Origin of the sequence: Tabrizicola sp. (genome assembly GCF_041919135.1) — a bacterium.
In the GTDB taxonomy this organism is placed as follows: domain Bacteria; phylum Pseudomonadota; class Alphaproteobacteria; order Rhodobacterales; family Rhodobacteraceae; genus Tabrizicola.
Genome location: NZ_JAYRUJ010000006.1, coordinates 53591 through 167920, shown reverse-complemented (window position 1 = coordinate 167920; position 114330 = coordinate 53591). Strand labels below are relative to the sequence as shown.

Here is a 114330-nt window from a genome sequence, read left to right as displayed (position 1 = left end):
GGGCTGTTCGTTGCGGCCGGGATGAACTCGGTCGGGGTGATGTCCTCGGCCGGGGTCGGGCGGGTGCTGGCCGACTGGATGATCGACGGTCATCCGCCGATCGACCTTTGGGAGGTCGACATCGCCCGCGCCGATCCGCTGGCGGCGGCGGCGGCGCATGTAGAGGCCCGGATGGAGGAGGCGGTCGCGGATGTCTTCGCGCTGCATTGGCCGTTCAAGCAGCCGAAAGCCGGGCGCGGGCTGCGGAAATCGGTCCTGCATGAGGAATGGGCAAAGGCGGGCGCAGTCTTTGGCCTGACCGCCGGATGGGAACGCGGGCTTTGGTACGCGCAGGATGCGGCAGAGCGCGATCTGCCCTGGTCGGTCGGGGATCAGCCCTGGTATCCGATCGCGGTGCGCGAAGCTTCCGTCATGCAGAGCGGGACGGTGCTGCTGGACCTGTCGCCGTTCGGGAAGTTCGATATCTCCGGGCCGGACGCCCTGGCCTTCCTGCAGCATGTCGCCACCGCGAACCTTGATGTGCCGCTGGGGCAGGCGGTCTATACGGTCCTCCTGAATGCGCGGGGCGGGATCGAGGCCGATGTGACGATCCGGCGCGATGGCAGGGACTGCTTCCGCCTTGTTTCCGGCGCGGCGACACGCTGGCGCGACGGGGCGTGGCTGCGCCGCCGCGCGGCCGGCTTCGACGTGAAGATCGTGGATGCGACCGAGGCCGAGGCCGTGGTCGGTGTGATGGGGGCCGGGTCGCGCGACCTTCTGGCGCGGCTGTCCTTCGACGACTGGCAGGCTTTCCCGTTCTCGACCGCGCGGCAAGTGACGCTGGCAGGCCGGGCCTGCTTGGCGCAGCGGGTCAGCTTTGTCGGCGAACTCGGCTGGGAGCTTTACATCCCGGTCGCCGGTGCCGCCGAGGTGTTCCGGGCGCTTGTGGCGGCGGGGGCAAGGCCGATGGGCCATTACGCCCTGGACGCCTGCCGGATCGAGAAGGGCTTTCGCCACATGGGCCACGATCTGGGGCAGGACATCTCGCCTTTGGAGGCGGGGCTGGGCTTCACTATCGACTGGTCCAAGGATTTTCTGGGCAAGTCCGCGCTCTTGGCGCAGCGGGCAGCGGGAGTGCGCCGCCGGCTAGTCCTGTTCGACCTGCCGGATCACCCGCTGGTCCTGCATGACGAGCCGATCCGCGAGGGCGGCCGGGTGGTCGGTCTGACCACATCCGGGGCACGCGGGGCCCGGACCGGAAAGACCTTGGCGTTGGGTCTTGTCGAGATCGCCCCCGGAGAGGACGCGATGGCAACCGCGGCGCGCAACTTCTCGATTGAAATCGCTGGCAAGCATTACGCGGCAACGGCGCTGGTCCGTCCGCCCTTCGATCCTGCCGGCAAGAGGATGAAGGCATGACCACCGAGGCACAGGTTCTGATCATCGGCGGCGGGGCGATGGGTGTCTCGCTGATGTACCATCTGGTCAAGGCGGGCTGGAAGGACATCGTCCTGACCGAAAAGAACGACCTGACCCACGGCTCGACCTGGCATGCGGCGGGGCTTTGCACCCATTTCGCCCACAACCCGACCATTCAGGAGTTGCGTGCCACCTCGGTTCGGCTTTACCGCGACATCCTGCCCGCCGAGACCGGCGAAAGCTGCGGCTTCCATCGCAGCGGTGCCATGCGGATCACCTCGAACCCGGACCGCATGGACGAGTTTGCCCATGTCGCGGGGCTGTCGAAGTTCACCGGATACGAGCTGCGCCTTCTGAAATCCCCCGAGGAGGTCGCCGCGCTGCATCCGCTGGCGCGCACCGAGGGCATCCTTGGCGGCATCTACGAGCCGGACGACGGCCATGTCGACCCGACGCTTGCGACCAATGCGATGGCGAAAGTGGCCCGCGCCGGGGGGGCCACGATCCTGCGCTGGAACCCGGTCCATGCGATCCGGCGCGAGAACGGGCACTGGCTGGTCGAGACCAGGCAGGGGCCGATCCGCGCCCGGCACATCGTCAATGCCGCCGGGACATGGGGCTGGGAGATCGGGGCGATGATGGGGGCGAATGTCCCCTCGGTCCCGGTGCTGCACCAATATCTGGTGACCGATACCGTTCCTGCTGTGGCCGAACGCATTGCCGCCGGCCTGCCCGAGCTGCCGATGATCCGCGATCCCGAGGAAAGCTGGTATGTCCGGCAGGAACGGGATGCGCTGATCCTTGGCCCCTATGAGAAGGATGCGCAGGTCTGGTCGGTCGACGGCGTGCCGCCCGAATTCGGCGCCGAGCTGATGGCGCCCGATCTCGACCGGGTGGAGCATATCCTTCTGGCCGCCATGGCGCGGATTCCGGCGCTGGAGACCGGGGGGGTGAAATCGGTGGTCAATGGCCCGATCACCTTCACGCCCGACGCCAACCCCCTGATCGGCCCGGCCTGGGGGCTGCCGAACGCCTGGCTGCTGACCGGCTCGTCGATGGGGGTAATGGAGGGCGGCGGTTCGGGCTGGTTCCTGGCGCACTGGATGACCCGAGGCGCGCCGCCGATGGATGCGCTGGCGGTGGACAGCCGGCGCTTCGGTCCCTGGGCCGACCGCGACTATCGCGTCCAGAAGGCCATCGAGTGCTTCGGCCTGCAGTTCGGCGTCCACTATCCGCATGAAGAGCGCCCCGCCGCGCGCGGCAAGCGCCTGACGCCGCTGTACGATCTGATGCAGGAACGCGGCGCGCAGATGGGCGCGGCCTATGGCTGGGAGCGGCCGAACTGGTTCGGCGGACCCGCCGCCCCGACCTTCCGCCGCCCCGACTGGTTCGAGTCCGTGGCGCGGGAATGCCGGATGGTAACCACCTCGGCCGGTCTGGCCGACATGTCGGTCTTCTCGAAATTCGAGGTGACGGGAAGAGATGCGCGCGCCTTTGTCGACCGGCTTGGCTGCAACCTCGCGCCGCAGCCGGGCCGGGTGGGGCTGACCTATGCGCTGTCGCCGGCCGGCGGCACGGAATCCGAGTTCACCGTCGCCTGCCTGGCCGAGGATCATTTCTACCTGACCTCGGCCGCCGCCGCCGAGATGCGCGACGACGATCTTCTGCGGGCGCGGGCCGCAGGCCTTGACGTGACCATCTCGCGCGTGACCGATGCCTTCGCGGTGATCGGGCTGATGGGTCCCAGGTCGCAGGCGATCCTGGAACGGCTGACCGCGGATAAGGTCGGCCCGTGGATGTCGGTGCGGCAAATGATCATTGCGGGCATCCCCGTGCGGGCGATGCGGCTCTCTTATGTCGGCGAGCTGGGCTGGGAGTTGCACGTCGCCGCCGACCGCGCGGCAGAGTTGTTCCTGGCACTGGAACGGTCGGGTGCACCCGAGGAGATCGGCTGCTTCGGCGCCTATGCGATGAACGCGATGCGGCTGGAAAAGTGCTATGCCGCCTGGGGATCGGACTTCACGACCGAGCGCACCCCGGCCGAGACCGGCATGGGCTTCCTTGTGAAACCCGACCACGAGTTCATTGGCCGCGACGCGCTTGTGCGGCGCATGGCCGAGGAAAACCGCTGGGACATGGTGCTGCTGGAACTCGATCCGGGCGAGGCGGATCCGTACTACTCGCATGGTGTCTGGCAGCGTGACCGCTGCGTCGGCGTGGTGACTTCGGCCGCCTATGGCCACCGCACCGGCAAGGTTCTGGCGCTGGCCTATCTGCGCGACCGCCATGCGCGCGACGGGCTGGAGGTGGAGGTTCTGGGCAAGCGTCGCGGGGCGCGGATTCTCTCCGAGGCGCCGTTCGATCCGGGGAACCTGCGGATGCGGGGGGCGCAGCAATGACCGTTCCGGCCGGTCGTCGGGTGATCGTCACCGGCGGGCTTTCCGGGATCGGCAATGCCATTGCGCTGGACCTCTTGCAGAAGGGACATCGCGTCGTTGTTGGTGCGCGCGACCTGACCAGTCCGGCCCGGCGCACGGCGCTTGCGGCGATGGAGGCCGCCGCAGAGGCGGGGGGCGGGGCGATCCGCGGGGACGTGCTGGACCTGACCGACCCGCAGTCGGTCGATGCCTTTTGCGCCCGCGCGGCCGACTGGTTCGGGGCGGCCGATGTGCTGGTCAACGCCGCCGGAGTGACCGCCGAACAGCCGGTGCAGGGCCATTCGGACGAGCTGTGGCAGCGGATCATCGAGACCAACCTGACCGGCGCCTTCCGCATGATCCGCGCCTGCCTTCCGGCCATGCTGGCGCAGGGCTGGGGGCGGGTGGTCAACATCGGTTCTACCGCCGCCTCGGTGGGGTGGAAGGACAATCCCGCCTATTGCGCCTCGAAGGCCGGGCTTCTGGGTCTCACCCGCTGCGTTGCGCTGGAGGGCGCGGCGCATGGGGTGACCTGCGTCATGGTCAGCCCGACCTGGGTCGAGACGCCGATGATGCAGGCGGATCTTGCCGAGGTTGTCGCCCGCGAGGGCCGGGGCCGCAGCGTGGCCGAGGCCCGCGCCGAGATTGCCGCAGAGAACCCGCAGGGCCGGATCATCCAGCCCGAGGAAATTGCCGCCGTGATCGCCTTCCTGATCGGCGATGCGGCCAGGGGCATCACGATGGAGGAGATCAAGGTTACCGGGGGCGCGCTCTGGTAGGCGCGAAAGACCAAACAAGAATGACTGACAGGGAGAGATGTAATGCTGAAGAAATGCATCAATGCTGGAATATCCGCCTTCGCACTGGCTGCCCTGACTTCCGAGCCGATCATGGCCGCGGACATCGGGGCGGTGGGCGATCCGATCAAACTTGCCATGCTGGAATGGACCGGGGCGCAAATCTCGGCGCAGATCGCGGGAAAGATCCTTGAAAAGGCCGGATACAAGGCCGAATACGTCACCGCCGGAAACTATCCCCATTTCCAGGGGCTTGCGGACGGTGAGATAAGTGCCTCGGTCGAGATCTGGCTGAACAACGTCGGCGAGGTCTACCCCAAGGTTCTTGAGGCTGAAAAGGTCGAGGATCTGGGCACGCTGGGTCTGACGACCAACGAAGGCTGGATCTATCCGAAGTTCATGGAAGAGATCTGCCCGGCCCTGCCCTCGTGGGAGGCGCTGAAGGATCCCGCCTGCGTGGGGCTTCTGGCCACGCCGGACACGCTGCCGAACGGGCGCTTCCTTGATTATCCGGCTGACTGGGGCTCGCGTGCGGCGACGATCATCGCCGACAACAACCTGCCGCTGACGGCGGTTCCGTCCGGCTCGGAAGGGGCGATGCTGGCCGAATTGCGCGCGGCCGAAGCCGCCCGGACGCCGCTGGTGATGATGTTCTGGGCGCCGCATTTCATCCTTGCCGAGGTGGAGGTAGGCTGGATCGACATGCCGCCCTGCGTCGATCAGTCGAACGAGCACTGCATCATGCCGCCGGACGTCAACAAGGTGGTCTGGTCGGGCTTTGCCGGGAAATGGCCGGCCGCCTACGAAATCCTGAAATCCTTCCGGCTCTCGACCGAGGACCAGCAGAAGATGATGCTCGCCATCGACGAGAAGGGCCAGTCGCTGGATGCGGTGACCACGGCCTGGGTCGAGGAGAACGAGGCCCTCTGGCGTCCGTGGCTGGATGCGGCGCTGAACTGATCGTCCTACGCCGGTCCGACAGGAGGTCGCCCGATGGCGCAAGACTCGCCTCACATCATGTTGAGCTGCCGGAACCTCTGGAAGGTCTTCGGGGCCAGGCCTGCCTATTATTTCGACACCGCCGGCTACCGGATCGACCCGGATGCCCTTGCCGCGCGCCTGCGCGGCGAGGGACACATTCCTGCGGTCGTCGATGCCAGCTTCGATGTGAAGAAAGGCGAGATCTTCGTCATCATGGGTCTGTCCGGTTCGGGCAAATCAACACTGGTCCGCTGCCTGTCGCGGCTTCTGGACGTCGAATACGGCACGATGGAGTTCGACGGCCAGGATCTGGCAAAGATCAGCGGCCACGAACTGACCGAGATCCGGCGCCGGAAGATGGGCATGGTGTTTCAGAGCTTCGGCCTGATGCCACATCTGACCGCACTGGAAAACGTGGCCTTTCCGCTGAAGCTCCAGGGCGTTGCGCGCCACATCCGCGAGGCGCGCGCCCGTGAGATGCTGGAGCTGGTCGAACTTGGCGGCCGGGCCGATGCGCTTCCCTCCGAGCTTTCGGGGGGCCAGCAACAGCGCGTCGGCATTGCCCGGTCGCTTGCTCCCGACCCCGACCTCTGGTTCCTTGACGAACCCTTCTCGGCGCTTGATCCGCTGATCCGCCGCCAGATGCAGGACGAATTCCTGCGCCTGCAGGGCCAGCTGAAAAAGACCATCGTCTTCATCACCCATGACATCATGGAAGCCTGCCGTCTTGCCGACCGGATCGCTCTGATGCGCGGCGGCAAGATCATCCAGCTTGGCACCCCGGCCGAGATCCTGCTGTCGCCCGCCGATGAGTATGTGGCGGATTTCACCGCCGAAGTGGCGTTGAGCCGCGCCATTCGCGTGCGCGATCTGGCCCGACCGGGGCGGGGCGAAGAGGTCGATGGCGCGCCGGTCCCCGCCGCCGCACCGATCGAGGTGGTCCTGCCGGCGCTGGCCGCCGGGCAGGGCCGCTTCCGTGTCGCAGGAGAGGCCGGGCTGGTGCTCGAGGCCAGCGCCGTGCTGGATGTCCTGCAACGCGACGCGCGTCACGGCGCCAAGGCGAAAGGGCCACGGACATGACGGCCCCGGCCGCAGTGAAGCGGCAGCGGCTCTGGGCCGGGCTGCTGGCGCTGGCCATCGTCCTGGTGGTGCTCGCCCGGTTGATCCCGGTCCTTGGCACCTTTCCGGCGGGGCTGGCGCTGGACCTGTCCAGCTGGCTGAACGCGGCCGTCACTCCGATATTCGAAGCGGTGCGCCCCCTCGGCATGGTGCTTTCCGCCGTGACCGAGACACCTTTGGCCGCGATCCGCAGCGGGCTGGCCTGGACACCCTGGCCCGCGACGGTCCTCGCCGTCACCGTGATCGCGCTTCATGCCGGAGGCGCGCGGCTTGCGCTTTTCACCGCGGCCGCGCTGGGCGTGGTCGTCGCGATGGGTTACTGGCCCAAGGCGATGAACACGCTGGCGCTGGTGATGATCTCGGTGCCGGCGGCGGTCGGGATCGGCTTTGCGCTGGGGGCGCTGGCGCATCGCCTGCCAAGGGCGCAGCCCGCCTTGATCGCCCTTCTGGATGTGATGCAGACCTGGCCGGCCTTCGGCTACCTGATTCCGCTGTTGATCCTGTTCGGCTTCGGCCCGATGGCGGGCCTGACTGCCAGCGTGATCTTCTCGGTGCCGCCGATGGTCCGCAACACGCTGGTCGGCCTGCGCGAGGTGCCGCCGGCGATCGTCGAAAGCGCGTTGATGGCCGGCGCGCGGCCGGGGCAGTTGTTCTGGCAGGCCAAGGTCCCCTCGGCGCTGCCGCAGCTGCTGGTGGGGGTGAACCAGACCACCATGGCCTCGCTGTCGATGGTGATTATCGTCGCTATCATCGGCGGCTTCAACGACATTGGATGGGAGGTGCTGTCGGCGATGCGGGCGGCCGAGCTTGGCCGCTCGTTGGGGGCCGGACTGGTGATCGTGCTGATCGCCGTGCTGCTGGACCGGATCACCAGGGGATTTGCCCGCCGCCGGGCGCACGCGATCCGGGCGCGCTGGTTGCTGGCCGGGATCGTCCTTGTGCTGCTGGCCGCCCTTGCGCTGGCGGGTCGGGACCTGTTGCCGGGCGAGCAGGGGCAGCGCTGGCTGCGGCAACTGGATGGCTGGCTGCTGGATTTCGTCGGCTGGAGCGCCCCCTTCTTCGCGGTGCTGCGCAATGCGATCAACTATGGCGTGATGCTGCCGATGCGGATCGGCTTCTCCGGCTCTGCCAGCCCCATGGTTTGGGGGTTTGCGCTCACGCCCGCGATCACCGCCGCCTATGTCGTGGTCGCCGCCGGGATCGTGCTGGCGCTGGGCTGGCAGAGCCCGATGCGCGGGATCGTCGCCGGTTTCGTCGCGCTGCTGTTCTGGACCGGGCTGCCGGGCTTTCCCTGGCCGGGGGTTTTTCTCGTGGTCGGGGTCGCCACCTGGCAGAAGAGCGGGCCGGGCCTGTTCTCGCTGGCAATGGCCGGTCTGGTTCTGGCGGGGATTTCGGGCCTCTGGGTGCCGATGATGCAATCTGTCTATCTCTGCGCCGTGGCAGTCATCATCAGCTTTGCCATCGGCGGCGCGCTGGGCGTCCTTGCGGCCGAGAGCGCCCGGTTCTCGGCCATCCTGCGGCCGGTCAGCGACACGCTTCAGACCATGCCGCAATTCGTCTTTCTCATCCCGGCCCTGATGCTGTTCAAGGTCGGAGAGTTCACGGCGCTGATCGCCATCGTACTTTATGCCGTGGTGCCGCCGATCCGCTATGTGGAGCACGGCCTGCGCAATGTCCGCGCCGATCTGGCCGAGGCGGGCGTCCAAATGGGCGCGACGCGCTGGCAGATGCTGTGGCAGGTGAAACTGCCCCTCGCGCGGTCCTCGGTGCTGCTGGGATTGAACCAGACCATCATGGCGGCCCTGTCGATGCTGGTAATCGCCGCGCTGGTCGGCACGCGCGAGCTTGGTCAGCAGGTCTATGTCGCACTTTCGAAAGCCGATGCCGGGGCCGGTCTGATTTCCGGCGGCATCATCACTTGCGTTGCCCTCGTTTCCGACCGGCTGTTGCGCAGCCGGTCCCCAGTCTGAAGAAAGGTTATCCCCAATGGCCGTCCCCGGTCTTGCCCCGATCTCGGAGCTGTATGTCTCGTCCGAATCCGCGCAGAAGCTGAAGCATGAGGCGGGCGCGATGCCCTCATGGGATCTCAGCCCGCGCCAGCTCTGCGATCTGGAACTGCTGATGAATGGCGGCTTCCACCCGCTGAAGGGCTTCCTGACCGAGGCCGATTATGACGGCGTGGTCGAAAGCATGCGCCTCGCGGACGGCAGCCTGTGGCCGATGCCGATCACGCTGGACGTGCCCGAGGAATTTGCCGCCAAGGTCGAGCCGGGGCAGGACATCGCGCTGCGTGACGCCGAGGGCGTGATCCTGGCGATCCTCTCGGTCACCGACAAGTGGATCCCCGACAAGGTGCGCGAGGCTGAAAAGGTCTTTGGTGCCGACGACCTCGCGCATCCGGCGGTGAACTACCTGCACAACAGGGCCGGCAAGGTCTATCTGGGCGGCCCGGTCACCGGCATCCAGCAGCCGGTCCACTATGACTTCAAGGCCCGCCGCGACACGCCCAACGAACTGCGCGCCTATTTCCGCAAGGTCGGCTGGACCAAGGTCGTGGCCTTCCAGACCCGCAATCCGCTGCACCGCGCGCACCAGGAACTGACCTTCCGCGCCGCGCGCGAGGCCCAGGCGAACCTGTTGATCCACCCGGTCGTCGGCATGACCAAGCCGGGCGACGTGGACCATTTCACCCGCGTCCGCTGCTATGAGGCGGTGCTGGACAAGTATCCGGCCGCGACCACGCATATGTCGCTGCTCAATCTGGCGATGCGGATGGCCGGCCCGCGCGAGGCGGTCTGGCACGGGCTGATCCGCCGCAACCACGGCGTCACCCATTTCATCGTCGGCCGTGACCATGCCGGCCCCGGGAAGAACAGCCAGGGCAAGGATTTCTACGGCCCCTACGACGCGCAAGAGCTGTTCAAGCAGCACCAGGCCGAGATCGGCGTGACCATGGTCGATTTCAAGCACATGGTCTATGTGCAGGAAAAGGCGCAGTATTTCCCGGCCAACGAAGTGCCGGAGGGCTGCACCGTCCTTGACATTTCCGGCACCGAATTGCGCCGCCGGTTGCGCGAGGGGCTGGAGATCCCCGAGTGGTTCTCCTTCCCCGAAGTGGTGCAGCAGTTGCGCCGCACCTCGCCGCCGCGCGACAAGCAGGGCTTCACCGTGTTCTTCACCGGCCTGTCGGGCAGCGGCAAGTCCACCATCGCCAACGCGCTGATGGTCAAGCTGATGGAGATGGGCGGCCGTCCGGTCACGCTTCTGGACGGCGACGTGGTGCGCAAGCACCTGTCGTCCGAGCTGGGCTTCTCGAAAGAACACCGCGACCTGAACATCAAGCGCATCGGCTATGTCGCCTCCGAGATCACCAAGAACGGCGGCATCGCGATCTGCGCCCCGATCGCGCCCTATACCGCGACCCGCCGCGCCGTGCGCGAGATGATCGAGGCCTTCGGCGCCTTCGTCGAAGTCCATGTCGCCACCTCGGTCGAGGAATGCGAACGCCGCGACCGCAAGGGCCTCTACAAGCTCGCGCGTGAGGGGAAGATCAAGGAATTCACCGGCATCTCCGACCCTTACGAGGTCCCCGAGAAGCCCGAACTCCGGGTCGAGACCGAGGGCACCGACGTTGATGCCTGCGCGCATCAGGTCATCCTCAAGCTTGAAAGCATGGGCCTTATCAGGGCGTAAGACAGGAGAACGACCAACATGAACAGGATCTTTGCCCTTTGGTCGCATCCGCGATCGATGTCGACCGCGATGGAGCGGGTCATGCGCGAGCGTGGCGACCTTGACTGCGCGCATGAGCCGTTCATGTACGACTACTATGTGCATCGCGGCATTCGGGTCATGCCCCATTTCGACATCCGCCCCGATCATCCGGTCAGCTACGCGGCGATCCGCGACCACCTGATCGCCCGGTCGGAAAGCGGGCCGGTGTTCTTCAAGGACATGTCCTATTACGTAATGCCGCATATCCTTGACGATGCGATCTTTGCCGGACGGCTGGTCAATACCTTCCTGATCCGCGATCCGGTCGCCTCGATCACGTCCTATCACAAGCTTGACCCGGAGGTGACGCTGGACGAGATCGGACTTGAGGCGCAGTGGAAACATTATTCGGCACTGAAGGCGGCGGGGACCAAGCCCGTCGTCATCCGCGCCGAGGCGGTGCGCAAGGACACGCGCGCGGCGATGGCGCAATACTGGAAGGCGGTCGGCCTGCCCTTCTCCGAGGCGGCTTTCGACTGGCAGGCCGAAAAGCCCAAGGATTGGGATCAGGTGGGTGGCTGGCACGGTGACGTCAGTACCTCGAGCGGCATTCGCCCGCTCGGCGATGACGAGATCCGCGAAACCCGCGAGAAGTTCGACAGGATGGCGCAGACGCATCCCCGGATGCGCGAGCATCTCGCCCATCACCAACCCTTCTACGATCTCCTGGCGGCCGAAGCGCTGCTGTGAACTGAACGCATCGAAGCAACGGCAAGGCAATCGAATGGGACGTGTTGACGGAAAGATCGCTTTGATCACCGGGGCCGGAATGGGCCTTGGATTGGCCACTGCAACCCTTCTGGCCGGAGAGGGGGCGCGGCTAGTGTTGACCGATATCCACCCCGGCCATCTGGAGAAGGCGGTTGAAGCCCTGCGCGCGGCGGGCGCCGAAGTGCGAGGGATCGTTCAGGATACCTCGTCGCCCGAGGATTGGGCTCGCGTCGAGGCCGATGTGCGCACCACCGAGGGGCGTCTTGACGTCCTGGTGAACAATGCCGGGATCGCGCCGATCGGCACGATCGAAAGCTGCGACATGGACCAGTGGCGCCGGTGCATGGCGGTCAATGCCGACGGGGTTTTCCTGGGCTGCAAGACCGCCGTTGCGCTGATGAAGGCGCATGGCGGGTCGATCATCAACCTCTCCTCGATCGACGGGATCATCGGCGAGGCGGATCTGGCGGCCTATTGCGCCTCGAAAGGCGCGGTCAGGACCCTGACCAAGGCTGTCGCGGTCCATTGCGCCGAGCAATCCTATGGCATCCGCTGCAACTCGATCCATCTCGGCTATATCTGGACGCCACAGACCGAGAACTACCTCGCGGGGCTTGGCACGCTGGAGGCCGAGAAGGCCAAGGCGCTGGCGCGACATCCGATCGGCCGGCTGGGGAAGCCCGACGACATCGCCTTCATGGTCCTGTATCTGGCCAGCGACGAATCCGGCTTCGTGGCCGGGGCGGAGATGGTCGTCGATGGCGGCTATCTGATGGTCTGAGCGACGCCAGGCAGTCGCGGCCTGCTGCGACGCCGGGTTGGTGGCAGGCCCCTGATCCGCTGCCGCCCCGCAGGCCGGAATGATCGGAATTAGATTTTCTAATCCCCGAATCGAGGTGTTGCAACATGGTCAAGTTGTTGAATTGTTAGGGGGCGAACACGGGAGATACCACATGAACTTCGGCTCGAAATCTCTGGCTTTCCTTGTATTGGCCGCCGCGCCCGTTTCCGCGCAGGCCGCAGATGTCGTCATCCCGGACCCGAACTATATCTCGGGCCGCACGACGGCCTTTGCCGTCAAGGCTGTCATCGAAGAGGCCCTCGGGCTTGAGGTGGAAATGGTCACCACCACGGCGGTGCCGGTGATCTTCGAGGCGATGGCGCGCGGCAATGGCGAGATCGACATCTGGACCGAGACCTGGCTGCCGAACCAGTCGGGGATGGTCGCGAAATATGTCGACGAGGACAAGACCGTCACGATGTCGGACAAGTCGTTCGAGGCGCTGAACGGCTATTGCGTGACCAAGGTCACGGTGGAGGAATATGGCATCAAGTCCGTGTTCGACCTTGCAAACCCCGAAAACGCGGCGCTGTTCGATACCAATGGCGACGGCAAGGGCGAAATCTGGATCGGGCCGCAGGGCTGGCAATCGACCAACACCGAGACGATCCGCGCCCGCGACTATGGCTTTGCCGATTTCTTCGAACTGCAGTCGACCGACGAGGCCGTGGCGACTGCGGGCCTTGACCGCGCCGCCAAGGCCGGCAAGCCCTGGGTCGGCTACTGCTATGGTCCGCATCAGAACTTTGCCATGTACGACATTGCGATGTTGGAAGAGCCGCCGAACGATCCGGCGAATTTCGTGATGGTGCAGCCGACCGAGGATCCGGACTGGATGGCGAAGTCCCATGTCGCCTCGGCCTATGCGGACACCAGCGTGCATATCACCTGGTCCAGCTCGCTGTCAGAACGTCAGCCGGCGCTCGTCAACCTGCTGAAGAACATCCAGCTTTCAGCCGACGATGTGAACGCATGGTCGCTGGCGGTGGTCAATGGCGAGGATCCGGCCGCGGTGACCCAGGCCTGGGTGAAGGCCAACCCGGAGCTGATCGCCAGCTGGATGGCCCAGTAGGCTGCACTGCCCGGAGGCGGTTGATGCCGCTTCCGGCTCGGGGGGATGCGACAGGATGAACGAAGGCGGCGAGACGGTCATCGAGTTCAGGGGGGTCTGGAAGATCTTCGGCTCCCGCGCCGTCGAAGCCCTGGAGGCAGCCAGACGCGGCTTGTCGAAGACCGAAATCCTGGCGCAATTCGGCTGCGTGGTTGGCGTTTCCGACGCCAACCTCTCGGTCCATCGCGGCGAGATCTTCTGCGTGATGGGGCTGTCCGGCTCGGGGAAATCGACGCTGGTCCGCCACATCAACCGCTTGCTGGAACCAAGCGCCGGGCAGATCCTGATCTCGGGCCAGGACATCCTGACCCGCACCGACGCCGAGCTGCGCCAGATCCGGGCCACCGGCATCGGCATGGTATTCCAGAATTTCGGCCTGCTGCCCCATCGCACCGTGAGGGAAAACGTCTCGCTTCCTCTCGAGATTCAGGGGCAATCCCTGAAAAGCCGCTACGAGCTTGCCGAGGCGGCGCTGGCCAGGGTCGATCTGGGCGGATGGGGCGACCGTTTGCCCTCCAGCCTTTCCGGGGGCATGCAGCAGCGCGTCGGCCTTGCACGGGCTCTTGCCGCCGATCCGCCCATCCTGCTGATGGATGAGCCGTTCTCGGCCCTGGACCCGCTGATCCGCCGTCAGTTGCAGGATCAGTTCCTGCACCTGTCGCGCAACATGGGCAAGACGACGGTCTTCATCACCCATGACCTCGAAGAGGCGATCCGCATCGGCACCCGCATCGCGATAATGAAGGATGGCGAGATCATTCAGATCGGCACCCCCGCACAAATCGTTGCCCATCCGGTCGACGCCTATGTCGCGGCCTTCGTGGCAAACATCTCGCGGCTGAACGTCGTGCAGGCGCAAAGTGTCATGGAGGATCCGAACGCCTACCAGGCGCGGCGGACCGAGGCCCTGGACTTGTCGGCCCTGCCGGCTGCGCCCCCGGACATGACCCTCTCCGGGCTGATCCGGCTTGCCACCGCCACCGAAGGGCCGCTTGCGATACATTCGGATGGCCGGATTGTCGGCGTCATCGACCAGGCGAATCTGCTTCGGGGAATACAGGGGGACGAGGGGTGACTGCGGCAGCCTTGACCGACGACGGCTTTGCGGCGCTGGTTGCGCAATTCGCCGAAAGAAACGGGCCCTATTATACCCGGGTCTTCGCCCGCATCGCCGAAACCAGGGGCCTTGCCATCGTGTTCAACCTCTGGGCTGCGATCCTTGGCCCGGTCTGGCTGGGCTGCCGCGCGCTGTGGGGCGCGTTCTGGATGGCCTTCGTCATGGAGATGCTCGCGGTCGTGCTCGTCGGCATCGGCCTCTTCGGTGATCTCGGCGGCAATGCCATCCTGCGGGCCGATCGCCTGGCCCAGCAGGCCGCCGAACGGATGACCGCTGCCGAAGCGGCCCTGGCCGCAGGCGATACCCTGGGCGAAAGCATGAAGCGTTCGGCCGAGGCCATTGCCGCCGCCGCGGCAAAGGCCCGGGACCAGGCCGGGGCCGAGCGGGCGAAAGCCCCGGTCCTTGTGCTGTCGGGGGTCTTGCTGATCGCCGCCCTGCATGGCGCGTGCGGTGCCTTTGCAAGCGCGCTTCTGGCGCGGCGTTTTCGCAAATGGCGCGGCAACAGGGACCTTGCCCACGGCCTGCCGGTGCTTCGGGTGGCACTTTCGGTGCTTCTGCCGGCGGTCTGCTTTCCGTTGGCCATCTACCGCTTCGCCACCCCCGCGCCGCCCGCCTGGCTGCAGGAGTTTCCGGCCGCGACCGATCTGCGCAACCAGATCTCGCGCAGCATCGACGCCGGTGTCGCGGGGCTGGCGGACAGCCTGAGCGCGATGTTCGCCGGGATCACAAGCGCGATCAATGCGCTGCTCAACCTGATGGAGATCGGTCTTGTCGTCACGCCCTGGCCGATCGTCATGATCGCCATCCTGGCGATCGCCTGGCAGGTCGCCGGGCGCAGGGTTGCGATCTTCTCGGCAGCGGCGCTTGCCTATCTTGCGATCCTCGGTTTCTGGGAAAAGAGCATGGCCACCGTCGCGCTGCTTGGCACGGCGGCCGCGCTCTGCGTGCTGATCGGTATCCCGGTCGGGGTCTGGTGCGGCCGCAGCCCGCGCGCCTATGCAATGATCCGGCCGGTGCTGGACTTCATGCAGACCATGCCGGCCTTTGTCTATCTGATCCCGGTGATCGCCTTCTTCGGCATCGGCAAGCCGCCCGGCATCATCGCCACGCTGGTCTTCGGCATGCCGCCAGTGATCCGCCTGACCGCCCTTGGCATCGCCAGCGTGCCCGAGCCTGTCCGCGAGGCCGCAACCGCCTTTGGCGCGTCCAGAAGGTTCCTTCTCTTCAAGGTCGACATCCCGCTGGCGATGCCGTCCATCATGACCGGGGTGAACCAGACGCTTCTGATGTGCCTGTCGATGGTGGTCATCGCCTCGCTGATCGGTGCGAAAGGGTTGGGCGAGGACGTCTTGTCCGCCCTGCAATATGCGGCGGTCGGCCAGGGCATCCTCGCCGGGCTTGCCATCCTCATGTGCGCCGTCGTTCTGGACCGCATCGTGCAAGGCAGAAATCCCTCCTGATCAGGCGGGCGGGGGGCGCCGCGTGGGCTATCGCACGGCCAGCGCCCTGCGGGCGATCCGGATCGCGCCGGTTGTGGCCAGTGCCATCGTCCGCGCGCGTAAGGGCGAAGCCGAGGTCGGACCGGCGCAAACGCCCGACGACACCGACACCACGAAACCCGTCGCCATTCGCGCGGGCATCGAGCAGGCGCAGATCATCGCCATGCTCCAGCGACCCGATGGTGCGTCCATCGCCGAGATCGGCGAGGGGCCAACTCCGGATCACACCGGATCCGATGCGCGCCCCTATGCCAGCGACAACACCCGCGCCCACAGGCCTGCGTCGACCGCGACCGGGCCGGGCTCTGTCCGGTGCCGTCCGGGCAGACGGACCCCGGCCTGCTCGAAGCCGGTGGCCAGATCGGCAAGGGCGGCGGCGACCCGGTGGCCCGCGAAACAGTCGGGGTCGATGGCCAGAAGGAACTGGCCGACATGCGGCGGGCCGCCTTCGCTGTTGGAGAATCCGCTGGCCTCGATACTCAGCCGCGCGCCGGTAAGCGCGGCGGCGAGGATCTCGACGATCAGCGACAGATTGGCGCCCTTCTGCCCGCCCGCCGGCAAGAGCGAGCCCTCGAGGCCGATGGCGGGGTCGGTGGTCGGCCTGCCCTCGCGGTCCTGCGCCCAGCCGGCGGGGATCGCCTCGCCCCGGTTCTTGCGCAGGATCATCTCGGTCCTGGTGACGGCGCTCAGGCTCTGGTCGATCAGGATCGGCGGGCCGCCGGCGACCGGGGCGGCAAAGGCCAGCGGATTGGTGCCGAAAAGCGGCCGGCGCGCGCCCGGCGGCGCCACCGAGGCCGGTGCGTTCGCGAGGCAGAGGCCGATCAGGCCGCTGTCGGCCAGGGGCAGGACATGCCGGCCAAGCGCCAGCGCGTTATAGGACCGGCGTACCGCCATCGCGGCGATGCCGAGATCGCGCGCGGCCCGGATCAGATGCGGCAGGCCCGCGTCGATTGCGGGATGGGCAAAGCCCGAGGCGGCGTCGACCAGAACCGCGCCGTCGCGGCGTTCAACCGATGGCACCGCCCGGCCGTCGACCTTGCCGAGCTGCATCTGCTCGCAGAAGACCGGCGCGTAGAACAGGCCACAGACCCGGTTGCCGCCAGCCTCGGCCCGGGCGATGGCCGACGCCACCGGGGCCGCGTTGGCCTCGGTGGCGCCGTGGGCGATCAGGGCGGCGCCGACCGCGCGTTCGATCTCGGCGGGCGTGACCCTGATCGTCGGGCTCATCGCTGGGAATACCGGCGCTCGCCTTCCGCGACCAGGTCCGGGTCCAGCTCGAAGCCGAGGCCCGGGCCCTGGAACGCCTCCAGCCAGCCGTTGACGGGGGCGAGCCCCGGCGACTTCACGATGTCCTTCTGCACCAGTTGCCACATGATCTGGTTGCCATCGTCGAGGTTCGGGATGGCAAGGCCGATGTGATGTTCGGCGCAGGTGGTGATGCCGGTGGTGAACGAGGAATGGATGCAGATCTTCAACCCGGCGGATTCCGCCACCGCCGCCACCTTCAGCATCGGCTGGATGCCACCGATCTCGCGCGGGCCGATACAGATCATGTCGGCCGCCTTCTGCCGGCAGATCTCGTAGACATCATAAAGGGTGAAGGCCGCCTGGTCGGCGACGATGGGGATGCCGACCGAGGCCCGCACTTGCGCCATTGCCGCGATGCTCCAGCTGACCGTCGGCTGCTCGATGAACTCGATGTCGTATTTTTCCAGCTTCTTGCACATGTTGATGGCGTCGACGACGCTCCAGCCCTCGTTGGCGTCGAGGCGCAGGCGGGCGTTGCCGATCTCGCGGCGGACGGCGGCGGTGATTTCAAGGTCGATCTGCTGGCCGCGTCCGACCTTGAGGTAGAACACCCGCTCGCCATTGGCATAGCCCTGGGCCGCGTCGCGGGCCAGTTCCTCGGCCGTCTCGCCCTGCAGGAAGTAGAAGTAGCCCACCTTCTTGCGATGCGCGCCACCCAGAAGCTTGTGCACCGGCAGACCGGCCAGCTTGCCCTGCAGGTCCCACAGCGCCATGTCGATGCCGGAAAACATCTGGTTGGAGGCGCGCATGTAGTTGGCGCCGTGGCCGAGGTATTCCTGATGGAACATCCGCGCGATCAGGGGCGCCGCGTCATAGGGCGACTGTCCGACAAGGTGGGCACCCAGCCGGCGCAGGATCGCGGCGGTGCCGGTCTGGTCCGGCGCCACGGTGCATTCGCCGATGCCGACGGCGCCTTGGTCGGTGTGGATCTCGATCAGGTTGACCGCGAAAGTCTCGCGGATGCCATAGGACCAGTGGTAGGGCTGCCGCAGGGGCAGGACCAGGGGGCGGACGCGAACGTCGGTTATCTTGACCATTGTCGATGGATTCCTTGGCCGGGGCCTTGTGTCGGGGGTCCGGGGCCCTGCGACGGGCCCCGGAAGGACGGCATCACATGCCGATGGAGGTGAGGTAGTCGGCGGCGACGGCTTCGACCGTCTTCTTGTCGACGGCGACCTCGCTGTTCAGCCGCTGCATGGTGGCGTCATCAAGCTTGGTCGATACCGCCTCCAGCGTGTCCTTGAGGTCGGGGTGCTGGTCCAGCACCTCTTTGCGCACCACCGGGGTCAGCGCATAGTTCGGGAAGAAGCCCTTGTCGTCGATCAGGACACGCAGATTCAGCGCCGCGATCTGGCCGTCGGTCGCCTGGGCCGAGATGGTGTCGAGATCGCCATTGGCCAGCGCCGGATAGGTCAGGCCCAGGTCCATCGGATGCACGTTGGCGCGGCCGGCCTCGAACTCATAGGTTTCTTCCAGCCCGAGCAGCCCGTCGGGACGCTTGGGGAACTCGGCGCTGGTGCCCATCTGGATCTCGACGCCATCGCGGTAGGCGGCGGCCATGTCCGAGATGGTGTTGAGGTTGTCGGTCTTGGGATTGCCCGGCCGCACCACGAAGGCATAGGTGTTGTTGGCCTTGGAGGGCGCCAGCCAGACCAGCCCCTTTTCGCCGTCCATCTGCTTGACACGCTCGTAGGTTTCTTCCGGCGACAGGCGGTCGGTCACCTTGTTGAAGGTGATCAGCGAGGTTCCGGTATATTCCCAGTAAAGATCGACCTCGCCGTTCTCCAGCGCGGCGCGCAGGATCTTGGTGCCCATGCCGTCCTTCTTGTCGACGGTATAGCCGTGCTTTTCCAGCAGTTGCTTGGTCATCTCGGCGATGATCAGCTGCTCGGTAAAGCCCTTGCCGCCGACGGTGATCTTGCCTTCGGCCATGGCCGGGGCGGCGACGGCCAGCGCCAGCGCCGTGGACAAGAGGCCCTTCGCCAGTTTCGACATGAAGTTCATCGGTCTTCCTCCTTCTGTTTTCTGTGTTATCTCAATGGGTTGATCCCGCGCGGGATCAGATGGTACTGTGCCTGGCCAAGCAGGAAATCGACACCTACGGCCAGAAGGGCGGTGGGGATCGCGCCGGCCAGCATCATCGGCAGTTCATCCAGTGCGATGCCGGTGAAGATCAGTTCGCCCAGGCCCCCGGCCCCGATCAGAAAGACCAGCGGCGCCGAGCCGATGCAGATCGCCATCGCCGTGCGGATGCCGCCGAAGATGACGTAAAGCGCGTTGGGAAACTCGACCCGCCACAGCACCTGGCGCGGGGTCATGCCCATGCCGGTGGCGGCCTCGATCAGATGCGCGGGCACGGCCTTCAGGCCCGAATAGGTGTTGTGCACGATGGGCAGCAGGGTCGCCGTCCACAGCCCGAAGATCGCGGGCAAGGTCCCGATGCCCAGAAGCGACATGCACAGCGCCAGCTTGGCCAGCGTCGGCACGGTGCCGAGGATGTTGAAGACCTGCATGATCGCGTTTGCCACGCGCTGCATCGACGGGCGCGACAGAAGCACGCCGATCGGCACCGCGACCAGGATCGACAGCGCGCCGCCCCAGGCCACCAGCTTGAGATGCTGCACGCTCAGATAGGTGATGTCGCTTTTGTAGACCATGATCTCGTCGGCCATCCCCGAGGACCAGAGCCACCAGACCACCGCCAGCACCGCCGTCCCGACAAGGGCCGGGGCGATCCTGGCGGCGACCGGCGTGCGGGGGGTGTCTGCCGCGCTCATCGGCCGGCCTCGGGCCCGTGGGCGCGCAGGGTGGTGACGATGGAGCGATAGGTCAGGCTCCCCACGGCCTTGCCCTCGCCATCGACGCAGGCCAGCGCCGGCAGATCGTGCGTCAGCATCAGCGAAACCGCGATGCGCAGGTCGGTCGCGGCGGGCACGGCGACGGGGTCGGGCCGGAAGGCCCCGGAAACCGTGCCGTCGCCGGTGCCGGCCGCGTCGCGCGTCAGGACGCCCAGGGGCTTGCCGCCGTCGTCCAGCACGATGGCCGCCGGCTCGTCCCGCGCCGCCATCCGCGCCCGCGCCTCGCCAAGCGTGGTCTCGGGGGCGACGCGAACGAAATCGCGCACCATCGCCGCATCGCTGCGGATCAGGCGCAGCCGCTTCAGCGCCCGGTCGCCGCCGAGGAAGCTTTCGACGAAGGTATTGCAGGGGTTGGCAAGCAGGTCGTTGGGCGTGGCAAACTGTTCCAGCCGGCCGCCGCGGAAGATGGCGATCTTGTCCGCCATCTTCACCGCCTCGTCCAGGTCGTGCGACACGAAGATGATGGTCTTGCGCAACTCGCGTTGCATCTTCAGGAATTCGTCCTGGATGACCTCGCGGTTGATCGGGTCGATGGCGCCGAAGGGTTCGTCCATCAGCATCAGCGGCGGGTCGGCGGCCAGCGCCCGCAGGACGCCGACCCGCTGCTGCTGGCCGCCCGAAAGCTCTTTCGGATAGCGTTTGAGGAACAGGTCGGGTTGCAGCCCCACCAGTTCCAGCAACTCACGCGCTCGGGCCCGCGACCGGGCCCGTTCCCAGCCCAGGAGGTCGGGCACCACGCAGATGTTGTCCTCGACCGTCTTGTGCGGGAACAGGCCGATCTGCTGGATGACATAGCCCACGGTGCGGCGCAGCGCGATCGGATCGACCTTGGTCACGTCCTTGCCGTCGATGAAGATCCTGCCGCTGGTCGGCTCGATCAGCCGGTTGATCATCCGCATCGTCGTGGTCTTGCCGCAACCCGAGGGGCCGAGCAGCACGCAGATCTCGCCCGAGGGCACTTCCAGCGTCACGTCGTCGACGGCGACGACCGGGTTGGCGCCCTCGCCGAAATGCTTGGTCAGGTTTTCAAGCCGGATCATGCGCCTGCCTCCCCCCGGATACCCTTCGAAGTCAGCGCGCGCTGTACCATGGCAAGGAACAGGTCCGCGACGATGGCCAGCAATGAGACGCTGAGCGCCCCGGCGATAAGCTGCCGCGGGTCGGTCTGGCTGATGCCGCGGGCGATCAGGGTGCCAAGCCCGCCTGCGCCGATATAGGCGGCGATCGCCGTCACGCCGATGTTCATCACCACCGCGGTGCGCACGCCGGCCATGATGATCGGCACCGCCAGCGGAATTTCCACCTGCCGCAGCCTTTGCCAGTTGCTCATCCCCATGCCTTGCGCGGCCTCGCGCAGGACCGGGTCGATGTTGGTGATGGCGGTATAGGTGTTTCGGATGATCGGCAGCTGGGAATAAAGGATCACGGCGATGACCGCCGGCACATAGCCGATGCCGTGGCCGATGGGCGACAGCAGCGGAATCATCAGCCCGAACAGCGCGATCGACGGGACGGTGATCATCATCGAGGCCAGGTAAAGCACCGTGTCGGCCACGCTTTTCGACTGGGTGATCGCGATGCCGATCGGCACGGCGGTCACCGTGGCGATGCCGACGGCGACAAGGACGATCGCGATATGCTCGACCATCCGCTGGCCGATCACGTCCAGATTCGCGGCGATGAACTGGATCGTCTCCATCAGGCGGCTCCGGCGGTGCCGCAAGCCTGCGAGGGTCGATGGGCGCGGAAGGGCAGGGGGCCGGTCATGGCTCGCCGCCCCCGATCTCCTCGCGGCGCCTGGCGACATAGGCGTCAAGCTCCTCGCGGATCGCGGGGTCGAGCACGGGTTCCTCGTATTCCGCCAGCGCCTTTTGCCAGATGTCGGTCGCCCGCTGCAAGGCGTCGCGCGATCCGGCGTCCTGCCAGCTGCCGAAGTTCTGCCAGTTCGACAGCATCGGCCGGTAGAAGGCGGTGTCGTAGCGGGCCATCGTATGTTCCGCGCCGAAGAAATGGCCGCCCGATGGGACCGAGCGGATGGCGTCGAACCCCAGATCGTCCTCGGCGAAGGACACGGGTTCCAGGAAGGCCATCATGTTCTGCAGGATTTCGACATCCAGGACCAGCTTTTCGTAGGATGCCGTCAGCCCGCCCTCCAGCCAGCCGGCGGCGTGGTAGATCATGTTCGCCCCGCCCAGGACCGCGCCCCAGGTGGACATTTCCGTCTCGTAGGTCGCTTGCAGATCGACCGCGTTCGAGGCGTTCGAGTTCGAGGTGCGGTAGGGCAGCCCGTAGCGCCGCGCCAGTTGCCCGCTGATGATGTTGGCCTTGGTGTTTTCCGGCGTGCCGAAGGTGGGCGCGCCCGAGCGCATGTCGACGTTCGAGGTGAAGGCGCCATACATCACGGGGGCGCCGGGGCTGGCAAGCTGGGTCAGCACCACGCCGAACAGCGCCTCGGCGTTCTGCTGGCTGAGGGCGGCGGCCAGCGTCACCGGGGTCATGGCGCCCATCAGCGTGAAGGGCGTCACCGTCACCGGCTGGCCATGTTCGGCCATGGCGATCAGCCCGTCGGCCATCGCGTCGTCGAAAAGGCGCGGTGAGTTGACCGAGATGATGGTGATGACGCCCGGCTCGGCGCGCATTTCCTCAAGGCTGGCGCCGCGCGCGATCGCCATCATCTTGATGCCGTCCAGCGCCCGGCCGCGCCCGATGGCGCTGCAATGGAAGCTCAGGTCGCTCAGCGTCAGGTTGGCGTGGTAGGTGTCGAGATGGCGCGAATTGGCCGGCAGCTCCATCGGCGCGCAGACCTGGTTGCCGATGATGTGGATGGCGTTGAAATGATGCGCCAGCCGGGTGAAGTTCCGGTAGTCGGTCAGGTTGCCCTGCCGCCGGCCGTTGATGCAATCGTGGACATTGGGCGGACCGGCCACCAGCCCGAACACCATCGCGTCGCCGCCAAGGGTCAGCCGCTTGGCCGGGTTGCGGCTGGTCAGGGTAAAGCTTGAGGGCGCGGTGGCCAGCGCGGCGTTGACGATCGATTCGTCGATCCGGATCACCTGCTCGTCACGGTCGACGATGGCGCCCGCCTTCTCGAACAGGTCCAGCGCCTTGCCGCTCATCACCCGGATGCCGACCTCGGAGAGGATGCGTATCGAGTTGCGGTGCAGCTGCTCCAGCTGCTCCTCGCCGATCAGGTTCATCGGCGGGCAGGTGTTGCGGACCTGCCGCCACGGCAGCTGCACGATGCCCTCGCCGCCGCGCGCCGCGCGCACCCGCCGTCCGCCGCCCTTCCGGTCCGAACTCATCGCCGCATCCCCGACGTCAGGGCAGGCCCGGCCGACCGCATCCGGCGGCTTTCCGACAGTGGTGGCGCAAATAGGATCATCCGGCTCGGCACTCCTTGGCTTTCATATACTATTGCCAACCCGGCGTCGCGCTTCACATGATAAGACTGGCGCCAATGACCAAGAAAAACGATGCCATCTTCCGGCGCCTTGGTGCTAGATGGGGCATCGCCCATGCCAGAGGATTGCCGGATGAAACCGCCCGCCAAAGCGCCCCCGCCGCTGAACTACATCCGGTCGTTCGAATGTTCGGCCCGGCACCTCAGCTTTACCGAGGCGGCGGACGAACTCGGCTATACCCAGGCCGCGATCAGCAACCATGTGCGGGCCCTGGAAAACTATCTGGGCCGGCGGCTCTTCATCCGCTATCCGCGCAGCCTGAAGCTGACCGAGATGGGCGAGGCGTTCCTGCCGATGCTGCGCGACGCGCTCAAGCAGATCGACTTTGCCACCGAGGCGGTCCTGGCCTCGGGGCGCAACCGCACCGTGGTGATTTCCTGCCCGACGAGCCTGGCCGAAAACTGGCTGTCCAAGGCGGTGTCGAGCTTCAGCCGCAAGAACCCCGAGATCGAGATCCTCGTGCACGGGATCATCTGGGAACAGCCGACCGGGCAGATCGCCGACGTTTCCATCGCCATCCGCAGGGATGACAATCCGCCGGCCTCGTCCACGCAGTTGTGGGACGACCGGCTGGTGATGGTCTGCGCGCCCGAGCTGGTGGTGGGGCGCGGCGCGATCACGCGGCCCGACGACCTGCTCAGGGCCGACTGGATCACGATCCACGGCCGGCAGGAATTCTGGCCCGACATGGCGGCGGCGCTGGGAATCGACGCTTCGCGCAACGACAAGCGGCTGTCGACCAATTCCACCAACATCGCGCTGGAGCTTGCCGCCAGCGGCGCGGGCTGTCTGGTCACCACCTGGTCGCTGGCGCGGCTTTACGTCGAGCGCGGGCTTCTGGTCGAGCCGTTCGACGCCCGCCCGCCAAGCCGCTGGAACTATTATCTGCTGGACAGCCCGACCGCCAAGGGCCCGGTGGTGCGCAAGGTGCGCGACTGGCTTCTGGCCGAGTCGGAAAGCTTCGCCGCCGGGCTGGCCGGCCCGGCACCGGCCGGTGGGCAATAGCCGCTTGCCCTGAAACGGGTTGGGTAATGACCCTGTTTTTTTTATCCATCCCGGCGCCTATCGCGCAAAGTTCCAGTAGCGTCCCGGTGGGGAAAAAGTCCACCCTAGGCTCGCGTGCCCCGCAAGGCCGAAGCTCGGATCAGGAACGGAATACCACATGCGCACACATGCCCAGGTTGTAGTCATCGGCGGGGGGCTGATCGGATGTTCGATCCTCTACCATCTGGCCAAGCTCGGCTGGTCGGACGTGGTGCTTCTGGAGCGGGACGAACTGACCTCGGGGTCGACCTGGCATGCGGCAGCCAACATCCACGGGCTGCACGATTCGACCAACATCAGCCTTCTGCAGCACTACACCATGTCGCTCTACAAGGAGCTGGAGGCCGAGACCGGGCAGGGCTGCGGCGTGTTCCAGCCGGGCTCGCTTTACCTCGCACAGACCGAGGACCGCGAACACCAGCTGCGGCTTCAGGAAGCCAAGGCCCGCCGCTACCGGATGAACTTCTACGAGGTCGGCCGCGACGAGGCGGAACGGCTGCATCCGCTGGTCGATTTCGACGGCGTCCGCTGCATCATGTATGAACCCGAAGGCGGCAATGTCGATCCCTCGGGCGTGACCATGGCCTATGCCGCCGGGGCGCGGAAGCGGGGGGCCGAGATCCACCGCTTCACCCCCGTCATCGCCACCGAGCCGCAGCCGGACGGCAGCTGGATCGTCCGCACGCCCAAGGGCGATATCCGCACGCAATGGGTGGTCAACGCCGCCGGCCTCTGGGGCCGCGAGGTCGCGGCGCTGGCCGGGATCGAGCTGCCCCTGATGCCGACCGAGCATCAGTATCTGGTGACCGAGACCATCCCCGAGATCGCCGCGATGAACCGGCGCCTGCCCTCGGTCGCCGACCGCGACGGCGAATATTACCTGCGCCAGGAAGGGTTGGGCCTCCTGGTCGGCGCCTATGAGCGTGACATGAGGTTCTGGGCCGAGGACGGCACGCCGCAGGGCTTCGGCCACGAGCTTTTCCCCGACGACCTTGCCCGCATCGAGGAAAACATCATGCGCGCCGCCGACCGGGTTCCGGCGCTGGCCACCGCCGGGGTCAAGAAGGTCATCAACGGCCCGATGATCTGGTCGCCCGACAGCGCGGTGCTGTTCGGCCCGGTGCCGGAACTGCGCAACTATTTCTGCTGCAACGGCATCATCCCCGGCTTCTCGCAATCGGGCGGCATCGGCAAGCTGGCCGCCGAATGGATGGTCGAGGGCGAGCCGAGCCTGGACATGTTCATCTGGGACGTGGCGCGCTTCGGCGACTGGGCCGACCGGAAATTCACCAGGGCCCGGGTGCAGGACCAGTACAGCCACCGCTTCAAGATCCATTTCCCGAACGAGGAACGCGCCGCCGGCCGGCCGGTGCGCACCCGCCCGGTCTACGGCATGCAGCAGGAGCTTGGCGCGGTGTTCGGCCTGAACGCCGGCTGGGAGCATCCCTTGTGGTATGCGCAAGCCGACGAACCCAGGGCCGAGACCAACGGCTTCAAACGGCAGAACTGGTGGGAGCCGGTGGGGCGCGAGGCGCGAATGCTGCGCGACCGTGCCGGGATCATCGACATTTCCAACTTCGCCAAATACCGGGTCGAAGGCGCGGGCGCGACCGCCTGGCTCGACGCGCTGTTCGCCAACCGGATGCCGGTGGAAACCGGGCGGTCCTGCCTGACGCCGCTGATCGGCGGGCGCGGCGGCATCGCCGGCGATTTCACCGTGACCAGGCTGGGCGACGAAAGCTTCATGGTCTTCGGCTCGGGCATGGCCGAACGCTTCCACCTGCGCTTCTTCAACGCCGTGCCGCGGCCCGCGACGGTCAGCTTCGCCTCGATGACCAGTGCGATGGGCGGCTTCAACGTCGCCGGGCCGCAGGCGCGGGCGCTGCTGCAAGGCCTGGCCGACGCCGACCTGTCAAGCGCCGCCTTCCCCTTCATGCGCTCGCGCCGGATGCGGGTGGCGGGGGTCGAGGTCGTGGCGCTGCGCGTCTCGTTCACCGGCGATCTCGGCTGGGAGCTTTACTGCGCGACCGAGGACCAGCCCAGGCTCTACCGCGCGCTGCTCGACGCGGCGGCGGAGGTCGGCGCCGGCCCGGTCGGCTCGCGCGCGCTGATGTCCTTGCGGATCGAGAAGGGCTACGGCAGCTGGGGGCGCGAATATTCGCCGGAATACTGGCCGCAGGAAAGCGCGCTCGACCGGCTGGTCAAGATGGAAAAGCCCGATTTCCTCAACCGCGAGGCCTATGCCCGCATCGCCGGGCGCCCGGCGCGGCAGCAGCTGGCGATGGTCGCGATCGAGGCAATCGACGCCGACGCGACCGGGGGCGAGCCGATCTTCCTGCCCGACGGCACCCCGGCCGGGCAGGTCACCTCGGGCGCCTATGGCTATTCGGTCGGCCGGTCGCTGGCGCTGTGCTACCTGCAAACCGGCCTGACGCGTCCCGGCGACCGGGTCGTGGTCCAGGTGATCGGCCGGCCGCACCAGGCCACCGTCCTGGACCGTCCGCCCTTCGACCCCGAAGGGCTGCGGCTCAGGGCCTGACCCCGGCGGGCGGACCCGGCCGGCGATTTCGGATCGGGTCCCCGGATCCGATCCGATACCGGGAATCAGCGGCCGTCGTCCGGGGCGTCGCCTTTCCGCGCGGTGGAATGATGGCCGCTGCGCCCTGACCGGCAATGGCGTCGTGGCGCTTGCGCCGGCCGCAGGCGCCGTCAGGCCGTCGCCCTCGCCTCCGCGCCATGGCCTTCATCCGGCAAAGCGGTCGCGCAGGAGGTTCTTCTGCACCTTGCCCATCGTGTTGCGCGGCAGTTCGTCGACGAAGAACACCCGCTTCGGCTGCTTGAACCGCGCCAGCCGCCCGGCAAGCGCATCGGTGATCGCGGCTTCGGTCAATGGCGGTGTCCCGGTCGGCACCACGACGGCCGTCACCGCCTCGCCGAAATCCTTGTGCGGCACGCCGATCACGGCGGATTCCAGCACGCCGGGGATCTCGTCGATCTCGGCCTCCACCTCCTTGGGATAGACGTTGTAGCCGCCGGTGATGATCAGGTCCTTGCCGCGCCCGACGATGTGGACATAGCCCTTTTCGTCGATGCGCCCCAGATCGCCGGTGATGAAGAAGCCGTTGCCGCGCAACTCGGCTGCGGTCTTCTCCGGCATCCGCCAATAGCCCTTGAAGACATTCGGGCCGCGCACCTCGATCATGCCGATCTCGCCCTGCGGCAGTTCCGCGCCGGTTTCCGGGTGGGTCACGATCACCTCGGTGCCGGGCAGGGGCAGGCCGACCGTGCCCGCGACACGCTCGCCGTCATAGGGGTTCGAGGTGTTCATGTTGGTTTCCGTCATGCCATAGCGTTCCAGGATGGCATGGCCGGTCCGCGCCCGCCATTCGCGGTGGGTTTCGGCCAGGAGGGGGGCCGAACCCGAGACGAAAAGCCGCATGTTGGCGGTGGTTTCCGGGGAAAGCCTGACGTCCTCCAGCAGGCGGGTGTAGAAGGTCGGCACCCCCATCAGCGCCGTCGCCCGGGGCATCAGATCGAAGATGCGGGCAGCGTCGAACTTCGGCAGGAAGACCATCGAGGCGCCGGAGAACAGCGTGATGTTCGTCGCGACGAACAGCCCGTGGGTATGGAAGATCGGCAGGGCGTGGATCAGCACGTCCTTCGCCGTGAAGCGCCAGGCGTCGCGCAGGGTCAGCGTGTTCGAGACCAGATTGCCATGGGTCAGCATCGCCCCCTTGGACCGCCCCGTGGTGCCCGAGGTGTAGAGCAGCGCCGCCAGGTCGTCGGCCGCGCGCGGCACGGTGGCGAAATCCTCCGCTGCGGTCTGTGCTGCATCGGTCAGGCTGCCCCGGCCCCCGGCATCCAGCGTCACCAGACGCGCCCCGACCCTTTTTGCCGCGGCCGCCAGATCCCCCGCGCGGGCGGGGTCGCAGACCAGGATCGCCGGCTCGGCATCGCCGATGAAATAGTCCATCTCGGCGGCGGTATAGCCGGTGTTGAGCGGCAGGTAGACCCCGCCCGCGCGCACGGTCGCGAGGTAAAGGATGATCGCCTCGACCGATTTCTCCACCTGCACGGCCACCCGGTCGCCGGGGGTCAGGCCAAGCCCGACCAGCGCATTGGCCATCCGGCCGGTGCGGGCAAGGAGGTCGGCATAGCTGATCCGCTCGCCTGAAAGCGTCTCGATCGCGGTCGCGCCCGGATCGGTGATCGAGCGGGCCAGGATGTCGAACAGGTTTGCGGTCATGGAATGCTCCTGCGGATGCGAAAGGTCAGGATGTCGGCCCCCGCAGCGCGGCGCTCACGCTGTCGGATGCGGCGACATGGCCGCGCTCGGCAAAGCCTTCGTGGTTCGCCTCGATCTGGCCAAGGTCATAGAGGTAATTCACCATCAGCCCATGCGATTGCCGCAGCCCGTTGGCCGAGACATCGCCCAGATGGTTCAGACGTTCAAGCCGCGCGCCATTGCCCAGATGGAACCGCGCCACCGGATCGACCATGCGCTTGCCCCTGTCGCGGGCGCGCAGGAAATAGCTGGCGGCGGCGGCCAGCAGCGGCGCGCGCAGCTGTTCGGCGGTGGCGGGGTCCTTGTGCCAGTCGGGCCGGTCCAGCGCGGCGAAGGCCAGCCGCTGGTCCGGGCTGATCAGCTCCGAAGCCTCATCCCCGCGCTGCGCGGCCAGCCAGGCGGCAAAGCCCGGCACCGGCGACAGGGTGACGAAGGTCCCGATGTTCGGGCGCTCGGCCTTCAGGTCCTCGACCACCTGCTTGATCAGGAAATTGCCGAAGGAGACGCCGGCCAGCCCGCGCTGGGTGTTCGAGATGGAATAGAACACGGCCGTATCCGCCTCGTCCGCGCGGATCGGGGCGCGCGCAAGGTCAAGGAGTTCCGCCACATTGTCGGGGATGGCGCGGGTCAGGGCGACTTCGACGAAGATCAGCGGCTCGTCCACCAGTTGCGGGTGGAAAAAGCCGTAGCAGCGCCGGTCGGTCGGTTGCAGCCGGTTGCGCAGGTCGTCCCAGTTCCGGATCGCATGGACCGCCTCATAGCGGATGATCTTTTCCAGAATGCTGGCCGGGGTGTTCCAGTCGATAGTGCGCAGCCCGAGGAAGCCCCGGTTGAACCATGAGGCGAAGAGATGCGCGAAGTCGCGGTCCACCCGGCGCAGGTCGGGATGGTCGCGCAGGTGGCGCAGCAACTCCTCGCGCATCCGCACCAGCGCCGCCGTGCCGCCGGGGGCAAGGTTCAGGCGGCGCAGCAATTCCTGCCGCCGGGGTTCGGCGGCGGCGTGCAGCGCCTCCATCGCCTCGGGCGCATCGGGGCTGGCCTGCAATGCGCCAAGGGCGTCCTTCACCGCGCTGGCATCGGGGCCGAAGCTGTCGGCCAGGGCCTGCAGGAAGGCCAGCCTTGCCGCCGGATCGGCATCCTCGAAGGCGGCCAGCAGGGCGCGGGCGATCACCACGCCCGAAGCCTCGCCCCGCCGGGACAGCAGCCGTTCGCCCAGTTCCGACAGCTCGGGTGCCTGGATGGCGTCGCCTGTCCCCTCACGCCAGCCAAGCAAGCGGCGGCCGCGCTCGGTCAGGCTTTCGAACAGATCGCCCAGAAAGGCGGGACGGCGCTGGCTTTGCTCGGTCTTGGGCATCACGGTTTTCCCTCGGGGCGCTGCCGGGAACCCCGCCAGCACGATGGAACAATCCGGCCGGCCTTGGCAACCCGCCCGCTGTTCGGCGCGAGGGCCCCGGCACCGCTTGTCCGGGCGCGGGGCCAGCCCGGCTGACGCCATCTGGCCACCGGGCTTGCGCACCATCGCCGCCATGATCTCGGGCAGCACTTCGGCCATGGACGGGCGGAGGGCGGGGGGTGGTCAGAACCCCGCGAATTCCTGCGGGAATGCCTGCCGCAGCAGCGCGAGCCCGGTCTTTCGCAGCGCATCGGAGGGCTGGCGGTCGAAGTTGACGGTGTCCCAATACCAGGCGCCCTGCACCAGGTAGTTCAGCCCCTCGGCCAGGCTGTCGATATCCACGACATGCCCGCCCGCCGCCGCGACCTCGGCCAGCAGGGCGCGAACCTCGTCCAGATAGGCGCGGTCGGAGGGCAGGCTGATGCTGTGGTCCAGCAGCATGGTCTGGCGGTCGCTGGCGAAGATCACCCAGGCGGCCACCCAGTCGGGATGCAGGCGCGAGAAGCTGCGCGCGCAGTCGATGGCCGCGACCAGCCGCTCGGGCGTCGTCAGGCCGGGGGCGCGGACATGGGTCTCCCAGTGGCGGGCGAACTGGTCATTCAGGAATTCGATCACCGCCCGGAAAAGCTGCTCCTTGTTGCCGAAGTGAAAGACGACAAGGGCGTTCGAAGAGCCGATGCGCCGGGCGATCCGCTGCATGGTGACGCCGGGCAGGCCCTCTTCGGCGATCACGGCGATGGTGGCGTCGATGATGCGCTGAAGGCTGGCCTGGCCGCGCAGGTGCCGCCGGTCGGCGCGGCCGGCCTTGGTCAGGCGGCCGGCGTCGTCTTCGGTCCGGTCGGGGTCTTGGGTCAACGGGCTGGTCCTGATGGCTGCGGCACGGCTCTTGTCGCCGTGCGCCGCGTCCGGGTCAATGTCGCGCGTCACAGCGCGGGGCGGTGGCGCGCATCGCCATACCAGGCGCCGCGGGCGGTCTCATAGGCCAGGCCGGCGCGGAACACATCGGCATCGCGATAGCTCCGCCCGACGATCTGCATCCCCGTCGGCACCCCGTCCGGCGCCCGGCCCGTCGGCACCGACAGCACCGGGCAGCGGCTGAGCATGTTGAAAGGCAGCGTCAGCGCCCAGCCGATCGTCGGATGCACCTCCTTGCCGTTGATCTCGATCCGGTCTTTCGACTGGTCGTGGTCGGCGGGGATCGCGGTGGTGCCGTTGGTCGGGCAGATGAACACGTCATGCTTCTCGATCATCGGGCCGAAGCTCTCATACATCTCCGCGATGCGTTCCAGGCTGGCGACGAAATCGGCGGCGGTGGACCCGGCGCCGTGTTCGGCGAACTGGCGGGCATAGGGGGTCATCTCGTCGCCATGCTCGGCCAGGAGCGTCGAGAGATAGGCGCCGAAGATATGGTCGAGATAGGCAAGCCCCGCCTCCAGCGTGCCGGGCTTCCAGCCCGTGTCCACCTCCTCGACCGTGGCGCCAAGGGCGCGGAACACCTCCAGCGCCTCCAGCGTGTTGCGCCGGACCGCCGCGTCGACCTCGAACACGCCGAGGTCCAGCGAATACGCGATCTTCATGCCCCTGACCGGCTTGTAGTCGGTCGGCAGCCGCAGCTTCGGCCGCAGGGTCGAGATGTCGGTGGGAGAGGGGCCGCACATGATGTTCTGCAAAAGGATGGCGTCCTGCACGGTCCGGGCCATCGGGCCGGTGTGGCAGAAGAAATCCAGGTTGAACGGCGGGTCGTCGGGGTTGCGGCCATAGGGCGGCTTGTAGCCGACCACGCCGCAGGCCGCTGCCGGGATGCGGATCGAGCCGCCGATGTCCGAGCCGGTACAGATCGCCGAGGTTCCGGCGGCAAGCGAGGCACCGGAACCGCCCGACGACCCGCCGCAGGTGAAGGCGGGGTTCCAGGGGTTGCGGGTGACGCCCCAGGCCCGTGTCCAGGTGGTGCCCGAGCAGGAGAACTCGGGCGTCGCGGTCCGGGCATGGACGATGCCGCCCGCCGCAAGGATGCGGGCGTTGTTGGTCGAGGTCCGCTCCGCCACATTGTCCATGAGGATCAGCGAGCCCGAGGAGGTCGGCTTGCCCGCAATCTCGCTTTCGTCCTTGATCCCGATCGGCAGCCCCTCCAGCGGGCGGGTGCGGGCGCTGCGGGCATAGCGCGCCTCGGCCTCTCGCGCGAGGTGCATCGCCTCGTCGAAATGGGTGAAGGTGAAGGCGTTGACGGGGTCCTTCACCGCCTCGGCCCGGGCGATCACCGCCTCCATCAGCTCGACGGGCGACAGGCTGCGCGCCTTGAACCGGCGCAGGGCTTCGTGGGCGGGCAGGTAGCACAGGTCGAGATCGCTCATGGCGGAATTCCGGAATCGGGGGTGCGGGCCGGACCGGGTGCGGTCCGGCCGGGTCGGTCACTTCAGGAGATCGGTCCAGATGCGGGTATAAAGCTCGTTGATATCGGGCGAGCAGGGCGGGGTGAACTCGCCCATGCCGACGAATTCGGCCGGGATGACGATCTCGGGCGCCTCGCGCATGTCCTCGGGCATGAAGGCCTCGGAGCCGGCGATCCCATTGGCATAGCGCGCATAGGCCGAGATCAGCGCGGCGTTCTCGGGGTCCATGATGAAGTTCTGGAACAGCCTGGCGTTCTCGGCGTTCGGCGCCGATTTCAGCACGGCGACGTTGTCCATCCAGATCGGATAGCCCTCGCGCGGGTAGCCGTAGACGAAGCGCGGCGCTTCCAGCCGGATGCGCATGCCGCCGCCGCTCCAGATCAGGCCGGCGGCATAGTCGCCGCCGGTGAACTTCTCGACGCTGGCATAGTCCATCGCCAGCCATTTCGGCTTGGCCGCCACCAGCTTCTCATGGACGCGCTTCAGCACCTCCATGTCATCGGTGCAGCTTTCGCCACCCTCGGCCAGGATCGCCAGCGTCATCACGTCGCCCATCTCGGGCACGACGTTGATCTTGCCGACAAGCTCGGCGGGCGGGTCGAGGACGATCGACGAGGTGTTGGGGTCGCCCTTGTAGACCTCGGTATCGACCACGACGCCGGTGGTGCCCCATTGCCAGGGCACGGTGTAGTGCCGGCCGGGATCGAAGGACACGTCGATCCAGCGCGGGTCCATGTTGTGGAAGTTCTCCATCTGGTCGGGGCGGGTCTCCATGAGCAGGCCCTCGGCGATCCAGATCGGCACGAAGGTGGAACTGGGCACCACGATGTCGAAGTCGTTGCCACCCTGGCGGGCCTTGGCCAGCGCGGTGTCGTTCGAGTCGAAATCGGTGATCGTAACCTCGACGCCGTAGGTCTTCTCGAACTTCTCGATCAGTTCGGGGTTGGTGTATTCGCCCCAGTTGAAGATGTTCAATTGGCCTTCGGCATGGGCGGTGCCGGCCAGTGCGAGGCCGGGCAGCGAAAGGAAGAGGACGGGCAGGCGCATCGGTGGCTCCTCTGGCTGGGGTCAGGTCTTCTTGCGGTTGAGAAGGAAGAACAGGCTGACGACGGCGACCGAGATCGCCAGGAACACCGTCGAGATCGCGTTCATCTCGGGTGTCACGTTGCGGCGGAGCTGGCCGAGCATGTAGGTCGGCAGCGTCTCCTGCCCGGCCGATTTGATGAACTCGGTGATCACCACGTCGTCGAGCGAGACCACGAAGGCCAGCATGAATCCGGCAAGGATCCCGGGCCAGAGCAGCGGCAGGGTGATCCGGCGGAACACTGCCCAGGGCCGCGCGTAGAGATCGGCGGCGGCGCGTTCCAGCGACAAGTCCATCCCCTCCAGCCGGGCGCGGATCGGCAGGTAGGCGAAGGGGATGCAAAAGGCGGTATGGGCGGCGATCAGATAGCCAAGGCCGGTATAGCCGGTCCAGACCTTGATGCGCGAGAAGACGACCAGGAGCGCGACCGCCGTCACGATCTCGGGCACCACCAGCGGCTGGTTGAGGAAGGCGACCTTCGTCGCCAGCCCGCGATAGGGCGGGGTCCGCGTCGTCGCCAGCGCCGCCATCGTGGCCGCCACCGTGGCAAGGAAGGCAGCGACCGGCGCCACCGTCAGCGACCGCAGCAGCGCCGCGACGATCTGGTCGTTCTGCCAGGCGGCGCGGAACCAGCGCAGCGAAAAGCCCTGAAGCTCTCCCAATGTGTTGCCGGCGTTGAAGGCGAAGACCACCATCGTCGCCATCGGCAGGTAGAGCAGGAAGAAGCACAGCAGCGCGATGAAGGTGAAACCGCGCTGGTGGCGGACGGAATGCGGCCTAGCCATGCGCCCGCCCACCCGATTTCGCGGCGGCGCGGGCGTAGAGCAGCAGGGCCAGCATGACCACGGCCGTCAGCGTCAGCGACAGCGCCGCCCCCAGGGGCCAGTTCCGCCCCTGCCCGAATTGCAGCTCGATCAGGTTGCCCAGCATCAGGTTCTTGCCCCCGCCCAGAAGCCGCGGCGTGACATAGGCGCCAAGTGCTGGAATGAAGACCAGGATGCAGCCGGCCAGGATCGCGGGCCGCGTCATCGGCAGGATGATGCGCCACAGCACCCGGCGGTTGTTGGCGTATAGGTCCGAGGCGGCCTCGGCGAAGCTGAAGTCGAACTTCTCCAGGTTGGAATAGATCGGCAGCACCATCAGCGGCAGATAGACATAGGCCATGCCCAGAAGGATGCCGAGGTCGGTGAACATGATCTGCAAGGGCCTGTCGACGATCCCGGCCCGGAGCAGAAGGCTGTTCATGACGCCCTCGTTGCGGAACACCTCCTGGATGGCAAAGGTGCGGATCAGGAGGTTGGTCCAGAACGGGACGATGATCAGGAACAGCCAGAAATCCCGCCGGTGCGCCGGACGGTTGGCGATGAAATAGGCGGTGGGAAAGCCGATGATGAGCGCGACCACGGTGGTAAGGGCCGCCAGCTTCAGCGACCGCCACAGGATGCTGACATGGGCCCCGGCCAGCCCGATGCTGTCGTCGAAGAGCCCGCGCTCGAAGAAGACGCCGAACCAGCCGTCCAGCGAGAACTGCCAGTATTTCACGTCGCCGTAATCGCCCTTGGCCATGAAGGAGTAGAGCACGATCACCGCCAGCGGCAGCACGGCGAACAGCGCCACCACCACCAGCGCCGGGGCCGAGAGCCACCAGCGGGCGCGGATCGACCTGCGTGCGGCATCCTCGGCGATCTTCAAGGCGCCGGGCATGGTCAATCCCTCAGCACCCGGGCGGCGCCCGGCTTGAACGCGATGGCGACCTCGGCGCCGGGTTCCAGCCTGAGGCGGCCGCCGGGGCTGTTCTGCTGGCGCAGCACGAAGTCCGATCCATCTGCCAGGCGGATGTGCAGATGCGTGTCGGTGCCGAAATAGACCACCCGGTCCAGCTTGCCGCGGAAGTCGCCGCCGTCGGCACGCAGTTCGGCATGTTCGGGGCGCACAAAGACGGTGGCCCGGCCGTTCGGCGCGATGCCCTCGGGCAACCCCGCCTCCACCATGCCGCCGGCCGCCAGTCGCACCCTTGCGCGGTCGCCCTCGATCCCGTCGATCTCTCCGGCAAGGAAATTCGCCTCGCCGATGAAATCGGCGACGAAGCGGTCGCGCGGGCTGTCGTAGATCTCGCGCGGGGTGCCGACCTGAAGGATGCGCCCGCCGGACATCACCGCCACCCGGTCCGACATGGTCAGCGCCTCTTCCTGGTCATGCGTCACGAAGATGAAGGTGATGCCGGTCTCAAGCTGCAACCGCTTCAACTCGCCCTGCATCTCCTTGCGCAGCTTCAGGTCCAGCGCCGACAGCGGCTCATCGAGCAGCAAGACCCGCGGCTCGGGCGCAAGCGCGCGGGCCAGCGCCACCCGCTGCTGCTGGCCGCCCGACAGCTGCGAGGTGCGACGGTCGCGCAGCGCCTCCATCCGCACCAGCGCCAGCATCGCATCGACCCGCGCAGCGATCTCGGCCCGGCGCCTGCCCTGCATCTCCAGCCCGAAGCCGATGTTCTGTGCCACGGTCATGTGCGGAAACAGCGCGTAGTTCTGGAAGACCGTGTTCACCGGGCGGGCAAAGGGCGGCTGGCCGGCGATGTCGCGGCCATGCAGGCGGATCTCGCCGCTGTCGGGAAAGCCGAAGCCCGCGATCATCCGCAGCAGCGTGGTCTTGCCGCAGCCCGAGGGGCCGAGGAGCGTGAAGAACTCGTTCTCGCGGATCTCCACCGAGACACCGTCCAGCGCCCGCGCCTCGCCGAAGCTCTTGGCGACGTCCAGGACCTCGATCGCCGGCGCAACTGCCGCCATCCGTATCGTCCTTCCTGTTGCGGTCCGCCGGACCTGCGGCGGGACTCATCTGGTTTTCACGTCAGATTAAATGGACTGAACATACAGTCAAATACTTTATGGCGAATAGTGGACTGGTGAAATACATCAAAGCGGCCATGATCGCCGCGCCAGTTCCATGCCAGTGTGTGACTCGTTCGGTGAGGCCGTGCGTGAGGGGACGGGCAACATGCAGGACCAAAGCCATGCCGCCGGCACCGCCGTGCAGGATCCCGCCCGATGAGCGGGGCCGCCATGCTGGTGCATCTGGCCGGGGCGGTGGCGCTCTTGCTCTACGCCACGCGCATGGTGCGCACGGGGGTGGAGCGGGCGGGCGGGCCGCTGTTGCGCCGCCACCTGCAGCGCGCGATGTCCGGGCCGCTGCGGGCGGCGCTGGTCGGCACCGTGCTTGCCATCGCCTTCCAGAGCGCGACTGCGGTCAACCTGCTGCTCTCCTCGCTGGCGGGCAGCGGCCTGATCGCCGGGGCCGCCGCGCTGGCGGGCGCGCTGGGGGCGGACCTCGGCTCGGCACTGGTTGTGCGGCTCCTGACGCTGGATCTGTCGCTGGCCATGCCGCTGGCACTGGTCGCCGGCACGGTGATCTTCCTCTCGACCGAGCGGCGGGTCTGGCGGCAGGCGGGGCGCATTCTGGTCGGCGCGGGGCTTCTGCTGCTGTCGCTGCAACTGATCGGCCAGGCGTCCGAGCCGCTGCGCGAAAGCAGGTTCCTGCCGCTGGTGATCGGCTTTCTGGCCGGCGACCCGTTCACCGCCTTCCTGGTCGCGGCCATCGGCGCCTGGCTCTTCCATTCCTCGGTTGCCTTCATCCTTCTGATCGTGGCGCTGGCGGCGCGCGGCGTGGTGCCGGCGGAACTGGGGCTGGACCTGATGCTGGGGGCCAATCTCGGCGGCGCGCTGATCGCGGTGATGCTGACGCGCGGGGCGGAACCCGCGGTGCGCGCGGTGCCCTTGGCCAACCTGGCGCTGCGCGGCGGGGCGGCGGCCCTGGCGCTGGCGGCGCTGACGGTCTTTCCCTTCCCGCCCGACCTGCTGGGCGCCGGCGCCGCGAACCAGGTCCTGAACGGCCATATCGCCTTCAACCTGGCCATCCTTGTCCTGGCCCTGCCGCTGGTGCGCCCGACCCATGCCGTCCTGCTGCGGCTTCTGTCCAGGCCCGCCGACACCACCACCGATCTTGCCGCCACCGCGCTCGACGACAGCGTCCTCGGCCAGCCCGCGCTGGCGCTGGCCAATGTCACCCGCGAGGTGGTGGGCATCTGCGGCGATGTCGAGGCGATGCTGGGCAGCGTCCTGGAGCTGTACGAGCGGCCGGACGAGGCGGTGCGGCAGGCGGTCCACCGGCTCGACGACAAGATCGACCTTGCCCACCGCGAGATCAAGCTCTACCTCGCCCGGCTGGCCGCGCTGGACCCCGACGCCGCCACCGCCCGGCGGATCGAGGAGTTGCTGGCCGCCTGCATCGCGCTGGAACAGGCCGGCGACGTGACCAGCGGCAACCTGCCCGCCCATGCCGCCCGGATGCACGACCGCGGCCTGTCGTTCAGCCCGGAAGGCTGGCAGGAACTGGTCGAGTTGCACGGCCTGCTGGTCGCCGACGCCCGGCTCGCCTTCAACGTCATCGTCTCGCGCGACCGCGACACCGCGCTGGCGCTGGTGCGCGCCAAGGAACGCTTCCGCGAGGCCGAGCGCCGGGCCACCGCCCGCCATTTCGGCCGGCTGCGCGACCGCGGCATCCGCAGCATCGAGACCTCGTCGCTGCACCTCGACACCATCCGCGACCTCAAGCAGATCAACTCGCTTCTCGCCACGCTGGCCTATCCGGTGCTGGAGGAGGAGGGGTGGCTCGCCAGTTCGCGGATCAGATTGCCCGCTTCCCGACAACCCGAACAACAAACCGGAGGTATCTGAAATGACCCACCTGACCCGCCGCAGCCTTCTCGCGACCGGCGCCGCCCTTCTGGCGACCCCGCTCATCGCCCGCCGTTCCCTGGCCTCATCGGGGGCGGTGAACGTCTTCGCCTGGGGCGACTATTTCCAGCCGAACATCGTCGAGGCCTTCGAGACGGCGACCGGCATCAAGATCAACGTCTCGACCTATGGCTCGAACGAAGAGGCGGCGAGCAAGCTGCGCGCGGCGGGCGGCAAGGGGTTCGACCTGATCTTCCCCTCGGTCGACACCCGCCCGAACTACGACGACGGCGACCTTCTGGCCGAGATCGACGAGACGAAGCTGGAGGTTGCCCGCATCGAGCCCGCGCTCTGGCGGTCGTCGCTGGAACTGGGCGCGGCCCGGCGCGGCAAGCGTTACCTCGTGCCCTTCACCTGGGGGACCGAGGGCATCACCTATGACAGCTCCGTCCACGATGTCGCGCCGGGAGAGCTGTCCTATACCCATCTCTGGGCCGACGGGCTGGATGGCAAGGTCGCCATGCGGCAGAAATCGGTTCTGGTAAGCCTGGCGATCTATCTGGACGCCACCGGCGAATTGCCGTCGAACCGGGCGATGGACCTTTACAAGTCCGAGGAAGACACCCGCCGCATCTTCGACGGCTGCGTGGCCTATGCGGCCAAGCACAAGAAGAACATCGGTTCCTACTGGAACAACGCGACCGAGGCGACCGGGGCCTTCACCGATGCCGGCTGCACCATCGGCCAGACCTGGGACACCACCGGCATCAAGCTGCACAACGACATCGACCAGAAATGGCGCTACGGCGCACCGAAGGAAGGCGCGCTGGCCTGGATGGACACCGCCGCGGTGCCGGCGGGGGCCGAGAACATCGACCAGGCCTATGCGCTGCTGAACTTCCTGCTCAGCCCGGAAATCGGCGGCATGTTCGCCAACAATACCGGCTACAACTCGGCCGCCGCCGGCAGCGCCGCGCATATGTCGGACGCCAACCGCGCGGCCTTCGAGATGGCCTATCCGGGCGACGCGATCGCCAACCTGTGGTGGTGGCCGATGTTCACGCCCTGGTTCAGCCAGGTGCGCGAGGAATATGTCGAGAAGCTGACCAACGCCTGATCCCCTGCGGGGGTGCGCGACCGCGCGCCCCCGTCCACCCCCTGACAACCGATGGAAACTCCGATGACTGGTCAGACAACCGGCAAGGCGATCGAGCTTCAGCAGGCTGCGGTGCGCTTCGGCTCCTTCCAGGCCGTGCATCCCACCGATCTCCTGATCAAGCCGGGCGAGTTCTTCTCGATCCTCGGCCCCTCGGGCTGCGGCAAGACCACGCTTCTGCGGCTCCTGTCCGGGTTCCTCGACCCGACCGGGGGCGATGTGCGGATCGGCGGCAAGTCGATGGTCGGGATCGACCCCTCGGTCCGGCCGACCGCGCTGATCTTCCAGAACCTCGCGCTTTTCCCGCTGATGACGATCTGGGAAAACGTGGCCTTCGGCCTTGAAATGCGCGGCTGGCCCAAGGCGAAGCGCCGGGCGCGGGCCGAGGAACTGCTGGCCACCGTCGCGCTGAGCGAACACGCGGCCAAGCTGCCGGCCCAGCTTTCCGGCGGGCAGAAGCAGCGCGTCGCCATCGCCCGCGCCCTTGCCGTGGAGCCTGCGGTGCTGCTGCTGGACGAGCCGCTTTCGGCGCTGGACCTGAAGCTGCGGCAGCACATGCGGGCCGAGTTGAAGCAGATCCAGGCCCGCACCGGCATCACCTTCGTCTACATCACCCACGACCAGGGCGAGGCCCTGACGATGAGCGACCGCGTGGCGGTGATGAACCGCGGCCGGATCATGCAGACCGGCTCGCCCGACGAGGTCTACGACCGCCCCGACAACGCCTTCGTCGCCACCTTCGTCGGCGAGATGAACGCGCTGGATGGCAGGGTCGGCCCGGCGTCGGAGGGGCTGGCGCTTGTCGAAACCGCGCTCGGCGGCTTCCGCGCCGCCAATCCCAAGGGGCTGCGCCCGGGCGACGAGGCGATCCTCTTCGTCCGGCCCGAGAAGCTGCGCCTTCTGGCCCCCGGCGAGGCAGAGGAGAACTGCATCGCCGCCCGCGTCACCCGCCGCGACATGGAGGGCGCCTGGTCGACCGTGGTGGTCGAGGCGGAGGGGCGCGAGTTGAAGCTGCACCTGCCGCACGGCACCGGCGGGCAGGTGCCCTCGGGCGAGGTCACCCTTGGCTTTCCGGGCCGCGAGGCGGTGTTCCTGCCGAAAGGGGAGATGTCCGATGACTAGGCTCTTCCGCGCCTTCGGGGCGCCGCTCGCCGCGCTGATCCTCTTGTTCTCGGGCGTCTGGATCCTGGGCCTGATCGCCGCGCCGCAGCTGATCATGATCGAGCAGTCGCTGTGGAAGATGGAGCGTCCGGCGGGGTCGGCCGAAATCTCGGTGCAGATCGACGGGCTTTACAACCGGCTGGACGTGATGGCGCTGGACCGCGGCGCGGAGGGCGCCGACCTTGCCGCGCTCGACGCCGAGGAGGCGGCGATCAAGGAAGAGATCGCCGCGCTGGAGGCGCAGGAAAGCACCCCGGTCAAGGTCTATACGCTGGACAACTTCGGCCAGATGGGCACCGCGCATCTGGCGATCTTCGCCAAGACCATCGCCGCATCGCTGGCGGTCGCGGCCATCGCTCTGATGGTCTGCTATCCGCTCGCCTATGCGGTGGCCAAGCTGGAAACCCCGCGCACCGCCGCGGTGATCATGCTGGCGCTGGTCATCCCCTATGCGATCAACGAACTCTTACGCATCTTCGCCTGGCAGATGATCCTCAACCACGGCGGCCCGGCCAACGCCCTTCTCGGCCTGTTCGGGATCGAGCCGGTCCCCTTCCTCGAAAGCGGCTCGGGCGTCTTCGTCGCCATGGTCTATGCCTATATCCTGTTCATGGTCTTCCCGCTCTACAACGTGCTGGAAACGCTGGACATGAACCAGGTCGAGGCGGCGCGCGACCTTGGCGCCTCGACCTGGCAGACCCACCGCCGCGTGGTGATCCCCCATGCGCGCCCCGGCATCGCGGTCGGCTGCATCATGACCTTCATGCTCTCGGCCGGCTCCTATGCCGTGCCCTACATCATGACCCGCGGCACCGCAGCGCCCTGGTTCACCCAGCTCATCTACAACCGCTTCTTCGAGGCGACCAACTGGAACGTCGGCGCCGCCTATGCGCTGAGCCTTTTGGCCGTCTGCACGCTCTTCATCTTCCTGATGATGCGGCTTTTGAAAGTCAGCCTGAAGGATATCGCCAAATGAGCCAGTCCGGTCCGGGCAGCACCTGGGTGCTGCGTCTCTACATGGCGGTATTCTTCGCCTACATGTTCCTGCCTTTGGGCGTGATGGTGGCGGCGGGCGTCAACGACTATTCGCCGCCCTCGATCACGGTCTGGCGCGGCTTCACCCTGCGCTGGTTCTCGGAATTCTGGGCCGATGCGCGGATGTGGTCGGGGCTGGTCAACTCGCTGGCCATCGCCGCCGCCGTCATGGCGCTGGCGCTGCCGATGGGGCTGGCGGGGGCGCTTCTGCTGACGCAGCTCGGGCGGCGGACGGCGGGGCTGGTCTATACCGTCATGGTCTCGCCGCTGCTGACCCCCGGCATCATCATCGGCATCTCGACGGTGATCTTCTGGCGCAACCTGAACGTCACGGCGGGGCTTTTCACCGCCATCCTCGCGCAATCGGCCTTCATCGCCTCCTATGCGATGCTGATGTTCATGGCGCGGCTGCAACGGCAGGACACGACGCTCGAGGAAGCCGCCCTCGACCTTGGCGCCACGCGGGCGCGGGCCTTCCGCCGCATCACGCTGCCGTTCCTCAAGCCGACCATCGTCACCGCCGCCGTCATCGCCTTCCTGCAAAGCTTCGAGAACTACAACACCACCATCTTCTCGATCGGCGGCAATCATACGCTGGTGACCGAGATCGGCGCGCGGATGCGCTTCGGCATCAGCCCGATCGTCAACGCCATCGGCATCCTCTTCATCATCGTCACCGTGATCTGCGCCATCGCCTGGGCGGCCCTCCGCCAGCGCGAGCGTCTGCGGGAGGCCACGGCATGAACGCCCCCGGCACTTTCCCTCAAGCCGGCGACGACTGGCAGGCCCGCATCGCCGCGCTGTCCCCCGCTGCGGCCGCCCGCCTTGCCGCGCGCGCGCGTTCGGCACCGCTTTTCGCCCATGCCTATGCCTTCCACCTGAACTTCCGTTTCGGGGCGATGGCGCCCGCCGACCTTCTGGCCCATGCAGCAAAGCACGGTCTGACGGGCGTGCAGATCCATGTCGAGGATGGCGAGGGCGCCAGCCTTGCCGCGATGACCGGCGCGGAACTGGCGGCTTTCGGCGCCGAGGCCCACCGTCTGGGGCTGGCGGTGCATGTCGAGACCTCCTCGACCGAGCCGGAGGATCTGGCCCGCACCGCCGCCATCGCCCATGCCACCGGCGCCGCCGCGATGCGCTGCTATCCGCGCTATGAGGGGCGGGTGTCGGAGATCATCGCGCGCACCGTCCAGGCGCTGCGCGGGCTGTCCGCGCTGGACCCCGAGGGCCGGCTGCAGTTCACGCTGGAACAGCACGAGGACCTGACCTCGGCCGAACTGGTCGGCATCGTGCAGGCGGTCGGCAACCCGCGCCTCGGCCTGCTCTTCGACTTCGGCAACATGGTGAACGCGGGCGAGACGCCGCTGGCCGCGCTGGCCGCGCAGGCCGGATGGGTGCGCGAGGTGCATGTGAAGGATTGCCTCGTGGTCCCCGACCGGGGCGGCTGGGCGCATCGCGCCTGCCTCAGCGGCGAGGGCCACCTGCCGATGCGGGCGCTGCTGGTTGGGCTGCTGCTGCTGGGCGAGGACATGCCGCAAATCCGCGCCTTCGGGCTGGAGGAGGAGGAGGACTACTTCGCCCATGCCCTGCGTTTCCCGGACGAAGGCCCCGACCCGCATATCCCCGCCCGCAGCGCCAGCTTTACCGACCCCGGCCCCGGCGACCTCGCCGCCCGGCTGCGGCGCGAGACCGAGGCCGCCGAACGGCAGGTGCGCATCGTTCGCGCCATGCTGGACGAGATCGCCACCGAAGCCGCAAGGAAGGCCCGCACATGACCGCTTCCCGCTGCCCCGCCGAAATGGCGGCCCTCGCCGAAGCCATGGCCGACGCCGTGCGCCCGGTGATCCGCCGCCATTTCCGCACCCGGATCGCCATCGACAGCAAGGACGACGCCAGCCCCGTCACCATCGCCGACCGCGAGGCGGAAACGCTGATGCGGGCGATGATCGCCGCGGCCTTCCCGGCGCATGGCATAAGGGGAGAGGAATTCGGCCTGCACCAGCCCGGTGCCGAATGGGTCTGGGTGCTGGACCCGATCGACGGAACCAAGTCCTTCGTCTCCGGCTCGCTGGCCTTCGGCACCCAGATCGCGCTGTTGCACCGGGGCAGGCCGGTGCTGGGCCTGATCGACCAGCCGATCACCGGCGAGCGCTGGCTGGGCCGGGCGGGGGAGGCGACGTATTTCAACGGCATCCCGGCGCGGACCAGCACCACCGCGAGACTGGCCGAGGCGGTGGTCTATACCTCGGCCCGCGACCATTTCACCGCGCCGCAGCAGGCGCGCTACGACCGGCTGGTCGGGCAGGCGCGCTTTGGCCGCAGCTCGCATGATTGCTATGCGGCGGGGCTCCTGGCTCTGGGGACCGTCGACCTGCTGGTCGAGGGCAACCTGCACGACTACGACATCCTGCCGCAGCTGCCGATCATCGAAGGGGCCGGCGGCATCGTCACCGACTGGCAGGGGCGGCCGCTGACGGATGCCCGGGTCTTCGACACCGTGCTGATGGCCGGCAATGCCGCGCTGCATGCCGCGGCACTGGCCGCGCTCGGCAGTTGAGCGTTTCGCCCCAGCCGCTACACTCGGCCCCGACAGGCGAAGCGATTGCCCGGGGGAAGATGGCCAAGCGAAAATCCGGCGCCCTGCTGACGCTGATCCGCATCGACCGGGTGGGCGGGGCGCCGCTGTCCCGCCAGATCGAGGAGCCGCTGCGCAGCGCCATCCTTGCCGGCTCGCTGCCGGGCGGCACGCGGCTGCCCTCCAGCCGGGCGCTGGCCGCCGATCTGGGCGTGTCGCGGCAGACGGTGGTGCAGGTGCTGGAAAGCCTTGCCGCCGAAGGGTTTCTGGAGATGCGCCGCGGCTCCGGCACCTTCGTCGCCGCCACCATCCCGCAGCATCTGCCGCAGCGGCTGGCCAGCCCCGCCGGGGCGACGGCTGCCTCCGCAGTCTCCGGTCTGGGCCGACGCTTCGCCGCGACCGGCATCGGGTATGACCCCGCGGAGTCTCGGCCCTTCCTGCCCAATTCGCCGGCCTACGACCGGTTCCCCTTCGCGCTCTGGCAGAAATATGTCACCCGGCAAGGCCGGCAGGCCTGGCGCGGCGCGATGAGCTATGGCGACCCGGCCGGCTATGCCCCGCTGCGCCGGGCGATCGCGGAATACCTGGCGCTGCACCGCAGCGACGCCTGCGACCCCGAGCAGATCGTCATCACCGCCGGGGGCCATGCCGCTTTCATGATCGCCACGCTTCTGCTGACCGATCCCGGCGACGGGCTCTTGTTCGAGGATCCCGGCCCGCTGGTCGCCCGCAAGCTCTTTGAATCGCTGGGGCGGCGGCTGGTCCATGTGCCGGTAGATGACGAGGGCATGGTGCTGGCAGAGGCCGAGGGCAGCGGCGCGCGGATGGCCTTCGTCATGCCCTCGCGCCAGCATCCCATGGGGCGCAGCATGTCGCTGGTGCGGCGGCTGCAGCTCCTCGACTGGGCCAATGCCGGGGATGCCTGGATTCTCGAGGACGATTACGACAGCGAGTTCCGCTATACCGGGCGGCCCTTGCCCTCGATCCGCAGCATCGACGGCGGCGGGCGGGTGATCTATGTCGGCACCTTCAGCAAGGCGCTGTTTCCCGCCCTGCGCCTGGGCTATCTGGTGCTGCCGCCGGGGCTGGTGGGGATGTTCCGCAACGCCATGGCGCTGATGTTCCGCAGCGCCCCGCTGGCGAGCCAGATGGCGCTGGCGGGCTTCATCGCCGATGGGCATTTCACCAGCCACCTGCGACGGATGCGCGAATTATATGCCGAGCGGCGGCAGGCCTTCCTCGACGTGGCGGGGCGTTGCGGCGGCTCTTTCCGGGTGGAGATCCCCGACAGCGGCATGAACGCCATCGCCTGGCTGGCCGATGGCCGGGACGACCGCGAGGCCGCCCGCCGCGCCGCCGGGGCCGGGGTGCATGGCTATGCGCTGGCCGATTATTGCGCGCGGCCCTACCCGCGGCAGGGCCTTCTGCTGGGCTTCACCGGGGTCGCCCCGCACCAGCTCGCCCCCGGGCTGGAGGCGCTGGCGCGGGTGCTTTCGCGTGGTGCCTAAGACCGATCCGGCAGAGGATCTGCCGGGGAAACTGCGGTCTGCAAAGCGTCTGGCTTCGGTATGGCAAGCGTATGGCAGGAAGGGCGGGGGGCCCTAGCCCACCACCCGCACCGGGGTTCCGCTGCGCTGCGTCACGCCCAGGCCCGGCGCCGTGCCGACGGCCGCGTTCGAGGGCGGCAGCAGCGGGCGGCCGCGCACCATGTCGGCGGCGCGTTCGGCCAGCATGATCGTCGGGGCGTTGAGGTTGGCGTTCGGCTCGCTGGGGAAGACCGAGCTGTCGATGACCCGGAGCCCCTCCAGCCCGCGCACCTTCAGCTCGCTGTCGACCACCGCCATCGCATCCTCGCCCATCCGGCAGGAGCCGCAGGGGTGGTAGGTGCTTTCCATCGTCTCGCGCACCCAGGCGTCGATCTCGTCATCGCGTCGCACATCCTTGCCGGGCGCGATCTCCTCGCCCCGGAAGCGGTCGAAGGCGGGCTGGCCGACGATCTCGCGCGTCAGGCGCAGGCAGCGGCGAAAGCCTTCGCGGTCCTCCTCGCGGTCAAGGTAGTTGAACAGGATGTCGGGCTGCTCGAACGGGTCGGCCGAGCGCAGGCGGACATGGCCCCGGCTTTTCGGCTTGTTCGGGCCGGTCAGCACCATGAAGCCGTGGCCGTCCAGCGGCTTCTTGCCGTCATAGCGCATGGCGGCGGGCAGGAAGTGGAACTGGATGTCGGGCGCGGCGAGCGCGGCATCCGAGCGGATGAACCCGCCGCTTTCAAAGTGGTTCGTGACCGACAGGCCGCGCTTGAACAGCACCCATTCCGCGCCGATCAGGAAGCGGCTGAACAGGCCCATCTTGCCGTTGAGGGTGATCGGCTCCTTGCAGGCGTATTGGATATAGACCTCGGAATGGTCCTGAAGGTTCTCGCCCACGCCGGGCAGGTCGTGCAGCACCGTGACCCCGGCCTTTTGCAGCACCGCCCCCGGCCCGATGCCTGAACGCTGCAACAGATGCGGCGCGGCGATGGGACCGGCGGAGACCAGAACCTCGCGCCGGGCCTTGGCGACATGGCGCTGGCCCTGATGCTCATACTCGACGCCAACGGCGCGCTTGCCCTCCAGCAGGATGCGCCGGGTCATGGCATGGGTGATCACGGTCAGGTTCGGGCGGCTCATCGCGGGTTTGAGGTAGGCGTTGGCGGTGGACCAGCGCACCCCGTCCTTGACCGTCATGTGCATCGGGCCGAAGCCCTCCTGCATGAAGCCGTTGGGATCATCGGTGGTGATATAGCCCGCCTCGCGCCCGGCCTCGACGAAGGCGCGGTAGAGGGGGTTCTTCATCTCGTTGCCGGCATTGGTGGCAAGGGGGCCGCCGCTGCCCCGGTAGGAATCCCCGCCGCCCTTCCAGCTTTCGGCGCGCTGGAAATAGGGCAGGCAGCCGGCATAGCCCCAGCCCTTTGCGCCCAAGGCTTCCCATTCGTCGAAGTCCTGCGCATGGCCGCGCATGTAGACGAGGCCGTTGATCGAGGAGGACCCGCCCAGCACCTTGCCGCGCGGGCAATGCACCTGGCGGCCGTCCAGCCCCGGCTCGGGCAGGGTCATGTATTTCCAGTTGTATTTCGTGCCGTTCATCGGGATCGACAGCGCCGTCGGCATCTGGATGAAGATCGAGCGGTCGCTGCCGCCGTATTCCAGCACCAGGACGCGGGTCGCGGGGTCTTCGCTGAGGCGGTTGGCCAGAACGCAGCCGGCGGAACCGGCGCCGATGATGATATAGTCGAAATCGCGGGACATGCGGTGTCCTCCCTTGGGACGGGTGCGGATGGCGGGATGGAGCCGGCGGGACCGGGGCCCCGCCGGAACGCGGTCAGCGGCGCGGATAGCCGCCCCAGCCCAGACGCCCGGCGAAGATCCGGGTCAGGACATAGTGCAGCAGGCCGGCCGAGAAGCAGGAGGGCAGCGAGGCGGTCAGGTATTTGAACGCCGGCGCGCTTTCCAGCGTCTGGGGGTTGAAGATCGCGACATAGACCACGAACCCCACCGCCAGCGCGACGATCCCGATCGGGTTGAAGCCGCCGGCAAAGCGGTAGGGCGAGTGCGACTGCTCGCCATGCAGCGCGTTCAGGTCAAGCCGCTGGCGGCGCAGGAAGAAGTAGTCGGCGATGCCGATCCCGGCCAGGGCGGAGTTCAGGGCCGAGGTCCAGACGAGGAAGATGAAGAACCCGTCATACATCGTGGGATAGAACACCACGAGGATCAGCGGCACGATGCAGAACAGGAACAGCAGCACCTCCCAGCGGATCGCCCGGATGGCGCGGGTGCCGATCTGCCGGAGGCCCACGATCGAGGTATAAAGGATGTTCGCCATCGAGGTGACATTGGCGAAGGCCACGAAGCCCAGCGCGATGACGCCGACCGCCACGCCGCCGACCTGCGCCATCCAGATCGTCGGATCGCTGTTGCCGAGCGCGGCGGCGCCCAGAAGCCCGACGATCTCGCCCAGGGCCGCGGCGCCGAAGATGCCGACGGTGTTGGGCCAGAAGGCGGTGCGCTCGTTCCGCGTCAGGCGGCCGAGGTTGCCGATATAGGGCCACCACGAGAACCCGGCGGCCAGGTTGACCTCGACCGCGATGATGAAGTTCAGCGTCCTGTCCTCGAAGGGCGGGTCCAGCGCGTCCATCGCCATCAGCTCGCCAAAGGAGTGGTGGCTGAGGATCAGATACATCATCCAGCCCATCAGGAGGACCAGCGCGGGCGAGATCACCATGTTGAAGAACTTGATCGAGGTCGGCCCCTTGGCGACCACGAACCAGGTCAGCAGGATCGCGCCGATGGCCGCGACCATGACCTTCGGCCCCAGCGGATTGGCCTCGCCGCCCGAAACCAGCGCCGTCAGCCCGTCGATCGAGCGGCCGAACATCATGCCGAGGACGGCGAGCCAGCCCATGGTCAGGAAGACCACGGCCAGGAAATAGACCAGCCGGCTGCCATTGGGGCCGAACTGGCTGCGCAGGGCGGTGAACTGTTCCACCCCGTATTTGCCGGCCGGCACGCAGGTCGGCAGCGCGGTCAGGATGACGCCGATGATGTTGCCGATCACGATGGCGGCGATGCCTTCCTTCGGGCCGACGAAGAGGCCGACCGCCCCGCCGATCAGGAAGGCCCAGGTGGCGATGGCCAGGGCCGAATTGGCATAGGTGAATTCCCAGAAGCCCCAGAGCCGTTCGGCGGGCAGAAGCGGCAGGTCGCCGCGCTCGGCGGCCTCGCCATATTCGCTGCCGGTTTGCGGGGCGGTGCGGCCAATGTCGATGCGGGTCTCGGCCATCTCACACCCCCCAGGTCCAGAAGCCCGCCACCAGCACGACGGCCAGCGCCAGCAGGGCGAGGTAGTCGGTGGCGCTCATCCGGCCCTGCCAGCCGCCCCTCGCCTCGATCTCGTCATAGATGTCGATGCGGCGCTGCAATTCCTGCGCCCAGGCCTTGTCCATCTCGCTCATCTCTCTCCTCCCGTTTTCCCCTGTGCCGGGGTCGTTGTTGCCGGCGGGTGCCGCCGGGTTCACCGCCCCCGCGCGGGGGCGGTGTAATAGGGCAGGCGGTCGATCCGGGGGCTCCAGCGGCCCTCGGCGACCAGACCCGCGACATGGCGCGCGATCTCCTCCATCGGCGCGAACCAGACATCGCCGCGCGCGACGAGGCTTTCGAGGAAGCGGTGCCAGTGGTGCCAGCGCGCCAGCCGCCCGGTGGCGAAGGGATGCACGACCGGCACCCAGAGCCCGCCATGGGCATGGGCCGCCTCGAACTCCTGCACGAAGGGCATCAGCCCCTGTTCCGGCGCGCGGATCGGCATCATGTAGTCGAGGTCCATCGACTGGACATATTGCGGCCAGTCATCGAGGCCCCAATGCGAGGGCAATTCCACCAGCCGGCCCTTGGCGCTGTCCAGCAGATAGGGCTGGTCGTCGCCCATCAGCGAGGCGTCATAGGCGAACCCGCGTTCGGCCAGAAGGTCCGCCGAGCGGTGTGAGAAGTTGTAGAGCGGGGCGCGCCAGCCGCGCGGGCGTTGGCCGGTGGCCTTGACGATCACCTCGATGCCGCGGTCGAGCCAGTGGGCCTCCTCGTCGTCGCTGAGTTCGCGGGGGTGTTCGTGCAGAAAGCCGTGATGGGCGATCTCGTGGCCGCCCTTCAGGATGGTTTCGATGGCTTCCGGATAGGTCTCGATGCACCAGGCGGGGATGAAGAAGGTCTGCTTGATGCCGAGTTGGCGATAGCTTTCGACGATGCGGGGAATGGCGACGCGCGGACCGTATTGCAGCATGGAAATCGCCGAGACGCGGCTGTGGCCGTCCTGCGGATGGGCGATGTGGATCAGGCTGTCGGCGTCCATGTCGAAGGTGACTGAGGCCGCGCATTTCGCGCCGTTCGGCCAGGGGATCGGGTTCAGGATCATGGCATGACGCTCCCGCCGTTCGGGCCGATGCCCTGGCCGGTGAAGTAGCGGCCGCCCTCGCCGGAAAGGAACAGGGCCAGTGCGGCGATTTCCTGCGGCTGGCCGAAGCGGGCGAGCGGGATCGCCAGCTCCTTCGCGCGCCAGTCCGCGCTCATGTTGGCGGCGCCCAGCATCTCGGTGTCGATCGGGCCGGGGCAGATGGCGTTGACGAGGATGCGCGGGGCGAATTCCTTGGCCCAGCTGCGCACCAGCCCGAGAACGCCGTGTTTCGAGGCGACATAGGGCGAGAAGGTCTCGCGCCCGTAATGGGCCATGTCGGAGGCGATCAGGATCGCGCGGGCGGGGTGTTCCGCGCTGCCCTGCATCAGGCCGATGGCGGCCTGGCCGACAAGGAAGCTGCCGCGCAGGTTGATGGCGATCACCCGGTCGAAATCGGCGACGGGAGTGTCCAGCAGGGGGGCTTCGTGGATGATCCCGGCGCAATGGACCAGGATGTCCAGCCCGCCGAAGGCATCGCTGACCGCTCGGCCCATGGCTGCGACCGAGGCCTCATCGGACACGTCGCAGGCGAGGCTTACGACCTCGGCCCCGGCCGCGCGGGCCGCTGCGGCGGTCTCTTCCGGCGGGCGGATGTCGGCCAGCGCCACCCGGTCGCCCGCGCGGGCGAAGGCCAGGGCGCAGGCGGCCCCGATGCCACGATAGGCGCCGGTGATCAGGACGCGGCGGGTCATGCCATCACCTCGCCCCGGTCCAGCATCAGCGCCTGCCCGGTCATGTCCTTCGCGCCCTCCGAGGCGAGCCAGAGATAGGGCGCGGCAAGATCGTCCGGCTCCAGCAGGCCCGGCAGGACCTGCGCGCCGACGATCTCGGCCAAGAGGTCATCCTCGCTGCGCCCGGTGCGCAGAGACATGTTCTGCAGCGACAGCATCGCCGCCTCGGTCCTGACCCAGCCGGGGCAGACGGCGTTGACGCGGATGCCGCGCGGGCCAAGTTCCTTCGCCATCACCCGCATGAAGCCGAGGTTGGCGTGTTTCGAGGTGATGTAGGCCGAGAATTCCGCCACCGCGACCCGGCTCCAGATCGAGGCGGTGATGAGGATGCGGCCCCCGGCGGCCATCTTCGGCACGGCATGGCGGGTGACGTGGAAGGTGCCGTTGACGTTGATGTCGGTGATGCGGTGGAAGGTGTCCTCGACCTCGTCCGGGCCGTCGACGGGGGTGATCCGCTCCAGCCCCGCGTTGTTCACCAGCACGTCGATGCGTGAGAGCCCCGCCAGCGCCGCCCTGACCGCCGCGCTGTCGGTGATGTCGCATTCCAGCGCCGCAACCTTGCGGCCCGTGGCTTTGCCGATCTCCGCCGCCGCCGCATGGATGCCCGCCCCGGAGGACAGCACGGTCACATCCGCCCCCGCGAGCGCGAAGGCCTTGGCGACGGCGAAACCGATGCCCCGGCTGGCCCCGGTGACAAGCACGCTCTCGCCCGAGAAATCATAGCGCAGGCGGCCCATGCCTCAGGCCCCCCGCGCGTGCAGGATGCGGCCGATCAGGTTCATAAGCACCTGCGCGGCAAGGATGGTCGTCGTGCCGCTGTGGTCGTAGTCCGGCGCCACCTCGACCAGATCGACGCCGACCACGGTGCCGCGCTGGCACAGCCCCGCCAGAAGCTCCAGCACCTCGTAATAGATGAAGCCGCCATGCGAGGGCGTGCCGGTCCCCGGCGCGATCGAGGGGTCGAAGCCGTCGATGTCGATCGTCACATAATAGCGCGCGCCCTCGGGAATCCGGACCAACACCGCCTCAACCCCCAAGGCCCGGATCTGCCGCACCGACAGGATGTCCGACCCCATCTTGCGCGCATCCTCATAGCCGTCGCGGGCGGTGGAGGAGACGTTGCGGATGCCGAGTTGCGACAGGCCCGAGACATAGGGCTTTTCGGCGGCGCGGCGCATCGGGTTGCCGTGGCCGTAGCGCACCCCATGGCGCACGTCGACGAAATCGAGATGCGCGTCGATCTGCACCACATGGATCGGCCCCTTTTCGGCGCAATCCTGATCGAAGGCGTTGATGCAGGGGATGTTGATCGAATGATCGCCGCCAAGAACCACCGGCAGGGCGCCCGCCTTCAGGATCTGCCGCACGCCATGTTCGATGTTGGCGTGGCTTTTCTCGGTATCGGTGTGGACGATGTCGGCATCGCCAAGATCGACGATCCGCACCTTGCCGGCGGGCAGGTAGGTCACGTCGTCCTCATGGTCATAGGCGCCGCCATGGCCGAAGGAAAAGAGGGTCGAGGCCTCGCGGATGCCGCGCGGCCCGAAGCGGGCGCCCGAGCGCCACTGGGTGCCGAAGTCGAAGGGCGCGCCGAGGATCGCCACATCGGCGTCGATGGCGCTCCAGTCCGGCTGGTAGGGATATTTGCCGAAGGTGCAGATACCGACGAAGGGCAGGTTCAGCCGCCCGCTGTCATAGGAATTGTCGGCCATCCGGTCTCCCCCCTCTGTTGGCTGCCGTCAAGTCAGCCATCGGAGGATGATTTCAGGAATACCTATCTTTCCATGTTCAGTTGTGGAAATATCTATGAATGATCCGAAGCCCCCGATCTTCCGAACGTATTTCCCTTGGCGATGTCGACCTGCGGCTGCTGCGGGTCTTCATGACCATCGTGCAGTGCAACGGATTCTCGGCGGCGCAGGCCAGCCTGGGGATGAGCCAGGCCACGATCTCCACCCATATGCGGCATCTGGAGGAACGGCTGCGGGTCAGGCTTTGCGAACGTGGCCGCGCCGGGTTCTTCCTGACCGACGAGGGGCAGCAGATCCATGCCGCCTGCCGCGATCTCTTCGGCTCGATCGACCGTTTCCGCGCGGCGGTCGGCGACACGGCGGGGGAGTTGAGCGGCCAGCTTTCCTTTGGCACCGTCGATGCGATGGTGACCAATCCGCGGCTGAACCTTGACCGGGCCATCGGCGCCTTTCACCGCCTTGCGCCGAGGGTGACGCTGGAGTTCAACGTGGCCGCGCCGCAGGTCCTGTCGCAGGGGCTGCTCAGCGGCGCCTATCAGGTGGTGCTGATGCCCGCGCCGGAGCGGGTGGTGAACATGCGGGCGCAGGCCCTGTTCCACGAGACGCAGAAGCTTTACTGCGGCGCGCGACATCCGCTGTTCGCGGTGCCCGATGCGGCGCTCAAGCCCGCGCTTCTTGCGGCGCAGGCCTTCGCCGGGCGCACCTACATGCAGCGCGTGCCGATCTGCGGCGTGGATTTCGACTGGCAGGCCGCCACCCCGCATATGGAGGGGACGCTGATCCTTTTGCTGTCGGGCGCCTATATCGGCTTCCTGCCCGACCATTATGCCACCGCCGAGGTCGACCGCGGCCGCCTGCGGGCGCTGGCCCCCGACCGGATGTCCTTCGAGGACCTGTTCCAGATCGTCCACGCCCGGCAGTCCCCCTCGCGCGCCGCGCAGGCGCTGGTCAGGGCGATCGTCGAGCATTGCACGGCCCAGCCGGCGGGATAGGTCGGCCTGCCCGGACAGGCAGGATTCCCCCGGCGGGGAGGCTGCAAAGCTTGCACAGGCCGGGCTCTGGTTGACTCTCGGCCGGAATGAGAACAAATAAGGAACATAGCGGCAGGGCCTGCCCCTGGAAAGCCACGGAACCTTTCATTTCCCATGCTAGAGCGCGCCAACATTCCTGCCATTGCGGCCCTTCGCACGCGCATCGCGCAGCTGGAGGGCGACGGGGCGCGCTGCCGGGAGGTGCTTCCCTTCGGCATTCCGCAGCTGGACCGGAAGCTGCCGGGCGGCGGGCTGGCGCTTGGTTGCCTGCATGAGGTCGCCGGCGGCGGCAAGGGCGCGGTGGACGGCGCGGCGGCTGCGTGTTTCGTTGCCGGTATTGCCGCCCGGACGCAGGGAAGGGTGCTCTGGTGCGTCGCGCAACAGGATCTCTTCGCCCCTGGTCTCGAGCAGTCCGGCCTGCCGCCCGACCGGGTGATCCATGTCGAGGCGGGGGACGACAGGTCGGTCCTGGCCTGCATGGAGGAAGGGCTGCGCCATGGCGGCCTGGGCGCGGTGGTCGCCGATATCGCCCGGCTGCCGATGACCGCCTCGCGGCGGCTGCATCTGGCCGCCAAGGTGTCTGGCACCCTTGGCATCGCGTTGCGCCGCTGGCGGCGGCAGTCCGAAGCCGGCGATTTCGGGCAGCCGACGGCGGCGATGACCCGATGGCGCATCTCGGCGCTGCCGTCCGCCCCCCTGCCGGCGCCCGGCGTCGCGCGTCCGCGCTGGTTGATCGAGCTGGTCCGGGCGCGGGCAGGCGAATCCCTCGATATCGAACTGGAGGCTTGCGATGGCTCGGGTCATCTCGGTCTTCCTGCCGACATGGCCGACGGATCGGCTGCGGCGGAAGACCGGCGACGCAGCGCCGCCGGCTGAGGCGCCGCTGATCATCGTCGGCAGGGACGGCAACCGGCGCGTGGTCATGGCGGCGGATGCCGCCGCGCGGGCGCTCGGGCTGCGGATCGGCATGCCCGTCACCAAGGCGCAGGCGCTGGTGCCGGGATTGACCGTCGCGCCCGCCGATCCGCGGGCCGATGCGGCGGGCCTGGAGCGTCTGGCGCTTTGGGTCCTGCAGCGGTTCAGCCCGATCGTCGCGGTCGACGGGTCGGACGGGATCGTGATCGACACCACCGGCGCCGATCACCTTCATGGCGGTGAGGCTGCGATGCTTGACGCCCTGGTCGGGCGGCTGGCCTTCTCGGGTGTGGCGGCCCGTGCCGCCGTGGCCGATACATGGGGCGCGGCCCATGCGCTGGCGCGCTGGCAGGCCGATCCGGTGTTCATCGCCGCACCCGGTGCGACGGAGACCCTGCTTGCGCCGCTGCCGCTTGAAGCCCTGCGGTTTCCGCCTACCCTCTCGGCCGGTCTGCGCGACCTGGGGTTCGCCCGCGTCGGCGATCTGGTCGGCCAGCCCCGCGCGCCGCTTGCCCGCCGCTTCGGGCCGGACCTCTGCCGCCGGCTGGATCAGGCCCTGGGCGAGGCGAGCGAGCCGATCACCCCGGTCCGCCCCGAAGACCTGATCGAGGCCCGGCGCAGCTTTGCCGAACCCATTGCCGCTGCCGAGACCATCGCCCGCCATATCGGCAAACTGGTCGATGCGCTTTGCACCCTGCTGGAGGAGCGCGGTCTTGGCGCGCGGCGTCTCGATCTGCTTTGCCATCGGATCGACAGCCGCATCCAGACGGTTCGCATCGGCCTGGCCCGGCCGGTGCGCGATCCGAAACGCCTGACCCGCCTGCTCTGCGACAAGATCGAGACCATCGACCCCGGTCTCGGCATCGAGATCATGTCGCTCGTCGCGTCCCTGGCAGAGCCTCTGGCCGCGAAACAGGTGACAACCGATCTTGTCGGGACTCCGGAGCCCGATCTGTCCGGCCTGATCGACACGCTGGCCAACCGGGTCGGGGCGAAGGCGATCTATCGCTTCGCCCCGGTGCCGAGCGATGTGCCCGAGCGGTCGGTCTGCCGCATCCCGGCGCTGGCCGAGGATACCGGCGCGGGCTGGCCGGACCACTGGCCGCGACCCTCCCGCCTGCTGCCGCGGCCCGAGCCGATCGAGACCATGGCGCTTTTGCCCGATCATCCGCCGAACTGGATCTCCTGGCGCGGCGTCAGGCATCAGGTGCGGCGGGCCGATGGGCCGGAGCGGGTGTTCGGCGAATGGTGGAAGCGCGATGCCGAGCTGGCCGCGGTCCGGGATTATTTCCGCATCGAGAACGAGGCCGGCGCGCGGTTCTGGATCTTCCGCGCCGGCGATGGCGAGGACGCCGCCACCGGCTCGCATCGCTGGTTCCTGCATGGGGTGTTCGGATGACTGCCCCGCGTCATGCCGAATTGCAGGTGACCACGCATTTCTCCTTCCTGCGCGGCGCCTCCTCGGCCGAGGAACTTTTCACCGCCGCCGCCGCGATGGGGATCGAGGCGCTGGCGGTGGCGGACCGCAATACGCTTGCCGGGATCGTGCGCGCCCATGAGGCGGCGAAGGAAACCGGCGTCCGGCTGATCGTCGGCTGCCGCCTGGATCTTGCCTGCGGCATGTCGGTGCTGGTCTATCCCACCGACCGGGAGGCCTGGTCCCGGCTCTGCCGCCTGCTGACGCTTGGCAAGGGAAGGGCGGGCAAGGGCAGGTGCCACCTGGAATGGGAGGACCTGGCCGCCTATGGGGAGGGGCTCATCGCCGTCCTCCTGCCCGATCTCGCCGATGAGGAATGCGGCTTTCGGTTGCGGCGGCTGCGCGATGCCTTCGGCGATCGCGCCTATCTGGCGCTGACGCTGCGGCGGCGGCCCAATGACCAGATGCGGCTTTGGGAACTGTCGCAATTGGCGCAGCACTTCGGCGTGCCGACGGTCGTGACCAATGACGTGCTGTTCCATGCGCCGGGTCGGCGCATGCTGCAGGATGTGGTCACGGCGATCCGCCACAACACCACCATCGACGCCCTGGGTTTCCGCCGCGAACGCCATGCCGACCGCCACCTGAAGCCGCCCGCCGAGATGCACCGGCTTTTTGCCCGCTGGCCCGAGGCGCTGGCCCGGACGCTGGAGATCGCCGACCGTTGCCACTTCTCGCTGGATGAACTGCGCTATCAATATCCCGAGGAACGCGACGACCCGGCCCTGACCCCGCAGGAGACGCTGGAGCGGCTGACCTGGGACGGCGCGGCGGCCCGCTATCCCCAGGGCGTGCCGGATTCGGTGGTCGCCTCGCTGCGCCACGAACTGAGGCTGATCCGCAAGCTCGACTATGCGCCCTATTTCCTGACCGTGAACAGCATCGTCCGCTTCGCCCGGTCCCGCGGCATCCTCTGCCAGGGTCGCGGCTCGGCGGCCAACAGCGCCGTCTGCTACGTCCTTGGCATCACCGCCATCGACCCCAGCTGCAACGACCTGCTGTTCGAGCGGTTCATCTCCGAGGAACGCCGCGAGCCGCCGGACATCGACGTCGATTTCGAGCATGAACGACGCGAGGAGGTGATCCAGTGGGTCTATGAGAATTACGGTCGCGACCGGGCCGCGCTGACCGCCACCGTCATCCGCTACCGCTGGAAAGGCGCGCTGCGCGATACCGGCAAGGCCATGGGCCTGCCCGAGGACATGATCGCGGCGCTTTCCACCCAGCTTGGCCGGTGGAGCGACGGGATCGGCGAGCAGACGCTGCGCGAGCTGAACCTCGCCCCCGGTGACCGGCGGCTGCGGCTGGTGCTGGAGCTTGCCGCGCAACTGCGGGGGGCGCCGCGGCACCTCAGCCAGCATCCGGGCGGTTTCGTGCTGACCCGGGACCGGCTGGACGATCTGGTGCCGATCGAGCCGGCGGCCATGGCAGACCGCCAGATCATCGAATGGGACAAGGACGACATCGACGCCCTGCGCTTCATGAAGGTGGACGTGCTGGCGCTGGGGATGCTGAGCTGCATGAAGCGCGGCCTCGACCTGCTGGCCGATCACAAGGGCCTCGCCCTGGATCTGGCCACGATCCCGACCGAGGATCCGGCGACCTATGCGATGATCCGCAAGGCCGATACGCTGGGCACCTTCCAGATCGAAAGCCGGGCGCAGATGTCGATGCTGCCCCGGCTGAAGCCTCGCACCTATTACGACCTGGTGGTGCAGGTGGCCATCGTCCGGCCCGGGCCGATCCAGGGCGACATGGTGCATCCCTACCTGCGCCGCCGCGCCGGGCTGGAGCAGGTGGACTATCCCCGGCCCGAGCTGAAGAAGGTGCTGGGCAAGACCCTGGGCGTGCCGCTGTTCCAGGAACAGGCGATGCGCATCGCCATCGAATGCGGCGGCTTCACCCCGGGCGAGGCCGACCTGTTGCGCAAGTCCATGGCGACCTTCAAGCATACCGGCGGGGTGTCGAAGTTCCGCGACAAGCTGATCGCGGGCATGGTCGCCCGGGGCTATGAGACGGAGTTCGCCGAACGCATCTTCCGCCAGCTCGAGGGTTTCGGCAGCTATGGCTTTCCGGAAAGCCACGCCGCCAGTTTCGCCCTGCTGGCCTATGCCTCGGCCTGGCTGAAATGCCACCACCCCGATGTGTTCTGCGCCGCCCTGCTGAACTCGCAGCCGATGGGATTCTACGCCCCCGCCCAGATCGTGCGCGACGCCCGCGAGCATGGGGTCGAGATCCGCCCGGTCTGCGTCAATGCCTCGCGCTGGGATTGCACGCTGGAGCCGGGCGAGGGCGGGCTTGCGGTGCGGCTGGGGCTGCGGCTGGTCAAGGGCCTGTCCAACGTCCATGCCGCCGCCATCGTGGCGGCGCGCGCGGATGAGCCCTATGCCTCGGTCGAGGACCTGTGGCGCCGCGCCGGGGTTCCGGTCGCCGCCCTGGTGCGGGTCGCCGCGGCCGACGGCTTCCGCCCCGCCTTCGGCCTGGCGCGGCGACCGGCGCTCTGGGCGATAAAGGGCCTGCGCGATGCGGAACTGCCGCTTTTCGCCGCCGCCGCGCGCCGCGAGGACGGGATGGGGGCCGAGGCCGTCGAGCCCGCCGTCGCCTTGCGGCCGATGGCGGCAGGCCGCGAGGTGGTCGAGGATTACGGCCATACCGGGCTGACGCTGCGCCGCCATCCGGTGTCCTTCCTGCGCCCGGATCTGGCCAGGCGCCGCATCGTCACCTGCGCCGAGGCGATGGGCGCGCGCGACCGGCGCTGGCTGGAGGCCGCCGGCATCATCCTCGTCCGCCAGCGCCCGGGCTCGGCCAAGGGCGTGATGTTCATCACCCTGGAGGATGAGACCGGCATCGCCAATGTCGTCGTCTGGCAGAAGGTCTTCGAGCGTTTCCGGCGGGTGGTGCTGTCATCGGGCATGATCGCCGTGCAGGGCCGTATCCAGCGCGAGGGCGAGGTGGTGCATCTGGTGGCGCATCGGATCAGCGATCTCGCGCGCGATCTGGCCAGCGTCGGCGAGCGGGAGGAGGCATTCCCGCTGTCCCATGGGCGGGGCGACGAGTTCCGGCATGGCGCGCCATCGCCGGATGCCCGCGGCTCCGGCATCAGGGTGAGGACACGGGATTTCCGGTGAGGGGCGCGAGAGGAGCCATGACCGCCATCTTCCTGTAAAGCGACAAGGCGAGAGGCCGTTCCGGTGGCTGCGCCTTGCGGTTCTGGCCGCGATGTGGATCTGGCTTAGGGAATTGGTCCGGCGACCTTCATTCCCGCCTGGCACCCACCTTGGGCGCGCGGAACACCCGGGTGCGGGCAAAGTAATCCTCGAGGCGGTTGAGGCGGACCTGCACCTGATCGGCCAGCAGGCCCTGCACCTGCGCCAGAAGGGCCTCGACCACCACCAGAAGCGTCGCCGTGGAATCCCAGGTCGAGGGCATCTCGATCCGGCAGGCGAGCGTGTGGCGCGCATGGGCGGCGGCTGGCGACAGGCCCATGTCCGTCACCAGGATCACCTCGCCTCCCATCTCGGCGGCCAGTTCCGCCAGCTGGACGGCATCGCTGCCGTAGCGGCGGATGTCGAAGATCACCACGACGTCGCCCGCGCGCAGATCGAGAAGCGCCTGTTGCCAGTCGGTCGAATGGCCGCCCAGAAAGGTGACATCCGACCGGATCACGCGCAGGAGCGTGGCCATGTAGTCCGCGTGGACATGGGTGAGCCGCCCGCCCGCCACCGCCACCCGCCGCGCCGGATCCGCCAGAAGCGCGGCCGCACCGGCGAAATCCGCGGCGGGAATGCGGGCCAGGGTGGCCTCGATATTGCCGACCACATGGCGCGAGAAGCCGTGAAGCGGATGCGCCGCCAGCCCGCCCGGGCCCGCGCCTGCCGGTTCGCTGCCGTCCGGCGCAAGGGTCAGCGGCGCGACCAGAAGGCGGCCGACCTCGGCACGGAGCGCCTTCTGATAGTCGGAATAGCCGCGAAAGCCCAGTTTCTGCACCAGCCGCACGATCGTGGGGGACGAGACCTGCGCCGCCTGCGCCAGCGTGGTGATGGAGCCGAGCGCCGACATCGGGAAATGCGACAGGATATAGGTCGCCGCCTGCCGTTCGGCCCGGGTCAGATCCCCCAGCGCGGCATGCATCCGCTCCTCGATCGCGGCCGCTGGGTCCATCAACCCGCACCTTTCCTGAACATTTCCGACTCTCGTCCAGAGAGAAACATTTGTAACAGCGATTCGTCTGCCGGAAAATTCTTGACAGAACCCGGACAGGCGGGGACGCTGCATCAAAACAGGGAGTTGACTCGAACCATGAACGTCAGGAACCTCGTCCGATTACGGGCGCGGGATATGTTGATGACGTATCCGATGCCGGGGCAGGAATGATGCCGCGCTTTCTTGTCCGGTTCGTGAGGATCGTCGATATGGTCAATTACCGTATCGGCCGCATGGCGATGTATCTGCTCTTCGTGCTTACGGGCGTGCTTCTTTATGCGATCATCGCCAAGGCGTTATTCCGCCCGCCGCTCTGGACGCAGGAATTCGCGCAATTCACCCTGGTCGGCTATTTCGTGCTGGGCGGCGCCTATTCGCTGCAACTGGGCGCAAATGTGCGGATGGACCTGCTTTACGGGCGCTGGTCGTTGCGGCGGCGGGCGGCGGTTGATGCGGTGACGGTATTCGCGATGATCGGATTCCTTGCCGTGATCCTGTGGGGCGGAATCGAAAGCACGCTTTACGCATTCGAGGTTGGCGAGAAATCGCGTTCGGTCTGGGCGCCTTATCTGGCCCCGGTCAAGATCGTGATCTGTATCGGCGTATTCCTGATGATCCTGCAATCCATCGCCTATCTGATCCGCGACATCGCATTGCTGCGCGGGGAACGAATCTGATGGATTACAATTTCATCGCCCTCGTCATGTTCGGCGGGATGCTGATCCTGCTGCTGACCGGGCAGCGGGTGTTCGCGGTCATCGGTTTCGTGGCCGCGGTCGCGTCGATCGCCTTGTGGGGCACGGGCGGGTCGGCGATCGCCTTCACCAGCACGATCAAGCTGATGAACTGGTATCCGATGCTGACGCTGCCGATGTTCGTCTGGATGGGCTACATCATGTCCGAGACGCGCATGGCGGACGACCTGTACCGGATGTTCCACGTCTGGTTCGGCCCGGTCCCCGGCGGCCTTGCCATCGGCACGGTGCTGCTGATGGTGCTGATCTCGGCCATGAACGGGCTTTCGGTCGCCGGGCTTGCGATCGGGGCCACGATCGCGCTGCCCGAGATGCTCAAGCGCGGCTATGACAAGGTGATGGTGACGGGCGTGATCCAGGGCGGAGCCAGCCTCGGGATCCTGGTGCCGCCGTCGGTGGTCCTGGTGCTTTATGCCATGATCGCGCGCCAGCCGGTCGGGCAGCTGTGGCTGGCCGGGCTGTTCCCCGGGCTGCTGATGGCGGGGATCTTCATCCTCTACATCGTGATCCGGACCGGGATGCGTCCCTCGCTCGGGCCGCCGCTCAGCCGCGAGGAGCGGGCGGTGATCTCGTGGCGCGACAAGATGATCCTGCTGCGCGCCGGGGCCATGCCGGTGATCATCTTCGCGGCGATGATGGGCCCGTTCATCTACGGTTTCGCCAGCCTGGTCGAGGCCTCGGTGATCGGCGCGGTGATGGCGACGCTGGTCGCCGGGCTGCGCGGGCGGCTGAACCGCCGCGTGTTCGAGAGCTGCATGACCCAGACCCTGGGCGTGTCCTGCATGTTCATGTGGATCCTGCTGGCCGCGCTGGCCTTTGGCGCGGTGTTCGACGGGCTGGGTGCGGTCCGGGCGATCGAGGATCTGTTCCTGCGCGACATGGGCCTTGGCCCGTGGGCGATCCTGATCATGATGCAGGTTTCGTTCCTCATCATGGGGATGTTCCTTGACGATACCGCGATGCTGGTGATCGTGGCGCCGCTCTATATCCCGCTGGTGGCCAAGCTCGACCTCGGGATGGCGCCGGGCGATGTGCTGATCTGGTACGGGGTTCTCTACACCATCACCTGCCAGATCGCCTATATGACGCCACCCTTCGGCTACAACCTGTTCCTGATGCGCGCGATGGCGCCCGATCATGTCACGCTTGCGGACATCTACCGTTCGATCTTTCCGATCGTCGGGCTGATGATCCTTACGCTGATCATCGTGATGATCTTCCCCGAGATCGCGCTGTGGCTGCCGCATCAGGTCTACGGCCCCTGAATACTACCCGCGGGCGGCGTGTGGCCGTCCGGTCAACCCTGAAGGAGGACAGGATGACGACCACCAGACGCAAGTTCATCTCGGCCGGTGCCGCCGTCGGCGCCACTGCCCTTGCCGCCCCCGCCGTCATCGCACAGGCGGCGCCGATCAGATGGCGGTTGCAGACCTATGCAGGCGCCGCACTTGGGGCGCATGTCTGCGCGCCCGCGATCGAGAAATTCAATGCGATCGCCGGCGACCGGATGCAGATCGAACTGTATTTCGCAGACCAGCTGGTTCCCACGTCGGAGCTGTTCCGCGCCATGCAGTCGGGCACCATCGACGCGGTGCAGTCGGACGACGATTCGATGCAGTCGCCGACCGAGGTCACGGTGTTCGGCGGCTACTTCCCGCTGACGCTGCGCTACTCGCTCGATGTGCCGGTGCTGTTCAACCAGTACGGGCTCGACGCGATCTGGAAGGAGGAATACGCCAAGGTCGGCGTCCAGCACGTCACCGCCGGCTCGTGGGATCCGTGCAACTTCGCCACCCGCGACCCGATCAACAGCCTTGCCGATCTTCAGGGCAAGCGCATCTATACCTTCCCGACCGCCGGCCGCTTCCTGGCGCAGTTCGGGGTGGTGCCGGTGCAGATGCCCTATGAGGACATCCAGGTCGCGCTCCAGACCGGCGAAATCGACGGCGTGGCATGGTCCGGCATCACCGAGGACTATACGGTGGGCTGGGCCGACGTGACCAAATACTATCTCACGAACCCGATCTCGGGCGCGTGGATCGGGCATTTCTTCGTCAACCAGGAACGCTGGAACGAACTGCCCGACGATCTGAAGGAACTGTTCAAGGTCTGCACCGAACAATCGCACTACTACCGCCAGTGGTGGTATTGGGGCGGCGAGGCCGACCTGCGCGTGAACGGGCCCAAGCTTCAGCTTACCACCATCCCGGCCGAGGAATGGGCCCAGGTCGAGGCCGCGGCCGAGAAGTTCTGGGAAGAGGTCGCCTCGGAATCCGAGATCAAGGCCAAGGTGGTCGAGATCTTCAAGAAATACAACGCCACCATGGTCAAGGCCGGCGCCCCCTATCGCTACTAGGCGGGTCGTCTGGCGGCGGGGCCTGGTCCCGCCGCCCTTGCCCCGATGGAACCGGCGCGCGGCCCTTGGCGCAAGCGCCGGTTCCCGCATCAAGGTTGCCCCCGTCCCCCTCGCCCCGGAAGCCAGATGCCGTGGCAGGTGCCACGCAGTCGATCCCTGCGCCGTTGCCCGAAACAGGCACCCGGATGAGATCAATGCGACACCATACGCTCTTGTTGCGACGCAAGGACTTGTGGCATTCCTGCGGAACGGAGTCGGAAGCCATGTCTGGGGGGACACAGCTATGACCCAGATGCCGCCGCTGCACCTGAGACATTCGCATTCTCCGGCGCTGACGCCGCAGATGCTCATGTCGATCCGGCTGCTTCAGCTGGCGCAGGCCGAACTGGAACGCTTCGTCAACGATGAGGTGGAGCGCAACCCCCTGCTGGATCGGGCCGGGCCGGAAAGCGGCGCAGAGGGAGGCCGGTCGGATGACGGGTCGCGAGGGGCAGGCCGGCCGCCGGGGGGCCTATCCCGGATGTCCGCCGGATCCGGCCGGGCGAATCCGGATTTCGACCTTCTTTCCGCCTTGCCCGAGAAACCCGGACTGCGGCAGCGGGTCGAGGAGCAGATCGGCCTGGAACTCTCGGATCCGCTGGACCGGCTGATCGCGGTGGTCCTTGCGGATGCGCTGGATGAGGCGGGCTATTTCCGGGGCGACATGGAGGCGATCGCCGGGCGCCTTGGGGTGGCGACAGCGCAGATCGCGCGGGTGCTGGCGGCCTGCCAGCAATTCGCCCCGACCGGGATCTTTGCGCGCAACCTGTCGGAATGCCTTGCCCTGCAACTGCGCGAGCGCGACCGGCTTGACCCTGCCATGGCGGCGCTTCTGGCCCATCTGGATCTGGTGGCGCGCCGGGACTTCGCCTGTCTGAAGCGGATCTGCAAGGTCGATGACGAGGATCTCTGCGACATGCTGGCCGAGATCCGCAGCCTGGATCCGCGGCCGGGCAGCGCCCTGGCGGCCGGGGAACCCGTGCAGCAGGTCGTCCCGGACGTCGAGGTGCTTCCCGCCCGCGACGGCTGGCGGGTCGAGTTGACCGAAGCGGCGCTGCCGCGGGTGCTGATCAACGGCAGCTATGCCGCGCAGCTCCGGCGCAGCGTCGGGGGCGGTGCGGATCGCGACTTCATCACCACCTGCCTGAGGAATGCCAACTGGCTGGTGCGAAGCCTTGACCAGCGCGCGCATACGATCCTGAAGGTCGCGACCGAGATCGTGCGCCAGCAGGACGATTTCCTGACCAGGGGCGTCCGGCATCTGAAACCGCTGACGCTGAAGATGGTGGCCGACGGTATCGGCATCAATGAATCCACCGTCAGCCGGGTGACGGCGAACAAGTTCATGCGCACCCCGCGCGGCGTGTTCGAGCTGAAATACTTCTTCACCGTCGCGCTCGGCTCGCTCGACGGGCAGCAGGCCCATTCGGCGAAGTCGGTGCTGGACCAGATCCGCCAGATCATCGACGAGGAGAAACCCGAGAACGTGCTGTCCGACGACGCGATCGTGCGGATGCTGCAGGCGACCGGCATCGTGATCGCCCGGCGCACCGTCACCAAATACCGCGAGGCGATGCGGATCGCGCCCTCTGGGCAGCGGCGGCGCGAAAAGCGGATGGCCGAGCAGGAAGCGCGCCTCAGGGCCGGGCGGTCGGTGCTGGAAGGTGCCTGAGCCATGCGGATTGCCTGCCGCGCCGCACCGGAAAGGGGGCGCGGCAGGCGATGCTCAACCGAAGTTGATCATGACGTGCCGGGCGACGGTATAGTCCTCCAGCGCGTAAAGCGACATGTCCTTGCCGTAGCCGGATTGCTTCAACCCGCCATGCGGCATCTCGTTGGTCAGCATGAAATGGGTGTTGATCCAGGTGCAGCCATAGCGCAGCCGGGCGGCCATCCGCATCGCGGTGCCGATGTCCCTGGTCCAGACCGATGAGGCCAGCCCGTAATCGCTGTCGTTCGCCCAGGCCAGCGCCTGCTCGGCCTCGTCGAAGCGGGTGACGGTGACGACCGGGCCAAAGACCTCGCGGCGGACGATCTCGTCGTTCTGCAGGGCGCCCGCGACGACGGTCGGCTGGAAGAAGAAGCCGCGGTCCCCTGCGATTTGGCCGCCGGTCACGACCTCGACATGCTTCTGGTCGGCGGCGCGGGCCACGAAGCCTGCGACCCGGTCCCGTTGCACGGCCGAGATCAGCGGACCGAGTTCGTTCTCGCTGTCGTCGGCCCGGTTATAGGCCAGCGTCGAGACCGCGCCGGCAAGATCGGCGACCAGCCGTTCATAGACGCCGGACTGGGCGTAGATGCGGCAGGCGGCCGTGCAGTCCTGCCCGGCGTTGTAATAGCCGAAGGTGCGGACGCCCTGGACCACGGCGTCGACATCGGCGTCGTCGAGGACGATGACCGGGGCCTTGCCGCCCAGTTCCAGATGGGTGCGCCGGATCTTCTCGGCCGCCGCGCCAAGCACCTTCCTGCCGGTGCCGATGCTGCCGGTGATCGACACCATGTCGATCTCGGGGTGGCGGATGATGGCGTCGCCGACGCTCTCGCCGCGCCCGAAGACGATGTTGACCACGCCCTCGGGCAGGATTTCGGCAAGAAGCCGCGCCAGTCTGAAGGCCGTAAGCGGCGTCAGTTCCGAGGGTTTGAAGACAACCGTGTTGCCGCCCGCCAGCGCCGGGGCCAGCTTCCAGGTCATCATCATCAGCGGATAGTTCCAGGGCGCGATGGACCCGACGATGCCCAGCGGATCGCGCCGGATCATCGAGGTATGGTTCGGCAGGTATTCGGCCGCCGCCGGCGCCTGCATCGACCGCACCGCGCCGGCGAAGAAGCGCCAGCAATCGACGATGGCCGGCATCTCGTCATTGCGCACGGCATTGATCGGCTTGCCGCAGTTCAGCGCCTCGAGCGCGGCGAAGCTGTCCGCCTCGCGTTCGATGGCGTCGGCGATCTTCAGGAGATAGGCCGAGCGTTCCGCGGGTGTCGTCGCCGACCATCCGGGAAAGGCCCGCGCCGCCGCCTGCACGGCCTGCTCCACCTGCGCGGGCGCGGCCTCGGCAAGGCGGGTGATCACCTCGCCGGTCTTCGGGTTGACTATGTCTTGCGCGGCGCCCTCTCCCTCGAGGAAATGGCTTCCGACGAGCATCCTGTTGTCCAATTGACTGCCTCCTTGCGGCTGACTGTTCTGCGGAACGGGCACGGTTGTGCCCGTTCCTTGTCGCGTTCACTCTCCGGCGACCGCCGTATGCCCGCTGCCTTGCCGCATGAACGGCAGCACGATCAGGCCGATCGCCACCACCACGGCGCTGGTCAGCATCACGGCATAGTTCTCGTACCAGTTGGCATCGGGCATCCGCGGCCAGGCGAGGTTGATGATCGCCGAAACGCCGTAGATGAAGGCCAGCACGGTCACGGGAACGCCCCAGCCGCCAAGGTTGAACGGCCCGGTCGGCTTCCAGCCGCGAAGCCGCGCCGAAATCGCCGCGAAGACGACCATCTGGAAGGCCAGATAGATGCCCACGGCCGCGAAGCTCACCACGACGGCGACGGCGTTGCTGAGGAAGTAGCCGCCCAGGGCGATGACGGCGGGAACGATGCCGCAAAGGACGAGGGCGACGCTGGGCACATGGGTCGCGGACAGCCGCGTCAGCGCCTTCGACGCGGGCAACATGTTGTCGCGGGCGAAGGAGAACATCAGGCGGCTGGCGGCGGCCTGAAGGCTGAGCACGCAGGACATGAACGAGATCAGCACCACCAGCAGCACGACCCGCGCGCCGGTTTCGCCGAAGTTGGTGGTCAGGATCGTCCAGACCGGATCCGTGTCCGTGCCAGAGATCACCGCGCCGATGTCCTTGACGGCCAGGATCAGCGCCAGGCAGACGAACATCGCCGCCGCGCCGCCGATATAGATCGTCAGCCGCATGGCGCGCGGGATCGCCCGGCTGGGGTTCGGCACTTCCTCGGCCACGTCGCCGCAGGCTTCGAAGCCGTAATACTGGAAGATGCCGGCCAGGCCGGCGGCAAGGAAGGCCGGAAGATAGCTGCCGTCACCGACCACGGCCGCGGTATCGAACAGCACCGAGAGGGACTGCTCGCGCCCGACGGTCAGAAGCCAGGCCCCGACGACCAGCGCGCCGCCGAGTTCGCACAGGAAGCCGATCATGGCGACCTTGGCCAGCACCCTGGTCCCGGCCAGGTTGAGCAGGGTCGAGGCCGCGATGATCAGCATCGCCGTCACCGTATTGACCTGCGGCGAGGGGTCGAAGCCGAAGAAGACGGCCACATAGGGGCCGGCCCCCATCGCCACGGCGGCGACGGTGGTGGCCAGCGCCCAGAGATAGATCCATCCCGTCATCCAGCCCCAGCGATCGCCGATCAGGCGCCGGGCCCAGGGGTAGACGCCGCCGGCAATCGGAAACTGGGAAACGATCTCGGCGAAGACGAGGCAGACCAGGAACTGGCCGATGCCGACCAGAAGATAGCTCCAGAACATCGGGGCGCCGCCGGTGGCAAGCGCATAGCCGAACAGGGTGTAGACCCCGACGACCGGCGAGAGATAGGTGAAGCCGAGGGCGAAGTTCTCCCACAGCGACATCTTGCGTTCGAAGGACTTGGCATAGCCGAGTGCCATCAGTTGGGCTTCGTCCGCCCCGTGGGCGTGTTCTTTTGCGGTCATGGTGCTCCTCCCTTTTGGGTCCCGCTTGGTATGTTCTTGCGCTTGCGGCGCATTTGGTCGGGGGATGTCACGGGCAAGTGCTGCCGAAACCCCCATGGCCTGGCCGGATGTCCGGTCTGGACAGGCCTGTCACGCCGCCTCTGCCCTCCCCCCGGGCGTGATCAGGATGACATTGCAAGAACCGTGCCATCCTGTGATTTCCCGGGAATTCAGGTGATTAGAAGATTCCCGACGCGCGCCCGGAGAAAGCTTGTTGCGCAATTGCAGCGTTTCTGGTGTGATACCGCAGCACGCGGCAACGGGGGGTGGCCGATGAGCAGGCGCAAGGCAGAGCGGCCGACCGGCCAGCCCGACAGCGATGACAAGGCCGCCGGGCTTGCCGACAGCAACGAAATCATGTGGGCGCTGATCCAGAAGGCCCGCCAGGCGATCTGGTGCTTCCGCTACGACGCGCCGGTCAACGTCAGGCTGGGCGTGGACGAGATCGTCGACCAGATCTTCCAGCATCACGCGGTCTGGTGCATGTGCAACACCGCCATGGCGCGCGCCTATGGGCTGAACGACGAAAGCGACCTGAACGGCCATGATGTGCGGCTTCACTGGCCGCGGAACGCCATCAATGAAGCCTTCATTCGCGAGGTCATCGCCAGCAATTTCCACATCGACGGCGCAATCTCCGAGGATGTTCGCGGCGACGGCACTCCGGTGCTGATGGAGAACGACGTGCGCGCCCATATCGCCGACGGCAGGCTGTATCGGTTGTGGGGAACGCTGCGCGAGGTGAAGCCGGGCCAGCTTGGCTCGCAAAGCGAGCGGGTCGAGTCCGCCGCGCTGGCGTTCGAGCTTCAGCCGCTTCCGGCCTGCCTGATGCGGTCCGACGGCTCGGTGATCACCGAGAACATCGCCTGGCGGCAGGCGTTCGGCACGCTGGCCCATATCGCGGCCCGCATGGCGTTCCGATCCGCGGGAACGGGGGGCAGCAGCGAGATCGTCCTGCCGATGCCGCTGTCCTCGGGCCCGGCGCAGCACCATCTTGTCAGCTGCCGCTGGCAGGATGCCACCGGACCGGGCGCCATCGCCGGCCGCGCCGCCTGCCTGGCCGTCACGGCGCGGCAACTGGATGGCGGCACGGGTGCGGCGCCATGAATCGCGGCAAGATCGCGCCGTTCCGCCTGGATGCCAACCCCGGCGGCATTGATCCCGCCGTGCTGCTGGAATTGTGCCACGACGAGGGATTCAGGCAGTTCTGCGACGTGCTGAACGAGGCGGTGATCGTCTTCGACGAGGAGAAGAACGTCGTCGCCCTGAACAAGGCGGCCGAAAAGGCGACCGGCCTGCATCGGTCGATCGCCTGCGGCTATTCGGCCGAGGCCCTGTCGGCCCGAAGCCGGCTTGGGCTGAAGCCGCTGCTTGCCGGCAATGCCGTGGGCCATCGCAGCGTGATGCTGCGCTGGCGCGACGAACCCGGCGAGATCGCCGCGTCGCTGCATGTGCTGGCAAGGTCCGGCCTGCCCTCGCTGCGCGTGGCGCTGTTCCAGCCGCCGGCGGCAGCCGGGGTCCGGGCGAAGCCGGATGCGACGCAGCGGCTGCTGCGCAACGATTCCCTGCCGCTTTACCAGCGCCGGCTGGAGCCGCTGATCGAGTTCGGCGTGCGCGCCTTCCAGTCCCGCCGCCGCATCCTGCTTCTGGGCGAAACCGGGGTCGGCAAGACCACGCTCGTGATACAGATGCACCGCCAGGCCATCGGCGCCGACCAGCCGTTCGTCCATGTCAACTGTTCCAGCATCAGCGAGAGCCTGTTCGAGGCCGAGATGTTCGGCTATGAGCGCGGCGCCTTCACCGGGGCGCTGGCAAGCGGCAAGCCGGGCTTTATCGAGGCGGCCAGCGGCGGCACGCTGTTTCTGGACGAGATCGGTGACATGCCGCCGTCGCAGCAGGCCAAGCTGCTGAAATTCCTTGAGGATGGCTGCATCCAGCCGGTCGGGGGCGTGCGCCAGAAATCGGTGGACGTCTTCGTCGTCTGTGCGACCAATCGCGACCTGGCCGAGGATGTCCGCAAGCGCACCTTCCGCGAGGATCTCTATTTCCGCATCGCGATGATCCCGCTGACGGTCCCCCCGCTTAGGGAATACCGGGACGAACTGCCGGGACTGATCGACACGATGATCGCCAACCTCAACCTCACGCGCGCGCGGCGGCTGGTCCTGTCGGCGGACTGCCGCCGCCGGATGGTCGAGCACAGCTATCCAGGCAACATGCGCGAGTTGATCGGGATCATCGGCCGTCTCGACCTTCTGGCCGACGAGGTTGCCGGAGTCGAGCATCTGCCGCCCCAGATGCAGGGCGGCGGCGGGGGCGACCAGCTTTCGGCCCCGCCCGGCGAGGCGGAGGAGGAGGCGATGGAGGGCCATCCGCTGAAGCAGCGCGTCAGGGCATATGAGCGCCGTCTCATCGACGAGGCGCTCAGGGCCGCGCCGTCAAAGCGCCAGGCGGCCCGCGCGCTGGGCATCGACATCGCCTCTCTGCTGCGGAAGCTGCAGGAATAGGGGGCGAACCCCGTGCGCTGTCGGTGTTGCTGACATTTGGCATCATGCCGATGCGAATATGAAGCAAAACGGCGTGCAAGGCCGCGCGCCGATCCTTCAGAATTAAGTCAAAGCATTGAAAATGCTAGACTAAACGGATTTGGCACAGGGTTTGCTTCTGCATCCGGACGATGGCAAAGGCCCATGACGGAGGAGGCAAGTTAATGGCGCGTGATCCAAAGTATGACATCCTGTTCGACAAGGTGAAGATCGGCCCGAAAGTATCGCCGAACAGGTTCTTCCAGACCTCGCATTGCGCCGGTGTCGGCTCGGAGCGACCCGGCACCCAGGCGATGTTCCGCGGCACCAAGGCCGAGGGCGGCTGGGGCGTCGTCTTCACCGAATTCTGCTCGATCCATCCTGAATCGGACGAGTTCCCCTATACGTCCGCCCGTCTCTGGGACGAGGGCGACGTGCGCAACCTGCGGCCGATGTGCGACGAAATCCACAAGCACGGCGGCCTGTCCGGGGTCCAGCTCTGGTACGGCGGCATCCATTCGCCGCGGCTGGAATCGCGCGAAGTGTCGCGCTCGGCCTCGTGCCTGCCGTCGAACCTGCTGCCGGCGCGCACCCTGTATGCGTCCGAATGCGATGAGGATGACATCAAGGCCGTCATCAACATGTATGTCCTTGCCGCCAAGCGGGCGCAGGATGCAGGCTTTGATCTTCTGGAAGTCACGGCCGGCGACAGCACCTTCCCGGTGCAGTTCCTTGAACGGCGCTACAACAAGCGCACCGACAAATATGGCGGATCGCTGGAGAACCGCGCCCGCGTCTACATCGAGACCATGACCGCGCTGAAGAAGGCCTGCGGCGACACCAGCGCCATCACCACCCGCTACGAGATCGACACCTTGCAGGGCCCGCACGGGCTGGAAGCAAAGGACGAAGGCATCCGCTTTGTCGAACTGATGCACAAGGAGGGGGTCTGCGACCTCTGGGCGGTCAAGATCGGCGACTATGAGGAATGGGGCGAGGATGCCGGCACCTCGCGCTTCCGCAAGTCGGGCTGGATGCTGCCCTTCGTCAAGGAAGCCAAGAGCGTCGTCGGCTCTACCCCCGTCGTGGTCAACGGCCGCTACACCAGCCCCGACGACATGGTGGCGGTCATCCGCGCCGGCATCGCCGATATCATCGGTGCCGCCCGGCCGTCGATCGCCGATCCCTTCCTGCCGAAGAAGATCGAGGATGGCCGGCCCGAGGACATCCGCGAATGCATCGGCTGCAACCAGTGCGTTTCCAAGTTCAACCAGTCCGGCTTGCTCAACTGCACCCAGAACGCCACCGCGATGGAAGAATATCGCCGCGGCTGGCACCCGGAGCGTTTTTCCAAGGCGAAGGATCCCTGCTCGGTCCTGGTGGTCGGCGGCGGCCCGGCCGGGATGGAATGCGCCCGCGTGCTGGGCGAGCGCGGCTATGACGTCCACCTGCGCGAGGCCGAGGCCGAGCTTGGCGGGCATCTGCGCAACGTCATCCGCTATCCCCGCATGAACGAATGGGGCCGGGTGACGACCTACCGCCAGCTTCAGCTGTCCAAGATGAAGAATGTCGAGGTCCATCTGGGCGTCGGCAAGATGACGGCGGACGACATCCTTGCCTATGGCGCGGACAAGGTGGTGATCGCCACCGGCTCGCATTGGGCGACCGACGGCCTTGGCGCCGAGGGCCACGGCACGCTGCCGGGCTGCGATGCCTCGCTGCCGAACTGCCTGACGCCCGAGCAGATCCTGGCGGGCAAGCCGATCCCCGGCGAGCGGGTGGTGGTGCTGGACGGCGACGGCCATTTCACCGGCGTCAGCATGGCCGAGCTTGCCGCCGATCTGGGCAAGAAGGTGACGCTTGTGACCAACATGTCGGACCCGGCCGAATACAGCCAGTTCACCATGGAAGTGCAGAACAACAAGCGGATGCTGCACGAGAAGGGCGTCGACATCCTGCGCAACCACTGGGTCGAATCCTTCCAGGACGGCAAGCTGACCCTGTTCTACCTCTACCGCCACGGCTCGGCCCTGATCGACCCGGAAGTGGGCAGGATGCCGCGCCACGAAAGCACCGCCGTCACCGTGCTGGATGTGGATGCCGTGATCCTCGTCACCTCGCGGGTGCCGAACCACGAACTCTTTGCCGAGTTGAAGCAGCGCCGCGGCGAATGGGAGGCGAACGGGCTGCAGGGCGTCTACAAGGTCGGCGACTGCAACGCGCCGCGGCAGATTTCCGATGCCGTGTTCGATGGCCACCGCCTGGGACGCGAGTTCGACAGCCCGCATCCGCAGTACCCGCTGCCCTGGATCCGCGAGCGGCAGCTCTGGGGGGCCGAGACCGTTCCCGCCCTCGGCGACAGCCGCCCGGCCGTCGAACCGGCCACCTGACCGGCACCTGCGGCGCCCCCGCGCATGGGGGCGCCGCGACCCTGCGGAGCCAGCAAGATGCAGACACGCGAACTGTTCTCGCAATTCACCCCCTTTGCCTTCGGGATGTTCTACCTGATCGCGATCGCGGCCATGGCGGCTTTCGTCGTCGGACTGGCGCGGCATATCCTGCGCTATCGCCGCGCCCGGCCGGCCGGCGTGCCGATCGACTGGCGGGCCGGATTGCGCCGGATGGTCGACGACGTCGCGACCCATCGCACGCTCAGCCGTCGCGACCCCTATGCCGGGGCGGCGCACCGGCTGATCTTCTTCGGCTTCGCGGTTCTCTTCGTCGGCACCGCGACGATCACGCTGGAATACGATATCGTCGAGCCTCTCACCGGACTGACCTTCTGGAAGGGCTGGTTCTACCTTGGCTTCAGCCTGGCGATGGACATCGCCGGCGTGATGCTGGTCGCCGGCCTGGTGATGATGATCGCGCGCCGGGCCTGGTTCGGGCTGGCCAAGCTCGATTACGTGCGCCGCTATCGCGGCGACACCGCACCCTTGCCCCGGGCCGCCGCCTGGAAGATCGAGGACTGGGTATTCCTCGTCACCCTGCTTCTGATCGCACTGTCCGGCTTCGTGCAAGAGGCGGTCCGCCTGGTCATCGACCGGCCGCCGCTGTCCGACCTGTCGCCGGTGGGCGCGGCGCTGGGGCGCCTGCTCTCGGGGCTTGGCCTGGAGGCCGAGGGGGCCGCGACGCTGCGTCGCGTCAACTGGTGGATCCACGGCACCCTTGCCCTGTCCTTCGTCGCCGGCGTCGCCTGGACCAAGGGCAAGCACATGGTCGCCGCGTTCGGCTCGCTTGCCGTGCGTGACAGCCGCAGCGTCGCCCGTCTGCCCGAGGTGGCCGAGGACGAGCCGGCCGGCGTCACCCGGATGGACGATTTCTCCTGGCGCGACCTTCTGCATCTGGACGCCTGCACCAAATGCGGCCGCTGCCACGATGTCTGTCCGGCGCGCAACAGCAACTATCCGCTCAGCCCGCGCGACCTGATCCTTGACCTGCGGCTGCTGGCGCAGTCGGGCGACGGCGCCGCCGATCCGCACAGCGTGATCGCGCCGGAAACGCTTTGGTCCTGCCTCAGCTGCGGCGCCTGCGCCGAGATCTGCCCCGTCGGGATCGAGCAGCCGGTGAAGATCGTCAAGATGCGCCGCGCGCTGGTCGACAAGGGCGAGATGGACCCGACCCTGCGCGGCGTGCTGGAGACGGTGGCCAATGTCGGCAACAGCTTCGGCGAGCCTGCGCGCAAGCGGGGCGCCTGGACGCGCGACCTGGAATTCCCGGTCAAGGACGCCCGCAAGGAGCCGGTCGAGGCCCTGTGGTTCGTCGGCGACTTCGCCTCGTTCGACCCGCGCTCGCAGACGATCTCGCGTCTTGTCGCGCGGCTGTTCAACGCGGGTGGCCTTGACTTCGGCATCCTGTTCGACGGCGAGCGCACCGCCGGCAACGACCTTCGCCGCGTGGGCGAGGAGGGCCTGTTCGAGGCGCTGTCGGCGCATAACGGCGGGCAGATGGCCCAATCGCGGTTCGACTGGATCGTCACCACCGATCCGCATTCGCTGAACACCCTGCGCAACGAATATGGCAAGGCAGTCCAGGGCCGGAAGGTGCTGCACTATACCAACGTGCTGGCGGACTGGCTGGAAAGCGGGCGGCTGAAGGTGACCAGGCCGCTGAACAAGCGCGTGACCTATCACGACCCCTGCCATCTGGGGCGGCTGAACAAGGAATACGATGCGCCGCGACGGGTTCTGCGCGCCATCGGCTGCGAGCTGGTCGAGATGCCCCGCTCGGGCGATAATTCCTTCTGCTGCGGCGCTGGCGGCGGGCGGATCTGGACGCCCGACCCGCCGGGCGTCGAAAAACCCTCCCACAGCCGGATGCACGAGGCGGCGTCGCTGGGGAATATCGACATATTCGTAACCTGCTGCCCGAAGGATCTGACGATGTTCGAGGATGCACGAAAGGCCAGCGGCCACGAGGCTGATTTCCTCGTCGCCGACATCGCCGAACTGGTCGCCGAGGCGGTCGAACTGCGGGCGATCCCGGCGAATTACCTGCCGGAACTGGCGAACCGCATCGCGGAAAGCCTGGCCGAGAAGGTCACGGCGCGGGTGGTGCCGGAACTGATCCAGGCGCTGACCGCGCAGTCGGGCCAGCTCTTCGCCCTGCCGACCCCGATTCCCGCCGCCGAACCCGGCGAGGCCGCGCCGGCGCCGGTGATGCTTGACGCCATTCCGGGCGAGGCCGGCGAATGGTCGGTCAGGCCGGTGACTCCGGCGGTGCTTGCCGACTACGAGCGCCCGGTGAAGTCGGGTCTTCGCGTGCTGGTCGCCGTCAAGCATGTCGGCAAGCTGGGGGACGAGTTCCGCTTCCGGCCCGACGGGCGCGATGTGCTGCCCGAGGATCTGGACCATCAGCTGAACGAGTTCGACGAGACCGCGATCGAGGCGGCGCTGCAACTGGTCGAGCGGCTGGGCGAGGGCGAGGTGGTCGCCGTCACCATCGGCCCCGAGGAGGCCGAGCCCTCGCTGCGCAAGGCACTTGCCAAGGGGGCGCATCGCGGCGTGCGGGTCGCTGCCGACGCCGCCTCGCCCGCCGACCCGATCGCGGTTGCAGCCCTTCTGGCGGGGGTGGCGCTGCGCGAGGAGGCCGATCTGGTGCTGACCGGCGTGCAGTCCAGCGACTTTGCCAATGGCGCCACCGCCGCCGCCCTTGGCGGGATCCTCGGCTGGTCGCATGCCGCCGTGGTGGTCGAGATGCAATGGGACGGCAAGGGCCGGCTCGACATCACGCGCGAACTGGAGGGTGGCGTGCGCCATGGCCAGAGCCTGCCGGCGCCTGCGGTCCTGTCGATCCAGTCCGGCGCCAATGTCCCGCGCTATGCCACCATGCGGATGATCAAGGAAGCACGGGCAAAGCCGGTGGCCGAGGCCGTGGTCGAGGAACTCGGTCCCGAGGCGACGGGCCGCCGGGTGGCCGCGATGGACCGGCCGCCGGTCGGCCAGGCGGCGATGCTGGAAGGATCTGCGGCCGAGGTCGCCGCGCGCATCGCGGCCATCGTCCGCGAGAAGAGGGGAGGCTGAGATGGGTGGAATTCTGGTCATTGCCGAGCATCTGCGCGGCACGCTCGGCGCGCAGACCGGCGAGGCAATCGGCCTGGCGCGCGACCTGAAGGCCAGGCTGGGCGGACCGCTGGTCGTCGCGGTGATCGCCGGCGATCCGGCGCGCTACCATGCGGAACTGGCGCTGGAGGGTGTCGACGAGGTGCTGGGCGTGGCGGCGGGCGATCATTTCGACCCGGCGGTCTACGAGGAGGCGGCCTATGGCCTTGCGCTGGAGATCCGGCCGCGGCTGGTCCTGCTGGGCCATAGCGTGAACGGCATGGGCTTCGGCCCGGCGCTGGCGGTCCGGCTGGGCGGCAGCTTCGTCAGCGATGCCTTCGGGATCGAGGCCGATGGCGGGCGTCTCCTGGCGCTGCGCGGCGGCTATGGCAACAAGGTGCTGACGAAACTGGACATTTCCGCGGCATGCGTGACCACCGTGATGCTGCGCGGCGGCAGCACCAAGCCGCCGCCGGCCGGCAATGCGCCGCTGCGCCTTGTGTCCCTTGACCTGCAATCGGCTGCCGCACGGACGGCGGAGCACAGGGACTACCTCGATCCGCCGCCCGCCGATGTCGACATCACCAAGGCAGAGTTCATCCTTTCGGTCGGCCGCGGCATCCAGGACGAGAAGAACATCGAACGCTTCCGCGCCCTTGCCGAACGACTTGGGGCGACCTTCGGCTGTTCGCGGCCGATCGCCGATTCCGGCTGGTTGCCCAAGGCGCATCAGGTGGGCCTGTCCGGGAAGGTGGCGTCCAACTGCAAGCTCTATCTCGCGCTAGGCATTTCCGGCGCGGTGCAGCACCTGCATGGCATGAAGCATGTCGAGACGATCGTCGCGGTGAACACCGACCGCAACGCGCCGATCTACAATGTCGCCACCTATGGCGCGGCCATCGACCTGTTTGACCTGGCGGATGCGCTGGAAAAGGAGTTCAACTGACGCGGGGAAGGCGCGGCCCGGAGACGCAAGCGTTACACGGGGATGTTGTCGATCAGCCGGACCCCGTCCAGCCAGGCCGCCGCCAGCATCCGGCGCGGGCGGCGCGGGTCGTCCGAGGGCATCAGCGTCTCGGCGTCGCGGAGTTCGATGTATTCCACCCGCTCGAACCCGGCCTCGCGCATCGCCTCGGCCGCTTCGCGGATCGCCATCCGGTCGGCATGGCCCGCGCGGATGTCCTCGGCCGCCCGGCTGATCGCCGCATAGAGGACCGGCGCCTTCGCCCGCCCGGCCGCCGTCAGCCGCACGTTGCGCGAGGACATGGCCAGCCCGTCCGCCTCGCGGATCGTCTCGCAGCCCACCACCTGCACGGGCAGGTTCAGGTCGCACACCAGCCGCAGGACGACCTGCAGCTGCTGCCAGTCCTTCTGGCCGAAATAGCCCCGGTCGGCCAGCGTCATGCCGAACAGTTTCGTCACCACCGTCGCCACGCCGTCGAAATGGCCGGGACGCATGTGGCCCTCCAGCGGCTGCGCCACGCCCTGCATCGTCACATTGGTGATGAAGCCCTCGGGATAGACCTCCTCGACCGGGGGGGCAAAGACGGCGTCCACCGGGATCGTCCCCAGAAGCGCGGCATCCGCCTCCAGGGTGCGGGGATATTTCTTCAGGTCGTCCGGGTTGTTGAACTGCCTGGGGTTCACGAAGATCGTGGTGATCACCCGGTCGCATTCCGCCCGCGCCCGCCGCGCCAGCGAGAGGTGGCCGTCATGCAGCGCCCCCATCGTCGGCACCACGCCGATCACCTCGCCCGCCGCCCGCCAGTCCCGCGCCATGGCCCGCAGGTCGGCCACCGTCTTCAGGATCATTTCTTTACCGGCACCGCATCAGGGAAGGAATGTTCCGCCGCCGGGAAGGCGCGCGCGCGCACCTCGGCGGCATAGGCGGCGATGGCTTCGTCGGCGGCGCGGCCCAGCTCGGCATACCGCTTGACGAACTTGGGCCGGAACTCGGTGAAGAGGCCCAGCATGTCGTCCACCACCAGCACCTGCCCGTCGCAATGGACCCCCGCGCCGATGCCGATGGTCGGGATCGAGAGCGCCTGGGTGATCCGCCCCGCCAGCCCCTCGGGCACCTTCTCCAGCACGACCGAGAAGGCCCCCGCCGCCGCGACCGCCCTTGCGTCGGCCATCACCTTCGCGGCCTCTTCCTCGCGGCCCACCACCTTGTAGCCGCCCAGCGTGTTCACCGCCTGCGGTGTCAGCCCGACATGGGCCATCACCGGCACGCCCCGTGCGGTCAGGAAGGCGATCGTCTCGGCCATGTGCTGCCCACCCTCCAGCTTCACCGCCGGGGCGCCGGTCTCGGCCATCAGGCGGCTGGCGTTGCGGAACGCCTGCTGCGGGCCCTCCTCATAAGAGCCGAAGGGCATGTCGATCACCGGCATCGCCTTCTGCGCCCCCCGCACCACCGCGCGGCCGTGCAGGATCATCATCTCCAGCGTCACCCCCAGCGTGGAGGGCAGGCCGTGGATCACCATTCCCACCGAGTCGCCCACCAGAACCACGTCGCAATGCGCGTCGACCAGTCGTGCGACGGGGGTGGAATAGGCCGTCAGCACCACCAGCGGCGTGGCGCCCTTGCGGGCCCGGATATCGGGGGGAAGCACTGGCCGGACCGGGGAAGTCGCGCTCATCTTGGGCCTCGCAGGCGGGTTCGCTCTCTGGCCATATGGGCATAAGCGGAAAGCCACCGCAACAGATTTGCGCCGCAGCGCAGCACCGCCGAACCGGCCGCCATGGACTTGACCGCGCGGTGCCGGTTGTCCTGAATGCGCGCAAAGGAGAGACCAATGACCCTGTTCCAGCGCGTCAACCGCATCGGCGCCGTGCCCGAAACCTCCCGTCCCGCGCCCGAGAAGGTGATTTCCGGCGATCCGGTCCATTCGACCTGGAGCCTTGAGGAAAGCGATGGGCTTTACTGCGGCCTCTGGCAGTCGACCCCCGGCAAATGGCGGGTCAGCTATACCGAGTGGGAATATTTCCACATTCTCAGCGGCTATTCGATCCTGACCGGGGCCGACGGGACCGTCACCCAGCTGCATGCGGGCGACAGCCTGATCATCCGCCCCGGCTTCGAGGGCACATGGGAGGTCGTGGAGACCACCCTGAAGGATTACGTCATCCGTTCCTAGAGCTGTCCGAGGTCCCGGCCGTCACCACCGCCTCGGCGGGGGCGGGGCGGGGGCAGTCGTCGGGCTCGATCCCGCGGCGCTGGCAGGCGGCAAGGCGCTTCGTCTCGGCCTTCTCGGCGGCGATGCGGTCCTTTTCCTCCTGCTTGGCGATCCGTGCCAGATCCTTTTCCTTCTGCGCCAGGTTCTCGGGCGTCTCGGGGACGACACGGCCATAGGCATCCGTCATCTGCGGGCCTTCGATGGCCAAGCTCTCCGCCTCGGTCCGCACCTTCACGCGGGCGCCCTGCGGCACCTTGCTGTAAAGGTCGAGTATGTCCTGGTTGAACAGGCGGATGCAGCCCGCGCTGGTCGCATGACCGACCGAGGCCGCGTCCGAGGTGCCATGGATGCGGAACATCGTGTCGCGCCCGCCGCGATAGAGATACAGCGCCCGCGCGCCCAAGGGGTTCATCAGCCCGCCCGGCAGGCCGCCGGCATAGGCCGCGTAAAGATCGGGCCGGCTGCGCACCATGTTCCTGGTCGGCTGCCACGACGGCCATTCCGCCTTGCGCCCGACCACTCCGGTGCCGCGGAAGGACAGGCCTTCACGCCCGACCGCGATCGGATAGCGCGTCGCCGTCCCGCCCTCGCCCACAAGGTAGAGCTTGCGCGAATAGGTATCGACCACCACGGTTCCCGGAGCCTCGCCTCCGCTGTAGCCCACCTCCTCGCGGCGGTTGCCGTCATAGAGGTATTGCGCCGGAACCGGCTCGATGAAGAACTCACCGTCCTGGACGCCCTCGTAGCCGGGCACGACGGGCGGTTCCTTGGACGTGGGGGCACCGGCGCAAGCGGCCAGCAAAGGCAAGGCGAGGATCGCGAGGATCCGGGCGAGGTTGGGTTTCACTTTGCAGACTCGGGGTTGTGGCAGCTTCAGGCCACCTTGCGCCACGGGGACAGGCATCCGTCAAGCCTAAAAGCGCGGTTTTCCTTATTCTTCGGGGTTGCGCCTGTCGCGGCGGCGGATCGGGAACCTGTTCCGGGGCCGCCGCGTTTCCGATGGTTCACGATGGTCCGGAACGGTCCAGCGATGCGACTCATCCCGCCAGGCCGCGAGGTCCCGGCCGGCAGGATGCAAGGCGGCCCCGGGCCGGAAGCTTTGCGGCCAAGCGCCCTGCCGTCGTCGCGCCTTGCCCCGGCATCTGCCCTTGCGACCTTTCGCGTAAGCGCGATTTCGGCCCTTGCGGGGCCGGTTTGCGACCCCATCTAAGGCGGGTGAACATGGCAGAGAGGTAGGAAATGCGCTGTCCGGTCGACAACGAGACTTTGGTGATGGCCGACCGTGGCGGGGTCGAGATCGACTACTGCCCGAAATGCCGCGGCGTCTGGCTGGATCGGGGCGAGCTGGACAAGATCATCGAGCGTGCGGCGGCAGCCTCGGCCCCTGCGCCCGCTCCGGTGGCCCCGCCCCCGCCGCCGCAACATGCCGCGCCGGTCTACCAGCCCGAACCCCGTGGACAATATCGCGAGGATGACCGGCGCCGCTACAAGGACGATGACGACGACGATCACCGTCACGGCTATCGGAAGAAGCGGCGCGAGAGCTTCCTGTCCGACCTGTTCGATTTCTGACCGGACGGACCGGCGATCGGGACCGGCGAAAGGCAACTAACCCCTTTCGCCGCCTCGGGGCTTGGTCTACCACTCCCACATGACCTGGAATATCCCGAACAGCCTTACCGTTCTTCGCCTGCTGGCAGCGCCGGGCGTGGCGGTGATGTTCCTGTATTTCCACCGCCCCTGGGCCGACTGGTTCGCGCTGGCGCTGTTCGTCGGCGCGGCGCTGACGGACTGGTTCGACGGCTACCTCGCCCGGCTCTGGAAGCAGGAGTCGAAGTTCGGCGCGCTGATGGACCCGATCGCCGACAAGGCGATGGTGGTGATCGCGATCATGGTGATCACCGGCTACAACGGGATGAACCCCTGGCTGATCCTGCCCGCGACGGTCATCCTCTTCCGCGAGGTCTTCGTCTCGGGCCTGCGTGAGTTCATGGGGGCGAAGTCCGGGCTGCTGAAGGTGACCAGGCTGGCCAAGTGGAAGACCACGGCGCAGATGCTGGCGATCGCGGTGCTGTTCCTGGGCACGGGGCTGGAATATCTGAACGGCGTTGCGATGCAGGGCATGACCCCCGACCAGTATGTCGAGGCCGTGATCGCCGGAACCGCCGACCCGATCCGGGCTTGCGGCAGCCGGGACTGCGCCTCATATGCCAATCTGGCGGGGATCGCGCTGTTGTGGCTGGCGGCCCTGCTGACGGCGGTGACGGGCTGGGAATACTTTGCCAAGTCGCTGCCCTATCTGCGGGACGTGAAATGATCGACGTTCTCTATTTCGCCTGGGTGCGCGAGCGCATCGGCCTGCCGCGCGAACGGGTCGAGACCGGGGCCGCGACGGTGGCGGGGCTGGTCGAGGAACTCTCCGCGCGGGAGGAACGCTATGCGGCGGCCTTCGCCGACATCACCGCCCTGCGGGTGGCGCTGGATCAGGAGTTGGCCGATTTCGATGCTCCCCTCGCCGGGGTGCGGGAGGTTGCCTTCTTCCCGCCGATGACCGGGGGCTGAGATGCGCGTTTCCGTCCAGGCCGGGCCGTTCGATCCGGGGGCCGAGGTCGCCTCCTTCACCGCCGGGGCCGCGGGGGCGGGGGCGGTGGTCAGCTTCACCGGCATCGTGCGGCCGGACGGCGGGCTGACGGGCATGGAGATCGAGCACTATCCCGGTATGACCGGGAAGGCGATCCAGGCGATCCTGGCCGAGGCGGTGGACCGCTGGAAGCTGGTGGACGGGCTGGTGATCCACCGGCACGGGCGGCTGGCGCCGGGGGAGGTGATCATGATGGTCGCGACGGCCGCGCCGCACCGGGGGGATGCCTTCGCGGCGGCGGAGTTCCTGATGGACTACCTGAAATCCCGCGCCCCGTTCTGGAAGAAGGAGAGCCGGGACGGGGGGGAGAGCTGGGTGGCGGCGAAGGACTCGGACGAGGACGCGCTGAAGCGGTGGTAGTGTCCACGGTGGACGCATCCCCCGGCCCCCATGATTTCAATGGCTTGATCGCGGGTATTCAGGATTTCTCAGGAAATTGCGGCGGCATGCGCGGCAGGCGGGGGCCCGGCCCCAGGTTCTCCTGACCTTCGTGGAAGGGTGATCGGCCTGCCAGGGAAAGGTGCCGGTATCCCGCGCCTGCCAATGTTTCGGGCAACAGCGGCATGCAGGTTCCCGGTCTCTGGAGCGGTTTCCGGGGCGGGTATCGGGTCGCTGGGCAAGGGTCCGCCTTTGCCGGGTGATCGGTCCATGTCGCGTTCAGGGTTTGCCGGACCCCGACCCGAAGCGTGACCGCCAGCTGGGTTGCAGGTCGCCCGGCATCGGGTCGGCCAGAAACACCGCCCTTGCGATGGCGCGGGCGAGGCAGGTGGCGGCGGCGTGGCCGAGCTGGAACGCCTCTGTCACCGGATCGGACAATGGCCGCGCGCCGGTCGAAACGCCGAACACCAGGTCGCCGTCCAGCGGCGTGTGCGCGGGCGCCAGCGCGCGGGCCATGCCGTCATGGGCCGCCACGGCCATGCGGTGCGCCTGCGCCTTGCCCAGGGCGGCATCGGTGGCGACGATGGCGATGGTCGTGGCCTCGCCCAGGCGCTTGCGGGGCAGGGGGGCCTCTTGCGCGACCATCGGCGCGGGGCCGAGGCCGCCGAACTCCTCGCCTTCCTCCCAAGGGGCGGCCCAGAAATGGGCGGTCTCGCCCACGGTCGCCTGACCCAGCGCATTCACCGCGACCAGCGCGCCGACCGTGATCCCCGAGGGCAGGACGCAGGAGGCCGAGCCGAGGCCGCCCTTCAGATTGCCGGTCATCGCGCCATGGCCCGCGCCCGCGGTGCCAAGCGCGAAGTCGCGTCCTGCACCCTCCAGCGCGGCACGGCCGAGCGCGGGATAGGGGCTGTCACCCCAGTCCTTGTCGCCGCCGTTGAGGAGGTCGAAGAGGATCGCCCCCGGCACGATCGGCACGCGAACCGGGCCGACGGGGAAGCCCCGCCCCTGGGCGCGGAGGCCCGCCATGATCCCGGTCCCGGCATCGAGCCCGAAGGCCGAGCCGCCGGAGAGGAAGAGCGCGTCCACTTCCTGCACCAGCCGGTCGGGGGCCAGCAGGTCGGTCTCGCGCGTGCCGGGCGCGCCGCCCATGACATGGACGGCGGCGGTGAAGGGCCGATCGGCGGTCAGGACGGTGACGCCGGAGCGCAGGGCGGCGTCCTGGGCATTGCCGACGCGAAGGCCGGGGACATCGGTGATCAGGTTCTTGGGGCCGGGGCGCATGGGGAAAGCCTAGCCGAGGCGGGGGCGCGCGGGAAGCCCGGCCGGGGCGCGGTGCGCGGCCGAAGGTCGGCGAGGGGGGCGGATGGTGCGCTGTAGCGCACCCTACGCTGATCAGGCCCTTGCCGAGAAATAGTCGGCGATCGTTTTCGCCATCGTCTCGGAGATCCCGTCCACCGCTTGCAGATCGGCCAGCCCGGCCCGGGCCACGGCCTTGGCGCTGCCGAAATGTTGCAGGAGGGCGCGTTTGCGGGTGGCCCCGATGCCGGGGATGTCGTCCAGCGGGGTGAGGCTGACCGCCTTGGCCCGCTTGGCGCGATGGGCGCCGATGGCCCAGCGGTGGGCCTCATCCCGCAGGCGCTGGATGAAGTAGAGGACGGGGTCGTTCCTTTGCAGCGCGAAGGGGCGTTCGCCGGGGCGGTGGAATTCCTCTTTCCCGGCGTCGCGGTCGATGCCCTTGGCGACCCCGACCATGGCGATGTCGTCCACCCCAAGCTCGGCCATGATCCCGGCCACGGCGGAGACCTGCCCCGCGCCGCCGTCGATGAGGAGGAGGTCGGGCCACATGTCAGTCTTGCGCTCGGGGTCTTCCTTCAACAGGCGCTCGAAGCGGCGGGTCAGGACTTCCTTCATCATGCCGAAGTCGTCGGAGTTCGCCCCGGCCCCGGACTTGATGTTGAACTTGCGGTATTGCGATTTCAGGAAGCCCTCGGGCCCCGCTACGATCATCCCGCCGACGGCATGGGCGCCCTGGATGTGAGAGTTGTCATAGACCTCGATCCGCTGCGGCGGGGCGTCGAGGTCGAAGGCCTCGGCGAGGCCGGTGAGGAGCTTGTTCTGGGTGGTGGACTCGGCCATGCGGCGGGCGAGGCTTTCGCGGGCGTTCCGGACGGCGTTTTCCACCAGTTCGGCCTTTTCGCCGCGCTGCGGGACGGCGAGTTCCACCTTGCGGCCCGCCCGCGCCGACAGCGCCTCGGCCACGAGGTCGGGGTTGTCGACGGGGTGCGAGAGCAGGATCAGGCGCGGCGGTTCCTTGTCGTCGTAGAACTGGGTCAGGAAGGCCTCCAGAATCTCGGGTGCCTCGGCCCCGGCGCCGGTCCGGGGGTAGAAGTCGCGGTTGCCCCAGCTTTGATTGGCGCGGATGAAGAAGACCTGCACGCAGGCCTGGCCATGTTCGAGATGGAGGGCGACCACGTCAGCCTCGGCCACGCCCTGCGGGTTGATGCCCTGGGTCTGCTGGACCTGGGTCAGGGCCTTGATCCGGTCGCGCAGCGCGGCGGCGCGCTCGAACTCCATCGCTTCGGAAGCGGCGGCCATGTCGCGGGCGAGGTCGGCCTGGACCGAGGTGGTCTTGCCTTCGAGGAAGCGGGTGGCATCGGCGACGAGGGCGGCATAGCCTTCGGCGGTGATCTTGCCGACGCAGGGGGCGGAGCAACGCTTGATCTGGAACTGCAGGCAGGGCCGGGTGCGGCTTTCGAACATGCTGTCCGAGCAGTTGCGGAGGAGGAAGACCTTCTGCAACTGGTTCAACGTGCGGTTCACCGCGCCGGCGCTGGCGAAGGGGCCGAAATAGGCGCCCTTCTCGGACTTCTTGCCGCGATGCTTCTTCAGTTGCGGGAACGGATGTTCCGAGGAGATCAGGATGTTCGGGAACGACTTGTCGTCGCGCAGAAGCACGTTGTAGCGCGGCTTCAGCTGCTTGATCAGGTTCTGTTCCAGTAGCAGCGCCTCGAGTTCCGTGCGCGTGGTCAGGAACATCATTGACGCCGTTTCGTGGATCATCCGGGCGATCCGGCCGGAATGTCCCGAGGCGCGAGCGTAATTGGACACGCGCGCCTTCAGGTTGCGCGCCTTGCCGACGTAAAGCACCTCGGAGGCGGCGTTCAGCATCCGGTAGACGCCGGGCGAGCCGTCGAGCGTCTTGAGGTAATCCTGGATCACCTCATGTCCGGTGCGGGGTTTTTCGTCGGTCATCTGGCGGCGTCGATTCTAGCGGAAGGGCTGCACGGAACGGGCGATGGTGGCAAGAGCAAAGCTGTCCACGGAATCTGGGGATAACTCCGCGGAGAAGATTTCGGGAGCGGCGAAATTCCCTTGTTTTCGGCTGGTTTCGTGAGGTTGCCTATTTTTTAGGCAGATTTGTAACCATTTGAAAACAAAGGAAAGATATTTCCGATCGGTCGCAAATCCCTGATATGTCAGGCGAATTGTAACCGGACTGTGAAGATGCGGCCGCAAGTGGACAAGTTGCCGCAAGGGCATTCCGGACGGGCTATTCCACGCCCAGAACATCGGGGGTCTTCCAGCCGAGATGCTGGCCTCCGTCCACGGCGATGAACTGGCCGGTGACGCCGGGGCTGTCGAGGAAGAATCCCAGCGCGGCGGTGATGTCGGCGGGGTTCGCGCCGCGCCCCAGAACGGTCGCGGCGCGCTGGCGGGCGAAGTGGCCGTCGCTTTGCCGGGAGCCTTGCAGCGTGGGGCCGGGGCCGATGGCGTTGACGCGGATATGGGGGGCCAGCCCCTGCGCGGCGGTCTGGGTCAGGGCCCAGAGGCCCATCTTGGCGATGGTATAGGTGCTGAACTCGGGCGTCAGCTTCAGGATGCGCTGGTCGATCATGTTGACGATCAGGCCGAGGGGCAGGGGCTCTCCGGCCGCGTCGGTGCCGGCGGGGGGGCACTGGCGGGCGAAGGCCTGCGTCAGGACGTAGGGCGCGCGCAGGTTCGATTCGATGTGGCGGTCCCAGCCCTCGCGGGTAGAGGTCTCGATCCGGTCGTATTCGAAGATCGAGGCGTTGTTGACCAGCACGGTAAGCGGGCCGAGCGCCTGTGTCGCGGCGGGGATCAGGGCGCGGACCTGGGCCTCGTCCAGAAGGTCGGCGCGGAAGGTGCGGGCGCGGCGGCCCATGGCGCGGATCTCGGCCGCCACGGCCTCGGCCTCGTCGGCGGAGGTGGCGTAATGGACGGCGATGTCATGGCCGCGCCCCGCGAGATAGAGCGCCATGGCCCGGCCCAGCCGCTTGCCCGCCCCGGTGACCAGCGCCGTCATTTCGCGCGGCCCCCGCAGTCGCAGCCGCCGCGCCCGATCAGGTAGCGCCCGCATCTGCCGCAGCGCGGGGCGCCCTTGCGCTTGCGCAGCACGGGCGGCAGGGCCGAGGGGAACAGCACCCGGCCGACGATCGCGACCAGGAACATGGCAAGCATGAACAGAAGGATGATCTTCAACAGCATCTAGAGACCATACCGCGCCCAGAGCGCCCTGTCCTCGACCGCGCCGAGGGTTTCGTCGATCAGCGACATGCCGAGGCGCTGGAACAGGCTGCGCTTGCGGCCGAAGGGGAGGAGCCTCACCTTGTCGCCGTAAAGCTGCTTCAGCCGGGGGACCATATGCGAAACCCCGTCGGCAAGGCCAAGGTCCACCGCCTGCTGGCCCACCCAGATGTCGGCGTTGAACAGGTCGGCGGTTTCGCTGAGCCGCCGGCCCCGCGCGCGTTTCACATGGTCGATGAAGGCCTGGTGGATCGGGCCCTGCAGGGCCTTCAGCCGCTCTACATCCTCGGCCTTCTGCGGCAGGAACGGGTCGGCAAAGCTTTTCGAGCGGCCGGCGGTGACGACGCGGCGCTCGACGCCCTGTTTCGCCATCAGTTCGGGGAAGCCGAAGGAGGCGAAGATCACCCCGATCGAGCCGACAAGGCTGCTGGAATCGACATGGATGTCATCCGCCGTGCAGGCAAGCCAGTAGCCGCCGGAGGCCGCCACATCCTCGACGAAGGCGTGGACGGGGATCTTCTTCTCGTCCGCCAGCCGCCGGATGCGGGCGGCGATCAGCGAGGATTGCACCGCCGAGCCGCCGGGGGAATTGACCTGAAGCGCCACCGCCACCGGCTTGGCGCGGAAGGCCTTTTCGATCAGCGGGGCCAGGGCCTCGTCGCTGATCGAGCGGGTGCCGGTGCCGATGGTGCCGGCCAGGCGGATCACCGGGACGAAGGCGGGTTTCGGCAGGAAGGGGATGAAGCGGCGCATGAGGCCAGAGGTAAGCCCCCAAAGGGAAACCGGCAAGGGCTTGCGGGCGAGGGCGGGGAGGGGCAGGGTCGGGGCATGATCGAAAAGCTGGAAATGTTCATCGCTCTGGCCAAGGAACGCCATTTCGGCCGCGCGGCCGAAGCCTGCGGCGTGACGCAGCCCTCGCTGTCCAGTGCCATCCGGCAGCTGGAGGATCAGCTGGGCGTGCAGCTGGTGTTCCGGGGCAGCCGTTTCCAGGGCCTGACGCCGGAAGGGCAGCGCGTGCTGGACCGGGCGCTGGGCATCGTCGGCGATGTGCGGGCGCTGAAGGACGAGATGCGGGTGGTGCGCACCGGCCTGTCGGGCAACCTGCGGATCGGGGTGATCCCGACCGCCCTGCCGATGGTCGCCGACCTGACCGAGCCCTTCACCAAGAAACACCCGAATGTGCGGGTCTCGATCCTGTCGCGGACCAGCATCGAGATCCTGACCGGGATCGAGGCGCTGGACCTGGAGGCCGGGATCACCTACCTCGACAACGAGCCCCTGGGCCGGGTGTCGCAGGTGCCGCTGTATACCGAGTTCTACCGCCTGCTGATCGCGCCGGGATCGGACCTCGCCTCGCGCCGGCATGTCACCTGGAACGAGCTGTCCTCGGTGCCGCTGTGCCTGCTGACCTCCGACATGCAGAACCGGCGGATCGTGAACCAGCATCTGGGCGAGGCGGGGGTGGATGCGGTGCCGATGATCGAATCGAACTCGACCATGGCGCTGATGGCGCATGTGCTAACCGGGCGCTGGGCCTCGATCGTGCCGAAGAAGCTGGCGGACATGTTCGTGGCGGACGGGCGGCTGCATTCGATCCCGATCGTCGAGCCGGAGGCCGAGCATACGGTCGGCCTGATCGCGGCGCGGCGCGACCCGCAGACGCCGGTGTTGCAGGCGCTGGTGGACGAGGCGATCCGGCTGTTTCGATAGGCGTTGCCTATCAATTGACGATATATCGACATTGATTATCCTATCGACGGGCGTATACCGCTGCATGCTAGCAAGAGGTCGCCCGCATGCTCGATTCCCATCCCCATTCCGACCGGATCGCCGAAATCCTCGAGGCCCATCGCGGGCTTGAGGGGCCGCTGCTGCCGATCCTCCATGCCATCCAGGAAGCCTTCGGCCATGTGCCGGAAAGCGCCGTGCCGCAGATCGCCAAGGCGCTGACCATGTCGAAGGCCGAAGTGCACGGCGTGATCAGTTTCTACCACGATTTCCGCAAGGCCCCGGCCGGGCGGCATGTGCTGAAACTGTGCCGGGCCGAGGCCTGCCAGACCATGGGTGCGGATGCGGTGGCCGAGCAGATCAAGAAGGCGCTGGGGATCGACTGGCACGAGACGACGCCGGATGGCCGCGTGACACTGGAGCCGGTGTTCTGCCTGGGCCTCTGCGCCTGTGGCCCTTCGGCGATGGTGGACGGGCGGCTGGTCGGCCGCTGTGACGAGTCGGTGCTGGCGGAGGTGGCGAAATGAAGATCTACGTTCCTCTGGATTCGGCGGCGGTCGCGCTGGGCGCGGACAAGATCGCGGCGGCGATCACCGATGAGGCCGCGCGCCGGGGCATCGCGGTCGAGGTGGTGCGCAACGGCAGCCGCGGGATGGTCTGGCTGGAGCCGCTGGTCGAGGTGGCGACCGATGCGGGCCGCCTGGGCTTTGGCCCGATGGCGCTGGCCGATGTGGCCGGGCTGTTCGGCGATCTCGCCGCGCATCCCAAGGCGGTGGGGCTGGTCGAGGAATTGCCCTGGATGAAGGGCCAGACGCGGCTGACCTTCGCCCGCGTCGGGGTGATCGACCCCTTGTCGCTGGACGATTACCGCGCGCATGGCGGCCTGGCGGGGCTGGAGCGGGCGGTCAGGATGACCGCGCCGGAGATCGTGGCGGAAGTGACCGACTCCGGCCTGCGCGGCCGGGGCGGCGCGGGCTTTCCCACCGGCATCAAGTGGAAGACCGTCTCCGAGGCGGTGGCGGACCAGAAATACATCGTCTGCAACGCCGATGAGGGCGACAGCGCCACCTTCGCCGACCGGATGCTGATGGAAGGCGATCCCTTCACCCTGATCGAGGGGATGGCGATTGCCGGGCTCGCCACCGGGGCGACCAAGGGTTACGTCTACATCCGCAGCGAATATCCGGTGGCGATCCGGGTGATGGAAGCCGCCGTGCGCATCGCGCGCGAGGCGGGCGTGCTGGGCCCGCGCTTCGACATGGAGATTCGCGTCGGCGCCGGCGCCTATGTCTGCGGCGAGGAGACCTCGCTGCTGAACTCGCTGGAAGGCAAGCGCGGCGTCGTGCGCGCCAAGCCGCCGCTGCCGGCGCTGCAGGGCTTCCTGGGCCGTCCGACCGTGGTCAACAACGTGATCTCGCTGGCCTCGGTGCCGGTGATCATGGCCAGGGGGGCGGCCTACTACAAGGACTTCGGGCTGGGGCGCAGCCGTGGCACGATCCCGCTGCAGATCGCCGGGAACGTGAAATACGGCGGGCTCTACGAGGTGGCCTTCGGCCTGACGCTGGGCCAGATCGTCAACGAGATCGGCGGCGGCACCGCCTCGGGCCGCCCGGTGAAGGCGGTGCAGGTCGGCGGGCCCCTGGGGGCATGGTTCCCGGTGTCGCTGTTCGACACGCCGTTCGGCTATGAGGAATTCGGCGCGAAGGACGGCCTTATCGGCCACGCCGGCCTGACCGTGGCCGACGACACGATCGACATGCTGCAGATGGCCCGCTTCGCGATGGAATTCTGCGCGATCGAAAGCTGCGGCAAGTGCACGCCCTGCCGCATCGGCTCGATCCGCGGCGTCGAGACGCTGGACCGGCTGGCGCGCGGCGACAGCAGCGCGATTCCGCTGATCACCGACTTGTGCAACACCATGAAGCTGGGCTCGCTTTGCGCCCTTGGCGGGTTCACCCCATATCCGGTGATGAGCGCCCTCACCCATTTCCCCGATGACTTCGTCCGCGCGAAAGAGGCTGCCGAATGAAAGACTTCATCATCCCCGACCGTGACTTCGGCACCCCGGCCGCGAAGTCGAAGAAACTGGTCACGCTGACCATCGACGGCTACGACGTGACGGTGCCGGAAGGCACCAGCATCATGCGCGCGGCGGCCGAACTGGGCATCTCGGTGCCGAAGCTTTGCGCCACCGACAGCATGGACGCCTTCGGCTCCTGCCGCCTCTGCCTGGTCGAGATCGAGGGCCGGAACGGCACGCCCGCCTCGTGCACGACGCCGGTCATGCCGGGGATCAAGGTGCATACCCAGTCGCCGAACGTGCAGCAGATCCGCCGTGGCGTGATGGAGCTTTACGCCTCGGACCATCCGGTGCCGGGCCTGACCGATGCCGCGAACGGCGACAGCCAGTTGCAGACCATGGCCGCCCGCGTCGGCCTGCGCGAGATCCGCTATCAGCCGGTCGCCGACCATGTGCGCCAGTATGGCGCGGAGGGCATCGCCAACCCGGACTGGCGTCCGGTCGACGATAGCAACCCCTATTTCACCTTCGACAGCTCGAAATGCATCGTCTGCTCGCTTTGCGTGCGGGCCTGCGAGGATGTGCAGGGCACCTTCGCCCTGACGATCGAGGGCCGGGGCTTCGACAGCCGGGTCAGCGCCGGCGTGGCGGAGGACAACTTCCTGTCCTCGGACTGCGTGTCCTGCGGCGCCTGCGTGCAGGTCTGCCCGACCGGCAGCCTGCAGGAGAAATCCATCGCCGAGATGGGCCTGCCGGACCGTTCGGTCATCACCACCTGCGCCTATTGCGGCGTCGGCTGCAGCTTCAAGGCCGAAATGCGCGGCGACGAGCTGGTGCGGATGGTGCCCTACAAGCACGGCAAGGCCAACCGGGGCCATAGCTGCGTCAAGGGCCGCTTCGCCTATGGCTATGCCACGCACCAGGACCGCATCCTGAACCCGATGATCCGGGATGCGATCACCGATCCGTGGAAAGAGGTCTCCTGGGCCGAGGCGATGGAATTCGCCGCGACCAGGATGAAGGGCCTGCAGGCCAAGTATGGCCGGAACTCGGTCGGCGTGATCACCTCCAGCCGCTGCACGAACGAGGAGACCTATCTCGTCCAGAAGCTGACCCGCGCGGTGTTCATGAACAACAACACCGACACCTGCGCCCGCGTCTGCCATTCGCCCACCGGCTATGGCCTGGGCCAGACCTTCGGCACCAGCGCCGGGACGCAGGACTTCGACTCGGTCGAGGAGTCGGACGTGATCATGGTCATCGGCGCCAACCCCTCGGCGGCGCACCCGGTCTTTGCCTCGCGCATGAAGAAGCGGCTGCGCAAGGGCGCGAAGCTGATCGTCGTCGACCCGCGCCGGACGGAAACCGTGGAAGGCCCGCACTACAAGGCCGACCATCACCTGGCCCTCACGCCGGGGACGAACGTGGCGGTGGTCAGCGCGCTGGCGCATGTCATCGTGACCGAGAAGCTCTACGACGAGGAGTTCATCCGCACCCGCTGCGACTGGGACGAATTCCAGGACTACATGGAGTTCATCGCCGATCCCAAGCACTCGCCCGAGGCGCTGGAACTGGTGACGGGCGTCCCGGCCGCGGAAGTGCGCGGCGCGGCGCGGCTTTACGCGACCGGCGGCAATGCGGCGATCTACTACGGCCTTGGCGTGACGGAACACAGCCAAGGGTCCACCACCGTCATCGGCATCGCCAACCTTGCCATGCTGACCGGCAACATCGGCCGGCAGGGCGTGGGGGTGAACCCGCTGCGCGGCCAGAACAACGTGCAGGGCTCTTGCGACATGGGGTCCTTCCCGCATGAACTGCCGGGCTACCGCCATGTGAAGCACCCGGAAGTGCGCGCGATCTATGAAAAGGCCTGGGGCGTCACCATCGACCCCGAGCCCGGCCTGCGCATCCCGAACATGCTGGACGCGGCGGTCGAGGGCACGTTCAAGGGCCTCTACTGCCAGGGCGAGGACATCCTGCAATCCGACCCCGACACCCATCATGTCGCGGCGGGGCTGGCGGCGATGGAATGCGTCATCGTGCATGACCTGTTCCTGAACGAGACGGCGAACTATGCGCATGTGTTCTTCCCCGGCTCGACCTTCCTGGAGAAGGACGGCACCTTCACCAACGCCGAGCGCCGGATCAACATGGTCCGCAAGGTGATGGCGCCGAAGCAGGGCTATGCCGACTGGGAAGTGACCCAGATGTTCGCCAACGCCATGGGCGCGAACTGGGGTTATACCCATCCGTCGCAGATCATGGACGAGATCGCCATGACCACGCCCAGCTTCGCCGGCGTGACCTATGAGAAGATCGAGACCCTGGGCTCGGTCCAGTGGCCCTGCAACGACAAGGCGCCGGAAGGCACGCCGCTGATGCATATCGACGGCTTCGTGCGCGGCAAGGGCAAGTTCATCCGCACCGAATATGTGGCGACGGATGAAAAGGCCGGCGCGCGCTTCCCGCTGTTGCTGACGACCGGGCGCATCCTGTCGCAGTACAACGTGGGCGCGCAGACCCGCAGGACGGCGAACGTCGTCTGGCACGACCAGGACCTGCTGGAAATCAACCCGCATGACGCCGAGAACCGGGGTATCCGGGAAGGGGACTGGGTGCGCCTGGCCAGCCGGGCGGGGGAAACCACGCTGCGGGCGACGATCACCGACCGGGTTGCGGCGGGCGTGGTCTACACCACCTTCCACCATCCGGACACGCAGGCCAACGTCATCACCACCGATTTCTCGGACTGGGCGACGAACTGCCCGGAATACAAGGTGACGGCGGTGCAGGTCTCGCCCTCCAACGGCCCGTCCGAATGGCAGGAGGAATATGCCGCGCAGGCGACCCTGTCGCGGCGGATCCTGGCGGCGGAATGAAGGGCGCGCGGGCGACGCCGCGGTTGGTGTTCGGTCCCGCGGTGACGCCGGGGGCCCAACCCGGCCAGCGGGTCCTGCCCGAGGAGGTGGCCGTCGCGCTGTCGTTCAATGGCACGACGCAGGCGGTGATGATGGCGACACCGGCGGATCTGGAGGACTTCGGTCAGGGCTTCGCCGTGACCGAGGGGATCGCAGGCCCGCAGGAGGTGCTGTCGGTCGAGGTCGAGACGGTTCCGCGGGGCCGCGACGTGCAGGTCTGGCTGCGCCCCGAGGCCGAGGCGCGGCTGGCCGCGCGGCGGCGGGTGATGGCGGGGCCGGTGGGCTGCGGCCTTTGCGGGATCGACAGCATCGACCAGGCGCTGCGCGAGGTTCCGGTGGTGGGGCCTTCGGCTTTCCGCATGACACCTTCGCAGGTCCGGGAGGCCGTGGCGGCGCTTCCGGGCGAGCAGCGGCTGCACGACGCGACGCGCGCGGTGCATGGCGCGGCGTTCTGGAACGGGCGGGTGCTGCTGGCGCGCGAGGACGTGGGCCGGCACAATGCGCTGGACAAGCTGGTGGGCGGGATGGTCCGGCAGGGGATCGGTCCGGAGGGGGCGGTGGTGCTGACCAGCCGCGTCTCGACGGACATGGTGCAGAAGGTGGCGATGCTGGGCGCGCCCATGATCATCGCGGTCTCGGCCCCGACGGCCGAGGCGGTGGAACTGGCCGAGCGGGCGGGGATCACCCTGGTCGCGCTGGCACGGGGGGACCGATTCGAGGTCTTCTCGCATACGGATCGCGTGATGACGGAGGGGGCCGATGTCGGCTGACAAGATTGTGCGGATGGCCAACCAGATTGCGCTGTTCATGGAGACGAAGCCCCATGCCGAGGGGGTCGCGGGCCTTGCGGGCCATATCAACGACTTCTGGGAGCCCCGGATGCGGCGCGAGTTCTTCGCGCTGATCGACGCCGGCGGGGCGGGGTTCCGGCCCCTGGTGCTGGAAGCGGCGCCGTCGATCCGGCGGCCGGTCGCCGAGCCCGCGTCCTGACCGGGGCGCCGGAATTCTGAAGAAGAATTCCGGTCCGGAAATCCTTCGATTTCCGGGGCCGCGCCTCGGCCGGGCGGCGGTCCAGCGGCGGGAGTTCTTCGCGCTTCGGCGCCGGCCCCGCCGCTTTCCGGCGTGGTCACTCTTTCAGCACGCTTTCCAGATGTGCGCCATAGCTCGACTTGCCGAAGAGCTGCGCCCGACTGGCCAGCCCGGCGCGGTCGATCCAGCCTTGCCGGAAGGCGATCTCGTCCGGCGAGCCGACCTGCATCCCTTGCCGGTCCTGCAGCGTGCGGACGAAGTTCCCGGCGTCCAGCAGGCTTCCCGGCGTCCCGGTGTCGAGCCAGGCAAAGCCGCGGCCCATGCGCTCGACCTGCAGGCTGCCCTCGGCGCGGTAGTGTTCCAGCACGTCGACGATCTCCAGCTCGCCGCGCGGCGAGGGCCGGATCGTCGCCGCGATCTCGGGCGCGCGGCCGTCGAGGAAGTAAAGGCCGGTGATGGCAAAGCTTGACGGCGGAACCTTGGGTTTCTCGATGATCTGCGTGACCCTGCCCTGGTCGTCGAAGGCGGCGACGCCATAGCGTTCGGGGTCCGAGACGTGGTAGCCGAAGACGGTGCCGCCCGAGGGTTGCCGGTCGGCGCGGTGCAGGATTTCCGGCAGGCCGTGGCCGAAGAAGATGTTGTCGCCAAGGACCATGGCCGACGGCGCGCCTGCCAGGAAATCGCGGGTCAGGAGATAGGCCTGCGCCAGGCCTTCCGGCCGTTCCTGGATGATCCAGGTGAAGCCGAGGCCCCACTGGCTGCCGTCGCCGAGAAGGCGCTGGAATTGCGGCTGGTCCTCGGGCGTGGTGATGATCGCGATCTCGCGGATGCCCGACAGCATCAGGACCGAGATCGGATAGTAGATCATCGGCTTGTCGTAGATCGGCAGCAGTTGCTTCGAGGTGCCCAGCGTGATCGGCCAGAGGCGCGAGCCGGTGCCCCCGGCGAGGAGGATGCCTTTGCGGGTCATTGGGTCAACTCCTTCACGATCGCGGTCAGGCCCTGGCGCCAATCGGGGCGTGGGATGCCGAACGCGGTGGTGAATGCACTGCAATCGAGGCGGGAATTCAGCGGGCGTCGGGCGGGAGTGGGGTAATCGGTGGTCGGGATGTCGGTGATCCGGCAGGGAAGGTTCGCCTCGGCCATGATGGCGCGGGCGAAACCGGCCCAACTGGTGTCGGGCTGGCCGGAGAAATGGTGGGTGCCGCCCTGCGCGCCCTGGGCCATGGCCTTGGCGGCGGCGACAAGCGCATCGGCGATGGCGGCGGCGGGGGTCGGGCCGCCGATCTGGTCGGCGACGACGTTCAGGCTTTCGCGCTCCTTGCCCAGCCGCAGCATGGTTTTCACGAAATTCGTGCCATGCGCCGAAACGACCCAGGAGGTGCGCAGGATCAGGTGGTTGCCGCCAGCGGCACAGACGCCCTCTTCGCCCGCCAGTTTCGAACGGCCATAGGCGTTCTGCGGCGCGGTGGGGTGGTCCGGGGCGAAGGGCTGGTCGCCCGCGCCGTCGAAGACGTAGTCGGTGGAGATGTGGAGGAAGGGCAGGCCCCTTGCGGCGGCGGCGCGGGCCATGGCGGTGGGGGCCGCACCGTTCACCACGGTGGCGGCGGCTTCCTCGGCCTCGGCCTTGTCGACGGCGGTCCAGGCGGCGGCGTTGATCACGGCATCGGCGCGGGTCGCCGTGATGGCTGCGGCGCAGGCGGCGGGGTTCGTCAGGTCGGCTTCGTCGCGGCCGAGACAGGTGGCGTCGGGAACGAGGCGCTGAAGCTCGCGCGCGACCTGGCCGGTCTTGCCGAAGATCAGAAGCTTCATGCCTTGCCCAGCCTTTCGCCGACGCCATTCCGGTTCAGGAGCGGCCGCCACCAGCCCTCGTTGTCGAGATACCAGCGGACGGTGCGTCTCAGCCCCTCTTCGACGGTGACCGAGGGACGCCAGCCGAGTTCCTGCCGGATGCGGGAAGGGTCGATGGCATAGCGGGCGTCGTGGCCGGGGCGGTCGGCGACGAAGGTGATCTGATCGGCATAGGGGGTGGGTTTCGGGGCCATCTCGTCCAAAAGCGCGCAGATGGTGCGGACGAGGTCGATGTTGCGACGCTCGTTCTCGCCGCCGATGTTGTAGCTGCGGCCGGGGGTGCCCTTTTCGAGGACGAGGAGCAGGGCGTCGGCGTGGTCCTCGACGTAAAGCCAGTCGCGGATGTTCTCGCCGGTGCCGTAGACGGGGATCGGCTTGCCATGCAGCGCGTTGAGGATGGTGACGGGGATCAGTTTCTCGGGGAAGTGGTAAGGGCCGTAGTTGTTGGAGCAGTTCGTCAGGACCACGGGCAGCCCGTAGGTTTCCGCCCAGGCGCGGACGAGGTGGTCGGAGGCGGCTTTCGACGCGGAATAGGGCGAGCGGGGGTCGTAGGGGGTGGTTTCGGTGAACTGGCCGGTGGGGCCGAGGGAGCCGAAGACCTCATCGGTGGAAATGTGGTGGAAGCGGAAGGTCTGCGGTTTACCGGCGCGGGTCCAGTATGCGCGGGCGGCCTCCAACAGGTTGAAGGTGCCGGTGATGTTCGTGTCGATGAAATCCGAAGGGCCGTCGATGGAACGGTCGACATGGCTTTCGGCGGCGAGGTGCATCACGGCATCGGGGGCGTGGGTGGCAAGGATGCGGTCCAGCGCCGCGCGGTCGCGGATGTCGGCCTGTTCGAAGCTGTAGAGGTTGGACTGCGCGACCGAGGCGATGTTGGCCTCGTTCGCGGCATAGGTCATGGCGTCGAGGTTGACGACTTCATGGCCCCGCTGGATAGCCAGCCGGACCACGGCCGAGCCGATGAAGCCGCAGCCGCCGGTGACGAGAAGCTTCATTTCGTCACCCCGTAGCGGAAGGGTTGGCCGATGGCGGAGAGGAGGGGCGCGCGGGCGTCCTTGTCGGAAAGGACGGGCGAGGCAATGCCCCAGTCGATGCCAAGGGCGGGGTCATCCCAGCGGACGGCGCCGTCATGGTCGGGGGCGTAGAGGTCGGTGCATTTGTACTGCACCTCGGTGTCGTCGGTCAGGGTGACGAAGCCGTGCAGGAAGCCCTTGGGCACGAAAAGCTGGCGGCCGTTGTCCGGGGTCAGCTCGACGGCGACATGGCCCCCATAGGTCGGCGATCCGGCGCGGATGTCCACCGCCACGTCCAGGATCGCGCCGCGCGAGCAGCGGACCAGCTTGTCCTGGGCGCGGGGGGGCGACTGGTAGTGCAGCCCGCGCAGGGTGCCTTTGGCGGCAGAGAAGGAATGGTTGTCCTGCACGAAGGGAAGGTCCAGACCCGCCTCGGCCATGCGCGCGGCGTTCCAGGTCTCCATGAACCAGCCGCGCGCGTCGCCGAAGCGGCGGGGGGTGAGGATCAGGACCTCGGGCAGGGCGGTCGGTTCAATCTGCATCTGAAAATCCGTATCGGCTTCCGGGCAGGGTTGCGTCGAAAGGCGGCGATTTGCAAGCCGGATGGGGGCGCTGGCCTCTGGTCTTGGGCGGGGGTTCTGCTAAAGCGGCGGCGTGAGCAAGGGGAAGGACCGGACATGACCCATCTCTGGGTGCGCGCCGAAGAGCGGCCGAACGAAGAGCGCGTGGGGATCACGCCCGAGGGCGCGGCGGCGCTGCTGAAGGCGGGGATCCGGGTGACGGTGGAGGAATCCTCGGTCCGGGCGATTGCGCTGGATGGCTATGTCGCGGCGGGTTGCGCCATCGCGGCCGAGAACTCCTGGCCGCAGGCTCCGGCGGATGCGATCATCTTCGGGCTGAAGGAACTGCCCGAGGTGGGGACGCCACTGACGCATCGGCACATCATGTTCGGCCATGCCTACAAGGGCCAGCCTGCCGGGAAGGTGCTGCTGCGGCGCTTCAAGGCCGGGGGCGGCACGCTTTACGACCTGGAGTATCTGGTGGACGAGAGCGGCCGCCGGGTCGCGGCCTTCGGCTATTGGGCGGGCTATGCCGGGGCGGCGGTCAGCCTGAAATGCTGGGCGGCGCAGCAGCGGGGCGGGATTGCCGGGCCGGTGCGGAAGGTGGCGTCGCAAGCGGCCCTGCTGGCGGAACTGGGCGAGGATCTGGCGGGGCTGGGGCGGCCGCGCGCCATCATCATCGGCGCGCTGGGGCGTGTGGGCACCGGGGCGGCGGACCTGTGCGATGCGATGGGCGTGGCAGTGACGAAATGGGACATGGCCGAGACCGCAAGCGGCGGGCCGTTCCCGCAGGTGCTGGAGCACGAGATCTTCCTGAACTGCATCCTGGCGCGGCCGGGCTGCCCGGTGTTTGTCCCGGCGAGCGCCAGGACCGATCCGCGCAAGCTGACGGTGATCGGCGACATCGCCTGCGATCCGACCTCGGATTTCTCGCCGATCAAGGTCTACGACCGGGCGACGGACTGGGACGCGCCGGCGCTGCGGGTGCATGACGACCCGCCGCTGGACGTGACCGCAATCGACAACCTGCCCAGCCTGATGCCGGTGGAATCCTCGCAGGATTATGCGGCGCAGCTGCTGCCCTCGCTGCTGACGCTGACGGATCTGGGGTCCGGCGTCTGGGGACGGGCAAAGGTGGAGTTCGACAGGCACGTCGCGGGCGTGTGAGGACAAATTTCTTCGAAGAAATTTGGCAAGAATTTTCGAAAATTCTTGCCGCGAACCGGCAAGCGAGGGGAGTAAGAACATGACGATCCATTGGTGCGGCACGGGGCTGTCGTCGATTCCGGGGCTGCGGCGGCTGATCGAGGCGGGCCATCCCGTCACGGTCTGGAACCGCACGGTCGAGAAGGCGCGCGCGGAAGTCGGCGACCTGACGCAGGACATCCGGGCGTTTTCGCTGGAGGCGCTGGCCGCCGCGCTGAAGCCGGGCGACATCGCGGTGTCGATGCTGCCGGCCGACCAGCATGTGGGCATCGCCAGGCTTTGCCTGGAGAAGGGGGCGAACTTCTGCTCCTCCAGCTACATCGCGCCCGAGATGCGGGCGCTGGATCAGGCCTTCCGGGAAAAGGGGCTGGTTTCGGTGAACGAGGTCGGCCTAGATCCCGGCATCGACCACCTGATGGCGCATGACCTGGTGGCGCGGTATCGGGCGTCCCCGGTCTATCACAACGACAACGTGCTGTCCTTCACCTCTTATTGCGGCGGGGTGCCGAAGGTCGCGAATGCCTTCCGCTACAAGTTCAGCTGGGCCCCGGCGGGGGTGCTGAAGGCGCTGCGCTCGCCCTCGCGCAGCCTGCGGCATTTCACCGAGCTGCGAGTCAACCGGCCCTGGGATGCGATCAGCCGCTATGACGCGCCGCTGCCGGTGCCGGAAAGCTTCGAGGTCTATCCGAACCGCGACAGCTATCCCTTCATGGAGGAATACCGCTTCGAGAAGCACTGGAAGGTCCGCGATTTCGTGCGCGGGACGATCCGGCTGAACGGCTGGGCGGATGCCTGGGCGCCGATCTTCCGCGAGATCGAGGGGCTGGAGGGCAAGCCCTTGCCTGAGATCAACGCGGCGCTGGAAGCCCGCGCGGCGGCGCTTCTGAAGGACAATTCCTATGCCGAGGGCGAGCCGGACCGGGTGGTGCTGTTCGTTGCGCTGAAGGCCGAACGCGACGGCAGGCCGGTGTTCCACCAGACCTGGGCGATGGATGCCTGGGGCGACGCGCGCGGGACGGCGATGGGGCGGCTGGTCTCGGTTCCGGTGTCGCTGGCCATCGAGGCGGTGATGAACCGCGAGATCGCGGCGGGCGTGCATGGCGCGCCGCATGATCCGAAGCTGCTGGCGCGCTGGCTGGACCAGGTCGGCCACCTGGCGCAGGTCCTGCAGCGCATCGACCACCTGGCCTGAGACTTCCTCCTCGCGGGCACAGGCCCGCGAGGAGTGACGAAGTCATCGACGAGCGAGCCGGTCTTGCCTATCATCGCCGCACGTTCCGGGGCTACCGGACAGGTGAGCGAGGCGGGGTGTGGGCCGGATCAGCAACGCGTCGGGGCGATTGGACCGGCTGGCCGACCGGCTGGCGGTGCTGGCGGCGCGCCGCGCGCGGCCGGCCCCCGGCTTCGCGGTGCAGCCCGAGCCCCGCTCGGTCGGCTCCGTCACGCGGGGCGAGCGGCTGGTGGCGGGGGAGGTGCTTCTGGCCGGACATCTGGTCGCGGCCCCCGGCGTCGCGCTTTGGGACATCGCGGCGCCGGACGCCGGTTTTACCGCCGCGGCGCAGGGTTTCGGCTGGCTAGACGATCTGGCGGCCCTGGGCACGAAGGCGGCCCGGCGGCAGGCGCAGGACTGGACCTGGGACTGGATCGCCCGGCATGGCGCAGGGCAGGGCTGGACGCCCGAACTGACCGGGCGGCGGATCCTGCGCTGGCTGCATCATGCGGCCCTGCTGCTGGCCGGGCGCGACCGGGCGCAGGCGGGGATCTTCCACCGCGCGCTGTCCCGGCAGGCGGCCTATCTGGCGCGGCGCTGGAAGGCGGCCCCCGCGGGCCTGCCCCGCATCGAGGCGCTGGTGGGGCTGGTCCATGCCGGGGTCCTCTTGGCCGGGATGCAGCGGCTGGTCGGCCCTGCCACGGCGGCGCTGGCGGCGGCCTGCGAGGCGGAGATCGACGCCGAGGGCGGCATCGCCTCGCGCAATCCCGAGGAACTTTCGGACCTGCTGACGCTGCTTGTCTGGACGGCCGGCGCGCTGACCGAAGGGGCGTATCCGGTGCCCGCGGCGCTGTCGGCGGCGATACGACGCACCGCCCCGACGCTGCGGGTGCTGCGCCATGCCGATGGCGGGCTGGCGCGGTTCCATGGCGGCGGCGCGGGGGCCGAGGGGCGGCTGGATCAGGCGCTGGCGCTGGCCGGGGTGCGCGCGGGGACGTCCGCGCCGATCGCGATGGGCTTTGCCCGGCTGAGCGGGCGGCGGACCACGGTGATCGTCGACGCCTCCTCGCCGCCGGGAGGGCGGGCGGCGCGGCGGGCGCATGCCTCGACCGCCGCCTTCGAGATGACCTCGGGGCGGCGGCCGGTGGTGGTGAGCTGCGGTGCGGGCGAGGCGTTCGGCCCGGCCTGGCGGCAGGCGGCGCGGGCGACGCAGTCGCATTCGGTGCTGGCGATGGAGGGGGCCTCGTCCTCGCGGCTGGGGGCGGGCGAGGATCTGGCCGAGCGGGCGGTGGTGACGGCCTGCCGGATCACGCCGGGGGTCGAGGGGATGGACCTTTACCTGGCGCATGACGGCTGGCTGGCGAGCCACGGCCTGACCGCCAGCCGGAGCCTGACCTTGAGCCACGACGGCCGCCGCCTGTCGGGCGTGGACAGCCTGACCGCGTTGACCCATGAGGCGCGGCGGCGCTTCGAGGAGCTGATGACCGCGACCGCGATGACCGGCGCGGGTTTCGCGATCCGCTTCCACCTGCATCCCGAGGTGGAGGCCGAGCTGGACATGGCCGAGGCTGCCGTCACGCTGCATCTGCGCAGCGGCGAGGTCTGGATCTTCCGCTTCACCGGCCCCGCGACCCTGCGGCTGGAGCCTTCGGCCTATCTGGAGGCGGGGCGGCCGCAGCCCTGGCCCTGTGTCCAGATCGTGCTGCACGGCCGCGCGCGGGGATTCGAGACGCGGATAGGCTGGACCTTGGCGAAGGCAAAGGATACTCCGCTGGCCATCCGGGACCTGGACGGCGCCTGAACGGCCGCCCGAAGGCCCCGCCGGGCATCTGAGAGGGTATCGCCATGACCAACCTCGTCCCCATCGGCCGCGCGCTGATTTCGGTTTCCGACAAGTCCGGCCTGCTGGAGCTGGCACGGGCGCTGGCTGCCCGGGGGGTCGAGCTGATCTCGACCGGGGGCACCTCGATCATGCTGCGGGCGGCGGGGCTGAAGGTGCGGGACGTGGCCGATGTGACCGGCTTTCCCGAGATGATGGACGGCCGCGTCAAGACCCTGCACCCGATGGTGCATGGCGGCCTGCTGGCGCTGCGCGACGATGACGAGCATCTGGTCGCCATGGCGGCGCATGGGATCGAGCCGATCGACCTGCTGATCGTCAACCTCTACCCGTTCGAGGAGACGGTGGCCAAGGGCGCGGACCATGCCACCTGCATCGAGAACATCGACATCGGCGGCCCGGCGATGATCCGGGCGGCGGCGAAGAACCACAGGTTCGTGACGGTGGTGACGGATCCGGCCGACTATGGCCCGCTGCTGGACCAGGTGCGCGCCCATGACGGCGCGACGACGCTGGCCTTCCGCTCGAGGCTGGCGCTGACCGCCTATGCCCGGACGGCGGCCTATGACACCGCCGTCAGCACCTGGCTGGCGGGCGAGATCAAGGAGCCGACCCCGCGCTACCGCAGCTTTGCGGGCAAGCTGGCGCAGCCGCTGCGCTATGGCGAGAACCCGCATCAGGCGGCCGCCTTCTACGTGGATGGCAGCCGCCGCCCCGGCGTGGCGACGGCGCGGCAGTGGCAGGGCAAGGAGCTGTCCTACAACAACATCAACGACACCGACGCGGCCTTCGAGCTGGTGGCGGAATTCGCCGGCGGCGCCCCGGCCTGCGCGATCATCAAGCATGCGAATCCCTGCGGGGTGGCCACGGCCGCGACCCTGACCGAGGCCTACCAGCGCGCCTATCACTGCGACCAGACCAGCGCCTTCGGCGGGATCGTCGCGCTGAACCAGGTGCTTGACGGGGCGACGGCCGAGGAGATCGTGAAGATCTTCACCGAGGTGGTGATCGCGCCGGATGCGACCGAGGCGGCGAAGGCGGTGTTCGCGGGCAAGAAGAACCTGCGGCTGCTGACCACGGGCGCGCTGCCGGATTCCAGGGCCGGGGGGCTGGCCTTCAAGCAGGTGGCGGGCGGCTTCCTGGTGCAGGACCGGGACGCGGGGCATCTGGCGCCGTCGGACCTGAAGGTGGTGACCAGGCGCGCGCCTTCCGAGGCCGAGATGCGCGACCTGATGTTCGCCTGGACGGTCGCCAAGCACGTCAAGTCGAATGCGATCATCTACGTCAGGGACGGGGCCACGGTCGGTGTCGGCGCCGGGCAGATGAGCCGCGTCGATTCGACCCGGATCGCCGCGCGCAAGGCGCAGGACATGGCCGAGGCGCTGGGGCTGCCGGGTCCCTTGACCAGGGGTTCGGTCGTGGCCTCGGACGCCTTCTTCCCCTTTGCCGACGGGCTGATCACCGCGGCCGAGGCCGGGGCGACGGCGATCATCCAGCCCGGCGGCTCGATGCGCGACGACGATGTGATCGCCGCGGCGGATGAGCGGGGGCTGGCCATGGTCTTCACCGGCATGCGGCATTTCCGGCACTGATGATGCGGCGATTCTGGCTGAGCGCGCTTGCAACCTTCGTCCTGGACCAGCTGACCAAGCTGGCCGTGGTCTTCGGGCTGGACCTGGCCAACCGGGTCGAGATCGACGTCTTCCCGCCGTTCCTGGTCTTTCGCATGGCCTGGAACCAGGGGATCAATTTCGGCCTGATGGCGCATGGCTCGGACATCGCGCGCTGGGGGCTGATCGCGGTGGCGCTGGCGATCTCGGCCTGGGTGATCTGGTGGCTGCGGCGCCAGCCTGGCGGGCGCTGGCTGCAGATCGCGGGCGGGCTGCTGGTCGGCGGCGCGCTGGGCAATGTGGTGGACCGGCTGGCCTATGGCGCGGTGGCGGATTTCCTGAACATGTCCTGCTGCGGGATCGAGAATCCCTATGCCTTCAACGTGGCCGACATCGCGATCTTCCTGGGTGCGGTCGGGCTGGTGTTCCTGGCCGATGCCCGGACGGACGGCGGGAAGCCTTCCCGCGCAAGGAAGTAATCCCCCCGTGACGACCGGATCGCTTTAGGCTAAGAGGGGGCAAAGACGGGTTCGGAGGCAGGCATGCAGGCGGCAAGGGGCAAGGCGTTCATCGCGGTTGCGGCGGTGTTTGCCCTTACGGCTTGCGGCGGCAAGGGCGCGCCCGAGCTGATGAACCTGCGCAGCGGAAACGGGCCGGACGAATTCGCCATCGTGCCGCCGAAGCCGCTGGAAATGCCGGAAACCCTGACCGACCTGCCCGAGCCGACGCTGGGCGGGTCCAACCGCACCGACCGCCGCCCCGAGGATGACGCGGTCATCGCGCTGGGCGGGCGTCCGGGCGCTGCCGGCGGCATCCCCTCGGGCGACAGTGCGATCTATGCCCATGCGGCGCGGTTCGGGGTCGATTCCGGCATCCGCGCGACGCTGGCCTCGGAAGATCTGGAATGGCGGCGCGACAACAACGGCCGGATCCTGGAGCGGCTGTTCAACGTCAACGTCTATTACAAGGCCTATCGCAACCAGAGCCTCGACCAGCAGGCCGAGCTTGCCCGCTGGCGCAAGCTTGGCCTGCGCACGCCCTCGGCCCCGCCGCGCAAGGCTGGCGAAGAGTAACAAGCGCGTTCCCCGCCTTGATCGCAGGCCCCGGGTCTGCACTATGCCCCCACGCCAAAGGGAGAGCCTGATGCATCGTGATCTTGTCCGGGGCGCCGCCCTGTCGCTGGCGCTTGCCCTTCCGGCGGCGGCCGAGCCGGTGAGCATCTTTACGCTGGACAACGGCCTGGACGTGGTGGTGATCGAGGATCACCGCGCCCCGGTCGTGGTGCAGATGATCTGGTACCGGGTCGGCGCGGCGGACGAACCCCCCGGCCATTCCGGCATCGCGCATTTCCTGGAACATCTGATGTTCAAGGGCACCGACAAGGTGGGGCCGAACCAGTTCTCGGCCATCGTCGAGGCGCAGGGCGGCGACGACAACGCCTTCACCTCCTGGGATTATACCGCCTATTTCCAGCGCATCGCCGCCGACCGGCTGGAGCTGGTGATGGAGATGGAAGCCGACCGGATGCGCAACCTGCGCCTGACGGAAGAGGATGTCGCGACCGAGCGGCAGGTGATTCTGGAGGAACGGGCGCAGCGGACCGACAGTTCCCCGGGTTCGTTGCTGTCGGAGCAGATGCGGGCGGCGCAGTTCCTGAACAGCCCCTATGCGATCCCGGTGATCGGCTGGCGGCATGAGGTCGAGGCGCTGGACCGCGAGGATGCGCTGTCCTACTACGAACGCTTCTACGCACCGAACAACGCGACCCTGATCATTGCCGGCGACGTGCAGCCCGATGCGGTCAGGGCGCTGGCGGAAAAGCACTATGGCCCGCTGGAGCCTTCGGACGGCATCACGCCCCGCACCCGCCCGCAAGAGCCGCCGCAACTGGCCGAACGCCGGATCTCGCTGGCCGACGAGCGGGTGTCCGAGCCCTATATCATCCGCACCTACCTTGCGCCCGAACGCGACCCCGGCAACCAGAAGGACGCCGCCGCCCTGACCGTGCTGGCCGAGTTGCTGGGCGGGAACGGCCAGACCTCGGTCCTGGCACGGGCGTTGCAGTTCGATGCGCAGGTCGCGGTCTATGCCTCGGCCTTCTATGACGGAACCTCGATCGACGATGCGACCTTCGGATTCGTCGTCGTGCCCGCGCCGGGGGTCGAGCTTCAGGCCGCCGAGGCCGAGATGGACCGCGTGCTGGCCGATTTCCTGGAAACCGGCCCCGACCCCGCCGCGCTGGAGCGGATCCGCACCCAGGTCCGCGCCAACGACATCTATGCCCGCGACGACGTGAACGCGCTGGCCCGCCGCTATGGCGAGGCGCTGTCGGTCGGGCTTGCCCAGGCCGATGTCGACACCTGGGACGAGGCCCTGTCGGCCGTGACCGCCGAGGATGTGGTCGCCGCCGCCCGCATGGTCCTGGACCGCAGGAACGCCGTGACCGGCTGGCTGACCCGGCCCGAGGGTGCGCCGGCCGAAGCCGCCGCGCCTGAAGCGCCTGTCGAACCCGCAGGAGAGACCGAATGATCCGCGCCCTTTTCGTCCTTCTGGCGCTTGCGCTGCCCGCGCGGGCCGAGATGCAGATCCAGTCGGTCACCTCGCCCGGCGGGATCACCGCCTGGCTGGTCGAGGATCACGACATCCCCTTCACCGCGCTGGAGATCCAGTTCCGCGGCGGCACCTCGCTGGACGCGCCGGAAAAGCGCGGGGCGGTCAACCTGATGACCGCGCTGATCGAGGAGGGCGCGGGCGAGATGGACAGCCGCGCCTTCGCCGAGGCGCGTGACGCGCTGGCGGCCGAGTTCCATTTCGACGCGGGCAAGGATTCGGTCGGCGTCTCCTCGCGCTTCCTGACCGAGAACCGCGATCAGGCCATCGACCTTCTGCGCGCGGCGCTGGTCACCCCGCGCTTTGACCAGGATGCGGTGGACCGGGTGCGCGGCCAGGTCCTGTCGATCCTGCGCTCGGACGAGAAGGACCCCGACAGCATCGCCTCGGAGACCTTCGACGCGCTTGCCTTCGGGGCGCATCCCTATGGCTCGACCGGGGACGGGACCATCGACACGGTCACGGCGCTGACGCGGGACGACGTGGTGGCGGCGCATCAGGCGGCGCTGGCGCGTGACCGGATCTTCGTGGCGGTGGCGGGCGATATCACGGCCGAGGAACTGGGGCCGCTGCTGGACCGGCTGCTGGGCGACCTGCCCGCGACCGGCGCGCCCCTGCCGGGGCGGGCGGAGTGGCTGTTGCAGCCGGGCGTGACCGTCAAGGATTTCCCCAGCCCGCAATCCACGGTGATCTTCGGGCATCAGGGCATCAAGCGCGACGATCCCGATTTCTTCGCCGCCTTCATCCTGAACGAGGCCCTGGGCGGCGGCCGCTTCACCGCGCGGCTGATGAGCGAGGTCCGCGAAAAGCGCGGGCTGACCTACGGGATCGGCAGCTATCTGGTCGGACTGGACCAGGCCGAGATCTACATGGGCCAGTTCTCGGCCTCGAACGACAAGGTGGCCGAGGCGATCAAGGTGGTGCGCGAGGAATGGGCCCGGATCGCGAGCGAGGGTCTGACCGAGCAGGAGCTTGCCGATACCAAGACCTATCTCACCGGGTCCTACCCGCTGCGCTTCGACGGCAACGGGCCGATCGCCAGCATCCTGGTCGGGATGCAGATGGAGGGCATGCCGATCGACTATGCGGTGACGCGGAACGCCAGGATCGAGGCGGTGACGATGGCGGATATCCGCCGGGTCGCGGCGCGGCTTTACCAGCCCGAGGCGCTGCATTTCGTCGTGGTGGGCCAACCGACCGGGCTGTGACATCCCTTCCCCGACTCGGGCGGGACTGCTACAGATGGGGGCATGACGCTGCACACCCCCAAGATAACGGGCGCTGACGGCCGCCCGGTCATCCGGCAACTGGACGAGGCCGCGATCAACCGCATCGCGGCCGGCGAGGTGGTGGAGCGCCCGGCCTCTGCCGTCAAGGAGTTGGTGGAAAACGCGCTGGATGCCGGGGCCAGCCGGATCCAGGTGGATATTGCGGACGGCGGCAAGACGCTGATCCGGGTGACGGACGACGGCTGCGGCATGACGGCGGAAGACCTGCCGCTCGCGCTCTCGCGCCATGCGACGTCGAAGATCGACGGGTCGGACCTGCTGGACATCCGCAGCTTCGGCTTCCGGGGCGAGGCGCTGCCCTCGCTCGGCGCCGTGGGGCGGCTGGTCATCACCTCCCGGGCCGGGGGCGAGGCGGCGCAGATCGGTTGCGAGGGCAGCCGGATCACCCCCGTCCGCCCCGCCGCGCTGACGCGGGGCACCGTGGTCGAACTGCGCGACCTGTTCTTCGCTACCCCGGCGCGGCTGAAGTTCCTGCGCTCCGACCGGGCCGAGATGCAGGCGGTGACCGAAGTGATCCGCCGTCTGGCGATGGCCGAGCCGCAGGTGGGCTTCACCCTGCGCGACGTAAGCGGGGGCGAGGCGCGGGTGCTGTTCCGCGCCGACCCGGCCAGCGGCGACCTGTTCGACGCCCTGCACTCCCGCCTTTCCACCGTGATCGGCCGCGACTTCACCGACAATGCGCTGCGGATCGACGCCGAACGGGACGGGCTGCGCCTGCAAGGCTATGCCGCGCTGCCGACCTATTCGCGCGGCTCCTCGGCCCAGCAATACCTGTTCGTGAATGGCCGTCCGGTGCTGGACCGGATGCTCTATGGCGCGCTGCGCGCCGCCTATTTCGACGTCCTGTCCCGCGACCGCCACCCGGCGGCGGTCCTGAACCTGATCGCCGATCCGCAGCGGGTGGACGTGAACGTGCACCCCGCCAAGGCCGAGGTCCGGTTCCGCGAACCCGATGCGGCGCGCAGCCTGATCATCACCGCGCTGAAATCGGCCCTCACCGGCGCCGGTCACCGCGCCTCCTCCACCGTCGGCGCGGCGACCTTGCAGGCCATCCGTCCCGTCTACCAGATGGACCGCCACAGCCAGCCGACGCTTGCCCGCGCCTTCGCCTTCCAGTCCCCCCAGACCTTCGCCGGCCTTGCCGAAGCGCCGATGGCCCCGGCCTTCGCGCCCCCCCGCGAGGAGGAGACGCAGTCGAACGACGAGCATCCCCTCGGCGCCGCACGGGCGCAACTGCACGAGAATTACATCGTCGCCCAGACGGCGACCGGCATCGTGATCGTCGACCAGCACGCCGCGCATGAACGGCTGGTCTACGAACGCCTGAAGCGGCAGCTGGCCGAGACCGGGGTCAAGGCGCAGGCCCTGCTGATCCCCGAGATCGTGGACCTGTCGCCCGCCGACGCCGCCCGCCTGCTGGACGCCGCCCCGGCGCTGGCCGAGGTCGGGCTGACCGTCGAGCCCTTCGGCGGCTCGGCCGTGGCGATCCGCGAGGTTCCCGCCGTGCTGGGCCAGGTGAATGGCGAGGCGCTGATCCGCGACATCCTCGACGAACTGGCCGACAGCGGCGACAGCACACTTGTCCGGGCCAGGATCGACGCGATCCTGTCGCGCATGGCCTGCCACGGCTCGGTCCGCTCCGGCCGCCAGATGCGCCCGGAGGAGATGAACGCCCTGCTGCGCGAGATGGAGGCGACGCCGCTCTCGGGCCAGTGCAACCACGGACGGCCCACCTATGTGGAACTGTCGCTGCACGACATCGAACGCCTGTTCGGTCGCCGATGATCACGCTGTTCGGCCAGACCTATCAGTGGAACGACCCCGAGATGCTCGTCCTCGGGGGCCTCGTCGCTTCGCTTCTCGGCTTCCTCGTCCTGATCCTGCGCGCTACCCGCCGCTCGGCCACCGCGGCCGAGCCCTTGTTGCGGGAAATCGGCTGGCTCTCCTCGCGCATCCAGCAGCTGGGCGACGGGCAGGAACGGCTGGCGGGGGGTCTCCACCATGTCTCCGAGGCGCAGGCGGTCAGCCAGAGCGCGATGCTGCAGGTGATGGAACAGCGCATGGCCGAGGTGCAGCGCCAGATGACCGAGGCGCTGCACGGCACCTCGACCCGCACCGCGCGGTCCTTGGGGGAACTGCAGCAAAGGCTGGAAACCATCGACAGGGCGCAGGCCAATATCGAGAAGCTGTCGGGCAATGTCCTGTCCCTGCAGGACATCCTGTCGAACAAGCAGACCCGCGGCGCCTTCGGGGAAATCCAGCTGCATGACATCGTGCAGAAGGCCCTGCCGAAAGACGCCTATTCCATGCAGGCCACGCTTTCCAACGGCCGCCGTGCCGACTGCCTGATCCACCTGCCCAACCCCCCCGGCCCCATCGTCATCGACGCCAAGTTCCCGCTGGAGGCCTATGAGGCCCTGCGCCGCGCCGACACCCCGCGTCTGGCGCAAGAGGCCGCGCAACAGATGCGGACGGCGGTCCGAACCCATATCCGCGCCATCGCCGACCGCTATATCCTCGAAGGCGAAACCGCCGATGGCGCGCTGATGTTCCTGCCCTCGGAAGCGGTCTACGCGGAACTGCACGCCAACTTCCCCGACCTGGTGCGCGAGGGCTTTGCGGCGAAGGTCTGGATCGTCTCGCCCACCACCTGCATGGCGACGCTGAACACGATGCGGGCGGTGCTGAAGGATGCCAGGATGCGCGAACAGGCGGGGGCGATCCGGCGCGAGTTGTCGCTGCTTTACGCCGATGTCGAACGGCTGGGGACGCGGGTGGAAAACCTGGACCGCCATTTCGGCCAGGCGGCGAAGGATATCGAGGAGATCAAGATTTCCTCGGACAAGGCGACGAAACGCGCGCGGCGGCTGGACAATTTCGATTTCGAGGAACTGGCCCCGGACAGCCCCGCCAAGGTGATCGGGCCGACGGCCGCCGAGTAGCGCGGGCTATCTTTCGCCCAGTAGCCGCCGCATCTCGACGATCTCGGCCCGCTGCCCGGCGATGATCTCCTCGCACAGCGACCGGATCGCCGGATCGGTGAGCCTGGCCTTTTCACACATCAGGATCGCGCCGGAATGATGCGGGATCATCGAGCGCAGGAACTGCCGGTCGCCGATGGCCCATTGCTCGCGAATCGCCAGCCAGGCGGCAAGGCCGATCGCCAGCGAAAGCGCCAGGACAGCGGCGGTCTTGGCCCGGTCGGGATACATCGACGGCATCGACAGGACCATCAGCCCGGTCATCGGCGCGGCCATCAGGATTGCCATCCAGGCCATGTTGAGGTTGTTCCAGAAGTCCTCTGCCGTGTCGATCATGGCGAACATCAGCAGATACATCAGCGCCGCATGGACCGGAAACCAGAGCAGAAGCCAAAGATATTCGCCCGCGCGACCGTGCGCCTGTCCCTGCTTGTCGGTCTGCATTCCGGGATCCTTCCTTCGTGACGCGGCGGCGGAAAGGCCGCCCCGGACCAACCCCCATGGCGCCGAATTGATCCCGCCTTGCGGCGCCCGTGCCGATCGCGTGTTTTTCTGGTGCCGGAGTACGGGCGTGCAGATGATTCCCTCTCACCCCGGCCGATTGTCCGGACCTTGCCCCTTCGGACTGGCCCCAATATTCCCGCCGAAGCCGCCCAATATGCAAGCCGCGTCGAAGGTGTCCGTCGAATGAGAGAGAGCCGGGCAAATGGGCCGGGTCTCGCGCTAGCCCCGCGATGTCCGGGGCGGGGGGCGAGAGCATCCGCTCGTCGATGTCGGGGCGGCAAGGATCATGTTCCGGCAGATTCGGCCGGGCCGGTTCGAGACCGGCTTTCCGACGCCTCTATCTGGGATATTCCGCGGCGGTCGGCCCCTGCCGGACCGGATCCATCACCGCCTTTTCCCGTCCTGCGCATGAGCAGGATGGGCGATTCGCCCACCCTGCCCGCGCGAGAAGGGATTACTTCAGCGTGGCGAGATAGGCCGCGATATCCTCGGCTTCCTCGGTCTTCGGCAGCTTGAAGGTCATCTTCGACTTCGCGGCGTCATCGCCCGAGGCCGTCTTCACCCAGGCATTGGGGTCGGACAGATAGGTGACGAGCTGCGCCTCGTCCCAGACCGCGCCCTTTTCCTTGGCCGCCAGGATGCCGTCGCCGTATTTGAAGTCGGCCGACGAGGCGACCGGGTTGCCGACGATGCCCCAGAGGTTCGGGCCGGTCTTGCCGCCCTTCACCACCTCGGTTCCGTCCGCGGCCACGATCGAGTGGCAGGACTTGCACTTCTTGAAGCTGTCGGCGCCATCCTCGGCGCTGGGATCGGCAAAGGCGGGGGCCGCGAAGGCCGCGAGGGCGAGAACGGGGAGAAGTTTCTTGAACATGGGTCTTCCTTTCAGCTGCGTATCGGTCGGATCTGGCCATGCCATAGGGCGGGCCCGGTATTCCTTGACTTTTGTCAGTTCTAGCCTGTCCCCTCGGCCTCGGCAATCAGGCGCGTCACCCAGCGGGCGCCGGCCCAGGTGGCGGGCAGTCCCAGCGGCAGCGACAGCCAGAGCGCCGTGACCGGGGGAATCGCGGGCAGGCCGATGCTGACGCCGATCAGCCCCAGGAGGAAGAGGTTGATCGCCACGGCGCCAGTGGCAAAGGGCCACAGCACCGCCAGAAGCCGCCGGGAGGGCTGGCTAGTGGCTGGTGCCGTCCTCGAAGGTGATCTTGTTCCAGACATTGTATTTCCCAGACGGCTTGACCATCGGCAGCCGCTTCAGTTCCGTGAAGGTCGCGGCATCATAGATGATGACCGCGCCATCCATTTCCCAGATCGAGACCAGAGCATATTTCCCGTCCCGGGTGAATTCGGTATGCGCCACGGTCTTGCCGGGTTCCGGCTTCAGGACCTTGACCACCTCCAGCGACTGCTTGTCGATGATGTGCATCTCGCCCTTGTGTTCGCCGGTGAAGACATCGGCCCAAAGGTAGGGCGTGCCGTCATGGCTGCGCAGGAAGAAGCCGGGGCCAGAGGTCTCGATCACCTTGACCAGGCTCCAGTCCTCCATGTCGATGATGCTGATCCGGGGCTCGTTCAGATGCGGGATGGCGACGACGCGGTGGCCGTTCCTTTCCCAGCTGATGCCCGAGCCGAGGTGCGGCATCCCCGGCAGCGGCAGGCTGGCGATCTCGCGGCCCACGTCCAGGTTCACCACGACGCCGGTCTCGCCCTCGCGATTCGCGCCGATCAACTCGCGGTAGTCGGGCGAGAAGAAGAAGTCGTCCAGCGGCGCCGAGACGTCGATCCGGCGGCGGGCGAACAGGCCCTTCTCCACCCCGACCGCTTCCTCCATCCCGTTTTCGTTGTTGTGGACGAAGCCCTCGGAATAGGGTCCGCCGTCCCCGGTGAAGGCGACCTCCCAGATTTCGGGGACGTCCTTCAGCGCCAGGACGAAGGTGCCGCGCTCCGGTGCCTGGTAGACGGCCGAGACGCGGCTGGGCTCGCCCTTGCGGCCCGTGACCTCGAACACCCTGGCCACGGTCAGGTCGGCGGCGTTCAGGATGGTCAGCGTGTTCGGCAGGTAGTTGGCGACGGCGAGGTATTTCCCGTCCGAACTCATCGCGATGTTGCGACTGTTCAAGCCGGCCCGCACCCGGCCCACCTCGTGCAGGGACCAGATGTCGTATTTCTGCACCCAGCCATCGCGCGACATGACAAAGACATAGCGCCCGTCCGAGCTGAACTTCGGCCCGCCATGCACCGCGAAGGGCGTCTCGAAGCGGTCGAGGACGTCGAACGTGTCGCCGTCCAGCACCGAGATATGGCTGTCGCCGGTTTCCACCACCAGCGTCACGTTCATCGGGTCGGCGGTGAACACCGGGGCTTCTGCCGGGATGTAGTCCTCGCGCAGGCTGCGGGTGGCCAGGATTTCGGTCTCGCCCCAGACCGGGGTCTCGGGCAGCGGGGTCGAGATGAACTCGGCCACGGCGGCGATTCCCTCGGGGTCCAGCGTCCCGGCGAAGGCCGGCATCTGCGTCATGGCGCGCCCATCCGCGATCACGGCCGTCAGCTTGTCGCCCTTCAGCCGTCCCAGGCTTTCCGGGATCAGCGCCGGACCCTGCGCGCCCAGCCGGGTTTCGGCATGGCACGAGGCGCAGAGATCGGCATAGATCGCCGCGCCATCGGGCCCGGCAAGGGCGGGGGAGGCGACAAGCGTCAGGGCCAGCATGGCGCCGGAGGACCAGCGTCGCGCGCGCCAGCCCCTGGGGAGGGGAGGCGCGGAATGGTCATGGCGGGGACGAATGGCCGGGAGGGCAGGCCGGTCAGGCGAAACGATGCTCGGGGTCATGGCTCTTTCCCCGGAAGGGGGTGACGGCGACACGCTCGGCCTCGTCCACTCCGATCTCGGCATTGGTCAGGTAGCAGGCCGGATCCTCGGCCCAGGGGTCGCCGGTCACTTGCAGCGCCCGGATGCGGGTGTTGCCGCC

97 protein-coding genes and 1 pseudogene (2 of these 98 only partly in view) are annotated in these 114330 nt (G+C 67.8%); 56 read left to right on the top strand and 42 right to left on the bottom strand.

Annotation, left to right across the window (positions count from 1 at the left end; all coding sequences use genetic code 11):
* The 12 genes from ACE3UA_RS06970 to ACE3UA_RS06915 form a co-directional block, all read left to right on the top strand.
* Positions 1-1398, top strand: partial view of an FAD-dependent oxidoreductase gene (locus ACE3UA_RS06970; RefSeq protein ID WP_374643702.1) — the 3' portion only. The gene continues 996 nt to the left of window position 1, outside the view; the window shows 1398 of its 2394 coding nt (coding positions 997-2394); the start codon falls outside the window, past its left edge; the stop codon is at positions 1396-1398.
* The gene (locus tag ACE3UA_RS06965) at positions 1395-3797 is read left to right on the top strand and encodes an FAD-dependent oxidoreductase (protein WP_374643701.1); all 2403 of its coding nucleotides are present in this window, start codon (positions 1395-1397) and stop codon (positions 3795-3797) included. Before ACE3UA_RS06970 ends, ACE3UA_RS06965 begins: the two co-directional genes overlap by 4 nt.
* Complete coding sequence (locus ACE3UA_RS06960; RefSeq protein ID WP_374643700.1) at positions 3794-4594, top strand: SDR family NAD(P)-dependent oxidoreductase; 801 nt, start codon at positions 3794-3796, stop codon at positions 4592-4594. Before ACE3UA_RS06965 ends, ACE3UA_RS06960 begins: the two co-directional genes overlap by 4 nt.
* A gap of 42 nt (positions 4595-4636) precedes the next feature.
* The gene (locus ACE3UA_RS06955; RefSeq protein WP_374643699.1) at positions 4637-5572 is read left to right on the top strand and encodes an ABC transporter substrate-binding protein; all 936 of its coding nucleotides are present in this window, start codon (positions 4637-4639) and stop codon (positions 5570-5572) included.
* 33 nt (positions 5573-5605) lie between these two features.
* On the top strand, positions 5606-6673 hold the full coding sequence (locus tag ACE3UA_RS06950; protein WP_374643698.1) for a glycine betaine/L-proline ABC transporter ATP-binding protein: 1068 nt from the start codon (positions 5606-5608) through the stop codon (positions 6671-6673).
* The gene (locus ACE3UA_RS06945; RefSeq protein ID WP_374643697.1) at positions 6670-8682 is read left to right on the top strand and encodes an ABC transporter permease; all 2013 of its coding nucleotides are present in this window, start codon (positions 6670-6672) and stop codon (positions 8680-8682) included. Before ACE3UA_RS06950 ends, ACE3UA_RS06945 begins: the two co-directional genes overlap by 4 nt.
* A 16-nt stretch (positions 8683-8698) precedes the next feature.
* Positions 8699-10405, top strand: coding sequence for a bifunctional sulfate adenylyltransferase/adenylylsulfate kinase (locus tag ACE3UA_RS06940; RefSeq protein WP_374643696.1), 1707 nt, complete (start codon positions 8699-8701; stop codon positions 10403-10405).
* 18 nt (positions 10406-10423) lie between these two features.
* Positions 10424-11176 carry a hypothetical protein gene (locus tag ACE3UA_RS06935; RefSeq protein WP_374643695.1) on the top strand — a complete coding sequence of 251 codons (753 nt, stop codon included), beginning with the start codon at positions 10424-10426 and terminating at the stop codon, positions 11174-11176.
* 34 nt (positions 11177-11210) lie between these two features.
* Positions 11211-11978, top strand: coding sequence for an SDR family oxidoreductase (locus tag ACE3UA_RS06930; RefSeq protein WP_374643694.1), 768 nt, complete (start codon positions 11211-11213; stop codon positions 11976-11978).
* Positions 11979-12150: 172 nt separating this feature from the next.
* Positions 12151-13110 carry a glycine betaine ABC transporter substrate-binding protein gene (locus ACE3UA_RS06925; RefSeq protein ID WP_374643693.1) on the top strand — a complete coding sequence of 320 codons (960 nt, stop codon included), beginning with the start codon at positions 12151-12153 and terminating at the stop codon, positions 13108-13110.
* A 55-nt stretch (positions 13111-13165) separates the two neighbouring features.
* Complete coding sequence (locus ACE3UA_RS06920) at positions 13166-14224, top strand: glycine betaine/L-proline ABC transporter ATP-binding protein (protein WP_374643692.1); 1059 nt, start codon at positions 13166-13168, stop codon at positions 14222-14224.
* Positions 14221-15726 carry an ABC transporter permease gene (locus ACE3UA_RS06915; protein ID WP_374643691.1) on the top strand — a complete coding sequence of 502 codons (1506 nt, stop codon included), beginning with the start codon at positions 14221-14223 and terminating at the stop codon, positions 15724-15726. The genes ACE3UA_RS06920 and ACE3UA_RS06915 overlap by 4 nt, the downstream gene beginning before the upstream one ends.
* A gap of 285 nt (positions 15727-16011) precedes the next feature.
* Here the strand turns inward: ACE3UA_RS06915 and ACE3UA_RS06910 are convergent, their stop codons facing one another.
* The 7 genes from ACE3UA_RS06910 to ACE3UA_RS06880 all read right to left on the bottom strand — a co-directional run bounded on the left by ACE3UA_RS06910 (position 16012) and on the right by ACE3UA_RS06880 (position 23233).
* A complete protein-coding gene (locus ACE3UA_RS06910; RefSeq protein WP_374643690.1) occupies positions 16012-16992 on the bottom strand; it encodes an Ldh family oxidoreductase in 981 nt (326 codons plus the stop codon).
* The gene (locus ACE3UA_RS06905; RefSeq protein ID WP_374643689.1) at positions 16989-18110 is read right to left on the bottom strand and encodes a mandelate racemase/muconate lactonizing enzyme family protein; all 1122 of its coding nucleotides are present in this window, start codon (positions 18108-18110) and stop codon (positions 16989-16991) included. The genes ACE3UA_RS06910 and ACE3UA_RS06905 overlap by 4 nt, the downstream gene beginning before the upstream one ends.
* Positions 18111-18183: 73 nt before the next feature.
* Positions 18184-19077 (bottom strand): glycine betaine ABC transporter substrate-binding protein, encoded by an 894-nt coding sequence (locus tag ACE3UA_RS06900; protein ID WP_374643688.1) that lies wholly within the window; start codon positions 19075-19077, stop codon positions 18184-18186.
* A gap of 26 nt (positions 19078-19103) precedes the next feature.
* Positions 19104-19850, bottom strand: a complete 747-nt coding sequence (locus tag ACE3UA_RS06895) for an ABC transporter permease (RefSeq protein WP_374643687.1) — start codon at positions 19848-19850, stop codon at positions 19104-19106.
* Positions 19847-20971, bottom strand: a complete 1125-nt coding sequence (locus tag ACE3UA_RS06890; protein ID WP_374643686.1) for an ABC transporter ATP-binding protein — start codon at positions 20969-20971, stop codon at positions 19847-19849. Before ACE3UA_RS06890 ends, ACE3UA_RS06895 begins: the two co-directional genes overlap by 4 nt.
* The gene (locus ACE3UA_RS06885; RefSeq protein ID WP_374643685.1) at positions 20968-21630 is read right to left on the bottom strand and encodes an ABC transporter permease; all 663 of its coding nucleotides are present in this window, start codon (positions 21628-21630) and stop codon (positions 20968-20970) included. The genes ACE3UA_RS06890 and ACE3UA_RS06885 overlap by 4 nt, the downstream gene beginning before the upstream one ends.
* 64 nt (positions 21631-21694) lie before the next feature.
* Positions 21695-23233 (bottom strand): trimethylamine methyltransferase family protein, encoded by a 1539-nt coding sequence (locus ACE3UA_RS06880; protein WP_374643684.1) that lies wholly within the window; start codon positions 23231-23233, stop codon positions 21695-21697.
* Positions 23234-23464: 231 nt separating this feature from the next.
* Here ACE3UA_RS06880 and ACE3UA_RS06875 point away from each other — a divergent pair, with 231 nt between their 5' ends.
* Entirely contained in the window at positions 23465-24397 is a 933-nt protein-coding gene (locus ACE3UA_RS06875; RefSeq protein WP_374643683.1) for a LysR substrate-binding domain-containing protein, read from the top strand.
* A 157-nt stretch (positions 24398-24554) separates the two neighbouring features.
* Positions 24555-26975, top strand: a complete 2421-nt coding sequence (locus ACE3UA_RS06870) for an FAD-dependent oxidoreductase (protein WP_374643682.1) — start codon at positions 24555-24557, stop codon at positions 26973-26975.
* A gap of 204 nt (positions 26976-27179) precedes the next feature.
* Here the strand turns inward: ACE3UA_RS06870 and ACE3UA_RS06865 are convergent, their stop codons facing one another.
* The 8 genes from ACE3UA_RS06865 to ACE3UA_RS06830 form a co-directional block, all read right to left on the bottom strand.
* On the bottom strand, positions 27180-28682 hold the full coding sequence (locus tag ACE3UA_RS06865; RefSeq protein WP_374643681.1) for a malonyl-CoA synthase: 1503 nt from the start codon (positions 28680-28682) through the stop codon (positions 27180-27182).
* Between the two features lie 25 nt (positions 28683-28707).
* Entirely contained in the window at positions 28708-30075 is a 1368-nt protein-coding gene (locus ACE3UA_RS06860) for a malonyl-CoA decarboxylase (protein WP_374643680.1), read from the bottom strand.
* Positions 30076-30297: 222 nt separating this feature from the next.
* Entirely contained in the window at positions 30298-30969 is a 672-nt protein-coding gene (locus ACE3UA_RS06855) for a TetR/AcrR family transcriptional regulator (RefSeq protein WP_374643679.1), read from the bottom strand.
* 68 nt (positions 30970-31037) lie between these two features.
* Positions 31038-32465 (bottom strand): amidase, encoded by a 1428-nt coding sequence (locus ACE3UA_RS06850; RefSeq protein WP_374643678.1) that lies wholly within the window; start codon positions 32463-32465, stop codon positions 31038-31040.
* 57 nt (positions 32466-32522) lie between these two features.
* Positions 32523-33551 carry an extracellular solute-binding protein gene (locus tag ACE3UA_RS06845; RefSeq protein ID WP_374643677.1) on the bottom strand — a complete coding sequence of 343 codons (1029 nt, stop codon included), beginning with the start codon at positions 33549-33551 and terminating at the stop codon, positions 32523-32525.
* A 21-nt stretch (positions 33552-33572) separates the two neighbouring features.
* A complete protein-coding gene (locus ACE3UA_RS06840; protein WP_374643676.1) occupies positions 33573-34373 on the bottom strand; it encodes an ABC transporter permease in 801 nt (266 codons plus the stop codon).
* A complete protein-coding gene (locus tag ACE3UA_RS06835; RefSeq protein ID WP_374643675.1) occupies positions 34366-35292 on the bottom strand; it encodes an ABC transporter permease in 927 nt (308 codons plus the stop codon). Before ACE3UA_RS06835 ends, ACE3UA_RS06840 begins: the two co-directional genes overlap by 8 nt.
* A gap of 2 nt (positions 35293-35294) precedes the next feature.
* The gene (locus ACE3UA_RS06830) at positions 35295-36371 is read right to left on the bottom strand and encodes an ABC transporter ATP-binding protein (RefSeq protein WP_374643674.1); all 1077 of its coding nucleotides are present in this window, start codon (positions 36369-36371) and stop codon (positions 35295-35297) included.
* Positions 36372-36629: 258 nt separating this feature from the next.
* On the opposite strand from ACE3UA_RS06830, the gene ACE3UA_RS06825 reads away from it, so the two are divergent.
* From ACE3UA_RS06825 to ACE3UA_RS06790, 8 genes are all read left to right on the top strand, one after another.
* Complete coding sequence (locus ACE3UA_RS06825) at positions 36630-38315, top strand: Na/Pi cotransporter family protein (RefSeq protein ID WP_374643673.1); 1686 nt, start codon at positions 36630-36632, stop codon at positions 38313-38315.
* 1 nt (position 38316) lies between these two features.
* Positions 38317-39432, top strand: a complete 1116-nt coding sequence (locus ACE3UA_RS06820) for an extracellular solute-binding protein (RefSeq protein WP_374643672.1) — start codon at positions 38317-38319, stop codon at positions 39430-39432.
* A 63-nt stretch (positions 39433-39495) separates the two neighbouring features.
* Positions 39496-40593 (top strand): ABC transporter ATP-binding protein, encoded by a 1098-nt coding sequence (locus tag ACE3UA_RS06815; RefSeq protein ID WP_374643671.1) that lies wholly within the window; start codon positions 39496-39498, stop codon positions 40591-40593.
* Positions 40586-41608: an ABC transporter permease gene (locus ACE3UA_RS06810; protein ID WP_374643670.1), complete on the top strand. Its 1023-nt coding sequence runs from the start codon at positions 40586-40588 to the stop codon at positions 41606-41608. The genes ACE3UA_RS06815 and ACE3UA_RS06810 overlap by 8 nt, the downstream gene beginning before the upstream one ends.
* Entirely contained in the window at positions 41605-42411 is an 807-nt protein-coding gene (locus ACE3UA_RS06805; protein ID WP_374643669.1) for an ABC transporter permease, read from the top strand. Before ACE3UA_RS06810 ends, ACE3UA_RS06805 begins: the two co-directional genes overlap by 4 nt.
* Positions 42408-43442: a sugar phosphate isomerase/epimerase family protein gene (locus ACE3UA_RS06800; RefSeq protein ID WP_374643668.1), complete on the top strand. Its 1035-nt coding sequence runs from the start codon at positions 42408-42410 to the stop codon at positions 43440-43442. Before ACE3UA_RS06805 ends, ACE3UA_RS06800 begins: the two co-directional genes overlap by 4 nt.
* The gene (locus ACE3UA_RS06795; RefSeq protein WP_374643667.1) at positions 43439-44224 is read left to right on the top strand and encodes an inositol monophosphatase family protein; all 786 of its coding nucleotides are present in this window, start codon (positions 43439-43441) and stop codon (positions 44222-44224) included. The genes ACE3UA_RS06800 and ACE3UA_RS06795 overlap by 4 nt, the downstream gene beginning before the upstream one ends.
* A gap of 59 nt (positions 44225-44283) precedes the next feature.
* Positions 44284-45750 (top strand): PLP-dependent aminotransferase family protein, encoded by a 1467-nt coding sequence (locus ACE3UA_RS06790; protein WP_374643666.1) that lies wholly within the window; start codon positions 44284-44286, stop codon positions 45748-45750.
* Positions 45751-45843: 93 nt separating this feature from the next.
* Here ACE3UA_RS06790 and betA read toward each other — a convergent pair whose 3' ends face one another.
* The 7 genes from betA to speB all read right to left on the bottom strand — a co-directional run bounded on the left by betA (position 45844) and on the right by speB (position 52661).
* Positions 45844-47526 carry a choline dehydrogenase gene (gene betA / locus ACE3UA_RS06785; RefSeq protein WP_374643665.1) on the bottom strand — a complete coding sequence of 561 codons (1683 nt, stop codon included), beginning with the start codon at positions 47524-47526 and terminating at the stop codon, positions 45844-45846.
* A 73-nt stretch (positions 47527-47599) separates the two neighbouring features.
* Entirely contained in the window at positions 47600-49057 is a 1458-nt protein-coding gene (locus ACE3UA_RS06780) for a cytosine permease (RefSeq protein WP_374643664.1), read from the bottom strand.
* 1 nt (position 49058) lies between these two features.
* Positions 49059-49229 (bottom strand): hypothetical protein, encoded by a 171-nt coding sequence (locus tag ACE3UA_RS06775; RefSeq protein ID WP_374643663.1) that lies wholly within the window; start codon positions 49227-49229, stop codon positions 49059-49061.
* 59 nt (positions 49230-49288) lie between these two features.
* Complete coding sequence (locus ACE3UA_RS06770) at positions 49289-50179, bottom strand: polysaccharide deacetylase (RefSeq protein WP_374643662.1); 891 nt, start codon at positions 50177-50179, stop codon at positions 49289-49291.
* Positions 50176-50910 (bottom strand): SDR family NAD(P)-dependent oxidoreductase, encoded by a 735-nt coding sequence (locus ACE3UA_RS06765; protein WP_374643661.1) that lies wholly within the window; start codon positions 50908-50910, stop codon positions 50176-50178. The genes ACE3UA_RS06770 and ACE3UA_RS06765 overlap by 4 nt, the downstream gene beginning before the upstream one ends.
* A complete protein-coding gene (locus ACE3UA_RS06760) occupies positions 50907-51686 on the bottom strand; it encodes an SDR family NAD(P)-dependent oxidoreductase (protein ID WP_374643660.1) in 780 nt (259 codons plus the stop codon). The genes ACE3UA_RS06765 and ACE3UA_RS06760 overlap by 4 nt, the downstream gene beginning before the upstream one ends.
* A 3-nt stretch (positions 51687-51689) precedes the next feature.
* Positions 51690-52661 carry an agmatinase gene (gene speB, locus ACE3UA_RS06755; RefSeq protein ID WP_374643659.1) on the bottom strand — a complete coding sequence of 324 codons (972 nt, stop codon included), beginning with the start codon at positions 52659-52661 and terminating at the stop codon, positions 51690-51692.
* 98 nt (positions 52662-52759) lie between these two features.
* Here speB and ACE3UA_RS06750 point away from each other — a divergent pair, with 98 nt between their 5' ends.
* The 4 genes from ACE3UA_RS06750 (at position 52760) to ACE3UA_RS06735 (ending at position 59251) form a co-directional block, all read left to right on the top strand.
* Entirely contained in the window at positions 52760-53692 is a 933-nt protein-coding gene (locus tag ACE3UA_RS06750; protein WP_374643658.1) for a LysR family transcriptional regulator, read from the top strand.
* A 153-nt stretch (positions 53693-53845) separates the two neighbouring features.
* The gene (locus ACE3UA_RS06745) at positions 53846-54607 is read left to right on the top strand and encodes an ImuA family protein (protein WP_374643657.1); all 762 of its coding nucleotides are present in this window, start codon (positions 53846-53848) and stop codon (positions 54605-54607) included.
* The gene (locus tag ACE3UA_RS06740; RefSeq protein ID WP_374643656.1) at positions 54522-56045 is read left to right on the top strand and encodes a DNA polymerase Y family protein; all 1524 of its coding nucleotides are present in this window, start codon (positions 54522-54524) and stop codon (positions 56043-56045) included. The genes ACE3UA_RS06745 and ACE3UA_RS06740 overlap by 86 nt, the downstream gene beginning before the upstream one ends.
* Positions 56042-59251: an error-prone DNA polymerase gene (locus tag ACE3UA_RS06735; protein WP_374643655.1), complete on the top strand. Its 3210-nt coding sequence runs from the start codon at positions 56042-56044 to the stop codon at positions 59249-59251. The genes ACE3UA_RS06740 and ACE3UA_RS06735 overlap by 4 nt, the downstream gene beginning before the upstream one ends.
* Before the next feature lie 127 nt (positions 59252-59378).
* Here the strand turns inward: ACE3UA_RS06735 and ACE3UA_RS06730 are convergent, their stop codons facing one another.
* Positions 59379-60284 (bottom strand): MurR/RpiR family transcriptional regulator, encoded by a 906-nt coding sequence (locus ACE3UA_RS06730; protein ID WP_374643654.1) that lies wholly within the window; start codon positions 60282-60284, stop codon positions 59379-59381.
* A gap of 212 nt (positions 60285-60496) precedes the next feature.
* On the opposite strand from ACE3UA_RS06730, the gene ACE3UA_RS06725 reads away from it, so the two are divergent.
* The 4 genes from ACE3UA_RS06725 (at position 60497) to rpoN (ending at position 65148) form a co-directional block, all read left to right on the top strand.
* The gene (locus tag ACE3UA_RS06725) at positions 60497-61003 is read left to right on the top strand and encodes a TRAP transporter small permease subunit (RefSeq protein ID WP_374643653.1); all 507 of its coding nucleotides are present in this window, start codon (positions 60497-60499) and stop codon (positions 61001-61003) included.
* Positions 61003-62346 (top strand): TRAP transporter large permease subunit, encoded by a 1344-nt coding sequence (locus tag ACE3UA_RS06720; RefSeq protein ID WP_374643652.1) that lies wholly within the window; start codon positions 61003-61005, stop codon positions 62344-62346. The genes ACE3UA_RS06725 and ACE3UA_RS06720 overlap by 1 nt, the downstream gene beginning before the upstream one ends.
* A gap of 53 nt (positions 62347-62399) precedes the next feature.
* A complete protein-coding gene (locus ACE3UA_RS06715; RefSeq protein WP_197647642.1) occupies positions 62400-63437 on the top strand; it encodes a TRAP transporter substrate-binding protein in 1038 nt (345 codons plus the stop codon).
* 283 nt (positions 63438-63720) lie between these two features.
* The gene (rpoN, locus tag ACE3UA_RS06710) at positions 63721-65148 is read left to right on the top strand and encodes an RNA polymerase factor sigma-54 (RefSeq protein ID WP_374643651.1); all 1428 of its coding nucleotides are present in this window, start codon (positions 63721-63723) and stop codon (positions 65146-65148) included.
* A 54-nt stretch (positions 65149-65202) separates the two neighbouring features.
* On the opposite strand, the gene ACE3UA_RS06705 is transcribed toward rpoN, so the two are convergent.
* On the bottom strand, positions 65203-66630 hold the full coding sequence (locus tag ACE3UA_RS06705) for a gamma-aminobutyraldehyde dehydrogenase (RefSeq protein ID WP_374643650.1): 1428 nt from the start codon (positions 66628-66630) through the stop codon (positions 65203-65205).
* A 66-nt stretch (positions 66631-66696) separates the two neighbouring features.
* The gene (locus ACE3UA_RS06700) at positions 66697-68148 is read right to left on the bottom strand and encodes an APC family permease (protein ID WP_374643649.1); all 1452 of its coding nucleotides are present in this window, start codon (positions 68146-68148) and stop codon (positions 66697-66699) included.
* A gap of 312 nt (positions 68149-68460) precedes the next feature.
* Between ACE3UA_RS06700 and ACE3UA_RS06695 the strand changes: the two genes are divergently transcribed.
* From ACE3UA_RS06695 to ACE3UA_RS06675, 5 genes are all read left to right on the top strand, one after another.
* The gene (locus ACE3UA_RS06695; protein WP_374643648.1) at positions 68461-69294 is read left to right on the top strand and encodes a hypothetical protein; all 834 of its coding nucleotides are present in this window, start codon (positions 68461-68463) and stop codon (positions 69292-69294) included.
* Positions 69291-70694 (top strand): sigma 54-interacting transcriptional regulator, encoded by a 1404-nt coding sequence (locus ACE3UA_RS06690; protein WP_374643647.1) that lies wholly within the window; start codon positions 69291-69293, stop codon positions 70692-70694. The genes ACE3UA_RS06695 and ACE3UA_RS06690 overlap by 4 nt, the downstream gene beginning before the upstream one ends.
* A 203-nt stretch (positions 70695-70897) precedes the next feature.
* Complete coding sequence (locus ACE3UA_RS06685; protein WP_374643646.1) at positions 70898-73102, top strand: FAD-dependent oxidoreductase; 2205 nt, start codon at positions 70898-70900, stop codon at positions 73100-73102.
* A 57-nt stretch (positions 73103-73159) separates the two neighbouring features.
* Positions 73160-76234 carry a heterodisulfide reductase-related iron-sulfur binding cluster gene (locus ACE3UA_RS06680; RefSeq protein ID WP_374643645.1) on the top strand — a complete coding sequence of 1025 codons (3075 nt, stop codon included), beginning with the start codon at positions 73160-73162 and terminating at the stop codon, positions 76232-76234.
* Position 76235: 1 nt separating this feature from the next.
* Positions 76236-77198 (top strand): electron transfer flavoprotein subunit alpha/FixB family protein, encoded by a 963-nt coding sequence (locus ACE3UA_RS06675; protein WP_374643644.1) that lies wholly within the window; start codon positions 76236-76238, stop codon positions 77196-77198.
* A gap of 32 nt (positions 77199-77230) precedes the next feature.
* On the opposite strand, the gene panC is transcribed toward ACE3UA_RS06675, so the two are convergent.
* Positions 77231-78064, bottom strand: a complete 834-nt coding sequence (gene panC, locus ACE3UA_RS06670) for a pantoate--beta-alanine ligase (protein ID WP_374643643.1) — start codon at positions 78062-78064, stop codon at positions 77231-77233.
* Positions 78061-78891, bottom strand: coding sequence for a 3-methyl-2-oxobutanoate hydroxymethyltransferase (gene panB, locus ACE3UA_RS06665; RefSeq protein ID WP_374643642.1), 831 nt, complete (start codon positions 78889-78891; stop codon positions 78061-78063). Before panB ends, panC begins: the two co-directional genes overlap by 4 nt.
* A 156-nt stretch (positions 78892-79047) precedes the next feature.
* Between panB and ACE3UA_RS06660 the strand changes: the two genes are divergently transcribed.
* On the top strand, positions 79048-79389 hold the full coding sequence (locus ACE3UA_RS06660; RefSeq protein ID WP_374643641.1) for a cupin domain-containing protein: 342 nt from the start codon (positions 79048-79050) through the stop codon (positions 79387-79389).
* A gap of 157 nt (positions 79390-79546) precedes the next feature.
* On the opposite strand, the pseudogene ACE3UA_RS06655 reads toward ACE3UA_RS06660, so the two are convergent.
* Positions 79547-80275, bottom strand: a pseudogene (locus tag ACE3UA_RS06655) (L,D-transpeptidase); the annotation flags it as partial.
* Positions 80276-80667: 392 nt separating this feature from the next.
* Here ACE3UA_RS06655 and ACE3UA_RS06650 point away from each other — a divergent pair.
* The 4 genes from ACE3UA_RS06650 to ACE3UA_RS06635 all read left to right on the top strand — a co-directional run bounded on the left by ACE3UA_RS06650 (position 80668) and on the right by ACE3UA_RS06635 (position 82429).
* On the top strand, positions 80668-81000 hold the full coding sequence (locus ACE3UA_RS06650; protein WP_374643640.1) for a zf-TFIIB domain-containing protein: 333 nt from the start codon (positions 80668-80670) through the stop codon (positions 80998-81000).
* Positions 81001-81079: 79 nt separating this feature from the next.
* Complete coding sequence (pgsA, locus tag ACE3UA_RS06645; RefSeq protein ID WP_374643639.1) at positions 81080-81745, top strand: CDP-diacylglycerol--glycerol-3-phosphate 3-phosphatidyltransferase; 666 nt, start codon at positions 81080-81082, stop codon at positions 81743-81745.
* A complete protein-coding gene (moaD, locus tag ACE3UA_RS06640) occupies positions 81742-81990 on the top strand; it encodes a molybdopterin converting factor subunit 1 (protein ID WP_374643638.1) in 249 nt (82 codons plus the stop codon). The genes pgsA and moaD overlap by 4 nt, the downstream gene beginning before the upstream one ends.
* A 1-nt stretch (position 81991) precedes the next feature.
* A complete protein-coding gene (locus ACE3UA_RS06635) occupies positions 81992-82429 on the top strand; it encodes a molybdenum cofactor biosynthesis protein MoaE (RefSeq protein ID WP_374643637.1) in 438 nt (145 codons plus the stop codon).
* Between the two features lie 297 nt (positions 82430-82726).
* Here ACE3UA_RS06635 and ACE3UA_RS06630 read toward each other — a convergent pair whose 3' ends face one another.
* The 5 genes from ACE3UA_RS06630 to ACE3UA_RS06610 form a co-directional block, all read right to left on the bottom strand.
* Positions 82727-83731, bottom strand: a complete 1005-nt coding sequence (locus ACE3UA_RS06630; RefSeq protein ID WP_374643636.1) for a P1 family peptidase — start codon at positions 83729-83731, stop codon at positions 82727-82729.
* Between the two features lie 111 nt (positions 83732-83842).
* Positions 83843-85702: an excinuclease ABC subunit UvrC gene (gene uvrC / locus ACE3UA_RS06625; RefSeq protein ID WP_374643635.1), complete on the bottom strand. Its 1860-nt coding sequence runs from the start codon at positions 85700-85702 to the stop codon at positions 83843-83845.
* A gap of 298 nt (positions 85703-86000) precedes the next feature.
* Positions 86001-86774, bottom strand: coding sequence for an SDR family oxidoreductase (locus tag ACE3UA_RS06620; protein ID WP_374643634.1), 774 nt, complete (start codon positions 86772-86774; stop codon positions 86001-86003).
* Entirely contained in the window at positions 86771-86956 is a 186-nt protein-coding gene (locus ACE3UA_RS06615) for a hypothetical protein (RefSeq protein ID WP_374643633.1), read from the bottom strand. The genes ACE3UA_RS06620 and ACE3UA_RS06615 overlap by 4 nt, the downstream gene beginning before the upstream one ends.
* Positions 86957-87748 carry a S49 family peptidase gene (locus ACE3UA_RS06610; protein ID WP_374643632.1) on the bottom strand — a complete coding sequence of 264 codons (792 nt, stop codon included), beginning with the start codon at positions 87746-87748 and terminating at the stop codon, positions 86957-86959.
* 75 nt (positions 87749-87823) lie between these two features.
* On the opposite strand from ACE3UA_RS06610, the gene ACE3UA_RS06605 reads away from it, so the two are divergent.
* The 6 genes from ACE3UA_RS06605 (at position 87824) to ACE3UA_RS06580 (ending at position 94654) form a co-directional block, all read left to right on the top strand.
* Entirely contained in the window at positions 87824-88705 is an 882-nt protein-coding gene (locus ACE3UA_RS06605) for a LysR family transcriptional regulator (protein WP_374643631.1), read from the top strand.
* Between the two features lie 86 nt (positions 88706-88791).
* The gene (locus tag ACE3UA_RS06600) at positions 88792-89250 is read left to right on the top strand and encodes a formate dehydrogenase subunit gamma (protein WP_374643630.1); all 459 of its coding nucleotides are present in this window, start codon (positions 88792-88794) and stop codon (positions 89248-89250) included.
* A complete protein-coding gene (locus tag ACE3UA_RS06595) occupies positions 89247-90752 on the top strand; it encodes a formate dehydrogenase beta subunit (RefSeq protein ID WP_374643629.1) in 1506 nt (501 codons plus the stop codon). The genes ACE3UA_RS06600 and ACE3UA_RS06595 overlap by 4 nt, the downstream gene beginning before the upstream one ends.
* Entirely contained in the window at positions 90749-93625 is a 2877-nt protein-coding gene (fdhF, locus tag ACE3UA_RS06590; RefSeq protein WP_374643628.1) for a formate dehydrogenase subunit alpha, read from the top strand. The genes ACE3UA_RS06595 and fdhF overlap by 4 nt, the downstream gene beginning before the upstream one ends.
* Positions 93622-94434, top strand: coding sequence for a formate dehydrogenase accessory sulfurtransferase FdhD (gene fdhD, locus ACE3UA_RS06585; protein WP_374643627.1), 813 nt, complete (start codon positions 93622-93624; stop codon positions 94432-94434). Before fdhF ends, fdhD begins: the two co-directional genes overlap by 4 nt.
* Positions 94424-94654, top strand: a complete 231-nt coding sequence (locus ACE3UA_RS06580) for a formate dehydrogenase subunit delta (RefSeq protein ID WP_374643626.1) — start codon at positions 94424-94426, stop codon at positions 94652-94654. The genes fdhD and ACE3UA_RS06580 overlap by 11 nt, the downstream gene beginning before the upstream one ends.
* Before the next feature lie 136 nt (positions 94655-94790).
* Here the strand turns inward: ACE3UA_RS06580 and rfbA are convergent, their stop codons facing one another.
* Genes rfbA through rfbC form a run of 4 tightly spaced genes read right to left on the bottom strand, consistent with a single transcriptional unit; the run spans position 94791 to position 98099 of the window.
* The gene (gene rfbA / locus ACE3UA_RS06575) at positions 94791-95663 is read right to left on the bottom strand and encodes a glucose-1-phosphate thymidylyltransferase RfbA (protein WP_374643625.1); all 873 of its coding nucleotides are present in this window, start codon (positions 95661-95663) and stop codon (positions 94791-94793) included.
* Positions 95660-96505, bottom strand: a complete 846-nt coding sequence (gene rfbD, locus ACE3UA_RS06570) for a dTDP-4-dehydrorhamnose reductase (protein ID WP_374643624.1) — start codon at positions 96503-96505, stop codon at positions 95660-95662. The genes rfbA and rfbD overlap by 4 nt, the downstream gene beginning before the upstream one ends.
* Positions 96502-97539: a dTDP-glucose 4,6-dehydratase gene (gene rfbB, locus ACE3UA_RS06565; protein WP_374643623.1), complete on the bottom strand. Its 1038-nt coding sequence runs from the start codon at positions 97537-97539 to the stop codon at positions 96502-96504. Before rfbB ends, rfbD begins: the two co-directional genes overlap by 4 nt.
* The gene (rfbC, locus tag ACE3UA_RS06560) at positions 97536-98099 is read right to left on the bottom strand and encodes a dTDP-4-dehydrorhamnose 3,5-epimerase (RefSeq protein WP_374643622.1); all 564 of its coding nucleotides are present in this window, start codon (positions 98097-98099) and stop codon (positions 97536-97538) included. The genes rfbB and rfbC overlap by 4 nt, the downstream gene beginning before the upstream one ends.
* Positions 98100-98234: 135 nt before the next feature.
* On the opposite strand from rfbC, the gene ACE3UA_RS06555 reads away from it, so the two are divergent.
* From ACE3UA_RS06555 to ACE3UA_RS06510, 10 genes are all read left to right on the top strand, one after another.
* The gene (locus tag ACE3UA_RS06555) at positions 98235-99284 is read left to right on the top strand and encodes a saccharopine dehydrogenase (RefSeq protein WP_374643621.1); all 1050 of its coding nucleotides are present in this window, start codon (positions 98235-98237) and stop codon (positions 99282-99284) included.
* Positions 99285-99363: 79 nt separating this feature from the next.
* Entirely contained in the window at positions 99364-100515 is a 1152-nt protein-coding gene (locus tag ACE3UA_RS06550; protein WP_374643620.1) for a saccharopine dehydrogenase family protein, read from the top strand.
* Between the two features lie 148 nt (positions 100516-100663).
* Positions 100664-102334 (top strand): heparinase II/III family protein, encoded by a 1671-nt coding sequence (locus ACE3UA_RS06545; RefSeq protein WP_374643619.1) that lies wholly within the window; start codon positions 100664-100666, stop codon positions 102332-102334.
* Between the two features lie 44 nt (positions 102335-102378).
* Positions 102379-103965: a bifunctional phosphoribosylaminoimidazolecarboxamide formyltransferase/IMP cyclohydrolase gene (purH, locus tag ACE3UA_RS06540; RefSeq protein WP_374643618.1), complete on the top strand. Its 1587-nt coding sequence runs from the start codon at positions 102379-102381 to the stop codon at positions 103963-103965.
* Positions 103966-103967: 2 nt separating this feature from the next.
* Positions 103968-104462, top strand: coding sequence for a signal peptidase II (gene lspA / locus ACE3UA_RS06535; RefSeq protein ID WP_374643617.1), 495 nt, complete (start codon positions 103968-103970; stop codon positions 104460-104462).
* A 63-nt stretch (positions 104463-104525) separates the two neighbouring features.
* Positions 104526-105056, top strand: a complete 531-nt coding sequence (locus ACE3UA_RS06530; protein ID WP_374643616.1) for a DUF3035 domain-containing protein — start codon at positions 104526-104528, stop codon at positions 105054-105056.
* Between the two features lie 67 nt (positions 105057-105123).
* Positions 105124-106512: a M16 family metallopeptidase gene (locus ACE3UA_RS06525; protein ID WP_374643711.1), complete on the top strand. Its 1389-nt coding sequence runs from the start codon at positions 105124-105126 to the stop codon at positions 106510-106512.
* On the top strand, positions 106509-107801 hold the full coding sequence (locus ACE3UA_RS06520) for a M16 family metallopeptidase (RefSeq protein WP_374643615.1): 1293 nt from the start codon (positions 106509-106511) through the stop codon (positions 107799-107801). The genes ACE3UA_RS06525 and ACE3UA_RS06520 overlap by 4 nt, the downstream gene beginning before the upstream one ends.
* Before the next feature lie 42 nt (positions 107802-107843).
* On the top strand, positions 107844-109667 hold the full coding sequence (mutL, locus tag ACE3UA_RS06515; protein WP_374643614.1) for a DNA mismatch repair endonuclease MutL: 1824 nt from the start codon (positions 107844-107846) through the stop codon (positions 109665-109667).
* Complete coding sequence (locus ACE3UA_RS06510) at positions 109664-110824, top strand: DNA recombination protein RmuC (protein ID WP_374643613.1); 1161 nt, start codon at positions 109664-109666, stop codon at positions 110822-110824. The genes mutL and ACE3UA_RS06510 overlap by 4 nt, the downstream gene beginning before the upstream one ends.
* 6 nt (positions 110825-110830) lie before the next feature.
* Here ACE3UA_RS06510 and ACE3UA_RS06505 read toward each other — a convergent pair whose 3' ends face one another.
* The 5 genes from ACE3UA_RS06505 to nirJ form a co-directional block, all read right to left on the bottom strand.
* Positions 110831-111307, bottom strand: a complete 477-nt coding sequence (locus ACE3UA_RS06505) for a DUF305 domain-containing protein (protein ID WP_374643612.1) — start codon at positions 111305-111307, stop codon at positions 110831-110833.
* Positions 111308-111821: 514 nt separating this feature from the next.
* Positions 111822-112238 carry a cytochrome c family protein gene (locus tag ACE3UA_RS06500; protein ID WP_374643611.1) on the bottom strand — a complete coding sequence of 139 codons (417 nt, stop codon included), beginning with the start codon at positions 112236-112238 and terminating at the stop codon, positions 111822-111824.
* An 80-nt stretch (positions 112239-112318) separates the two neighbouring features.
* Positions 112319-112513 (bottom strand): hypothetical protein, encoded by a 195-nt coding sequence (locus ACE3UA_RS06495; protein WP_354001339.1) that lies wholly within the window; start codon positions 112511-112513, stop codon positions 112319-112321.
* A gap of 25 nt (positions 112514-112538) precedes the next feature.
* Positions 112539-114071, bottom strand: coding sequence for a cytochrome D1 domain-containing protein (locus ACE3UA_RS06490; protein ID WP_374643610.1), 1533 nt, complete (start codon positions 114069-114071; stop codon positions 112539-112541).
* Positions 114072-114165: 94 nt separating this feature from the next.
* Positions 114166-114330, bottom strand: the 3' portion of a protein-coding gene (gene nirJ / locus ACE3UA_RS06485; RefSeq protein ID WP_374643609.1) for a heme d1 biosynthesis radical SAM protein NirJ. 1044 nt of this gene lie beyond the right edge of the window; only the last 165 of its 1209 coding nucleotides appear in the window; the start codon falls outside the window, past its right edge; it ends in the stop codon at positions 114166-114168.

Bases quoted from the DNA above. Each gene is read 5' to 3' on its own strand.
- ACE3UA_RS06900 (WP_374643688.1), bottom strand. From the start codon at position 19,077: ATGAACTTCATGTCGAAACTGGCGAAGGGCCTCTTGTCCACGGCGCTG.
- ACE3UA_RS06500 (WP_374643611.1), bottom strand. From the start codon at position 112,238: ATGTTCAAGAAACTTCTCCCCGTTCTCGCCCTCGCGGCCTTCGCGGCC.
- ACE3UA_RS06830 (WP_374643674.1), bottom strand. From the start codon at position 36,371: ATGGCGGCAGTTGCGCCGGCGATCGAGGTCCTGGACGTCGCCAAGAGC.
- ACE3UA_RS06820 (WP_374643672.1), top strand. From the start codon at position 38,317: ATGACCCACCTGACCCGCCGCAGCCTTCTCGCGACCGGCGCCGCCCTT.
- ACE3UA_RS06740 (WP_374643656.1), top strand. From the start codon at position 54,522: ATGGCTCGGGTCATCTCGGTCTTCCTGCCGACATGGCCGACGGATCGG.
- rfbD (WP_374643624.1), bottom strand. From the start codon at position 96,505: ATGAAGCTTCTGATCTTCGGCAAGACCGGCCAGGTCGCGCGCGAGCTT.
- ACE3UA_RS06745 (WP_374643657.1), top strand. From the start codon at position 53,846: ATGCTAGAGCGCGCCAACATTCCTGCCATTGCGGCCCTTCGCACGCGC.
- ACE3UA_RS06635 (WP_374643637.1), top strand. From the start codon at position 81,992: ATGCGCGTTTCCGTCCAGGCCGGGCCGTTCGATCCGGGGGCCGAGGTC.
- ACE3UA_RS06955 (WP_374643699.1), top strand. From the start codon at position 4,637: ATGCTGAAGAAATGCATCAATGCTGGAATATCCGCCTTCGCACTGGCT.
- ACE3UA_RS06865 (WP_374643681.1), bottom strand. From the start codon at position 28,682: ATGACCGCAAACCTGTTCGACATCCTGGCCCGCTCGATCACCGATCCG.
- ACE3UA_RS06890 (WP_374643686.1), bottom strand. From the start codon at position 20,971: ATGATCCGGCTTGAAAACCTGACCAAGCATTTCGGCGAGGGCGCCAAC.
- ACE3UA_RS06720 (WP_374643652.1), top strand. From the start codon at position 61,003: ATGGATTACAATTTCATCGCCCTCGTCATGTTCGGCGGGATGCTGATC.
- ACE3UA_RS06935 (WP_374643695.1), top strand. From the start codon at position 10,424: ATGAACAGGATCTTTGCCCTTTGGTCGCATCCGCGATCGATGTCGACC.
- purH (WP_374643618.1), top strand. From the start codon at position 102,379: ATGACCAACCTCGTCCCCATCGGCCGCGCGCTGATTTCGGTTTCCGAC.
- ACE3UA_RS06605 (WP_374643631.1), top strand. From the start codon at position 87,824: ATGATCGAAAAGCTGGAAATGTTCATCGCTCTGGCCAAGGAACGCCAT.
- ACE3UA_RS06845 (WP_374643677.1), bottom strand. From the start codon at position 33,551: ATGCGCCTGCCCGTCCTCTTCCTTTCGCTGCCCGGCCTCGCACTGGCC.
- speB (WP_374643659.1), bottom strand. From the start codon at position 52,661: ATGGCCGACAATTCCTATGACAGCGGGCGGCTGAACCTGCCCTTCGTC.
- ACE3UA_RS06620 (WP_374643634.1), bottom strand. From the start codon at position 86,774: ATGACGGCGCTGGTCACCGGGGCGGGCAAGCGGCTGGGCCGGGCCATG.
- ACE3UA_RS06630 (WP_374643636.1), bottom strand. From the start codon at position 83,731: ATGCGCCCCGGCCCCAAGAACCTGATCACCGATGTCCCCGGCCTTCGC.
- ACE3UA_RS06895 (WP_374643687.1), bottom strand. From the start codon at position 19,850: ATGAGCGCGGCAGACACCCCCCGCACGCCGGTCGCCGCCAGGATCGCC.
- ACE3UA_RS06965 (WP_374643701.1), top strand. From the start codon at position 1,395: ATGACCACCGAGGCACAGGTTCTGATCATCGGCGGCGGGGCGATGGGT.
- ACE3UA_RS06685 (WP_374643646.1), top strand. From the start codon at position 70,898: ATGGCGCGTGATCCAAAGTATGACATCCTGTTCGACAAGGTGAAGATC.
- ACE3UA_RS06690 (WP_374643647.1), top strand. From the start codon at position 69,291: ATGAATCGCGGCAAGATCGCGCCGTTCCGCCTGGATGCCAACCCCGGC.
- panC (WP_374643643.1), bottom strand. From the start codon at position 78,064: ATGATCCTGAAGACGGTGGCCGACCTGCGGGCCATGGCGCGGGACTGG.
- rpoN (WP_374643651.1), top strand. From the start codon at position 63,721: ATGACCCAGATGCCGCCGCTGCACCTGAGACATTCGCATTCTCCGGCG.
- ACE3UA_RS06750 (WP_374643658.1), top strand. From the start codon at position 52,760: ATGATCCGAAGCCCCCGATCTTCCGAACGTATTTCCCTTGGCGATGTC.
- ACE3UA_RS06615 (WP_374643633.1), bottom strand. From the start codon at position 86,956: ATGCTGTTGAAGATCATCCTTCTGTTCATGCTTGCCATGTTCCTGGTC.
- ACE3UA_RS06595 (WP_374643629.1), top strand. From the start codon at position 89,247: ATGAAGATCTACGTTCCTCTGGATTCGGCGGCGGTCGCGCTGGGCGCG.
- fdhD (WP_374643627.1), top strand. From the start codon at position 93,622: ATGAAGGGCGCGCGGGCGACGCCGCGGTTGGTGTTCGGTCCCGCGGTG.
- betA (WP_374643665.1), bottom strand. From the start codon at position 47,526: ATGTCCCGCGATTTCGACTATATCATCATCGGCGCCGGTTCCGCCGGC.
- ACE3UA_RS06530 (WP_374643616.1), top strand. From the start codon at position 104,526: ATGCAGGCGGCAAGGGGCAAGGCGTTCATCGCGGTTGCGGCGGTGTTT.
- ACE3UA_RS06950 (WP_374643698.1), top strand. From the start codon at position 5,606: ATGGCGCAAGACTCGCCTCACATCATGTTGAGCTGCCGGAACCTCTGG.
- ACE3UA_RS06730 (WP_374643654.1), bottom strand. From the start codon at position 60,284: ATGGACCCAGCGGCCGCGATCGAGGAGCGGATGCATGCCGCGCTGGGG.
- ACE3UA_RS06800 (WP_374643668.1), top strand. From the start codon at position 42,408: ATGAACGCCCCCGGCACTTTCCCTCAAGCCGGCGACGACTGGCAGGCC.
- ACE3UA_RS06920 (WP_374643692.1), top strand. From the start codon at position 13,166: ATGAACGAAGGCGGCGAGACGGTCATCGAGTTCAGGGGGGTCTGGAAG.
- rfbA (WP_374643625.1), bottom strand. From the start codon at position 95,663: ATGACCCGCAAAGGCATCCTCCTCGCCGGGGGCACCGGCTCGCGCCTC.
- ACE3UA_RS06940 (WP_374643696.1), top strand. From the start codon at position 8,699: ATGGCCGTCCCCGGTCTTGCCCCGATCTCGGAGCTGTATGTCTCGTCC.
- ACE3UA_RS06550 (WP_374643620.1), top strand. From the start codon at position 99,364: ATGACGATCCATTGGTGCGGCACGGGGCTGTCGTCGATTCCGGGGCTG.
- panB (WP_374643642.1), bottom strand. From the start codon at position 78,891: ATGAGCGCGACTTCCCCGGTCCGGCCAGTGCTTCCCCCCGATATCCGG.
- mutL (WP_374643614.1), top strand. From the start codon at position 107,844: ATGACGCTGCACACCCCCAAGATAACGGGCGCTGACGGCCGCCCGGTC.
- ACE3UA_RS06715 (WP_197647642.1), top strand. From the start codon at position 62,400: ATGACGACCACCAGACGCAAGTTCATCTCGGCCGGTGCCGCCGTCGGC.
- ACE3UA_RS06825 (WP_374643673.1), top strand. From the start codon at position 36,630: ATGAGCGGGGCCGCCATGCTGGTGCATCTGGCCGGGGCGGTGGCGCTC.
- ACE3UA_RS06765 (WP_374643661.1), bottom strand. From the start codon at position 50,910: ATGACCCGCCGCGTCCTGATCACCGGCGCCTATCGTGGCATCGGGGCC.
- ACE3UA_RS06910 (WP_374643690.1), bottom strand. From the start codon at position 16,992: ATGAGCCCGACGATCAGGGTCACGCCCGCCGAGATCGAACGCGCGGTC.
- ACE3UA_RS06850 (WP_374643678.1), bottom strand. From the start codon at position 32,465: ATGAGCGATCTCGACCTGTGCTACCTGCCCGCCCACGAAGCCCTGCGC.
- ACE3UA_RS06725 (WP_374643653.1), top strand. From the start codon at position 60,497: ATGCCGCGCTTTCTTGTCCGGTTCGTGAGGATCGTCGATATGGTCAAT.
- ACE3UA_RS06815 (WP_374643671.1), top strand. From the start codon at position 39,496: ATGACTGGTCAGACAACCGGCAAGGCGATCGAGCTTCAGCAGGCTGCG.
- ACE3UA_RS06810 (WP_374643670.1), top strand. From the start codon at position 40,586: ATGACTAGGCTCTTCCGCGCCTTCGGGGCGCCGCTCGCCGCGCTGATC.
- ACE3UA_RS06680 (WP_374643645.1), top strand. From the start codon at position 73,160: ATGCAGACACGCGAACTGTTCTCGCAATTCACCCCCTTTGCCTTCGGG.
- rfbB (WP_374643623.1), bottom strand. From the start codon at position 97,539: ATGAAGCTTCTCGTCACCGGCGGCTGCGGCTTCATCGGCTCGGCCGTG.
- moaD (WP_374643638.1), top strand. From the start codon at position 81,742: ATGATCGACGTTCTCTATTTCGCCTGGGTGCGCGAGCGCATCGGCCTG.
- ACE3UA_RS06695 (WP_374643648.1), top strand. From the start codon at position 68,461: ATGAGCAGGCGCAAGGCAGAGCGGCCGACCGGCCAGCCCGACAGCGAT.
- ACE3UA_RS06735 (WP_374643655.1), top strand. From the start codon at position 56,042: ATGACTGCCCCGCGTCATGCCGAATTGCAGGTGACCACGCATTTCTCC.
- ACE3UA_RS06770 (WP_374643662.1), bottom strand. From the start codon at position 50,179: ATGATCCTGAACCCGATCCCCTGGCCGAACGGCGCGAAATGCGCGGCC.
- ACE3UA_RS06520 (WP_374643615.1), top strand. From the start codon at position 106,509: ATGATCCGCGCCCTTTTCGTCCTTCTGGCGCTTGCGCTGCCCGCGCGG.
- ACE3UA_RS06880 (WP_374643684.1), bottom strand. From the start codon at position 23,233: ATGAGTTCGGACCGGAAGGGCGGCGGACGGCGGGTGCGCGCGGCGCGC.
- ACE3UA_RS06840 (WP_374643676.1), bottom strand. From the start codon at position 34,373: ATGGCTAGGCCGCATTCCGTCCGCCACCAGCGCGGTTTCACCTTCATC.
- ACE3UA_RS06960 (WP_374643700.1), top strand. From the start codon at position 3,794: ATGACCGTTCCGGCCGGTCGTCGGGTGATCGTCACCGGCGGGCTTTCC.
- pgsA (WP_374643639.1), top strand. From the start codon at position 81,080: ATGACCTGGAATATCCCGAACAGCCTTACCGTTCTTCGCCTGCTGGCA.
- ACE3UA_RS06875 (WP_374643683.1), top strand. From the start codon at position 23,465: ATGAAACCGCCCGCCAAAGCGCCCCCGCCGCTGAACTACATCCGGTCG.
- ACE3UA_RS06860 (WP_374643680.1), bottom strand. From the start codon at position 30,075: ATGCCCAAGACCGAGCAAAGCCAGCGCCGTCCCGCCTTTCTGGGCGAT.
- ACE3UA_RS06505 (WP_374643612.1), bottom strand. From the start codon at position 111,307: ATGCAGACCGACAAGCAGGGACAGGCGCACGGTCGCGCGGGCGAATAT.
- ACE3UA_RS06945 (WP_374643697.1), top strand. From the start codon at position 6,670: ATGACGGCCCCGGCCGCAGTGAAGCGGCAGCGGCTCTGGGCCGGGCTG.
- ACE3UA_RS06510 (WP_374643613.1), top strand. From the start codon at position 109,664: ATGATCACGCTGTTCGGCCAGACCTATCAGTGGAACGACCCCGAGATG.
- ACE3UA_RS06930 (WP_374643694.1), top strand. From the start codon at position 11,211: ATGGGACGTGTTGACGGAAAGATCGCTTTGATCACCGGGGCCGGAATG.
- ACE3UA_RS06775 (WP_374643663.1), bottom strand. From the start codon at position 49,229: ATGAGCGAGATGGACAAGGCCTGGGCGCAGGAATTGCAGCGCCGCATC.
- ACE3UA_RS06760 (WP_374643660.1), bottom strand. From the start codon at position 51,686: ATGGGCCGCCTGCGCTATGATTTCTCGGGCGAGAGCGTGCTTGTCACC.
- ACE3UA_RS06490 (WP_374643610.1), bottom strand. From the start codon at position 114,071: ATGCTGGCCCTGACGCTTGTCGCCTCCCCCGCCCTTGCCGGGCCCGAT.
- ACE3UA_RS06650 (WP_374643640.1), top strand. From the start codon at position 80,668: ATGCGCTGTCCGGTCGACAACGAGACTTTGGTGATGGCCGACCGTGGC.
- ACE3UA_RS06600 (WP_374643630.1), top strand. From the start codon at position 88,792: ATGCTCGATTCCCATCCCCATTCCGACCGGATCGCCGAAATCCTCGAG.
- ACE3UA_RS06925 (WP_374643693.1), top strand. From the start codon at position 12,151: ATGAACTTCGGCTCGAAATCTCTGGCTTTCCTTGTATTGGCCGCCGCG.
- ACE3UA_RS06610 (WP_374643632.1), bottom strand. From the start codon at position 87,748: ATGCGCCGCTTCATCCCCTTCCTGCCGAAACCCGCCTTCGTCCCGGTG.
- ACE3UA_RS06905 (WP_374643689.1), bottom strand. From the start codon at position 18,110: ATGGTCAAGATAACCGACGTTCGCGTCCGCCCCCTGGTCCTGCCCCTG.
- ACE3UA_RS06790 (WP_374643666.1), top strand. From the start codon at position 44,284: ATGGCCAAGCGAAAATCCGGCGCCCTGCTGACGCTGATCCGCATCGAC.
- ACE3UA_RS06805 (WP_374643669.1), top strand. From the start codon at position 41,605: ATGAGCCAGTCCGGTCCGGGCAGCACCTGGGTGCTGCGTCTCTACATG.
- ACE3UA_RS06555 (WP_374643621.1), top strand. From the start codon at position 98,235: ATGACCCATCTCTGGGTGCGCGCCGAAGAGCGGCCGAACGAAGAGCGC.
- fdhF (WP_374643628.1), top strand. From the start codon at position 90,749: ATGAAAGACTTCATCATCCCCGACCGTGACTTCGGCACCCCGGCCGCG.
- ACE3UA_RS06660 (WP_374643641.1), top strand. From the start codon at position 79,048: ATGACCCTGTTCCAGCGCGTCAACCGCATCGGCGCCGTGCCCGAAACC.
- rfbC (WP_374643622.1), bottom strand. From the start codon at position 98,099: ATGCAGATTGAACCGACCGCCCTGCCCGAGGTCCTGATCCTCACCCCC.
- ACE3UA_RS06870 (WP_374643682.1), top strand. From the start codon at position 24,555: ATGCGCACACATGCCCAGGTTGTAGTCATCGGCGGGGGGCTGATCGGA.
- ACE3UA_RS06885 (WP_374643685.1), bottom strand. From the start codon at position 21,630: ATGGAGACGATCCAGTTCATCGCCGCGAATCTGGACGTGATCGGCCAG.
- ACE3UA_RS06780 (WP_374643664.1), bottom strand. From the start codon at position 49,057: ATGGCCGAGACCCGCATCGACATTGGCCGCACCGCCCCGCAAACCGGC.
- uvrC (WP_374643635.1), bottom strand. From the start codon at position 85,702: ATGACCGACGAAAAACCCCGCACCGGACATGAGGTGATCCAGGATTAC.
- ACE3UA_RS06675 (WP_374643644.1), top strand. From the start codon at position 76,236: ATGGGTGGAATTCTGGTCATTGCCGAGCATCTGCGCGGCACGCTCGGC.
- ACE3UA_RS06700 (WP_374643649.1), bottom strand. From the start codon at position 68,148: ATGACCGCAAAAGAACACGCCCACGGGGCGGACGAAGCCCAACTGATG.
- lspA (WP_374643617.1), top strand. From the start codon at position 103,968: ATGCGGCGATTCTGGCTGAGCGCGCTTGCAACCTTCGTCCTGGACCAG.
- ACE3UA_RS06580 (WP_374643626.1), top strand. From the start codon at position 94,424: ATGTCGGCTGACAAGATTGTGCGGATGGCCAACCAGATTGCGCTGTTC.
- ACE3UA_RS06795 (WP_374643667.1), top strand. From the start codon at position 43,439: ATGACCGCTTCCCGCTGCCCCGCCGAAATGGCGGCCCTCGCCGAAGCC.
- ACE3UA_RS06835 (WP_374643675.1), bottom strand. From the start codon at position 35,292: ATGCCCGGCGCCTTGAAGATCGCCGAGGATGCCGCACGCAGGTCGATC.